The following is a 115343-nucleotide window of genomic DNA, read 5'->3' as shown; positions in this document are numbered from 1 at the left end:
GATATCCATTGTATTTATGATTGTCTCCATCCTATTATTTGCCCGGAATAAAAGAGCGGCAGACAAAGAGGATTTAATGTATATTTAGCAGAATCGTTCCGTGTAAATGATGCGTATTCGTGCGAGAAGAAATTATAATAGATTCATTGCTTCGGAAGAAATCTGACTGATAATATCAACCACTGTGGCATCTCCGTACTGCCGATTTTCAAAAAATGCATAATAACCGCCATAGACCGTGTAAGACAGCACGACATTGACGGAAGGATCCTGTTTGTACTCCGGGTGAGCATCAAACAGGATTTTTTTTAGTTGATATTCGACTTTGCGTACCAGTTCTCCTGCTCTGGTTCCGGAAAACAGGATCCGGATGATGGTATCCCTGGAGAGATAGCCGAGAAACATATTTTTAGCCAGAACGGCGGGATCTTCCAGACAGTTTTGCGGATTTGGTATGGCTTCAATGACGGAGGCAACGACATCGGTTTCTAATTGATCGCTCAGATCATAAATATCTTTATAATGAGAGTAAAAAGTTGATTTATTGATCTGTGCCTTTTCGCATAATTCTTTGATGGTTATTTTTTCCAATGGCTTTTTGGAGCGAAGTTCTAAAAATGTATTGTGAATTGCAGTTTTTGTTTTTTCTATTCTGATATCCATGATCATACCTCATTTAATTGTAGCATTGTTTTTCAACAATTCTCGAAAAACGTTGGTTTTCCAACGGATTGAAAAAGCTGTTTCTGTTCAAATGTGTTTTCTTTATTTATAATTATAATAGAATTGAGATGGAAAAACAACCACAGTTGATAAATGGAAATTTTATCGTAAAAAGATTGTTACGATTTAAGAGGGGAGAGAGCATATGGATTTTTATGGATTTTATACGGGAAAAGAATTTGAAGCATATCGTTTTCTGGGGGCACATGCCTGTGAGAAAGGAACGGTTTTCCGGACATTTGCACCAAATGCACAGCGTATATCACTGATCGGTGAGTTCAATGGCTGGCAGGAGACGCCGATGCAGAAAGTACATGATGGTAACTTCTGGGAATGTTATGCGGAAAATGCACAAAAAGGAATGATGTATAAATATAAGATCTACGGAGCGGACGGAAGCTGCATCGATCACTGTGATCCATATGGATTTTATGCGGAGTTACGTCCGAACAGTGCATCCATTATCTATGATACAAAGAACTATCATTTTACAGATGGAGAATGGATGAAAAAACGTTCCATTCATCGGGAAGCACCTTTGAATATTTATGAGGTACATTTCGGTTCCTGGAGAAAAAAAGTGAATGATGATCCGGAAGGATGGTATACTTATCGGGAGATGGCAGATCTGCTGATTCCGTATCTGAATGAAAACGAATACAATTATGTAGAACTGATGCCATTGAGTGAGCATCCCTGCGATGAATCTTGGGGGTATCAGAATACCGGCTTTTTTGCACCGACATCCCGCTACGGAACACCGGATGACCTGAGGTATTTTGTCAATGCCTGCCATAAACACAAAATCGGTGTGCTCATGGATTTTGTACCGGTGCATTTTGCAGTGGATGCTTATGCATTGTGGAATTACGATGGTTCTGCATTATACGAATATCCGAATCAGGATGTCGGTTACAGCGAGTGGGGAAGCTGCAATTTCATGCATTCAAGAGGAGAAGTGCGAAGCTTCTTGCAGTCTGCCGCAGCATACTGGCTGGCAGAATATCATTTTGACGGTCTGCGGATGGATGCGGTGAGCGATCTGATTTACTGGCAGGGAAATGAAGCGAGAGGTGTGAATAATCTGGCTGTTTCTTTTATCCAGAATATGAATCAGGGGCTGAAAGACCGTTTTCCGACAGCGATGCTGGTGGCAGAGGATTCTTCTTCTTATCCGGGAGTGACAAAAACGGTGTGTGACGGCGGACTCGGATTTGACTATAAGTGGGATATGGGATGGATGAATGATACACTGAATTATTTCCGGACAGCACCGGAGTATCGTTCTGCAAACTATCATAAACTTACGTTTTCCATGATGTACTATTATAATGAAGCGTATATATTGCCGCTGTCTCATGATGAAGTGGTACATGGCAAGGCGACCATTATTCAGAAAATGAGTGGTGACTATGAAGAAAAATTTCCACAGGCCCGGGCAATGTACATGTATATGTATGCACATCCTGGCAAAAAGCTGAATTTTATGGGAAATGAAATTGCACAGTTCCGTGAATGGGATGAAAAACGCCAGCAGGACTGGGAGATTCTTAAATTTCCGAAGCACAAAGAATTTCATCATTTTATGATGGAACTGAATAACGTGTATGAAGCACATCCGGCGTTGTGGGAAGCTGATTATGCACAGGATGGGTTCCGATGGATCGACTGCCATCAGGAAGAAAAATGCATCTATGCCTTTGAACGGAAGAGCAAAAAGGAACGGATTGTTGCAGTGTTCCATTTTGGAAATACCGGGGAGCAGGAATATACTATGAAGATTTCCGATGCAAAAAAACTAAAACTGATTTATAGCAGTGATGATACAGAAATGAAAAAGGGACACCCGGGGTATCAGAAAGATCTGACAGTGAAAAAGGGACAGATTTCGATGTTGTTACCGGCATACAGTGCACGTTTTTATCAGGTGGAAAAATAAATAACGGAAAGTAACAGGTGGTTAATGATAAGAAATATCAATAAGGTGAAAAAAATTGAAATATCCAATTGCGATGCTATAATAGAGGATAAACATTAAAACACGCAAATGGAGGAAAAATATTATGTTCAAAAAATTTAATGCAGGAAAAGTTGGTCTTTTTGTAGCAGGTCTTGCTTTTGGAACAGCAGGTATCAAAATCCTTACAAGCAAAGATGCTAAAAAAGTTTACACAGGATGCACTGCTGCTGTATTGCGTGCCAAAGATACCGTAGTAAAAACAGCAACAACTGTTCAGGAAAATGCAGGAGATATTCTTGCTGAGGCAAAACAGATCAATGCTGACCGTGCCGCTGCGGAAGCATATGTAGAGGATGAAGAAGTAGCTGAGGCAGAAGAAACTCAGACTGAGGAAGCACAGGCAGAATAATAATGAAATTTGTGATCAAGCATGAGATAAAAGGACGTCTTCGGGTTCATATGGCGCAGCAGCGCATGACATATGAGCAGGCTGACGTCCTGCAGTATTATCTGCAGCAGTCTGATCTTGTAGTAGACGCAAAAGTATACGAACAGACAGCGGACGTTGTGATCAGTTATAACGGAGACCGGGCTGCGATGATTCATTTATTGTGTACCTTCAAATATCAGATGGTGGAAGTGCCGGAAGGTTATCTGGAGAGCACGGGACGTGAGTTAAACTCAGAATATAAAGAAAAATTAATTTGTAAGGTTGTATGGCATTATGGGAAAAAGCTGATCCTGCCGGCACCGATTCGAAATGTGATCACCATTGTGAATGGCATCCGTTATATATGGAAGGGTCTGCAGAGTCTGCGTCACCGTCGACTGGATGTGGCGGTTCTGGATGCAACGGGGATTGCGGTATCATTGCTTCGTCAGGATATGGGAACGGCAGGTTCTGTCATGTTCCTGCTTGGCATCGGCGAGCTGCTCGAGGAGTGGACGCATAAGAAATCCGTCGGCGATCTGGCGCGCAGCATGTCTCTGAACGTAGAAAAAGTATGGCAGAAAGTTGGAGATCAGGAAATTCTGGTATCTGCGTCAACCATTGAAAAAGGCGATGAGATCATTGTTCATGCCGGAAACATTATTCCTTTTGATGGTGTGGTAACGACGGGCGATGCTACCGTAAATCAGGCTTCTCTGACCGGAGAATCTGTACCGGTTGCAAAAAGCATAGATTCTTATGTTTATGCAGGTACTGTATTGGAAGAGGGCGAGCTTACCATCTGTGTAAAAGCAACCGGAAGTGCTACAAAATATGAGAAGATCGTTACCATGATTGAGGATTCCGAAAAACTGAAATCGAATCTGGAAGGAAAAGCAGAGCATCTGGCAGACAAGCTGGTTCCGTATACCCTGGGTGGTACCTTGTTGACCTGGCTGCTTACCAGAAATGTCACAAAAGCACTGTCTATCCTGATGGTAGATTTCTCCTGTGCACTGAAGCTGGCAATGCCGATTTCTGTGCTTTCCGCAATCCGCGAAGCACAGCAGTGTGACATTACCGTCAAAGGTGGAAAATATCTGGAAGCAGTTTCAGAAGCAACCACCATTGTATTTGATAAGACCGGTACACTGACAAAAGCAAAACCGACAGTGATTGATGTTATTCCATTCAACGATTCCGAGCCGGAAGAGCTGCTTCGTATCGCAGCCTGCCTGGAAGAACATTTTCCACATTCCATGGCAAAAGCTGTTGTGACAGCAGCAAAACAGAAAAAGCTGGAGCATGAGGAAATGCATTCCAAGGTGGAATATATCGTAGCACATGGTATTTCTTCTTTTATGGAAGAAAAACGTGTAGTGATCGGAAGTTATCATTTTGTATTTGAAGATGAGCAATGTGTGATTCCGGAAGGCAAAGAAGTGATATTTAACAACCTGCCGGAGGAGTGCTCCTGTCTGTACATGGCTATTGATCAGCAGCTTGCAGCTGTTATCTGTATTGAGGATCCGGTACGTGAGGAAGCAGCGGATGTAATCCGGGATCTGCGTGATAATGGTATCCAAAAAATTGTCATGATGACGGGAGACAGTGAACGTACGGCTGCAGCAATCGCACATAAAGTCGGCGTGGATGAGTATTATTCTGAAGTTCTGCCGGAAGATAAGGCAAATTTTGTAGAGCAGGAGAAAGCACTTGGTCATAAAGTTATTATGATCGGTGACGGAATCAACGATTCACCGGCTCTGTCTGCCGCAGATGCAGGTGTGGCCATCAGTGATGGTGCAGCCATTGCCCGTGAGATTGCAGACATTACCATCGCAGCGGATAATCTGCATGAGATTGTGACATTGAAGAAAATCAGCAACAGGCTGATGCAGCGTATTCATCGTAATTATCGTTTTATTGTGGGATTTAATGCAGGACTGATCGCACTTGGCGTTGGCGGAATCATTCAGCCAACCACATCTTCTTTGCTACATAATACGTCTACTTTGTATATTGGATTGAAGAGTATGGAAAATCTGTTGGATGAGCAGGAAAAAATAAATAAATAAAAAAAAGCATGTCGTGTTGAACAAGCGATTGTGTTTAAGTAAGTATAAGAAGTCCGTGGAATTTTGAAAAAAGATTCTACGGACTTCTCTTTTGTATATGTTGGCTTCTCACTGGAAAACTATTTATCTCAGTCGAGAAGACTCCCACTTCTGCAAGTGGTGAGTAATAACAAGTCTTTCTCAGTGGGAGTACAATCTCCGACTGAGATAAACGCTCCGCGAGGATGTGCAGTGATTCAGAGAAGAATATGTCAGCTTACGCTGACCAGAATCACGCACCAAGTCTCACGTGCGTTCGACTTGAATTTTGCAAACATAATTCGCATTTTTCTGGAAAACTTTCTGGCTCTGAATCGTTACGAAAATTGTTTATTTTCCGAGAAGTAATTGTTTTTTGTGTGAAAATCCGCTATACTATCACAGGCAATTAATTCATAGTAAAATAGTAAACAATAAAGAATCTTACAAAAAATATGGGTTCTGAAATGTTCGAATAATATCAAAAGTACGATGGAGGATAAATATTTATGGAAGAAAATACTTCTTTGCATACAGAATGTGCGCATAAGCCGCGCCCGGCTGTGTTGAACCAGTTTTCCAGAACGGAACTGCTTCTGGGAGAAGACAACATGCAGCGCCTGTTCAACGCCAGAGTGGCCGTATTCGGTATCGGCGGCGTCGGCGGATACACTGTGGAAGCACTGGCTCGCGTGGGCGTTGGAACACTGGATCTGATCGATGATGACCGGATCTGTATGACAAACTTAAATCGTCAGATTTTTGCAACAAGAAAAACAATTGGAAAATATAAAGTAGATGTAGCAAAAGAGCGTATTCTGGAGATTAACCCGAAGGCGGTTGTCAACACGTATAAGACATTTTATATGCCGGATACTGCAGATCAGTTTGATTTTTCACAGTATGATTATGTGGTAGATGCAATCGATACCGTCACCGGAAAACTGATGCTTGTGGAGCAGGCAAAAGCAGCAGGTGTGCCGATCATCAGTTCCATGGGAGCAGGAAACAAGATGGATGCCTCTGCTTTTGAAGTGGCAGATATTTATGAAACTTCGGTCTGCCCATTAGCAAAAGTGATGCGCCGTGAGTTGAAAAAACGCGGAATTGATCACTTGAAGGTTGTCTATTCCAAAGAAAAACCAATGACTCCGATCGAAGATTCCGAAAACAGCTGTAAAAACAACTGTGTCTGCCCACCGGGAACAGAAAGAAAATGTACCGTGCGACGTCAGATTCCGGGAAGTCTTGCATTTGTGCCGTCAGTAGTCGGACTCATCATTGCAGGTGAGATTACAAAAGATCTGACAGAATTACCGCAGTAGAAAGGAGATTATATGGGAGAAATACAGTTATCTGTACAGGAACTGTTTGCGATGCCGGAAAACAGCTATCAGTTAGTTGATATCCGGGATGAGCGTGCACGTTCTTATGGTGTGATCCCGGGCAGTGTGGCTCTGAGTGCAGAGGAACTGCCGGAATCACAGGAAATTGATAAAAATAAGACAGTTGTTATTTATTGCCAGAAAGGTGAGATGAGTGTTCCGGCAGCGGAAGCACTGCAGGAAGCCGGCGTGGATGCAAAAAGTCTGAATGGTGGATACTTAGCCTGGCTGATGGAAGCCATGAAACAGAAAGAAGAAGCCAAAAAGGAAGAAGAGACACCGGAGTATCTGGAAATCGAGCAGAGTATCCGCAAAAAGTTCCGGAAAACCATCTGGTGTCGTTTTACCCGTGCAGTACGTGAGTACGAGCTGGTAAAAGAGGGCGACAAGATTGCAGTCTGTATCTCCGGGGGAAAAGATTCCATGCTGATGGCAAAACTTTTCCAGGAGTTGAAACGCCATAATAAGTTTAACTTTGAAGTGGTGTTTCTGGTAATGGATCCGGGATACAGCCTGGCAAACAGACAGATCATTGAGGCCAACGCAAAGAGAATGAATATTCCGATCACTATTTTCGAGTCGGATATTTTTGATGCGGTATTCAATATAGAAAAATCACCGTGCTATCTGTGTGCGAGAATGCGCCGCGGACATCTATACAGCAAAGCAAAAGAGCTTGGCTGCAACAAGATTGCTCTGGGCCATCATTATGATGATGTCATTGAGACCATTCTGATGGGTATGCTCTACGGAGCTCAGATGCAGACCATGATGCCAAAGCTACACAGTACAAACTTTGAAGGCATGGAGCTGATCCGTCCGCTGTATCTGATTCGTGAGGATGATATCAAAAAATGGCGTGATAGTAATGACCTGCACTTTATTCAGTGTGCATGTAAGTTTACTGATACCTGCAGCACCTGCGGCAGTGAGAACACATCAAAACGTGTGGAAGTGAAAAATCTGATCCGTCAGTTGAAAGAGACAAATCCGTTTGTGGAATCCAATATTTTCAAAAGCGTGGAAAATGTGAACTTAAGCACCGTCATTGCATACAAGAAAGATGGTGTGAAACATCATTTCCTGGATGATTACGATAGAATAGAGAAAAAAGAGGAAAACTAAAAAAACTGGAAGATGCAACTGCCAGTTGACGGATTTTCAAGGGTAATTGGTGGTTGTCAATCGGGATTTTTCGTATAATGAACGCAGGTTGCAAGATGACTGTGTTCATGAGCAAATAGCGAAAGCGAATTGCGAATGTCCGCTTTACTCCATGCAAACGATGCACACTCGCACGAAAAGAAATTACCCTTCTTGAACACAGTTCAAGAAGTAGCCCTCGCTTAGAAAGCTCGGTTAAACGTGCTCGGCGCGAATAAGAAAGATGTGCTATTGATAATTACAAGCACGCAAATGTGTGATAGCACACTTTCTTATATTTATTACTAGGAAAGGTATCAAGGGTTATGAAACTTGCAGAAAAAATTATGACATTGAGAAAGCAACGCGGCTGGTCGCAGGAAGAACTGGCGCAGCAGCTTTCTGTATCACGACAGTCTGTATCGAAATGGGAGAGCGGAGCGTCCGTGCCAGATCTGGATAAAATCTTAAAGATGAGTGAGATTTTTGGTGTATCCACAGACACTCTTTTAAAAGAAGAAATGGAGTTGAACGAGAGAAAAACAACATTTGAAGATTTACAGAATGAACAGATGAAAACGGATACGTCGGGTATGACAAATTTTTGTAGTAATCAAAATAGCACGCAGCAGCAATTTGGAGAAGATACACGAAGTGAAGAAATTCCAACGCATCATGTTTCTATGCAGGAGGCAAGGGATTATCTTGAATGGGCAAAACACAAAGCCCCGTGGATCGCATTAGGAACGTTTCTGTGTATATTATCTCCGGTATGGCTTTTATTGCTTGGCGGAATGGCAGAATATAAGGTGCTTCCGATCACGGAGGATATGGCAGGTGGAATGGGCGTTGCGATCCTTCTGGGCATAGTGGCTGTGGCAGTCGCAATTTTTATCATTAAGGGTGCGCATCAGGAACGCTTTTGTTCTTTTGAAACACAGCATATCGTAGCGGAAGAGGAAGTTCGAAAGATGGTTTTGGAAGAAAAACAGGAATTTGCCCCGCTGAGTCGTAAATGCACGGTGACCGGTGTGATTCTTTCCATTGTCAGTGTGGTGCCGATGATGCTGATGGCAGCATTTTCCATGCCGGATATTTATTATATCTACAGTCTTGCCGTTCTGCTGATATTTGTGGCAATTGCAACTTTTTTCTTTGTGTGGTCAGGAACAATCACAGGAAGTTACCAGATTTTGCTGGAGGAAGAGGACTACAGCGTGAAAAATAAGCAGAGCAGTGGCAGAAGAAAACAGGTTTCCAAAATTTACTGGCGTTCTGTAACCGCAATCTATCTGGCAGTCAGCTTTTTGACAAATCGATGGGATGTGACCTGGATCATCTGGGTCTGCGCAGGGGTGCTATGTGGTGCGGTTTCTGCTATAATGTCTTTATCGAGAAGATAAGTTCTGCAGAGCCCAAAGTGGAGAAAGTCAGCAGATGACTGCGCTGTAGCAGCTATCCGAGTTAAAAAATAAGATAAAATATAAAACATACCTGATAAGTTGGTGAAACAAAAAAGACCTTCTTTGGACAGAAAAACGTCTGAAGAAGGTCCTTTTTTGTCATTTTTGAAAAATAGAAACAGCCATATACCCAGTATTTACGCGGTTTTACGGTATTCTTTGTGAAAAAATATAAAAAACTTTCAAAACCTAGTTGACAAATAGGAATAATGGGAATATAATACACTCAACAAATAAAACATAGAAAACAGATATGATTTATAGGAGGACGAAACAATGGCTAACATTTATAAAGGAACACTTGGTTTAATCGGTAACACACCACTGGTTGAAGTTACAAATGTAGAGAAAGATCAGGAGCTCAACGCTAAAATCCTTGTAAAATTAGAATACTTCAATCCGGCAGGAAGTGTCAAGGACAGAATTGCAAAAGCAATGATTGAGGACGCTGAAGAAAAAGGATTATTAAAAGAAGGTTCTGTTATCATTGAGCCGACTTCAGGAAATACCGGTATCGGTCTTGCATCCATCGCAGCAGCAAAAGGATACAGAATCATCCTTACCATGCCGGAGACCATGAGTGTTGAGAGAAGAAACATCTTAAAAGCTTATGGCGCAGAGATTGTTTTAACAGAAGGTTCCAAAGGAATGAAAGGAGCCATTGAAAAAGCAGATGAACTCGCAAAAGAGATTCCAAACAGCTACATCCCGGGACAGTTTGTAAATCCGGCAAACCCGGCAGCACACAAAGCAACCACAGGTCCGGAGATCTGGAACGATACAGACGGAAATGTAGATGTATTTATCGCAGGTGTAGGTACAGGCGGAACATTAACAGGTACAGGCGAATATCTGAAATCCAAAAATCCGGATGTCAAGATTATCGCAGTAGAGCCTGCAACATCTCCGGTACTTTCCGAAGGTAAGAGCGGAGCTCACAAAATTCAGGGTATTGGCGCTGGTTTTGTACCGGACGTATTAAATACACAGGTATATGATGAGATTATTACAATTGAAAATGATGATGCATTTGAAAAAGCAAAACTTCTGGCAAAGAAAGAAGGCGTTTTAGTCGGAATTTCTTCCGGAGCAGCATTATCCGCAGCAATTCAGGTGGCAAAACGTCCGGAATTTGCAGGAAAAACAATTGTAGCATTATTACCGGATACAGGTGACAGATATTATTCAACACCATTATTCACAGAGGAATAGAAAAAACTGTGAGAGCAAGAATGTTTTAGAGTGATTTGATACGTTCAAGTGAATTTGAACTGTTATCAGAATCTGTGAAACAAAGACAACAGCAGGATGGCAGACAGCAGATCCTGAACAGGACAGATTATGAAAGGCAAAGGTTGAGAGAAATGGCAGAGAAAATCGCAAGAAAAGACAGAAATTTTAAATTTGAGACATTACAGTTACACGTAGGACAGGAGAATCCGGATCCGGTTACAGATGCAAGAGCAGTACCGATTTATCAGACATCTTCCTATGTATTCCGCAACTGCGATCATGCAGCGGCACGTTTCGGACTTGCAGATGCAGGTAACATTTACGGACGTCTGACAAACCCGACAGAGGACGTATTTGAGCAGAGAATGGCAGCACTGGAAGGCGGCGTTGCAGCATTAGCAGTAGCTTCCGGAGCGGCAGCGATTACTTATACCATTGAAAATCTTGCTCAGGCCGGAGATCATATCGTAGCTGCAAAAAATATTTATGGTGGTTCCTTCAACTTGCTGGAGCACACACTTCCGCAGTACGGCATCGAGACTACATTTGTAGATCCGTTTAATATTGACGAAGTAAAAGCAGCAATCAAGGACAATACAAAAGCACTTTACATTGAGACACTTGGGAACCCGAACTCTGATGTAGTGGATATCGAGACACTGGCAAATATCGCTCATGAGCATAAGATTCCGCTGGTAATCGACAATACATTTGCAACCCCATACCTGGTTCGCCCAATTGAGTACGGCGCAGATATCGTTGTTCATTCCGCAACAAAATTCATCGGCGGACATGGAACAAGTATTGGTGGTGTGATCGTAGACAGTGGTAAATTCGACTGGGAAGCATCCGGAAAATTTGCTTCTTTAGTAGATCCGAACCCAAGTTATCACGGTATCAGCTTCACAAAAGCTGTTGGACCGGCAGCTTTCGTTACAAAAATCAGAGCAATCTTACTGCGTGATACCGGAGCAACCATTTCTCCGTTCAACTCTTTCCTGTTCTTACAGGGACTTGAGACACTGTCCTTACGTGTAGAGCGTCACGTAGAGAACGCACTGAAAGTAGTTCAGTACTTAAACAACCATCCACAGGTAGAGCGTGTACATCATCCGTCTGTATCTGAGGATCCGAGCCAGCAGGCATTATACAAAAAATATTTCCCGAATGGCGGTGGTTCTATCTTCACATTTGAAATCAAAGGTGACGAGCAGAAAGCAAAAGACTTCATCGACAATCTGGAGTTGTTCTCCCTGCTTGCAAATGTTGCAGATGTAAAATCTCTGGTGATCCATCCGGCAACAACTACACACAGCCAGTGCACACCGGAAGAACTTGCTGATCAGGGAATCAAACCAAACACAATTCGTCTGTCTATCGGTACAGAGAATATTGACGATATCATTCAGGATCTGGATGAAGCTTTCAAAGCAATTCAGTAAAAAATGAAAAAAATATAGAAATTCAGGCGGGTTGTATTACTGCAATCCGCCTGTTAAATTAAATGATGTAGAATTAAATTGGAGTATGGGAGGTATTATAAAAATGAAGTTTTCGAAAAAAAGCAGATATGGACTAACCTCTCTGATCGATTTATCCGTATATTCCCAAAATGGACATGTGGCATTAAACAGCATCGCGGAACGAAATGATATTTCTCCGCAGTATCTGGAGCAGGTATTTGCTGCACTGCGCCGGGCAGGTATTGTCAAAAGTATCAAAGGTCCGCAGGGGGGCTATCTGCTGAATCATCCGGCAGAGAAAATTACTGTGGCTGAGATTCTGGAAGCCCTGGATGGAACTTATCACATTGCAGATGAAGATACGGCAGAAGAGAGTGACTGTAAAGGAATTGCAGCGGCCATTCAGACACGGGTAATTGATGAGGTGAACCGTCAGCTGGATCAGATTCTGATGAATCTGACACTGGCAGATCTGGTGAAAGAATATCAGGAATTTGAAAAGTACGACGAAAGTATGTACTATATCTAAAGAAATATATGCTACTACTTGATTTTTATCAGTAAAAAATACTATAATACTAGGATAACATGGGGTTATATCATGACTGGAAGATACAGGCGATATAATCCGTAGATTCTTGAATAGTATGATAAAAAGGAGACGTAGCCTTTGAATAAAAAAGCAATAATCGCAATGAGCGGCGGCGTTGATTCCAGCGTAGCCGCTTTTTTAATGAAAGAAAAAGGATATGAGTGTATCGGCGCTACTATGAAGCTGTTTCAGAATGAGGATGTGGTTGTATGCAGAGAGCATACCTGCTGTTCTTTAGATGATGTAGAAGATGCCAGAAGTGTGGCCCGGGCACTGGAAATGCCTTATTATGTATTTAATTTTTCAGATCGCTTCAAAGAAGAAGTGATGGAGAAATTTGTATGTTCTTACGAGAATGCATGTACACCGAATCCATGCATTGACTGCAACCGTTATCTGAAATTTGAAAAACTGTTTCAGCGTGCAAAAGAGCTGTCTTATGATTATGTGGTCACCGGACATTATGCACAGATTGAATATAATGAGGAAACCGGACGTTACTTATTAAAAAAATCCGTAGATCTGAGCAAAGATCAAAGTTATGTACTGTATTCTCTGACACAGGATCAACTGGCACATGTGCAGTTTCCGCTGGGCGGCATGCATAAGACTGAGGCCAGAGAAATTGCGGAAACACAGGGTTTTATCAATGCAAGAAAACATGACAGCCAGGATATCTGCTTTGTCGTAAACGGAAAATATTCAGATTTCATTGAACAGTATCGTGGAAAGACCTATCCGGAAGGAGATTTTGTAGATCTGGAGGGGAATGTGCTGGGACGTCACAAAGGAATCATCCGTTATACGATCGGGCAGAGAAAAGGACTCGGTCTTGCATTAAAAGAGTCTATGTATGTGGTAGCCGTGGATCCGGTGAAAAATCAGGTTATTTTGGGAAGAAACGAAGATCTGTTTTCCAAAGAACTGATCGCAAATGATGTGAATCTTATTTCCGTGGATCATATTGAAGGGGAAATGCGCGTGAAAGCCAAAGTGCGCTACCGTCATGAAGAACAGTGGGCAACTGTGACACAGCCGGAGCCGGACAAGATCCGTGTGGTATTTGATGAGCCGCAACGTGCCATTACCTGTGGCCAGGCGGTGGTTCTGTATGATGGCGATGTGGTTGTCGGCGGAGCGACGATCATTGAGACAGAGATCGCAAAAAGATACAGTTAAAAACGGAACATTTTTAACGCAGCGTCTGGATGAAAAATATAGTATTGTTTCAGCAATTATAAATGAGAGTAACCTGTGAAAAAGGGATATAAAAGGGGAAGTAAGAAATGAATGCAGCACAGAAATTAATCAGGGAACATAATTTAACCCGGGAAGAGTTTGCGGAACTGATCAAAATGGCGGATGATCCACAGGTAGATGCGCTGCTGGCAGAAGAAGCTGTCCGCATCCGAAAAGAGGTTTATGGTACTGATGTGTATACAAGAGGGCTGATCGAGTTTACCAATTATTGTAAAAACGACTGTTATTACTGCGGAATACGCAGAAGTAATCCGAATGCAAAACGTTACCGGCTGACAGAGGAGGAAATTTTAGCCTGTTGTGAGAATGGCTACGAGTTAGGATTTCGTACTTTTGTCTTGCAGGGAGGCGAGGATCCGTATTTCAACGATGATCGTATGGTAGATATTGTACGGAAGATTCGTGCAGGTTATCCGGATTGTGCCATTACGTTGTCAATTGGTGAAAAATCTTATGAGAGTTATAAACGTTTCCGGGAAGCGGGCGCAGATCGTTATCTGCTTCGTCATGAGACTGCCAATGATGTACATTACCGGAAACTGCATCCGGAAGAGATGCGTCTGGAGGCACGTAAGCAGTGTTTATACGATTTAAAGACACTTGGTTATCAGGTAGGAGCAGGATTTATGGTAGGTTCTCCGGAGCAGACCGCAGAGACGCTGGCGGATGATCTGGTATTTTTAAAAGAACTGGATCCCCAGATGGTCGGTATCGGTCCGTTTATTCCACATCATGATACCATGTTTGCCAAGGAGCCGTCCGGAAGTGTTCCATTGACGTTGTTTTTACTGTCCGTAATCCGCATTATGCTGCCGCATGTATTGCTTCCGGCGACAACGGCACTTGGAACGGCAGATCCGCTTGGAAGAGAAAAAGGATTGCAGCATGGAGCGAATGTTGTAATGCCAAACCTCTCACCGGTGAAAAACCGGAAACAGTATGATCTGTATGATAACAAGATCTGCACCGGAGAGGAAGCAGCGGAATGCCGCGGATGCCTGGGACGCAGAGTGGAGAGTGTCGGATTTACTCTGGTCAGTGACCGTGGAGATTTCCAGTCATAGGATGTTCAGGGGTGCATTAAAAAATAAAATAAGAATATGCCAAAAGTGGAAAGATATTACCAATTCCAGTGTAATATAATGAATTGATTGAGAAAGAAAAAGGTGAATAGTATGTCAGATATGAGCAGAAATATAGAGGGAAAAGAAGCAGAAGAAATTCTGGATTCCATCCTTGCTGATTATGAACGGGATCGCACCATTGACAAGATGGAAGATTTTTATGATCAGCCAAATAAAGAAGTGATCATTGATATTATTGAAAAATTACTGAAGATTATTTATCCGGGTTATTACAGAGATCGTGCATACAAAAGCTATCATGCAAACCATCATTTATCAACTTTAATCGAGGATGTACTGTATCGTCTCAGCAGACAGATTGCAAAAGTTTCAAAATTCTGTCCGAAGTTGGATGGAAAATGCCGGGAACAGATTGAAAAAGAAAGCTACGAGATCACAGTAGATTTCCTGCGACAGATTCCGAAGATCCGTGAATATCTGGAGGGAGATCTGCAGGCAGCATTAGAAGGAGATCCGGCAGCAAACAGCTATGGCGAGATCATTCTGGCTTATCCGGGATTATTTGCTATCACGATCAACCGTCTGGCACATGAACTGTTTATCCGTTCCGTACCGCTGATTCCGCGTATTATGACGGAGTATGCGCACAGTGTGACCGGAATTGATATTCATCCGGGGGCAACCATTGGAAAACATTTCTTTATCGACCATGGTACCGGTATCGTAGTCGGTGAGACGACGATCATCGGAGATAATGTCAAAATATATCAGGGTGTTACCTTAGGTGCATTGTCTACCAGAGGCGGACAGAAACTGAAAAATGCAAAGCGTCATCCTACCATTGAGGATAATGTGACGATTTATTCCGGTGCTTCCATCCTTGGTGGAGAGACTGTCATTGGCAGAGATTCTGTTATCGGCGGTAATGCGTTTATCACAAAATCCATTCCGGCGGGAACGACGGTCAGCATTAAAGGGCAGGAACTGCAGTTTAAGCAAGGTGGAAAAACAACCATGGAGATCAGTAATTTAGAACAGGATGAGAACTGGTTTTATATTATATAGTTTTCGGGTAATTGTGTGGCTTTTGTTAGGTTATGAAAAAGGACTCTGCGATTTTGTCTCGCCCGCTAGCAATCGCTGGTCGAGAAAAAATAGCCAGAGTCCATTTTTACCAGATTGTGTGAAAACCACACTACTTACCCTTACGTTGTGACACAAATAAAAATATCAGGAGGAGCCAATTAATGAGTTTAATTGATACGAGATTTCAAGTAGACGAGAGTAAATGTGTGGGCTGTGGTTTATGCCAGCTTGCCTGTCCGTCTATGCTGATTGAAATGAATGAATATAAAAAACCAAGCCTGAAACCGGTAAAAAGTATGGACTGGTACGGATGCTGGGGATGTCAGCATTGCCTGACCGTCTGTCCGAACGGGGCCATCAGTGTGCTTGGTAAAAAGCCGGAAAACAGTCTTCCGTTACCAAGTGATGCAATTTCTACAGATCTGGAGCGTCTGGTCTGCAGCCGTCGTTCCTGCCGTCATTACAAAGACGAAAATGTGGATCCGGAACTTTTAAATGAACTGCTTGCGGCACTGGAGGCAACACCGACTGGCGGAAATAAGCAGAAAATGGAATTCACGGTCATTGATGACCGCGCAGAACTGGACAAACTGCGCAAGATGATCTGTGAAGGTGTCAAAGACCTGAAAAAACAGGGAATCTATCCGTATTCCTGGGATGAGGAATCCTACGGAATTATGGAAGCCCGCGGTCCGCAGGCCATGAACGGAGATATTTATTTCTGCTCTGCACCGCATATTATTATTCCGCATATGCCGAAAAAATTTGGCTCGGCAGCAGTAGAAGTGGGAATTACTCTGGCTTACTTTGAACTGTTATGTGAATCTAAGGGACTTGGCTGTGTGTATCTTGGTTTCCCGATGAACGTTATGAAACTGATGCCGGATGTATGGGAAAAACTTGGTATTCCGGAAGATCATTTTGTGGCAACGGCCATGGGATTCGGCTATCCGAAATTTGAGTATGCCCGTGGTGCACAGAAGAGTGGAAAACAGGCAATTCATCATTTGAAATTCTAAAAATGTAACAGAAATAGCATAAAAGTAATAAGAAAAATAATAAGAGACAATATCAAAAAATAAATGATATTGTTCCTCTTTTGGTTGACATTATTCCTGAAAATGCAGATACTAAAAGAACAAAGGCACAGGGGAGGAATCGTTTTTGCATTTTTATATTACAGGAGATACACACAAAAAATTTGACCGGGTGGAATCCTTCTGCCAGGAACATCATACCACGACAGATGACGTCATGATCATTCTGGGGGATTCCGGCATCAATTACTGGCTAAGTTCGAAAGATGAAAAGCTAAAAGAGCGTGTGGCCAGAATACAGATTACATGTTTTTGTATACACGGCAATCATGAAGGTCGGCCATGGGAATCTCCGGCGGATTACAAACTGGTGCCATGGCATGGCGGTCTTGTATACAAAGAAGAAAAATATCCGAATATTTTATTTGCAAAAGACGGGGAGATTTATGATTTTAACGGAAAATCAGTGATGCCGATCGGCGGCGCGGGAACGATAAATAAGGATTATCGCATCAGCCATGGACTTCAGTGGTTTGCATCGGAGCAGCCGGATGACACAATCAAAGAATTTGTGGAGCAGCAGTTGGAAAAATTTGGTTGGAAGATGGATATTATTTTATCTCATACCGTTCCGATTAAGGCGGAGCCAACCTGGGCTTTTAAGCCGCGAAAGGAACCGATTACTGTAGATAAAGGGACAGAAGAGTGGCTGCAGACAATTTATGACCGACTGGCGTTTACGGAGTGGTATGCAGGACATTATCATGTGGAAACAGAATCTATGGGGATACGGATTATGTTTGAAAGTTTTGATGAGATATAACTGGATAATTAATGACTAAAACTTTCCACACAAACAAGGTGCGAATCTCATTTTAGGTGTGGAAAAATTTAATATTTAACTTATATGTTGAATGAAAAAAGTTGTGGACACAAAGGTGTTCGCATTTTTTTTGCTTTAAGAGCAGTTTTTAATATACTTGAGTGTTTGCAACAAATATGACTCGTTAACAAAAACAGTAAGAGCTATAATTTCTCATATAAAAATGCATTGCAAGAGATAAAATCAAATGTAATATAATATAATATGATATGTAATGCAATCTGCATTGCAAAAATAGCGGGATTATATTAAAATGTAAAAAATGATAAAACGGAGGAGATATTACATGTAAAGACTGCATTTTTGGCTTGAAAAATGTATGATTCGTTATATATGGAGACAAGGGGAGGGAAAGGGTATTGCATTTTTACATAACAGGAGATACACACGGAAATTTTGATAGAATCGAAGAATTTTGTCAGTTAAATGAGACCACTACAGATGACGTACTGATTATTCTGGGTGATGCAGGAATTAATTATTGGCTGGATATTCGCGATTGGAATGTAAAAAATCAGATTGCAAATATGGATATTACATTATTCTGTGTGCATGGAAATCATGAAGGACGTCCGTGGGAGTCTCCGTCAGATTATGAGTTGTTTCCATGGAACGGCGGACTTGTATACAGAGAAGAAATGTATCCCAATATATTATTTGCCAAAGATGGAGAAATCTATCATTTTAACGGGTACTCGGCCATGGCAATTGGTGGGGCATATAGTGTAGACAAGTACTATAGGCTTAGTCATGGACTTCAATGGTTTGATACAGAACAGCCAGACGAAGCAATGAAAGCGTTTGTAGAGGAGCAGTTGGAACGCGCAGATTGGAAGGTCGATATCATACTTTCTCATACAGTTCCAATAGAAGTAGAGCCTGTATGGGCATTTATTCCGGGATTAGACCAGTCATCCGTAGACAAATCAACCGAAAAATGGCTACAGACGATTTATGATCGACTTGAGTTTTCCGAGTGGTATGCAGGACATTATCATATAGAAAACGAAGATAATGGTATTCGGATTATGTTTGAGGATTATGATGAGATCTGTACAGAAGAATAATGCGTGAGATTTTTGTAGATAAGGTATAGGTAAATTCATGTTTATAGATAAAAGGGAAGGAACAAAAGAAAATGATAAAATCTTTTTTGACAAAAGATGAATTTTCCACAAAGAAAGATTTATTTCAAAATGCGAAATGGGGAAGTTATCTCATTCTTCCATTGCATGATAATCCAAAAGGAAAATTAAAAATGAGTCGTCAGGAGGCAATTGACATCATTTTGAAAAAGCAGGATGAATCTGGAAAGAATGTTTTCGCGTATGAAAACATAGATGCCTCAGACCTGTCTGATATTTTGACTAGCCGATGCAAAAATAGAAATGATTTTGTTGACCAATATCATATAAGCTGTAAATTAAAACAGATTTGTTTTTCAGAAAAAAATGCTTCAAAAGAAGAATATGTTGAGGTGAAAGATATTCATTTATATTATTTCCCAGAGAGTGAATTGGCATTTTTGACGATTCTGTTAGTGAATCAGGATTTTTCGGTAGATAATTTTTATGAATTGATAAATCCTGGATATATGTTGGATTATGATAAAGTGCAGGGATTAAAAGAAGAATTTTGCGTGGAGATAAAAGAAAAAATCCTGGATGATATCTTAAAAGAACTTAATTTTGACATTTATATCATGGACGATACAACAGATATTTTCCGCGAATCTTATTGGCTTAATGCGGCGTTTGTAGCGACACGTTTTAATGAGTTGAAAACTTTGGAGCGTGTGACATATAATGCACATCGACTGATTCCTATTGATTCTGCATTTGAAGATAGTTCGGAAAAAGATATTGTATATGTTTCTGGGGCGCGAGATGTAAAACAGATGGATTATGGCTGGGGATGTTGTATTTCATCGCAATCTATCAGTTATGTGTATGGTGATAAAGCTAAAATAAAAGAAGATGTAAAAGCTGAGCCAATCTCGGTAGAATTGATATGGAAGCGGGTTAAGTGTGATTTGCTTTTGACAATTATAGCTCTTTTTCAAAAATATGTTTGTGTTCAGATTAATGATCTCATTTATGAAAAGGTAAAATCTGCTGGTAACAAAGAAGAAAATATCCGTGAAATCAAACGGACAGTTCTCAAAGTCCGCGCTTATGAAACTTATACTCCCTCTCAGATTTCATGCTGGAATAATGTATGTGAAATATATCGTTTATTGTTAGAAATTAATGGTGTGAATGATTATATGCGGGATATACAGGAGAAAGTAAATCTTTTAGATGAGGAATTAGAACGGGCAAGTGCAGAGCGTGAAAATAAATTAATGAATATTATTACGTTGTTTGGTGCGCTTTCCATTATTGCATCCGTATTGACAATCGTTGATTTTATTAAAGGAAGTCCGATTGATATGGGGATTGTGAGTTTGGCGATTACTGCTGTGGTGGTGGGAGTGATTGCGAAGATGGTTGGAAGCAGAAAGAAGCATTAAAATTGCAAAGTGATCTTTGAGTATTAAAAAATTGAGGAATAGGATATGAGCAGAACATATAAAGATGTATTTGAGTTTTATTTTAAAAAGAAATATTTAAAAGTTAGAATAAAAACTAACGATGAAATTGAAGCAAAGAAAGAGTTAGACTATATTTTACAAAATGACTGTGATTGTGTGGATTTACTAGAATTATTGGGACTTTATATCATTGCATATGGACAAAAAACAGAAAGTAGTGGTTATCTAAAGCTGATGAATACATGTAAAGTGTTAAAGGAAAAAGACATATATTTTTGTAGTGATATGGATGATGATAGTGTATTTGTTCTGTTGATTAAATATATTATGAAAAACAAGATGAATAAGAAATTTGGTGCATTACGAAGATATACGGTTGATGACGTAAAAAAATGGATTTTGAAAGATGATATAGATTATGATCAGGCATGGCATCTTTTGGTTGCATATATTTTGTATCAAGAATTGAATGGTAAGTATTGTTTCTCAAGTGTGGGTGAAGTAAAAGATTTAGGTCAAAAAAAGTTTACATACTATAATCAATGCAAATGTGAAGAATTGCTATTATGGATGGCAATTGCAGCAGGAATAGAACGTAGAAAGATTGTATCTACTTTGATCATGGTAGTGAGTAAAAGAAAAAAATCCGAAGAAGCGTTAGCGGAGATACGAAAGGAGATTCCTTGGGAACAAATAGAAGAGAAAATACCAAGTATTAAGTAGGAATGGAAAAATTTTTAATAATTCATAAATTTAGTAGTGCTATAGGAAAAAAATACTTACTCAAACTCAACCGTACATCCAGCCAACTAGAACTATACAAAAAAGCTGACAACTCTGTTCTGCACAAATACTATTCTATTCGCTCAGACTTTGATTCTTCGAATTACGTTATGTATGAAGAAATCAAATCCATGGATTGTATTTATGGTGGTGAAAAGTCATCGACACCAACAGGAATTTTTCAGGTGGAAGGGAAGTCTGCGGAAGAATATGTCAGTGGATATTATCCAGAATTGGATCAAGTAAAGTTTTTTGGATATTTGGTGATATTTGAGGATTACTTCATTCATAGTGATTTATATGCTTCGAATGCAACAAAGGAAACTATGCAGGATTATGAACCGGTAAGTAAAGATGATACATTTACATCAGGCTGCATAAGAGTTTCGCAGGAAAACCTAGATTGGTTATTAGAAAATGTTGATGTAGGAACAACTGTTATCATGTAACTAGAAAGAAAAAAGTTGTGGACACAAGAGTGTTCGCAACTTTTTTTGACTATTAAGAACATTTTTATCGATATACTTATAATCAGAAAGCAACGAACAAATGAAAAAGAACATTTTTCTGCTTTTCGAGGAGTACACAATATGATTTATGCAATGTCCGATATTCATGGTCATTATGAAGCAATGAAAAAAAGAATGGAACAGATGAGACCGTTATTACAAAAGGGTAATAGCAGATTAATATTACTGGGTGATTACATTGACCGGGGAGATAAAAGTTATCAATGTTTGAAACTGGCATATGATCTGGAACAGGAATTTGGATCAGACAAAGTAATTGTTTTAAAAGGCAATCATGAAGTATGGTTTGAAGAATTCCTTTTTAAAAACGAAGATGTCTGGCTGGATGAGGATGGAGATTTTTTTACAACGGGATCATTTTTAACAAAAGAACAGCTCAAAAAAATGGAGTTAAAGCCAGATCGGGAAACAAGGATTGTTTATGTGAAAACGTGCATAAAAAGTAATCATAAAAATTTGTTGTCGTGGATGAGAATGCTGCGATTATATTATGAAACGGAAACGCAGATTTTTGTACATGCAGGGGTGGATGAGACGATACCGGCAGAAGAAGTGGAGTGGTGCACACTTGGAACGCCGGATTATGTCATGACGGGAAAATTTCCACCATCCATTGGACATTTTTATAAAGACATTATTGCAGGACATGTCGCTGCATCTCTGGTTGCTGGAAATAAAAGGTTTCAAGGTATTTACTTTGATGGAGAAAGCCATTTTTATATCGATGGTTCTGTCACATATAGAAAAAGGTTGTTGTATCTGGCGTATGATGAAGAAGCAAAAAAATATTATGAATACGGTTTAGATGGGACATATAAAGCAATAAAAAAAGAGTCTTCGCAACAAATTTGACTCGTTAACAAGAATAGTAAGAGCTATAATTGCTCATGTCAGATGGGGATGGAGAAATATCTTAGATTCCAATCTGTACAATACAAAATGTGGCGGAGCTGTTGCTAGGAAAGAAAAGTGGAACAGTCGGCGAAACTGTTCCACAGATACAATATTACCGGCGAAGCAATATCGTTATCATATAAGTGCTATTTGTCTGTATTTGGTATATCCATATTGTCTAGAGCATACTCACATGCCTGGATTACAAAACCGGAAAATGATATGGGCACATCTCCGGATGCAATAGCTTCGTCAATTTTGTTGATCAGCTCCAAAGGAAAACGAATGGTTTTGTTTTCGGTAGCTTTTCGATCTGGTTTTAATTGAAATGCCACGGTCTCACCTCCTGCTTACTTTATAATATTGCAAAAAGAAATATAAATAAGCATTGCAAAGACAAAATAAAATGCAATGTTATATGTAATGCAATATGTATTGCAATAGGAACGAAATTATATTAAAATATAGATAAAATGATAAAACGAAGGAGAATTGTTATGAAAAAGAGAAATTTATTACTGATGGTTATGGTAGCAATGGCATTAGTTTTCGTAGCAGGGTGTTCATCTGCTCCGAAGGAAGATGAAATCAAAGATGATTTGATCAGTTGTGGAGATGATCAGCTGCTCCGTGATGGAGAGACCCTTGACAGTATTGAAATTACAGATCGAACAACTGATAAGAAAAATAAAACAGATTCCATTTTATGTGTGGTAACAACACACAAAGATGATATATCTTATGAAAAGGGGGTACAGGTTACATATTATAAATATGACAAAGACTGGGAAATTGGCAATATCTCTGTCAGTGATGCGAATTCCTGGCTTATGAAACCGTTGAAAGGCGTGGATGATGAAACAATTACAGATGAACTTGTGAATCAAAGAATCCGTGTAGATGGACAGGATTGGGATATTGAGGCTAGTGATATTTCAAAAATCACTGTAGATGAGAGAAACTCTGACCTGGAAAATAACAAGGATGAGGTATCTGTTACTATTACATTAGACAGTGGAGTGGAAAAAGCAACAGGTACATTAACTGCTGATTTTGAATTTGATAAATCCTGGGAACTGGTTTCCTGTAAAGCAAATGACGATTTTGAAGTAGTCGTAAATGAGACAAAAGCATTAAATATGACAGAAGATGATTTGACTGGATTGCTGGCAAATGAGACATTTACATTGCGAGACAGCCATACAACGGATCAGGAAGTTACTGTTACAAGAGACCAGATTTCTGATTTTAAGATTAACAGTCAAAATGTGATCAATAAAGGAAAAAATCAGAAGTATGAGTGCAGTTGTACATTTACGAAAGTAAATACAGTATGTGATGTACAGTTTACCGTTGAAAATACATATGAGAATGAAACTGGATGGAACTCTGTGGTTTCATCAAAAAAAATACAAGTAAAGAGTGTTGACTGGGCTGGCAAATGGATCGGGCGTTATCTGGCAGTACCGTATGCTGGAGATGCCGTATTGGAATTAAATGTAAATGGAAATCAGGTTACAGGTACCTACACATATACACCGGATGTATTGAATCAGTTTTCAGAAGCTGGAAGTTATAATGTATCTGGAACAATCGAAGAAAATTCCTTAACGCTTCGACTGGCAGCAGGGGATTGGATTAACAAACCTAGCAAAATAAAAGAATGGTCATCAACAAAACAGGATGTAATCGTAAGTATTAATCTGAATGAAAATCAGATGGAAGGCAGTGGTCATGATTGCAATTCAATTGCATTAAATAGATAAGAAGATTTAGAACAACGATAGGAGATAAAATTTTTGAAGAATAGGAAATTCCCCAAATGGATCATATTTATTATTATAATTATCGTCGCAATCATTGCAGCATTATTCCTTGTGAAAAATCAAAAGAGTAACAAGCAGTCTGCATCGAGTACAGAAGATGTTATTGTAAAAGATAATGTGTATGTCATTGATGAAAATAATGCACCGGATCAGATCACCGATAATAGTCTGGTATATGACGAAAAACCAGAATACGAAGAAGGAGATGTGCTGGTTGCCGGTATTATTGACGGAGCAGAAGATGGATTTATCCGCAGAGTTACAAATGTTGAAAAAAAGGATGGTGACTACATAGTTGAAACGGAACCGGCATTGCTGACGGATGTATTTGAAAAAGCCAGTATCATTAAAAGATTTGTATTAACAGATGATGGTATGGAGGAAGTTGGATTTCAAAGTGAGACAACTGCAGATGGAGGCATTATCAACAATGCAATGATACAAACAAGTGGTTCATATTCTGCAATTCAGCTTTCAAATACAAAAAAGGAAAAAAGCGCTGATACAACGAATAACTCTGAAGAGTCTGAATCAGAAGATGAGGATGATGACGATGATGAGAAGGATTATTGGTTAGGAAAATCTGAAGAAATAGAAGATGATCCGCTTACAATTTCATATGATGCAGGACTTGATGCCTGGCTGGAATTGGACATAGAAATAAAAGATGATGATATAAAGTGTGGACTTTCAATAGAAACAAAAGCGGAAGCAGATGTAACGGCAGATTTTGGAAAAAGCCTCGAAAAAGAATTTGAAACAGCAATTTTATCTAAAAGACTACCAAATTATCAGATTATGGCTGGAATCGTTCCAATCGTTGTAACCAATAAAGTGGAAATTACAGTTGGTGCAGAAGCAAATTTGGAAGGAAATGTTGAGATTTCATATAACCCTTCAATAGAAAGTTCATTGGGAGTACTGTATGACAGTAAAAAAGGAAAAATTGAACCAATTAAAAAATGTGAAAAAAATATTGATGCACTGCAATGGGATACACAGGCCGGTATTTCGGGAGATGGAGAAGCAAAGATAGATGTTCATTATATTACGAAATTATATGGTAAAGCGGGTATAGATATCTCAGCAGGTGTATACGGTTCTGTAGAAGGTGAGGCAAAGTTAGCAGCAAATGGAAATAAGGAAATGGAATTGAGCGGAAACCTTGATTTGGAAATAGGACCGGAACTTGAAGGAAATTTGGTTATAGATATTCCTGTATTTACGAAAGATAATATTGAAAAGAAAATTTTTGATTCTTCATTACCTAAATTTTGGTCAAGACACTGGGAAGTAGGTGGAACAATTGAATCTGAAAGTGATAAAAATACTGGCGATACATCCCAGGAAACTAGTACCTCTCAATCTGATACTGGAAATCTGGGAACAACGTATAAAACAAGATTTGCAGATGTAAATCAGATAGAGCAGGCAAGTGTATTTCAATTTGATATACCGTCTGGTTGGAAAGTAGAGAGTGAAGAGGTTGGCGCGTTAACAGATTATATTCAAGAGAAGATAGTAATCTCTAATAATCGTGGAGTAACGGTTACGTATTGGGATATACCTCAAGAGGAAATAGGCGGTCACTCAGGTGTGTCTATGGTGCAGGCAAATGTTACAAAAGCAGCAGATTCAGATTTTGTGACAACGGTTCGGGATCCAGAGAGTGCGGCTGATTTTGCAGATGTAGACAAATTTATGGTAGCGCGAGTGCATATTATCGGAGAACTATATATGCCAACAGATTCAGAATTTACACCAATAGATGGAGCGACATTTTTTGCACTGGTTCCAACATCTTATCTTGGAGATAGAGAGTTTGTAGGTCAGGCTGGAAATGTGGATGAGTTTTCTTTTTATCATTATGGATGGTATGCATTTATTGCAGAAGCACCAGATGGTCAGTTTACAGCGAAGGAAGAACAAGAAGTAATCCAGATTTTACAGAGTTTCAAAGAAGTATATGATTGATGAAATAGTATATTAATGTGGAGGAAGAAACAAAAGATGATTAAGAATCTTATTAACAATGTAAAGGATTCAATAAAAGATTTTAAGCAAGACCCCATCGAAAACCTGGCGTTTTTGGTTACTGTGGGAATCGGATTAAATGCTTTGATCAATGGAATTATTGCATATATTCTGTTTATTTCCAGAGGCGGTTACACAGCACAGATTCAAGCTGTGAAAGAATACGGAATTTTTCAAAGCTATGAAGGAAAGTATACAACAGGTACTACAGGAATGATCATAGGTGGCGTTGCTGGAAAAATCTTGATTGCCTTGTTATTAGTAGAGTTCATCTTATTGATGTTTACGTATTTTAAAAATACAGGAATAGCAAAAAAAATTATTATGATTATAGATCTTGGAGTAACGGGAGTTCGATTGATCATTTCTCTTATTTCATATTTGTGTGCGATGCAGGGAAGCAATATGGACGGAGTGCCATTGCTTTTTGGAGGAAATTCACTGTCAGTGCAAAAAATCATTATGATTAATGCTATTGTTACACTTTGTACAATTGCAATATTTTTTATTTTAATTCTCACAATCAAAGCTTGTAGATGGATGCTAGGATACTCAGCAATCGCATTGTTGATGGCACTTGCGCTGATTCCATTAATAGTATTGATTTTAGAAAATATTATTCCAATTGCAACGGGAATTCTTGCATTTATCATTGTAGGAATTATTGTGGTAGCTGTGATTTGGGCGGTTACTCGATCGACTGGAGCACCTAATCCGGAAAAAAGTGCATCATGGAATAGTTCGGAAAGTCATAGTGGAAGTAAAAAAGGTGGACAGCTTAGTGAACGTGGAGAAAGAAAACGAAAAAATGATGAGTTGGTGATAGAAGAACATTGTGCTTATATACCAAATTATAAGCAATGGGGAGGATTTAAACTATATAAAGTTCATGGGCACATAGAGGATTATATTGAAACTGATAATGGTTTTCTTAACAGAAAGATTTGTTCATTGGAGTTATATAATAATGGAAAATTTCATATTTATGAAGCAAAATCCAGAAGAGAAATAATGACGAATGAGATTCCATGGCGATAAACAATGAATCATTAGCTCCATTGTACTACAATTTAACATTATAAAAACAACTATATATTCTCTTGAATTAGTGTTAAAATAAACATTAATTCAAGAGAATTTTTGGCGTATAAATAATCGAGGTGTTTAGACAAATGATTACAGATTTCAGAGAACAGGTGAAAAATGACAGTCTTTGGATCGATGAATCCCAGATCATGCATTTGCCGGGTGTGATACAAAAAGAATATGAACTTTTGCGGGAGAGCATTGAAAAAGACGATATTTTCGGCTCTGTATTCAGATTGAAAGACATCTATGAAACCTGTTTGAAAATTCCTGTGATCATTGCGATGATTGTCATTGATTCTGCCATAAAAAGAGACGATACATATGTTCCGTCAACCAGCGAACAGTTAATGCAGGAAAAAAATGCTAAGATTCAGGAAAACGCCTGTGCGCAGAAAAACGATGAGGAAGTTTTTTTGCAGTTTAGAAAAATCATGGCTAAAATGCTGAGAAAACCGTTATCGATTGGATCATGGGCAGAACTGCTGAATTCAATTTGTAAATGTGCAGGAATTTTTGGATTTCATGAGTATTTAACAGAGCTTTTGAACCGTACAAGTATTTTGCAAAGGGTACAGCCACATAAAAATACGGACGAAGAAAGATACGATAGTATCGGTAACTGGAGAAATAAAGTGATCGGTCATGGTACGCTTATGATGGATGCTGATATATACTGGCTACAGGCATATGATTTGCTGGAAGGTTTACAGGCATATTTTTCAAAAACGGCGGATGGGGTATCTGTGGATGATTTATATAGCCACATTTATTTCGAGGAGTCCGATGGCATTATTCTGAATATCGCAGGAAAACGATATCGGGATTCAGAGTTTGTCTATGAAATTGACAGAGAAAAGTTTTTCTTTGATTCCTACTTTAACGATCAGAAGTATGTGGAAGTGACAAATTATCTGAGTGATACAAAGCGAATAGATGGAAATGTTTATTTCCAGTCCAGATATCAGGAATGTTTTTCCAATACTGAAAATAAGCAGCGGAAAGTCAGAGAAAAAATAGCGGACAGTGAAGAACGGGAAGTATTTGCATGTCTGAATCATACGCCGCATTATGAAAAACCACAATTTCTGATCAATGAGATCCGTCAATTTATGAATGATTATCCGAAGGGGATTTTATATATTCAGATGGAACGCGGAATGGGGAAATCAACCTTGGCGCATCATTTGGATGGCAGATACCAGAAGGGAATCCTTCAACATGATCTGAATGCAATTGTAAGGGTTTACCATATCCGTGATACACTGTTCCGGACGGAGAATCGCATTGTGGATTTTTATACTTCCTTGGATGAAAACCTGAGAAGTTTTGACGGAAAGAAACGGTTAGAGGTAGATGAAGAAGAATATGAAATGCCAGATGGAAGGAATTTGAAGCAGGAGATCCGAAAAGGTGAAGCCTGTGCTGGTCAGGCATTTATCGAATATCTGAATTTGTTCAGAAAAAGATACGAAGAAGAACTTGTCGAGGAATGTGAAGACCCAAAGCTGGTCTATATTATAGACGGTATTGATGAATTGAATTCTGATACGGAGAATCTGTTGAATTCTTTACCGACAAATGAGCAATTTCGGAAAATGCCAGATGCAGATCATGTGTATATCGTAATACTTTCGAGGTTAAAAACGGAAGAGACACTTACACCGACATCTGCTGCCTGTATTCAAAAATGTGAGGAGATGAGTGGAGAACATACACTGACCGTAGACGGAAACAATAAACAGTATGTGGCACTGTTGAAACGATATATAAAGTTGAATTTTTCTGGAATTACAGAGAAAGCATGCAAACAAATTATTGAAAAATCACATCGGAAGTTTTTGTATGTACAGCCGTATATTGCCATGGGAGATGTTATTTTTCAAAGTGGTGGAAAAGTGACGACGGCTGTTGTGGCAGAAAATTATATAAAGGAATTGTTAAAAAGATACTGGGGTGTAAGCCAGAGGACCTTGTATCTGATGTTTGCTTCCATTGCAGTGTTTGGAAATATTCGCTTGGAAGAGATCTGTCACCTGATTCTTTTTCATGGTGTGAGTTTTGATGCAATTGGATGTATGAATGATATTCTTCCGTTATTGACTGTGAAACGGTCGGATGGCGCCGACGTATATGAATATGCCAATGAAGAATTTCAGAAAGCTGTAGAACGGATCTGCGAATCGGCGCTCCCGGAAGTCATTCGCAGATTTCGTATCAGTCTGATCTCCTGGTATGATAGTGTGGATCAAAAATCTGACGGGTACGAAGGACAGTGGGAGTTTTATGTCAAAAAACTGTTGCTTGTGGATGAATATGCACAATGGTTAAATATGCAGAATGAAGAAATGTATATCAAAACGGTTATGAGTATGGATGTGAAAGCACCCAATACGGTATATGCAAAATGGATTTCAGATACCTTGGATATTGATATATTAAGGTTGTTGGAAACGATGCATTTTACGATATTGCTCGAAAGTGGCAGAATAGAACGACAGTGGTTCGGTAGTGTAATGCATGATCCGCAGATTTGGAAAAATCCATATAAAAATAAATTTATGCAGTGTAGATATGAGTTTTTGAATAAATTTATTAATCATTGTAAGAAACATCAGAAAATTAATGTGTGGTTTCAGTATCTGGTTTTGGAAAAAACCAGTTTACTTAGAGCATATGCAGATTTTACTGCTTTTGAAAAAATTGTGGATGTTTGGCATGATGAAAAATTAGTGGATTATCTAATACAGTCAGTAGAGTCAGATTTGGCAGAAAAAAAAGAATGGACGTATGCAGTTTATCTTGAGGTGTTGCTTAATATAGTAGAAGATGAACGGATTCAGAATAAAATCTTACATTGCCTGATTATGACATATCGTTTTTACATTAACAAAAATGGCAGTGTTTCTTCACGTATGTTGTTTGAAGATGTGCGCAGGGAAAAGATGTTGATGGTGTTAGAAAAAGCGCAAAAAAGTGGTTTATTTAAACAGTCAGAATTAAATTTAATAGGAGAGATGCTTGGAGAAGGATATGTGTTTTCTACGGCTGTTTTTCGATTGCAGCAGTATTACGATAACATGGAAAGTTGTACGCCAGAAGAAGTGTTAGGGCGACTAGAAAGCGTTCTGTTGCCAACGTATCAACTTGGATTTGAAGTGAAAGACGAAGATGGGCTGTATCAAAAATCATGTGTTGCAATTGCAGAAAAATTGTTACAGCAGGTGGAAACTTTGTATCAGGAGCAGGAATATAAACAGGTTCATACAATTTTATCTCATTATGAATTATATCGTTTACTTGAAATATGTAAAAAATCAGAAAAAGAAGTGTTGGAACGCTGGTTGTTTTTGTACAGTATGGATGCCAGAAGACTCTGGAATAGTGATAATGTAGCAGGATTAGAGGAATTGCAGGGGACATTTCGTTGGGTAATGAGATGTTATGATGAACACATAAAAGAGCAACCGACGAGAATTGGAATATCAGTAGGGGGTGAAAACTGGCAGGAAGAAGATGACTGGGAGAAAATTTATCCACTGAAATATTGGGAAGAAGATTATATTTTATGTTGTGACTGGTATACTTGTTCTATTCTTCCTTATGCAAGTAAAAAAATTGAGTACAGCTTGACCAGAGGAATGGGTTTACTTTTGCAGGAACTGTTCCGTTCTGGAGATCTGGAAGCATATTATATACTCAACAGACAAATTGAAGTGACCTATCGTAAATATGGCTTTACAGATCGGGATCTAAAAGGTGAAATTGGTTCATTTGAAAGCTTACGCTATATGTATTGGCTGGCGGTGCGTTATGATCGCAGCCTGCAAGGGTACGATCATCGAACAGAAGCAGAATTATATGGCATATTAAAGAAGGAATATCAGATCAGATGGAACTATTTGAGAAACTGTATTCGTAAATTGAAAAATGGTGATGATACATTAGAATCTCCTCAGGGTATTGTCAGAAATACAATTAGAATGTTTGAGTTTGTAAAGCTGATACCGGATTCGATTGTGTGTCTGGAAGATGCGAAAGAAGCATACTTTGACGAAATGAATGCAGCAAAGAAAAAGAGAAAAGACAACAGGCTGATCTGTGAATGGATTGATCAACAACTGAAAAATATGTCTGCTATAAATGAGCAAATTTGAAAAATTGCACAAAACTACACTGCGAATTTCATAAATGAATCAAAATCATTGCTTTCCTTTGCGCATTGAAAAAGATAACGATACTTTTCCAGCTGAATGGTATCACAGATTTCGTGATATCCAGTTTCAAACGAACAGAACCTACCAGTACCCACTGCACACATGAAATGTGCCAGTGACATAAGTAGCCAGTACCTTTTGATTCCCTGTGCAGAGCGTATCTGATAGCTGTCCAGTGCCAGTTTATCCTTACACTGGCGGAAAAATACTTCAATCGGCCATCGACACACATACCAGGAAAGAATCTCCTGTGTAGACAGGGCTGCGTTTGTACTGATGAAAGCACGCAATGCTTTGGGATTACCAAATGCTTTTTCCGGATAACTCAAAAGAACTACCGCATTTTCTATGCCGTTGAGGTTTCCCTCGTACCGGTACACATAATAGTTTCGTTTTTTGACTGTCACAAGGTCAAATTCACGATGTGTAACAGACAATTCGGCGGCCAGTTCACGAAGTTTCTTTTTCATTCCCGATGGATACAGCAAACGGTTTGTTTTCAAAGCACCGATGGTATGGAACCCTCTCTGTGCAAAGGTATTGATTATCTTTTCAGAAACATACCAGCAGTCGCAAAGAAAATAGGACATTACCGGTGGAACAGGCAGCTCCTTTGCAATGCTTTGTACAATGTCAATCTTGGAAATTGACTTATTGTACATTACAAAAGCATAGTTCAGAACAATGCCATTGCAGGAAAGCATAACAGCAACTGCCTGATGCCCGTAATCCGGTTTTCCCTTTAAATGGGATTGGTGAAAATACGCATCTTCAATCGGATGTAAAGCCTGTGACGAAGGCTTTGTCTTTGAAGCAATCGTATCGTCCACAATACAGAGAACAGGTTTTCCGGTGCGTGCTGCTTCTGAATAAATAATCTCAATGACAGAGCATTTTAACGTATCTGAAAGTAAGGAATCATCCCATTTTCCGGAATTGAGGAAATGGGCAATCGTAGTTCTGTGGCAGGAACTGTTTTTAGCAAAGTCCGTGGTTTTTCCATGATATCCTGAAATGAAAATACTGATTAGGATACTCATAAGATGGTTTATTACTCGGTTCGAATAAAATTTGCATAAGTTTAATTTTTTAAACTGGTTGTATATGAATGAGGAATGATGTATAGTATTTGCGAGAGACACCTTCTTTCGTAAATGTTGCAAATGTTTGTTTTGGCACTTTCATTATACAACACATGGAATCGAGGTGTCTTTCTTTTATGCAAAATCACGAACTTGCTCATTTATAGTATGTCTGAATAAAAAGGATAAAGGGGAAGCAGGATGCCATACAGTGATTTGACAAAGAATTTTGAAAATGTACGGGATTATCTGAAAGAATTTTATATTTATGGTTTCCGTAAGAGAAATGAGATTGTTTTAAAACAGGATCAGAAAGAGAAGAAAAGAAATGAAGAAAATGAAAGAACTTCAGCAGCAAGAACTTATGATGACAGAAAGCGGAAGATAAAAAGCTGGCTTGGAAAAACCTATATGCAGGACAGAGATTATCTGGAAGGCAGAGTGCCATATATTTCGGTTGACAGCAGAGAGATTGTTCATAATCCGTTGTACACTGCCTTTAAAACAAGTACGTTTTCTCAAAATGATATCTTATACTATTTCTTTTTGCTGGATTTTATGACAAAAGATGAGTGGTTGTCAGTTCGGGAAATTATGACAAATTTGAGATCCTATATGGCTAAAATCTATGATGCAGTTCTTGAAGTGAAAAAAGAACGAGAAAAACGGACGGGCAAAATTGAAGCGATAGATCATGATGATAAAAAATTCGAAGTGAATGAAAAGAATGTGAAAAAAATATTAGATGAGTATGTGCGTGTTGGGATTCTGAGAAAAGAATCTGGAAAATTACATGAAAAGAGAGGGAATGTTTTTACACTTGCAGAAAATAGTGTGGAGCTAAATTCTTGGAAGGATGCAATCCAGTTTTTTTCTGAAATGAATCAGCTGGGTGTGATTGGTTCTTATTTGTTGGATAAAATGAATCAGATCGAAGAAATGAATTCCAGTATAGAAGAAATCGAGTCTAAAATTGAAAAAGACGATTCGCGTCTATCAGATCAGAAAAAATATCAGGTAGAGTCGTTCACTTTCTATTTTAAACATCATTATCTGTTGTATGCTTTGGACAGTGAAATAATTTTGAATCTATTACTTGGTATCCGGAAAAAAAGGTATCTGGAAGTAGTTGTATGGAGCAGAAAGAAGAAGAAAAATGTATTTCATGTGGTTCCGTTGAAAATACATGTCAGTACACAAAATGGCAGAGTGTATCTTGTTTGTTATAATGCGGAAAAATCGGATATCCGTTTGCTTCGTGTGGATTTCATGCAAAAGGTGGAACAAAAAGAGATATGCGATGAGGATCTGTACGAAAAAATACAGAGAGAATATGCGGTTCGTAAGCCTTATTTGTGGGGTGTCGAGATAGGAGATCCGAAAGAAACTTCACATGTGGAGATGACGATACAGATTGGAGATGACGAAGCTTATATTTTACAGCGGCTGGAACGTGAAAAAAGAAATGGTCATGTGGAACAGATAAGTGCAAATCAATATAAATATGTGGCAGATGTTTTTGATGCGATGGAGTTACTGCCGTGGATCCGAACTTTTACAGGAAGGATCGCAAAGTTGGAGAGCAGTAATCCGTTATTAAAGCAGAAGTATGAAGAAGATTTAGAAAAATTGTATGCGATGTATGGTGGAGGAGACGAAGATGATGTTTCATAAGATTTATGGGAATTATTATAATGCAGTGACGGCTGTTTTGAATTACGCTGTACGTAAACCGATATCAAGAGATAGAATAACAGATATTATTCAGGAATATGAATATGCTTTTGAAGAAATGACATTTATGCTGCCGGATGATATTGGACCAGAGGGGAGATGGTCTCTATTAGATAAAGAAGGAAAATCTATTTTAAATAATCAAGTTGACAGACCACTTACAACACTGGAAAAACGTTGGATAAAATCGTTACTTTCTGATCCCAGAATCAAATTGTTTCAACCAGATGAAACAGGTTTGGAAGATGTGGAACCTTTGTTTGACAGCGAAGATTTCGTGTATTACGATCAGTATCAAGATGGAGATCCTTATGGGGATGAACACTATATTAAGATTTTCCGCAGTATTTTGGAGGCTGTTCACGAGCAGAAATCCGTGCAGATATTATATCAGCGAAAAAATGGAACAGAAGAATGGCAGAGTTGTAATCCAATTCGAATCGAGTATTCGCAGCGGGATGACAAGTTTCGGGTATTATCTTCTGTTAATGGAAAGATAGCTACCTTTAATATTGCAAAAATTTCTGAGGTCAGACAACAAGGGGATTTTTATCCGATAGAAGAGACAGAGACGAAATTTCATGGAAAAAGATCCGTAGAATTGTTAGTGGAAGATACTGGACGTATATTGGAACGTTTATTGTTACAATTTTCTATTTATGAAAGAACTACAGAGTGTATTGGAGAACATACTTACAAAATTATTTTAAATTATGAAGAGGAGGATGAAACAGATTTGTTGATACGGATTTTGTCATTTGGTCCACGGATCAAGGTGATTGGTCCGACAAATTTTGTAAAAAGAATGAGATATAGACTGGGAATGCAGAAAAATAAATTAGAGATGTAGGAAAAATGCGAGCACATTTGAGTGTTCGTATTTTTTTGGGCTATTTCAAGGATGAGATGTATTCTATAATCAGAAGCATCAAGAAGCAAGCGGATGATGGAAAGGAGCTTACATATGATTTTATATAAATACAGCGCAGATTGTTCAAAGATGGAATTGGAAAATAAAAAGCAGGACAATAATGAATATGCAAGATTTTATTCTTATCAGAGTCCGATTACAGCACTTAATAATAAATTTTATACTATTTATAGTGTGGAAAAAAAGGTGCGGGTAGTCATATCAAAAGTTTGGGATGATAAAATGACGCTTGTAGCAGTGCAGAAAATGGAAGCAGATGCTGAAGAATGTGAGAAAATTATAAAAAAGCATTTGCCGGAGATAGACATTTTGAAACGGGAAGAAATCACCAGTGAAGAATTCGGAAAGGAGCTGACACGCGCAGAACGGAATGATTGGATTGAACGGTCGAAAGATTCCATATTCAGAGAACTTCAAATGACCATCGCACCATGTAATTATGGATTGTTTGATGGAGTTCCGTATAAGGTGAGTGAATCTGTTTATTCAGAACATGAGATGTCAAAACAGACATGTGAAAATTATTTAAGGGACATTCTGGCTTCCGATGATTTTTATGAAGAAATAGATAGAATCTATTCAAATGAAAATGAGCATCGTTTTGTTGGTCATCCGGTGCATTACCTGATTACTGCGGGGGATAAGAAAGCGGTAGATGATATGATCGATGTGCTGATTCCGGCATTATTGAAAAATAAAAGACTATTAAGTGGAAGAGTATGCTATGTAGAAAATATTCAGCCAAAGGCAAAGCACGAAGAAGGATTTTTTAATATTTTTTCTGCATTTGAGGGCGGAACGGTTGTGATCAATCTTGCTGGTGAGAATGATCTTGGAATGTATGCGACGGGATATCATGAACTGGCAGAGGAACTTGGACAAAAATTAGGTGAATATGGAAATAACACATTATTTATATTTGTAGATGTGTCCGGAAAAAGAACGATTGCAAATGAGACGATAGCGGCAATCCTCTGCCATGCGGATATGATCCAGATTAAGGAAGGATATGGGAATCTGAAGCGTGCAGAGGCATATTTAAAACGCTTGGCAGAAAAAACAGAATACACAGATTATAAAGTGGAGGATCTGACACAATATTTACCGGAAGATAGAGAAATTTATTTTGTGTCTGATATTTTTACCGCTTACAATCAGTGGTATGGAAGAGGATTAAAAACACATATTTATAAAGCTTACAAAGAAAAAGACATTACACGGATTGAACTGAAAAAGAAAATGGATCAACCATATGTGGAATTGCAGAAAATGGTGGGGTTATCTGATGTGAAAAAAGTGACAGATGAGATTTTGGCAGCAGCAAAAATGCAGAAGATGCGTAAAGAAATGGGATTGCCGGAAACAAAAGCTTCCATGCATATGCTTTTTTCTGGAAACCCGGGAAGTGCTAAGACAACAGTTGCGCGACTTCTAACTCAAATTTTGAAAGAAGAAGGTGTGCTTTCCAATGGACATCTTGTGGAATGTGGACGTCAGGATCTGGTTGGAAAATATGTCGGATGGACAGCTAAGATCGTTGAGGAAAAATTCAAGGCAGCACGGGGAGGAATCCTTTTTATCGATGAGGCATATTCCCTTGTGGAAGACGGAAAAACATATGGCGCAGAGGCAATCAATACGATTGTACAGCAGATGGAAAATTACCGTGAGGAAGTTATTGTTATTTTTGCCGGATATCCGGAGAAAATGAGTGAATTTCTGGAGCAGAATGAAGGATTGGCAAGCAGAATCGCATTCCATTTGAAGTTTCCGGATTATACCGCACAGGAGCTGGTTCAAATCATGGATCTGATGCTGGAAAATCAGGGATACCAGATTAATGACCAGTATACAAGAGAAAAATGTCTTGCTATTTGTGCACAGGTGTGCACGGAGAAAAATTATGGAAATGGAAGATTTGTACGAAATATGCTGGAACAGGCAATGATGAAGCAGGCAGACCGGTTGCTGCGTGGAAGTGGAAATCTGGAATTATCAAAAGAAGAAGCAAGTAAACTGATTGCAGAAGATTTTGAAATGCCGGAAGAAAGGAGGACGCAGAACAGAAAAATTGGATTTGTAGTTTGCTAAAGAAAATATGTAAAAACGGGAGTTTTTTAGGATGCTAAACAAAATTTGAAAGTAAACTGTTGGTTCAGTGACAGAAAAGATAGGGCGTATTATAATTCGCTTAGATGGAGGCGTTATATGCATAGGGGAGAATAACAAACAATCATGGAGAGGTAGCTCAGTAGGTAGAGCAACGAAAAAAATGGAGTCTTGTAGGAGACTCTTACAGCAATGATTTTAAGCTTGGTAAGCCGTTTGTCGTAGGTTCAAATCCTACCCTCTCCTTAGACTGGCTTAGCTCAGTGGTCAGAGCGCAGGATATAAAAAGTGAATCTTGTATAAGATTCTTACAGCAATATTTTTAGAGGATGATTAGGAGGATCCTGAGATGGTTGGTTCAATTCCAACAGCCAGTATTCAAAAAAATCGGATGCGATTTGCAGCCGGAGCGAAAAACAGACAGTATGGAGGTTAAGAAGATGGCATTTATGAATGAACTGTATAAACAGATGACACAGGAAAAACAGACAACAGAAAATGGTGCGATTGGTTACAGAACCTCCGGAAAACAACTGTTGGATGCGAATTTCGCCGTGAGCAGTATGCGGGATTGGTGCGATGAGAGGATTCGTCAGATGTTTACGAAGGTATATTATGAAAATCCGCTTCTTGCAGTAAAGTGGCTTTTTTATCTCCGGGATATTCGTGGAAATGGAATGGGAGAGCGTCATATATTCAGAGTCTGTATGAACTGGCTGCTGAAAAATCATTATGAATATGCAAAAAATGTCGTGTTATTGATACCGGAGTATGGACGATTTGATGACTGTTTTTGTCTGATTGATACACAGGCAGGCAAAGAAATTATACGTGCAATGAAAATGCAGCTGATGCGGGATCTGGAAGCTGTGGAAACAGGCGGCCAGGTGTCTTTATTGGCAAAGTGGCTTCCATCCTGTCATACAAGTTCAGCGGAAACACGAAAACTGGCGCGGGATATCTATCAGGCGTTTGGATTTTCGGAAGAAGAATATCGCAAGATCCTTTCCAAACTGAGAGCTTACCTGAATGTAGTGGAAGTGAAAATGTCTGCAAACCGATGGGATGATATTGATTATAGCAAAGTGACATCCCGGGCGAATTTAATTTATGGGCGGGCATTTTTGAAAAATGACGAAATGCGCAGAAGGGATTTCCTGAATAAATTAGTGCGGGGAGAAGAAAAAATCCATGCGGATACCTTATTTCCGAGTGATATTGTTTCAAAATATTATGAGAGAGGTTCTTATCGCTGGAAATTCAATTTAAAAGCTAAGGATGATACGTTGGAAGCATTATGGAAGGCACTGCCGGATCATGTTTCCGGTGACGCATCTACTCTGGTGGTTCGGGATGGTTCCGGATCTATGACTGTCAATGTAGGAAATACGGATATGACGGCTTTGGATGTAGCAACAGCGTTGGCTATTTATTTTTCAGAACATTGCAGGGGAGAGTTCAAGAATCAGTTTATTACCTTCAGTGCATGTCCACAGCTCGTAGATCTGTCTTGTACTGAATCCTTGCGGGATAAACTGGAGATATGCAGTGCTTATGATGAATGCAGCAATACCGATATTCAAGCTGTTTTTCAGCTTATATTGAATACTGCACTTGCAAATGATATGCCGCAGGAGGATATGCCGCGCAATATTCTGATTATTTCAGATATGGAATTTGATTCTGCGGTTACATATCCGGGATCTTTGCGAAGAAGTGAAAAAGGTGGATTGCTGTCTCTGTTTGAGCAGATCCGCAATGAATATGAATCCAATGGATATCAGATGCCGCGTCTGGTGTTCTGGAATGTTTATTCCAGAACAAATACGATTCCGTTGCAGCAAAATGAGGCTGGTGTGGCTTTGGTCAGCGGATTTAATCCAACGGTTTATCAGATGGTACTTTCCGATGAACTGGATCCATATCGCTGCCTGCTTCAGCAGTTAAATGCAAAAAGATACGATGCGGTAGAACAGGCACTAGGTGAGAAAAGAGGTTAGAGAAAAATGAAATATTATATCAGCGATCTGCATTTGTTTCATGAAAATGCGATCCGTTTTGACCAGCGTCCCTTTGAGTCGGTGCAGCAGATGCATGATACGATTTTGAAAAACTGGAATGACCGGGTGATGAATGGCGATTATGTATATATTTTGGGCGATGTGAGCATGCGGGGCAAAAACGAAGACTTGATTGCATTTGTTGCACGGCTGAAAGGCAGAAAGGTGCTGATCAGGGGAAATCATGATGATGTATCGGATTACCGTTATCAGCAGCTGTTTGCAGAAATTTGTGATTACAAAGAGATTCATGATTCTGTTGGAAAAGAAAAGTATGGATTGGTGTTATCCCATTATCCGATTTTTTCCTGGAAAAATATGGGACGGGGAAAGATTTTATTATATGGACATACCCACGTAAGCGCAGAAGATCAATTTTATCAGCAGTGTTTAAAGCAGATGAAAGAGAATGACTGCCGTCATGTATATGATAAGGATTTGCGGGCATTTAACGTGGGATGTATGCTGCCTTATATGGATTATACACCGCGGACCCTAGAAGAAATCATGACAGAGGCAGGGGAATGTTTTTATGCAAGATAGAATGAGTAATAGTAATGAATGTAAAATAAAAATCACCTGCGTTTTGAGATGGAGATGCATTTAGATGGAAGGAACATATATAGATGAATTTACCGATTAGTGTAACACAAAATGATTTATTGGAAATTTTAATCAATATCGCACCGGTCAGACCAGTGTTTATCTGGGGCGCTCCGGGAATCGGGAAATCCGCATTGGTGGAACAGTTTGCGCGGGAAGTAGAAATGCCATGTGTTTCCCTTCTTGGAAGCCAGCTTGCACCGGAAGATATCATTGGTATTCCACAGATCCGGGGAGAGACTTCTGAATTCCTTCCTCCGAAGATGATCGCACGGAAGGAACCGTATGTTCTTTTTCTGGATGAATTAAATGCTTGTACACAGGAAGTGCAAAAAGCTTTTTATTCGTTGATCCATGAACGCCGAATTGGAGAATATCATCTGCCAGAGGGAAGCATTGTAGTGGGCGCCGGAAACCGGGCACAGGACAGTGCAATTGTAAAAACAATGTCATCAGCATTGATCAACCGTATGTTTCATGTTCAGATGAAAGCAGATGCCAGACAGTGGATCAAATGGGCACAGTCAGAAGGACTTCATCCATGGGTGATCGATTATATTATTCAAAGACCGGATCATCTGTTCTCAGAACCGCCAAAGACAGAAGAACCATTCTCTACACCGCGCTCCTGGCATATGCTCAGTGATGCGCTGACAGAGTATGGTGTCGGAAAGCGAGCGGTCTCAATGGAGACTTTAAAAATGCTTGCGTATGCCTGCATTTCTGACGCACATGCAGGCATGTTTCTGGCGTATACCAAGACGCTGCGAAATACACACTTGCTGGATGAGATTATTGCACAGAAAGCAAAATGGCCGGGAAAACCAGAAGAGCGGGATGTCCTTTATTTTTTAGCGCAGTCTTTCCGGGCAAAATTGCTTACGGAACTTCCAAAAAGCAAACAGGATATTTCCGGAAATATGCTTTCGTTTGTCTATCGGGCAAAAGGTATGATTAAAGAATTATCTGCAATTAATTTTGAAATTGCGCAGATGACAGTCGCGGCGGATGACCAGGAAGCTTTACCGGACTGGTTTATGATGGAGGTAATCAGAGATCTGCCGAGGCTGGTGCATTAAATGATATGGTTTGAGAAATAACTGATGATAGATTTGTAAGTTAAGGAAAATGCAGGAAAAGAGGTGTAAAAATGCCGCGATTTGTTGCAAGATACTATTGGGAAAAGATAAATCACCGGGATATCAGAATCTGACTTCGGGATATCAGTTATTGGATCAGCATCCTCTTTTTCATAAGCTGGATGGTGTGGTTTGGTCCAAAACATCTCACCTGAATGCAAAAGGCAGCATTGCGTGTGTCTCGAAGGATGGCAATGTTTATGTAAATGAAAAGGCAAAGATTTCGCCGCAACAATGGTGTTATATCCTGGCGCATAATTTGCTGCATCTTGCATTTGGACATTTTGACCGTGACAAAATCCCTTCAGAGTTAGAGTATATTCCGACACTCTGGAATAAGGCATGTGATATTTATATTACGCGATTTCTGTATGACATACGACTTGGGGAGCCGATTTGTGAAGACCCGGCGGAATTATATGCAATTAAACTGAACGATGAGCGAAAAATATACGAATATCTTTTGGAACAACAGGATAGTGGTATACAGCAGTATGGGACAAATTCGGAAAAATTAAAAGATATGATTGGTGTGGAGTCTCCAAAATTTTATAAAAATGGAGAGAAAAACGAGTATGTGGAAACGTTTTCTTATGCAATCACGCATTCTATTAAATCTGCAATCAGCAATGCCGGGGGATATGAGTTTACGCCACAAAAAGATACGATTGTGGCGCATGCAGCAGCCTGGTTTTTAACACATTATCCGCTTCTTGGCGGCGTGGCAGCATCTTTTCAGATTGTAGAGGATATTACCCTATGTCATAAATATGAGATACATATAGCGGCAGTGGATGCAGAAAAAGGCGTCATCTACGTCAATCCAACGTGCCAGTTGTCCGAAAAAGAGTGGATGTTTGTTCTGGCGCATGAATATCTGCATGCAGGGCTGCAGCATTACAAACGTTGTCATGGCCGGGATCCCTATTTGTGGAATGTGGCCTGTGATTATGTCATCAATGACTGGCTGAATGAGATGGAGATCGGTGAAATGCCATCGGAAGATCTGTTGTATGATGAAACGCTGCATAATATGTCTGCGGAAGCCATTTATGACAGAATTGTCAAAGAAATACGGAAATATAAAAAATTGGATACGTTTCGCGGATATGGAAAAGGGGATATTTTTGGCGGTAATGGTCCTCGTTTTGAAGGAATGGGAAAAGGCGTGTCTCTGGATGAATTTTTCAAGAGTGCATTGCGGGAAGGACTGGATTTTCATGTGGCAAACGGACGTGGATATCTGCCAGCAGGTTTAGTAGAAGAAATCAGGGCATTATCCATGCCTGTGATTCCTTGGGATGTGGAACTGGCGCGGTGGTTTGATGATCAATTCCCGCCCCTGGAAAAGCATCGCAGTTATGCAAGACCAAGCAGAAGGCAAGGGGCGACACCGGACATTCCGAGACCAAGTTATGCTCTTCGGAGCCAGGATCTTGAGAGCAGAACATTTGGTGTTGTGGTAGACACATCAGGCTCTATGTCACAAAAACAGCTGGGGATGGCATTGGGGTCGATTGCCAGTTATGCATCTGCAAAGGATGTTCCTTTTGTACGAATTATTTTTTGTGATGCAAAAGCAACAGATGTCGGTTATCTGGCACCGGAAGAGATTGCTGGAAAAGTAAAAGTGACTGGCCGCGGGGGAACAATTTTGCAGCCGGGTGTTGATTGCCTGGAAAAAGCAACAGACTTTCCAGTAACCGGTCCAATTCTGATTATTACAGATGGAATGATAGAACATGATTTAAAAATAAAACGGGAGCACGCGTTTTTGCTGCCGAAAGGTAATAAATTGCCGTTTCATCCAAAGGGGAAAGTGTTTTATTTTAAAGAATAAATATGTAGAAGCAATTCAAATTGAAGGGAACTTGGATTCAGGAGGATAAATGATGTTTGATTTTGTGGTATCCAAAGATTATAAAAAAATGATGCAGGAGAATCAGATAGAATTAACGGATTGGGAAAAGGCAACTTTGATTTACAATCATCCAAGTGCAAGATATATCGAAAAGATGTGGGAACTTCTGGCGTTGAAGAAACAGACAGAGGATGAATATGTATAAAGCACAAGTATATTATAATACACATACAGTAAAAAAATGGTATTTTAAGTATATATTTCTGAGAATGTAAATAACAGGGGACTGAGCAGAATAATAGGAGTTCTGCTCAGTCTTTTTGCATATAAGAAGAAATAATAAGCAAGATGGCGCAGAGGATAGTGTGCAGGATAACAGGGGGGATTATTTTTTCCTCCGCAGCATTTGCAGCACTCGATCGATTCTTTGCTGTTCTGCGGGATTTAGTCCCTGGCGCAGATGCTGGATAATAAAATCGGTTTCGTCTGTGGTAAACGAGAGATTCTGATTTTTGGCTTTTGCGACAAAATTCATAAGAAAAGCCATCATATCTCTGGAAGAATTTGGCTTTTCCTGATTCATGAAATTCATGAGGAAGGCTAGTTTTTCCGGGGATATGTTCTGAAAAGCCGGATTTTGTGAAAAAAAGTTCTGATCCATAAATAAGTCCTCCTGATAGTATTATTTTCAAATTGAAATAGACTACATATGCGAGATATGTATGAGCGTGATGGCAATAAAAAGAATCATTTTTACATATTCAGAATGCCTGTCACAGAGGTAATGTCGAGAAGATTTAAAATCATGTCAATCTGATCCCGTTCCTGTGGTGTGCAATATTCCCGCAGGACATTCAGAATCTGATGAGTACGTTCTGTGGGAGACTCGTTGGAACAAATTCGCAATTCCTGTGCCTGCATTTCCGGGGCTGCATCAAATAACTGCATCGTGCGCTGCAGTTCGATCATCCGGACCATCATGGAGACCATGCGCTGCTGCGGTTCGTAGAGATAGGGCACAATGGCTTTCAGCATCTGGATCGGCCGGTTTTGTATCAGAGTATCCAGTACAGGTGGTGTATGTTCGTTTTCGTGTTCATTCATAGGAGATATCACGTCCATATCTGATGTTTTTTATAATGTATGAAAAAAGTATGCGATTATGAGTAGAAAATTACAATCCATGAAAGGAAAGCAATAAAAGAGAAGAGTATAAATAAAACAGGCGAAACTAAGTTTATTTCATATAATAATAGAGAATTCATTGTCTGATTATGGAGGATATCGCATATGGGAAAATTAGTTTATGATGGTAAAAGTGTATATGAGATAGATGAAGACTGCCTGCGGAAAAAGGAAGAACGGGAACGGAAGAAGGAGATGGAGTGGCAGAGAAAAGAATCTGAGAAGAATAAGAACCGGAGGCGTTGACGCCTCCGGTTCTTGAGGTTTAGAAGCAGCCACAGCCGTTTCCATTGTTGTTTCCACCGTATCCGCCACAGCAGCACAGAAGCAGGATGATCCAGATTGCTTCACTGCAGCCATTTCCACCCAGGAAAGAGCCGTTGCCATTTCCACATCCGCCGCCGCAGCAGCACAAAAGTAAGATAATCCAGATAATGTTATTGCATCCGCATCCGTTGTCGTTAGAGCATCCACAGTTTGTAGCAGCTAAATCACTCATGTTGATAGCCTCCAGATTTTTATTTACAATTCATAGTATGTATGTGGCTTGTCAGTGTTTCCTGAAAAAAATGCGTATTTTTTATCATTGATTGTATTTTCTGTTTATTCGTTCTGATTTTTGTTTGTTTTTCTGTTTTTTTATAAAAAATTTTTTGCTTTAACTTGACAAAGTGAAAAAGAGAATGTATGATTGTATGCAATGAGTTTAATTGCATACAATGCACATGATTGTATACAAGTATATAAGGTGAGGAGCGAATAACATGCGTAAAGTAGTAATGAATAAGCATAATAATCTGTTGCAGTTGGAAGAGCATTTTTATCAGCTGGTAGATGTAGATGAACCAAATACATTTAGAAATCTGTTCCCATATGAAGAGATTCCGAAAATTGCGTTCAATGACCGAATTGTACCGCATAACATGCCGGACGATATCTGGATTACAGATACGACATTCCGTGACGGACAGCAGTCAAGAGCTCCGTACACTACCGATCAGATTGTAACGATTTACGATTATTTGCATAAACTGGGCGGTCCGAAGGGAATTGTCCGCCAGAGTGAGTTTTTCCTGTACAGCAAAAAAGACCGTGATGCAGTGTACAAATGTATGGAACGTGGATATAAGTTCCCGGAGGTTACAAGCTGGATCCGTGCAAGTAAACAGGATTTCGAATTAGTAAAAGACATCGGACTGCGTGAGACAGGTATCTTGGTCAGCTGTTCCGATTACCATATTTTCTATAAAATGAAAATGACCAGACGTGAGGCCATGAATCATTATTTGAGTGTCATCCGTGAATGTCTGGAGACAGGTATCAGCCCACGTTGTCATTTGGAAGATATCACAAGATCTGATATTTACGGATTTGTGATTCCGTTTTGTGTGGAACTGATGAAACTGATGGATGAATACAAGATTCCGATCAAAGTGCGTGCCTGCGATACGATGGGATATGGCGTTAACTTCCCGGGTGCTGTTATTCCGCGAAGCGTACCGGGTATCATTTACGGTCTGACCACACATGCCGGTGTACCGTCTGAACTGATTGAGTGGCATGGACACAATGATTTTTATAAAGCGGTTACCAATTCTACCACAGCATGGCTGTATGGTGCCTGTGGTGTCAACTGTTCTCTGTTTGGTATCGGAGAGCGTACCGGTAACACACCACTGGAAGCAATGGTATTTGAGTATGCACAGCTGAAAGGAACACTGGATGGCATGGATACTACGGTGATCACAGACCTGGTTGATTATTTTGAAAAGGATCTGGATTACACACTTCCGAGCAGAACACCGTTTGCCGGCAAGAACTTCAATGTAACAAGAGCCGGAATCCATGCAGACGGATTGCTGAAAAACGAAGAAATCTACAATATTTTTGATACAGAAAAATTCTTAAAGAGACCGGCACTGGTATCTATTTCCAATACTTCCGGTCTGGCTGGAATCGCACACTGGATCAACAGCTATTACAGACTGCCGCAGGAGCGTCATCTGGACAAAAACTCAGAATTGGTGCATAAACTGAAAGACTGGGTAGATGAGCAGTATGATGAAGGCCGTGTAACTGTTCTGACAGATAACGAGCTGGTTGTTAAAATTACAGAGTGTTGCCAGGAACTGGGTATTATTTTATAATAAGGGGGCAAAACAGGATGGGAGATAACCATTCGCTTAGTGAAAAAGTATTTCATAAACTGCAGGAAGACATTTTGTCCGGCAAATATGCAGTGGATGAGGAATTGAAGGAAAAAACGATAGGCGATGAGCTGGGGGTCAGCCGGACTCCGGTACGTGAGGCATTGCGTCAGCTGGAACTTCAGGGGCTGGTGACTATCACACCGAACAAAGGCGCACATGTGACCGGATTTTCCAAGGAAGATCTGAATGATATTTATGAGATACGATCTGTGATGGAAGGTTTGTGTGCCAAGTGGGCAGCGAAAAAAGCCACTCCGGAGCAGATTGAGGAACTGGAAGAAATTGTATACCTGACAGAGTTTCATGTGTCGAAGGGACATAGCAGTCAGGTATTTGAATTGGATAATAAGTTTCATGAGACATTATATCAGGCATCCGGAAGCAAAGTGCTGGCCGGGGTACTGACAGATTTTCATAATTATGTGCAGCGGGTACGCAAGATGACATTAAAGTCAAAGGAGCGTTCGGAAAAATCAAATGATGAGCACCGGATGATCGCACAGGCCATTCATGATCATGATCCGGAGAAAGCACAAATGCTGGCAAATCAACATATCATGAGAACCATTGAAAATATCGATCACTGTGGCTGGGATAATCTGCTGCAGGAATCAAGTGTAGAGAATCAGAAAAACGGGAAATAAGGATCGGAGGATAATTACCATGGAAAAAATTAAAATGACCACACCGTTAGTTGAAATGGATGGAGACGAAATGACCAGAATTCTCTGGCAATATATCAAAGACGAGTTATTACTTCCATTTGTAGATCTGAAGACAGAGTATTACGATCTGGGACTGGAGTACAGAAATGAAACAGACGACAAGGTAACTTTCGATTCTGCTTATGCCACACAGAAATACGGTGTAGCTGTAAAATGTGCAACTATCACACCAAATGCAGCCCGCGTAAAAGAGTATAATTTAAAAGAAATGTGGAAGAGCCCGAACGGAACCATTCGTGCGATCCTTGATGGAACAGTTTTTCGTACACCAATCAAGGTAAAAGGCATTGAGCCATGCGTAAAGAACTGGAAAAAACCGATCACCATTGCCCGTCACGCTTACGGTGATGTATACAAAGCTTCTGAGATGAAGATCCCGGGACCGGGAAAAGTTGAACTGGTTTATACTGCTGAGGACGGAACTGAGGTAAGAGAACTTGTACACAACTTTACAGGTGCAGGTGTCGTTCAGGGACAGCATAATATCTGCAAATCCATCGAGAGTTTTGCAAGAAGCTGCTTCAACTACGCACTGGATTTGAAGCAGGATCTCTGGTTTGCAACAAAAGATACGATTTCCAAAAAATACGACCATACATTCAAAGATATTTTCCAGGATATCTATGATGCAGAGTACAAAGAAAAATTTGAGGCTGCAGGCATCGAGTATTTCTACACACTGATCGATGATGCGGTTGCCCGTGTCATGAAAGCGGAAGGCGGATTTATCTGGGCCTGCAAAAACTATGACGGTGATGTTATGAGTGATATGATCTCCTCTGCATGCGGATCTCTGGCTATGATGACTTCTGTACTGGTTTCCCCAAGTGGCGTATACGAGTATGAAGCTGCACACGGAACCGTTATGAGACATTATTACAAACATCTGGCTGGCGAGGAGACATCTACCAACTCTGTAGCAACGATTTTTGCATGGACCGGTGCATTGCGCAAACGTGGAGAACTGGATCGTCTGCCGGAATTAGTAAAATTTGCAGATAATCTGGAAAAAGCTTGTATTGATACAATAGAATCTGGTAAAATGACAAAAGATTTGGCATTAATTACAGAATTAGAAAACCCGGTTGTATTGAACAGCCTTGATTTTATCAAAGCAATTCGTGAGACACTGGAGAAACTGTACGCATAAGAAGTACACAAAAAGCAGTGCTGCTTTAATCGCTGATTCTGCAAGCTGCCAAATACAAAGCATGGTTCAGAGTCAGATAGAACAGAAAGACTCAGATCTATCCGGCATAAATGGACACTGATTCGATAAAGAAAAATGAAAAACAGGAATCCTGCGGACTGCAGGATTCCATTTTTAAGGTGAGGAAGAAAATATATGATTTTAGCATGTCAAAATATCAGCAAATCATTTGGTGTGGAACCGGTGATCCGAAATGTGAGTTTTCATGTGGAAGATCAGGAAAAAGTGGCGATTGTAGGAATCAACGGTGCCGGAAAATCCACGCTGTTGAAAATTATTGTTGGGGAACTGCCGGCGGATGAAGGTACGGTGACCCTGGCAAAAGGAAAGACACTGGGGTATCTGGCACAGCATCAGGATATGGACGATGCACGGACAATCTATGAGACAGTACTGGAAGGAAAACGCCAGCTCATTGATATGGAGCAGAAAATCCGTGAACTGGAAGAAGGAATGCAGTCTGTATCAAAAGAAGAGATGGAATCTTATATGGAGAGCTACCATAAGCTGCTGCATGAGTTTGAAGCCAGGGATGGTTATTCATACCGCAGTGAGGTTTCCGGTGTGTTAAAAGGTCTTGGATTTTCCGAGAATGATTTTGAGAAACACTGCAACGAACTGTCCGGTGGACAGAAGACACGTGTGTCTCTGGCGCGTCTGCTGGTGACTCATCCAGATATCATCCTGTTGGATGAGCCGACGAACCACCTGGATATCGAATCTATTCAGTGGCTGGAGACATTTCTGATGAATTACAAAGGTGCTGTTGTGATTGTTGCCCATGACCGGTATTTTCTGGATCGGATTGTCACAAAAGTAGTGGAGATCAGTATGCATAAATCTGCGGTTTTTGACGGCAATTATACGGAGTATGCGAAGAAAGCAGCATTTGCCCGGGAGGAAGCACTGCGTGCCTATTACAATCAGCAGCGGGAAATCAAACATCAGGAAGCAGTTATCGAAAAATTGAAATCTTTCAATCGTGAAAAATCGATAAAGCGTGCGGAGAGTCGTGAAAAACAGCTGGCAAAAATAGATGTACTAGAAAAACCGCAGGAAGAAAAATCTGAGATGCATATGACACTGACTCCTTCTGTTATTAGCGGAAACGATGTACTGCGGGTGGAAGGTCTGTCCAAAGCTTATGATCAAAAGAAACTGTTTCAGGACATTTCTTTTGAAATCAAGCGTGGCGAACGGGTGGCTCTCATCGGTCAGAACGGAACCGGAAAAACAACGATTTTAAAAATATTAAATGAAAAAGTGGATGCAGATGCAGGTTCATTCACACTGGGAACGAATGTGAAAATCGGATATTACGACCAGGAGCAGCAGGTTCTTCATATGGAGAAGACATTGATGGAGGAGATTGCGGACGATTATCCAAAACTGACCCAGACCAGGATTCGAAATATTCTTGCTGCATTTTTATTTACCGAGGACGATGTGTTTAAAAGGGTCAGTGATTTAAGTGGTGGTGAGCGCGGTCGTCTGTCACTGGCAAAACTGATGCTCTCTGAGGCAAACTTCCTGATTTTGGATGAGCCTACGAATCATCTGGATATCGCTTCCAAAGAGATTCTGGAATCGGCTCTGAACCGTTATGAGGGAACGGTGTTGTTTGTATCTCATGACCGTTATTTTATTAACCGGACAGCGACCCGGATTCTGAATCTGACAGAGCAGAAGATTGTCAATTACATTGGCAATTATGATTATTATCTGGAGAAAAAAGAAACAAATGAACGGGCCTATCTGAATACCGGTGAGACGGTGGAAGTTGTGAAAGAAGATGTTTCTGAGGGGAAAACAGACTGGCAGTCTCAGAAAGAAGAGCAGGCCAAAAAGCGCAAAATCCAGAACCGTGTGAAAAAGATTGAGGAAGAAATTGAATCTCTGGAGGAAAAACTGTCGGAGCTGGAGGAACAGTTCCAGGATCCGGCGGTGGCTACTAATTCAGCCAAACTAGGAAAACTGCACAGTGAGCAGGTGGAAGTCCAGGAAAAACTGGATGGTCTGTATGAAGAGTGGGAAGCACTTGCATCGGATTGATAAAAAATTGACAAAAAGAAATGAACTGTATATAATAACCATAGATAACTGCAGAACGTTGCAGATGGTTGAAGGAGTATAGAAACAATGCAGAAGGAAATTTCACAGGCTGTCATACGGCGCATGCCTCGATATTATCGATATCTGGGAGAATTATTGGATGATGGAGTCGAACGGATTTCATCCAATGAACTCAGTGTCCGCATGAAAGTTACAGCATCACAGATTCGGCAGGATCTGAATAATTTTGGCGGATTTGGTCAGCAAGGATATGGTTATAATGTACAGTATCTGTATGAGGAAATCGGTAAGATTCTTGGTCTTGACAGACAGCATAATATTATTGTTGTCGGAGCCGGTAATATGGGACAGGCACTGGCAAATTATGTAAAATTTGAAAAACGTGGATTTGTGATCACAGGATTATTTGATGTAAATCCGGCATTGGCTGGATTGTCAGTACGTGGAATTGAGATACATATGATGGATGAACTTCCGGAGTTTTTAAAGACACAGCGTGTGGATATTGCAGTTCTGACACTTCCGAAGGAAAAAGCAGAACAGGCAGCGGAAAAGCTGGTAGAACTTGGCATCCATGCGATCTGGAATTTTGCACATCTGGATTTGGAACTTCCAGATGATGTCGTTGTAGAAAATGTTCATTTATCGGACAGTTTAATGCAGCTGTCTTATAACATTGTTCGCAGGCAGGATGATAAATAGGTAGGGAATAAAAAGCGCTTTGTTGTAAGGACAGGGCGCTTTTAGCATATGATGATAGGAAATTGCGTTTTGTTATAGAAGGGAAGGAACTGTCATGAAATATATTTTGAACAGTCGTGAAATGAAGCAGTGTGATGAAAATACGATGCGGCGACGGGGAATGCTCTCAGCAGTTCTGATGGAGCGGGCTGCCCTGGCAACGATGCAGGAGATTGTAAAGCGTTATCCAAATCCGGCGACAAAAGTGCTGGTAGTATGCGGGTCCGGGAACAACGGAGGAGATGGCGTGGCGGTTGCACGGTTGCTTTATCTGAAGGGATACAATGTGACAATTTATTTTGCCGGAAACCGGGAAAAAGCGACGGAGGAAACAAAACGGCAGATGTTTATTGCAGAACAGTATGGAGTGGAAATTTCTGATGAGTATCCAAAAGACATCGTGGACGTGATCGTAGATGCTTTGTTTGGCATCGGGCTCAGCCGTGAGGTAACGGGAAAATATGCAGAAATTCTTCAGAAAATGACGGAACAGGATGGATATAAAGTGGCAGTGGATATCGCATCCGGCATTTCTGCTGATACCGGTGCTGTTATGGGAACAGCGTTTGTAGCAGATCTGACGGTGACCTTTGGATTTATCAAAGCCGGTCAGCTGTTGTATCCGGGAGCAGAATATACTGGTGAGCTGAAAGTGGCAGATATTGGCATCGATGAGCAGAGTTTGTATGAGATCAAACCGGAACTGAAGGTGCTGGAGACATCGGATCTGAAACGATTGCCGCGGCGTGTGAACCGTTCGAATAAGGGAAGCTACGGAAAATTATTGATTTTGGCGGGATCGAAGCAGATGGCAGGAGCAGCTGTTTTTGCGGCAAAAGCAGCTTATCGCATGGGCTGTGGTCTGGTAAGGGTGGCAACGGTGGAAGAAAACCGGATAATTTTGCAGGAACAGGTGCCGGAGGCAGTTCTGGCAGTTTACAATAACGGGACAGATGTGGTAAAATTTGTAGAAACACAATTGCACTGGGCAGATGCTGTAGTGGCAGGTCCCGGAATCAGTCAGTCGGATTTGTCGGAACGCATGTTGTATGAATTGTTAAAACGGATACAGGTTCCTTGTCTGTGTGATGCGGATGCCCTGAATCTTCTCTCAAAGCATCCGGACTGGTGGAAACTGGTACAGTCTCCTCTGGTGATCACACCGCATCTGGGCGAGATGGCGAGACTGACCGGCCGGCCAATCACTGAAATCAGGGACCGGCTGGTACAGACAGCACAGGAGTTTGCAATGGAGCATCAGATTACTGTAGTTTTAAAAGATGCAAGAACGATCACAGCACAGCCGGATGGACAAAGTTATATTAATGTCAGCGGCAATCACGGTATGGCAACAGCCGGAGCCGGAGATGTGCTCAGCGGTGTGGTCGGAGCGCTTCTGGCGCAGAAGCTGGATATATATCTGGCGGCAGCCCTTGGTGTCTTTATCCATGGACTGGCAGGAGATGCAGCGGCAGAACGTGTGGGACATTGTGCTATGATGGCCAGTGATATTGTGGATGGACTTATGGATGTGTTGCGGAAACAGGAGGACACAAAAAGACAATGAAAGAATATCGGAGAATATGTGCAGACATTGATCTGGATGCATTAACACATAATTTGGATGAAATACATCGCTGTATCAGAAAGGAAACGAAGATTATTGCCGTGGTGAAGGCAGATGGTTACGGGCACGGTGCCGTTCCACTTGCAGAAGTCATGGAAAAACGGGAGGATGTCTGGGGTTACGCAGTCGCAACGCCGGAAGAAGCGGAGGAATTGTATACGAACGGAATCAAAAAACCGATTCTGATCCTGGGCTATACGTTTCCGGAATACGATGCACAGATCGTACAGGAAAATCTGCGTCCGGCAGTTTTTTCTCTGATACGTGCAAAACAGCTGTCTGAGGAAGCAATGAGACAGGATAAGATCTGTAAGATCCATATCAAACTGGATACCGGCATGAGCCGTATCGGTTTTCAGGTGACGGAGCAGTCTGCAGATGAGATCGCACAGATTGCAAAGCTGCCGCATATTATGATAGAAGGAATCTTTACTCATTTTTCCAAGGCAGATGAAACAGATAAAGCGTTTACAAAGAAACAGGAGGCTGCTTATGAGCAGATGATCACCTGGCTGAAGGAACGTCAGGTGTCTATTCCGGTCCACCATGTATCAAATAGTGCAGGTATTGTGGATCTGCCGGAATATAACAAAGATATTGTCCGGGCGGGCATTATTTTATATGGTCTGTGGCCGTCGGATGAAGTGAATAAAGAAAATATTGATTTACAGCCATTGCTTTCCCTGAAAAGTCATGTGGTGCATGTCAAAGAACTGGAACCGGGACGAATCATCAGTTATGGTGGAACATTTGAGGTGGAGCATCCGATGCGGATTGCAACGGTGCCGGTAGGATATGCGGACGGTTATCCGCGCAGCCTGTCCAATCAGGGTTATGTGCTGATTCATGGCAAACGTGCAGCAATTTGTGGAAGAGTCTGCATGGATCAGATGATGGTGGATGTGACAGATATTGCAGATGTATGTCCGGGAGATGAAGTAACTCTCATTGGAAGAGATGGTGCAGAGTGTATCACGCTAGAGGAACTTGGAGATCTGTCCGGCCGGTTTAATTATGAATTTGTCTGCGATCTCAACAAGAGAATCCCACGGGTTTATGTAAAACAGAAATAGCCCGGGCAGATGCTGAAAAAATTTCGATGAAAACAGAATACGCACGCTGAAAATGGGAAGAATGAAAACAACCTGAACAGATGGAGTGTGTGACATGTTGATTCGAAGAGGAGATATTTATTATGCAGATCTGCGACCGGTGGTTGGATCGGAGCAGGGGGGTGTGCGACCAGTGCTGATCATTCAGAATGATATCGGCAACCGGCACAGCCCTACCGTGATTTGTGCAGCAATTACATCACGGATGAATAAAGCAAAATTACCGACCCATATCGAGCTGAATGCAGTCCGCTATCATATGGTGAAAGATTCTGTGATTCTGCTGGAGCAGCTGCGAACCATAGATAAAGTGCGCCTGAAAGATAAAATCTGTCATCTGGACAGTGAAATTATGGAAAAAGTAGGAAAGGCGCTGCGAATCAGTCTGGAATTGTAAATTACATAGGAGGAGTATGAGACAATGGAGGATGACAGTAGTCCGTTTAATACATTCGGAAAAGGTTTTAAGCGAATATTTGGAAAGGGACGGTGGACGGCCGGAGAAGATCTGACAGAGCAGGAAATTATGTCCATGGTAAATGAAGGGCATGAGAATGGTGTGCTGCAGGAAAGTGAAGCGGAGATGATCAATAATATTTTTACCCTGGATCAGAAAGAGGCGAAGGATATTATGACGCATCGCAAGCAGATCATGGCACTGGACGGCACCTGCTCTCTGCAGGAAGTGCTGGCAGAAATCCGGGATATGGGATATTCCCGTTATCCGGTATATCTGGATGATGTTGATAATATTATCGGTATCATACATATTAAGGATATTTTAAACCAGATGCTGGATCAGACGAATATGGAGCAGCAACTGACGAAAATCAATGATCTGATCCGCCCGGCATCTTTTATTCCGGAGACACGAAATATTGATGTGTTGTTTAAGAACATGCAGTCCCAGAAAATCCATATGGTGATCGTGGTGGACGAATACGGTCAGACTTCCGGTCTTGTGACGATGGAAGATATTCTGGAGGAGATCGTCGGAAATATTTTTGATGAACATGATGCGGAAGAAGAGCAGATTGTGGAGGAAGCAGACGGCAGTTATGTCATTGATGGAATGACGGATTTTGATGATGTGTGCGAACTTCTGGAAATCCAGGGGGAAGAACTGGAGGATTTTGATACACTGAGTGGATTTCTGATTTCCCGGATCAACAAGATTCCGGTGAACGGGGAACACTATCAGGTCTCTGCGTACGGTTACCGGTTTGATGTGCTGCTGGTGGAACATAGGGTGATAAGGACTGTTCGTGTAACAAAAGAACCGCTGAAGGAAGAGAAACAAATCTTGTCAGAATAGAGATAGTGTGCTATAATAGCGGATAGTTTCGAAAAAAGATAGGGAGAGATAAAAATGTCAGGACATTCAAAGTTTGCAAATATTAAACATAAAAAAGAAAAAAATGATGCTGCAAAAGGAAAAATTTTTACCATTATCGGACGTGAGATTGCAGTTGCAGTAAAAGAGGGTGGACCGGATCCTGCAAATAATAGCAGACTCCGTGATGTTATCGCAAAAGCAAAAGCAAATAATATGCCGAATGATACGATTGACCGTGGTATCAAAAAGGCTGCCGGAGATGCAAATTCCGTAAATTATGAGTATGTTTCTTATGAAGGGTATGGTCCGAGCGGTACAGCGATCATTGTTGACGCACTGACAGATAACAAGAACCGTACAGCAGCAAATGTAAGAAATGCTTTTACAAAAGGAAAAGGAAATGTAGGAACACCGGGCTGTGTATCTTATATGTTTGATAAAAAAGGTCAGATCATCATTGATAAAGAGAACTGTGATATGGATGCAGATGATCTGATGATGGCAGCACTGGATGCAGGTGCAGAGGATTTCAGTGAGGAAGAGGATAGCTTTGAAATCATCACTGATCCGGATTCTTTCAGTGAAGTAAGACAGGCATTAGAGGATGCGGGAATTGAAATGGCAAGTGCTGAAGTTACTATGATTCCGCAGACTTATGTAGAACTGACAGATGAGCAGGATTTATATTGCATTAACAAGATTCTGGATCTGCTGGATGCAGATGATGATGTACAGCAGGTATATCATAACTGGGACGAGTAATCGCTTCCCATTACAATGAAATTATAGGAAAACAAAAATGGCCGGTGTTACAAAGCGAAGACACCGGTCATTTTTTGTTGGGATTTGATAAGTGACCTTTTACATTGCACCGTTCCTATGGTATAATGAAATCAATAAATTTGAATGCAATCCGGATCTGCATCCGGGAATGAAAGTCAGGGGGTTCAAAATGAAAAAGGTTTTATTTGCTGCTTCAGAGTGTGTACCGTTTATCAAAACCGGAGGACTTGCCGACGTGTGCGGCGCACTTCCAAAACAGTTTGATAAAGAAGAATGGGACGTTCGGGTTGTGATTCCGAATTATTCCTGCATTCCGGAAAAATATCGGAATCAGTTTGAATATGTCACACATTTTTATATGGGAACCGGTCCGTATGTGCCGAGTAAATATGTAGGTGTTCTGAAATATGAGCTGGATGGGATTACTTATTATTTCATTGACAACCAGGAATATTTCGACTGTTTTCTTCCATATGGAGATATCCGTTATGATATTGAGAAATTTACATTTTTTGATAAAGCGGTATTATCTATGCTGCCGCAGATTGGTTTTCAGCCGGATCTGATTCACTGTCATGACTGGCAGGCAGGTTTGATCCCGGTATTTTTGAAAACAGAGTTCCAGGGCGATATGTTCTTTTGGGGCATGAAAACAATCATGACGATCCACAACCTGAAATTTCAAGGTATCTGGGATGTGAAGACTATGATGGGACTCACCGGATTCCCGAAGGAATTGTTTACACCGGATAAGCTGGAGTTCCAGAAAGATGCAAATATGCTCAAAGGCGGACTTGTTTACGCTGATTACATCACGACAGTCAGCGATACTTATGCGCAGGAGATTCAGACACCGTATTATGGAGAAGGACTGGATGGTCTGCTCTCTGCACGGCATTTTGATATGCAGGGTATTGTGAATGGAATTGATTATGATATTTATAATCCAGAGACGGATCCGAAGCTGTTTGTAAATTATAACCGTGATAATTTCCGCAAGAAGAAATCTGAGAATAAAGTGAAATTGCAGGAGATGCTGGGATTGACTGTAGATAAGAAGAAATACATGATCGGTCTGATCTCCCGTCTGACAGATCAGAAGGGGCTGGATCTGATAGATTATGTTTTTGAACGTATCCTGGATGATAATACACAGTTTGTTGTGATTGGAACAGGTGAAGAGCGTTATGAAAATATGTTCCGGCACTTTGCATGGAAATATGGAGACAGGGTATCGGCCAATATCTGTTATGATTCTGATCTGGCTCAGAAATTGTATGCATCTGCCGATGCGTTTCTGATGCCGTCCCGGTTTGAACCATGTGGTCTGACACAGCTGATGGCATTTCGTTACGGAACTGTGCCGATCGTACGTGAGACAGGTGGATTGAAAGATACGGTGGAGCCATACAATGAGTATGAGAATACCGGAACAGGATTTTCCTTTACCAATTATAATGGTGAGGATATGTTGAATGTGATCAACTATTCCAAGACCGTATTTTTTGAACGGAAACGTCAGTGGAATCAGATCGTAGACCGCGGTATGGCAAAGGATTTCTCATGGAAAGTGTCTGCTGGACGTTATGCAGGCTTATACAGTTATCTGATTGGATAAAAGATGCAATATGCCCGTACAGTTTTTATGAACTGTACGGGCATATTTTTTTTTAATCTGCACATACTTTTGAAAAACATGGAGGAATGGTGTAATGTCAGAACAAAAAGAAGTAAAAAATCAGGAAATAAAAGAGTATGGACAGATGGAACTGGCAGACAACCGGCAGCAGCATAAACTGCATCTGTTATCCATTATTGGTGAAGTGGAGGGACATGAATGCCTGTCAGCAAATACAAAGACAACAAAATATGAGCATGTGCTGCCCAAACTGGCTCAGGTGGAGGATGACCGGGAGATTGACGGATTGTTGGTGCTTCTGAATACGGTTGGTGGAGATGTGGAATCCGGTCTGGCCATTGCGGAGATGATTGCTTCTTTAAGTAAGCCGGTGGTATCGTTGGTATTGGGCGGAAGCCATTCTATAGGTGTGCCGCTGGCAGTTGCTGCGGACTACTCTTTTATCGTTCCTACAGGAACCATGGTAATCCATCCTGTGCGTATGAGCGGTACCGTGATCGGAGCACCACAGACATATGATTATTTTCAGCAGATGCAGGATCGGATTACCGGATTTATTGCATCCCACAGTCAGACGAACCGGGAACGTATGGAAGAACTGATGCTGAATACGGGGATGCTGACAAAAGATCTTGGAACCATCCTGGTGGGGCATCAGGCGGTGGAGGAAGGTATCATCAATGAAGTTGGGGGTATCAGCGATGCGGTACAGCGTCTGCATTTTATGATCAATGAAAGCAGCATCTGAAAAAAAGAGCAGCGGAAAATCACAGATGACATCCGTGAAAAAATGTGGTATGCTAACAATAATCATGTACGAAAGAAGAGGGATAATCGGATGTCAATGGTACAATCTGTGATCATGGGACTGATTCAGGGACTGACGGAATTTCTGCCGGTAAGCAGCTCTGGTCATCTGGCACTTTTTAAAATATTATTTAATGTAAATACAGACACGGGACTTTTGTTCGATATCATGCTTCATGTGGGAACATTGTTGGCGGTCTGTATTGTGTATTACAAAGATATCTTTCATCTGGTGAAAGAATTCATCGGCATAGTCATTGATTGTATCTACAATCTGACGGTCCTGATCGGGAAGAACGGAGATGGTGTCTACCGGCATGTGGTTTACAATGGATATCGGAAATTTGTCATGCTTGTGATCGTATCGACAATTCCAACGGGAATCCTTGGGTTTGTCGCTTCCGACCTTGTGACAGCTGCCTCCGAGATTCTGTTCGTTCCGGGTATCTGCCTGATCATTACAGCAGGATTGCTCTTTATCTGTGACCGGGTGCCGGAAGGACACAAGAGACCGAAACAGGTAGGGTATGCAAATGCGTTTATCATCGGTATCTGCCAGGGCATCGCGACGTTGCCTGGTATTTCCCGTTCAGGAACGACGATCACCGCGTGTGCACTCAGCGGATTTGACCGGAAGTTTGCTGTAAAGTATTCCTTTATTATGTCTATTCCGGCAATTCTCGGAGCTATGGTGCTTCAATTGAAAGATATTGGAAGTGCGGCCATTGGCAGCTCCCAGCTTGGTATTTATGCAGTTGGTATGCTGGTGGCAGCAGTGGTGGGATATATCTGTATCAAGACGATGCTTGTAATCGTGAAAAAAAGAAAATTTACATATTTTTCCATATACTGTCTGGTAGTCGGTATTCTTTCTATTATCGGATATTTTGTGACAGCGTAGAATACAGATTGTGGGAAAGTGTGGCGTTAAGTTAGAAAGGTTTTATATGGCAACAAAGAAAAAAACTTCATCTGCCCGGAAGAAAAATTCCGGTAAAAAAACGACAACAGGAAGAAAAAAGCAGAACAGTTCTGTGCAGACATTTACCTGGCGCACAGAATTGTTGCTTTTTGCGTGTCTGGCAGCTGCAATTCTGCTTTTTATCGGAAATATCGGAAAAGGTGGGATTGTAGGCAATGCATTGAGTAACGGCGCCTTTGGATTGTTTGGTATGCTGGCGTACGTGTTTCCGGTACCGGTGTTCTTGGTACCGGCATTCCTGATCTCAAACAGACAGGATTCCAGGCAGGGATCTGCATATTCCGGACGTGTGATCATGAAAGTGACAGCCGGAATTTTGCTGTTCCTTTTTTTATGTGTATTTGCGCATATCGTATGTTTCTGGGATCAGATACCGGGAAAAGTAACGGATCTGTATGTGCAGTGTGCGGCAAAACACAGCGGTGGTGGTTTGATTGGCGGTTTGCTTGGGATTTTGTTTTCCAAAAGCTTTGGAATGATGGGAGCAATTCTGCTGGATCTTCTGATTCTGATTGTCTGTGTGGTATTGCTCACGGAGCAATCCTTTTTCAAAGGGGTATCCAGAGGCGGACACAAAGTATATGAATCTGCCCGGGCAGATGCGGTACGCAGAAAGACCAGAGCACAGGAACGCAGCCGGACCAGAGGGGAACTGAGAACTGCCCAGAGAGAACGCAAGGCGGCAGAACGAGAGAATCGCCGTATGAACCGGAAGGTGACAGGGGTATCTCTGGATACAAAGATTCAGCCGGAGTCAGCCGTGGGGGAAAACGCGGAGTTAAGAGAACTTGCGCTGGATGCTGGACAGCAGCCAGTGAAAAAAAATATAAAGCGGGCAAAAGCACAAGCCCCGGTAATTCAGGATATACCGTTGCAGGAGTCATCAGATATTACGCAGACGCAGTCTGATGATTTCTGGGCACGGCATCCGCAGCCGGAGATACATATGTCCGGAGAGGGAGCATCTTATCAGGCGGAAACGTTGATGCAGCCTGTGCTGTCTGAGACAGGAACAAAAGAAAACCGAAATACCGGATCAGCTGTTATGACAATGGAACCGGAGCGTGGTGCGAAAGATCAGACGGAAGGTGAAGCAAAAAAGAAAGCTCATCGCACCGGTCAGCCGAAGCAGTCCGTTGAGCAGGTAGAACAGGAAATTGCAGATGTCCGGGAGGAGATTGCAGAGCATGCAGATGCGGCGGTGAGAAAATATGTCTTTCCGGAGATACGGCTGCTGCAAAAAGGGGATCCGAATATGACCGGTGATTCCAGACAGCATTTGCAGGAGATGTCAGCAAAATTACAGATGACGTTGACAAATTTCGGTGTCAATGCCAGAGTGACCAATGTCATCTGTGGACCGACGGTCACCCAGTATGAGATTCAGCCGGAGATGGGGGTAAAAGTAAGTAAGATTCTCAGTCTGGCCGATGATATCAAACTAAATCTGGCTGTTCCGGACATTCGTTTTGAAGCGCCGATTCCGGGAAAATCTGCCATAGGTATAGAAGTACCGAACAAAGAGAATGTCACCATAGCATTCCGGGATCTGGTTGAATCCAGAGAATTTCAGGATCACGCATCAAAAATTTCCTTCTGTACCGGCAAGGATATTGCCGGTCATGTGATCGTAGCAGATATTGCCAAGATGCCGCATCTGCTGATTGCCGGCGCGACCGGATCCGGTAAGTCCGTGTGTATCAATACGATTATCATGAGTATCTTGTACAAGGCAAAACCGGATGAAGTCAAGCTGATCATGATCGATCCGAAAGTAGTGGAATTAAGTGTGTACAACGGGATTCCACATCTTTTGATTCCGGTTGTAACGGATCCCAAAAAGGCTGCCGGTGCATTGCACTGGGCGGTTTCAGAGATGATGGAGCGCTATCAGACCTTCCAGAAATACGGTGTCCGTGACATGAAAGGCTATAATAAGAAAGTAGAATCCATCCGGGAGATTCCTGGAGAAGACAAACCGAAAAAGATGCCGCAGATCGTTATTATCGTAGATGAGCTGGCAGATCTGATGATGGTGGCTTCCAATGATGTAGAGGATGCTATCTGCCGTCTGGCACAGCTGGCGCGTGCAGCCGGTATGCATCTGGTCATTGCTACACAGCGTCCTTCCGTGAATGTTATTACCGGTCTGATCAAAGCAAACATGCCGTCCCGTATTGCATTTGCCGTTACTTCCGGTGTGGATTCCAGGACAATCCTTGATATGAACGGAGCAGAAAAATTGCTTGGAAAAGGAGATATGTTGTTCTATCCGCAGAATTATCAGAAACCGCTTCGTGTGCAGGGTGCTTTTGTGACTGACAAAGAGGTATCTGATGTGGTAGAATATATTATTGAAAAAAATGGTCAGATAGCTTATAATGCAGAGGTTGAAGAGAAAGTCAATACCTCGGAAAACAGTATTGGAAACGGCAGCGGATTTACCAATTCTGCCGATGACAGGGATGCATATTTTGCCGATGCCGGAAAGTTTATCATAGAAAAAGAAAAAGGCTCCATCGGTATGCTGCAGCGGATGTTTAAAATCGGATTTAACCGTGCGGCACGGATTATGGATCAGTTGGAGGAAGCCGGGGTAGTCGGTCCGGAGGAAGGTACAAAGCCACGGCGTGTACTGATGAATCTGGAAGAATTTCAGCAGGTGCTGAACGGAAATGAGGCATAGAACCATGATATATCGCTGAGAGATGGACTTTTCATTATAAGCGGTGAATCATCATCACAAGAATGCCGAGCGTATTCTTGAATATTTGAGCATCATAGTTGTTTGAAGCTTTTTTAAGTTCAATAATACAATAATAGGAGGGTATACCAATGAAAACAGACATTGAAATCGCACAGGAAGCTGTAATGGAACCAATTGGGAAGGTGGCTGAGAAGATCGGAATCGGAGAGGACGATCTGGAACTGTACGGAAAGTACAAAGCAAAATTAAGTAATGAGCTTATCAAAAGAGTAGAGGAGCGTCCGGACGGCAAACTTGTACTGATGACAGCAATCAATCCGACACCGGCAGGAGAGGGTAAGACTACTACAAGTATCGGACTGGCACAGGCATTCTGCAAGATGGGAAAGAAAGCTATTCTTGCACTGCGTGAGCCATCACTCGGACCGTGCTTTGGTATCAAAGGTGGTGCGGCTGGCGGCGGATATTCCCAGGTGGTACCGATGGAAGATCTGAACCTGCATTTCACCGGAGATTTTCATGCTATCACATCTGCTAACAATCTGCTGGCAGCAATGCTGGACAATCATATTCAGCAGGGAAATGAGCTTGGTATCGATCCTCGTCAGGTGGTATGGAAACGTTGTCTGGATATGAATGACCGTGTGCTTCGTAATATCGTAGTCGGTCTTGGAAGCAAAATGGACGGAATGGTAAGGGAAGATCATTTCGTGATCACCGTAGCATCTGAGATCATGGCAGTTTTATGTCTGGCGGATGATATGGAGGATCTGAAGCGCAGACTGGGCCGCATGATCGTGGCATATTCTTTTGAAGGAAAACCGGTAACTGCAGATGATCTGCATGCAACAGGTGCCATGGCAGCCCTGCTGAAAGATGCTCTGAAACCGAATCTGGTTCAGACACTGGAACATACACCGGCTATCGTACATGGTGGACCGTTTGCAAATATTGCGCATGGATGTAACAGTGTACGTGCTACAAAGACAGCGATGAAACTGGCAGATATTACTATTACAGAAGCGGGATTTGGTGCAGATCTGGGTGCTGAGAAGTTCTTTGATATTAAATGCCGTATGGCTGGTCTCAAACCGGATGCTGTTGTTTTGGTGGCAACTGTCCGCGCATTAAAGTACAACGGTGGTGTGGCAAAAGCAGATCTTGCACAGGAGAATCTGGATGCAGTCAAAGCTGGTATTGTAAATCTGGAAAAACATATTGAGAATCTCCAGAAGTTTGGTGTGCCAGTAGTGGTAACTTTAAATGCATTTGCTACGGATACACAGGCAGAGCTTGATTATGTCGAGCAGTTCTGTAAAGAACGCGGATGTGAGTTTGCAATCTCTGAAGTCTGGGAGAAAGGCGGTGAGGGAGGAATCGCTCTGGCAGAAAAAGTACTGGATGCTTTGGAAAACAGAGAAAGCAATTTCAAAGTATTGTACGATGACGAGTTATCTCTGAAAGAGAAGATTGAAACCATCGCAAAAGAAATTTACGGTGCAGACGGAGTGACTTACTCTAATGCAGCGAATAAAGAATTAAAACGTATCGAAGATCTGGGCATGGGAGATTTCCCGGTATGTATGGCAAAGACACAGTATTCTCTGTCTGATGATCAGCATAAGCTGGGACGTCCGAGCGGATTTAGCATTAATGTGCGTGAAGTATATGTAAACGCAGGTGCGGGATTCGTAGTCGTAGTTACCGGTGCAATTATGACCATGCCGGGACTGCCAAAACAGCCAGCAGCAAACAATATTGATGTGAATGAAGAAGGTGCCATCACAGGATTATTCTAAAAAGGGCATAATTAACAAAGCAGATGTAATAAAAGTGATTTGGAGGCAACAAAAAGGAATGGCAAATTTGATCGATGGAAAGAAGATTTCCCAGGAAATAAAGGATGAGTTGAAGGCAGAGGTGGCAGAACTTACACGACAGGGAAAAACAGCTTCTCTGGCAGTAATCCAGGTTGGGGCAGATCCTGCATCCAGCGTATATGTGAGAAATAAGAAAAATGCATGTGCGTATATCGGAATTGGTTCTGAGTCCTATGAATTACCGGAAGAAACGTCAGAAGAAGAACTGCTGGCACTGATCGCAGAGCTGAACCACAAAGAGGAAGTACGTGGAATTCTCGTGCAGCTTCCACTGCCGGCACATATCAATGAGGAGAAAGTAATTCTGGCTATTGATCCGGCCAAAGATGTCGATGGTTTTCATCCGCAGAGTGCAGGGGCACTGATGATCGGAAGCCAAGGATTTTTGCCGTGTACACCGGCAGGCGTGATTCAGCTGTTGAAAAGATCCGATATTGAGATAGAAGGAAAAAACTGCGTGGTTCTCGGAAGAAGCAATATCGTGGGAAAACCGATGGCTATGCTGATGCTGCGGGAAAATGCAACGGTGACAGTGGCTCATTCCAGAACAAAAGATCTGAAGGAACTGTGCAGACAGGCAGATATCCTGATTGTTGCGATTGGAAAACCAAAATTTATTACAGAAGAGTATATCAAAGAAGGCGCGGCAGTCATTGATGTGGGCATTCATCGTCTGGAAGGGAAGAAGCTTTGTGGCGATGTGGATTTTGAGGCTGTTGAGCCTCATGTCAGCGCAATCACTCCGGTACCTGGTGGTGTAGGACCAATGACCATTGCAATGCTGATGAATAACTGTGTGGAGACAATGCGTTAAGAGGATAAACTATGAAATGTGCAAAGTGTGGTGCTGAGATTCGTCCAGGCTGTGTATACTGTTCCAATTGCGGGCAGGAGGCACAGATCGTGACCGAAATCAATATTTTGGAAGATGATCTGCTTCGTTCCATGCTGGATGAAGAAAGTGAGAAAACAAAAGAAACGGTTTCAGCAGAAGACAAATGCAGAAAATCTTCGGAATCATCGGATACAAAGCAGGCGGAGCGCGGGCGGAAGCAGAAAAAAAGCAGACAGCAGAAGAAAAAGCAGCTGCGTATGCTGATCATTCTGTTGATAGTGCTTGCAGCTGCCTGTCTGACAGCGGGCGGGATACTGCGGTATCAGCGGGCAAATTCTGCTGCGTATCAGTTGAAACGCGCGCAGGAAGCTTTTGATCAAAAAAATTATACCAGTGCGCTCGATTATGTAAATCGTGCATTGCAGCTGGAGGACGGCAGTGAAGATGCTTTACTTCTGCAGGGTCAGATTTATCAGATGATGAAGGAAGATGATCAGGCGGAGACAATATTGCTGAAAGTGATCGATCAGAATCCGGACTGCACAGAGGCATATGAGAGTCTGTTGGAATTATATGATGAAAATGGCTCTTATGAACAGATCCTTGCACTGAAGGAAAAGACGACAAATCCAGATATTTTGTCTCTGTTTGACACTTATCTGGTAGAGACACCGGTTATTGATGTAAAGAGTGGAACGTATAAAGAATTTCAGGAAGTAAAGCTGTCGGTGAAAGGAAAAAGTCTGGAAATCTATTATACATTGGACGGTTCGATTCCGACGAAGAAGGATACACTGTACGAAGATGTGGTGTCCATTGAAAAACAGGGAAAGACAACGCTGACAGCCGTTGCAATGGACAAAAACGGACGTTACAGTGAACCGGTTTCCGCGCAGTATGATATTGAACTGGACGCTCCGGATGTCCCTGTGGTGTCACCGGATGGAGGAAGGTTCACAGAAGCATCCAGTGTAACTGTGACTGTACCGAAGGGAGTTACTGTATATTATACCTGGAATGATACAGCACCAAGTAAAAAATCCAGTAAATATACAGGTCCGATTGAAATTCCGGAGGGAAATAATATTTTGTCACTGATTGCAGTGGATGAGAATGGTCTGTCCAGTGAAGTGTTAAAATGCAATTATATTTATTATCCATCGAATGGAATCTGATTGCCACAATGAAATAAAAATAACTGTATGAACGCAGAATAAGCAAAGCGACTGCGTTCATGAGCAAGTAGCGAAAGCGGATTGCGAATGTCCGCTTTACAAATAAAAAAGCAACTGACAAATCAAAAGAGTGTCAGTTGCTTTTTTTCAGTAACTTATTCAGAAATGCAGATATCTGTTATGAGAAGCGAACAGATTCTGTTATGCCTGGTGTGAAGCGTCGTATTCTGCCAGGTATTTTTTTGTATATTCCACATCAGAAGGGCAGTCAAGATATTCACTTCCGTATTTTTGCCGGGTCTCATTGCCTTTTCCGGTGATCAGAAGGATGGATTTTCCTTCGGAAGTCATAATGGCTTTGCGGATAGCTTCTCCACGATCTTCGATCATTTCATACGGACAATGCTGAGCTTCCACATATTGTGCGATATCTTTTGAAATCTGTTCCACCGGTTCTGCGCCTGGATCTTCTGCAACAATGTATACTTTTTTAGAATACATACCGGCGATAGTTCCGAGATCATGGCGGCGGATTACTGCTTTTTTGCCCGGACATCCAAAGATGGAGATGATGTCATAATCCGGATACTCTTTGCGGGTGGAAGAGAAGAGTTTGTCAAAACTCAGTTTATTGTGGGCGTAGTCTACTACGGCAATAACATTTTTATCTGCGGACATATAGGTTTCCATTCTTCCTGAAGAACGGGCACGGTACAGACCGGATTTCATAAATTTCACCGGGATGTTGAATACATATGCGGCTGCAATCGCTGCCAGTGCATTTTCCACATTGAACAGACCCGGCATGGTCAGTGCAAAATCCTCATCAAAGCGGTCACATGATACACGGAAATGAATCTCGTGATCAATTTTTTTGATATCGTAACCTAAGATATCGCTGCCCGGCTTTGTGCCGAAAGTGATAACATTTTCTGCATCTTTGGCAGATTCGGCAACACGCTCAAAATAATCGGAGTTTGTGTTGATCAGTGCATGTTTCGTTTGTGCGAACATTTTTAATTTGGAAGAAAAGTAATCTTCAAAATCCGGGTGTTCAATTGGGCTGATGTGATCTTCGGAGATGTTCAGGAAGATTGCTGCATCAAATGTAATCTGATCCACACGGTTGTACTTTAATGCCTGGCTGGATACTTCCATTTCCAGAAAATCAATATCAGAATCTACCGCATTGCGGAAATGCTGCAGCAGTTCAATGTTCTCCGGTGTGGTGATATGTGATTCCACTTTGGTTACGCCATCATATACATCGATGGAAGAGATAACGGCACTTTCTTTTTTTCCGATACTTGCCAGATAATCATCCACAATCGCTTTTACATAGTAAGCAGTCGTGGATTTCCCTTTTGTTCCGCCAACACCGATGAGATTCAGCTCTTTAGATGGATCGTTAAAAAAGAGTTTTCCCAGGTATGGCATTGCTTTTCTGATATCAGAGACAAGGATGTAAGGAACTTTTGTATCCAGTTCATATTTCTGCTCACTGACATACAGTGTAGCACCGGAAAAAACTGCATCTGCCAGATACTGTGGGTGGAAAGCAGCTCCTTTACAGACAAATAATGTGCCTGCTGTAGCTTCTTTGGAATTGTAAGTCAGTCCCTGAATGGCATCAGAGTCATGTCCGTACAGATTGCTGTCGATGATAAGACCTGCCTTAGTCAGTGTGTTGAGATAATCCTGCTGTGTATAAGTAATCATAAGTATTCCTCTCTATTTTTAATGGTAGTATGTTTTAAATTTGCGGAAGTGGCTGAAATGGTTCTTTACCATACGCAGCCAACGGTTGAAGTTAAAATCGCCTTTCATGAATACTGGATTTACAACCTTACCTTCCCGGATCAGACGGTTTAATTTCTCTTTGTTTTCTGGCTGGTGTACATATTTGCGGGCAACGGCTTTTGGTACAACCATCCAGAGATGCTCTTCTTTTGCAATCTCGAAAGGAATTTCTTTATTATATACAAATTCTTCTACGAAGTAACGGGCTACGTTGAAACCGGAACCGGTTACATAGTAGTTGGAACGTCCCTGTCGTGTGTTGATCTCAAAGAATTTGTAGCGGTTGTCGCGGACATCATATTTGATATCAAAGTTGGAAAATCCTACATAACCGATGGTTTCCAGCAGATTCTTGACTTTTGTCATCAGCTCTTCCTGAGGTTCTGTGATGATGACTGCATGGTTGCCGGATCCGTGTGGAGTGTGTTCCTCTAACAGAACGTGTCCGAGGCACATCATTTTTACTTTTTTGTCCTTGCCGGAGAAACAGGTCAGTACACGCATGAATTCATCATTTCCAGGGATTGTGTCCTGAATGATCAGGGAGTCGGTGTATCCGGCATCATAAATCTGACGAATGGTATCTTTTAATTTTTGGTCGTTGTCAATCTTATATACTTTTTCCTGGGTCGGGAATTCATGCTCCCAGTACATTACAGAGTTGGATGGTTTTAAAATAACCGGGAAAGAAAACGGCAGTTCAAAATCCAGATCCATTCCATAGCGGAATACAAGAGTATCCGGAAAATCGATATCGTGTTCCCGGCAGAGACGGTAGAACAATTCTTTTTGTTGCAGTCTGTCCATGAGTTCAAAATCAATATATGGGGCAACGACATTTTTCGGCATTTCGTCTTTGTGGCGGCTGCACAGCGCTACATAGGAATCGCCGCATCCGATGGTCAAAACCGTTTTGTCTGCATGTGCGGCAGCAAAATCGCGGACGGTTTTCATAAATACATCATCCGTATCAATTTTTAAATCTGCATGGTACTCAATAATATTGCTGTTATAACTCGGACCGCTTGGAAACTTTCCGAATACATAAGTTTTTACCTGATATTCTTCATAAAATGCACGGGCAACACTGTAGGTATTGATGTCACCGCCAAAGAGCATTGGTATGAATGGCTGATCTTTAAAGTCCATATTTATAATCCTCCAGTTTAATATGATCACTGCTAGTTTGTTTGGAACAGGAAGCAATATGCGCCCATATTCCTGCATTATTTTATACCAGATATATCATTTATACAAGTTTAATTCGCTGAAAAATTGTAAAACGGGGCGGACAGTAGAATCCTGGGCGATTCGCAGAATAAATCGCAGAATAAAACAGATATGCTGAAACAAGACGCGGTTGACACTGTGAAACAGATTTGATATATTCGAAAGGAATAAAGTGCAAAGGTATGCCCTTTATAGGAAAGGAAACCATAAAAATATGGAGAAAAAAAAGTTAGGAATATTAGGAGGAATGGGTTCCGAAGCAACGGTTCTTTTTTATAAAAAAATCATTGACAATACATCTGTCAACAATGACCGGGAACATTTGGATATCCTCATTTACAACCATGCGTCGATCCCGGACCGGACCGAATGTATTTTGTGCGGCAAGCAGGACTATCTCTGGGATATCATTGCAAATGATATCCGTGGAATGGAGCAGCTGGGTTGTGAATATTTTGCCATTCCGTGCAATACCTGCCATTATTTTGCAGATCGGCTGCAGAAACTGACGAATGGAAAGTTCATCAACATGATTGAGGAAACTGCCCGTTATGCAGCGGAGCGCGGGCGTAAGAAAGTCGGTATTATGGCGACAGATGGTACTGTGCAAGGTGGTATGTACAAGAAGGCCATGGAGGCGCGGGGAATTGAAGTTGTTTATCCCTCCAAGGAACGGCAGGAAGATGTTATGTCCCTGATCTATGAGCAGATCAAGCGTGGAGAAAAAGGAGACAGGCATCAGTTTATGAACGTGGTACATGAACTGCGGGCGCAGGGCTGTGATGCGGTGATCCTTGCATGTACAGAATTGTCGGTATTGAATGTGAATTACAGTCTGAATCCGGATTTCTATATTGATGCCATGAATGTGGTGGCAAAGGCATGCATTGAAAAATGCGGCGGTGTATACTGTGAGTAAATTTCGCTACCACAAACTAAAAAGGTATGATATAATGAGCGAAAGAGAGTCAACATGCTTGCATGATTGACGAACGGCGAAATTATTGAGTGATGAAATCACGATATAATGAATGCAAACGAGTCAACATACTTGTATGATTGACGAGTGGTGAATGCCAATCATGAACTGTTTTTGTTCATGATATAATGAGCGAAAGAGAGCCAATGTGCCTGTATCATTGATGAAATAATGATCAGTATGAATAATTAATAAAGAAGAAAGGACAGAATTCTTATGAAAAGAGTTTTACTGAAATTGAGCGGAGAAGCTCTGGCAGGAGATAAAAAATTTGGATTTGATGAGGCAACGGTTACCGTTGTCGCAAATCAGGTAAAACAGTTAGTGGATCAGGGCATCGAAGTAGGTATTGTGATCGGTGGAGGAAACTTCTGGAGAGGACGTACCAGCGAGACGATTGATCGTACAAAAGCAGATCAGATCGGTATGCTTGCAACGGTTATGAATTGTATTTATGTATCCGAGATTTTCCGTTCCGTAGGAATGAAGACAAATGTGTTGACACCATTTGAGTGCGGCTCTTTTACAAAATTATTTTCCAAAGACCGTGCCAATAAATATTTTGAAAAAGGAATGGTTGTATTTTTTGCAGGAGGAACTGGTCATCCGTACTTCTCTACAGATACAGCAACCGTTTTGCGGGCTATTGAAATCGAGGCAGATGTAATTCTGCTGGCAAAAGCCATTGACGGGGTATACGACAGTGATCCGAAGACAAATCCGGATGCAAAACGTTACGATGAAGTAAGCATTCAGGAAGTCATTGACAAACAGCTGGCGGTTGTGGATCTGACAGCATCCATCCTGAGCATGGAGAACAAAATGCCGATGTATGTGTTTGGATTAAACGAAGAAAACAGCATTGTAAAAGCAATCAGCGGTGACTTTAACGGAACAAAAGTAACTGTATAAGTATTAGAAGAATAGAGTAGTATTCCGGGAAATATAATACAGAAAATATAACAGAAGGTAAAAAAGAATATATCTGGAGGATTAAAATATGGCAAACGAGACAATCAAACCTTATGAGACAAAGATGAAGAAATCTTACAACAATTTACTGGATGAGTACACTTCTATCCGTGCAGGCCGTGCAAACCCGCATGTTCTGGATCAGCTTCGTGTAGATTATTACGGTGCACCGACAGCTATCCAGCAGGTTGCAAACGTATCTGTACCGGAAGCACGCATGATTATGATCCAGCCATGGGAAGCATCTATGGTGAAAGCAATCGAGAAAGCAATTATGACATCCGACATTGGCATCAACCCGACTAACGATGGCAAATGCATCCGTCTGGTATTTCCGGAACTGACAGAGGAGAGACGTAAAGACCTTGCGAAAGATGTCAAGAAAAAAGGCGAGGCTGCCAAAGTTGCTGTTCGGAACATTCGTCGTGATGCAAATGATGCATTAAAGAAAATGGGTAAAGGCGGCGATGTTTCTGAGGATGAGATTAAAGATCTGGAAGAGCAGGTTCAGAAACTGACAGATAAATTTATCGCTGAGATTGATGGTGCGATCGCTGAGAAAACAAAAGAAATCATGACTGTATAAGCAGAATATAACAGACTGAGATGAGAGGATGGGGACATGGCGCAGGCTATGTCCTTTTCTGAGAAAGGGGAAAAAATGGAACTTTCACAGTTAAAGATACCAACACATGTTTCAATCATTATGGATGGAAATGGACGCTGGGCGAAATCCAAGGGTATGCCCCGGACTTATGGACATTCCAAAGGAGCAGATGTACTTATGGATATCTGTGAGGATGCGGATGCACTTGGAATTAAATATCTGACCGTGTATGCATTTTCCACGGAGAACTGGAGCCGTCCGGAAACAGAAGTAAAAACGCTGATGTTTTTGTTTCGCAAATATATCAAAATCTGCTATGGGAAGGCAATGAATAATAATACCCGTGTGCGTGTCATCGGAGATAAGACCGGACTGGCAGAGGATCTCCGGGAGAGCATCCGTGTATTGGAGGAAGATACTGCGAAAAATACCGGTCTGCAGTTCCAAATCGCCATTAACTATGGCAGCAGGGATGAGATGCTGCGCGGTATGCGTCGGATGATGCAGGACTATAAAGAAGGAAAGTTTGCACTGGAGGATGTGGATGAATCACACTTTTCCAGCTATCTGGATACTGACGGAATTCCTGATCCGGATCTGATGATCCGTACCAGCGGAGAACAGAGATTGTCTAATTATCTGATGTGGCAGCATGCGTACAGTGAATTTTACTTTACGGATGTGCCGTGGCCGAAGTTTGATAAAGCAGAACTGGTGAAGGCACTGGAGGCTTATACCAGCCGTGATCGCCGTTATGGAAAAGTAAAAGCATAAAAGGGATTTCTAAGAAAATACCTGAACATAAGAGAGGAAAAAAATATGTTTAAGACAAGACTGTTGAGTGGTATCGTGCTGGTACTGCTGGCGTTGTTATTTATTATTCACGGCGGCTATCTGCTGCTGACAGTACTGGGCATAATCTCACTGATCGGACTGTTTGAACTGTACCGTGTATTCGGTATTGAGAAAAGTGCACCGGGTATCGTCGGATATGTGGCTGCCATTGTATATTATCTGAATCTGGTATTTGATTTTATACCGGATAGTATGATGTTTGTGATGGCACTGCTGATCGTGTGCATGTGTGTATTTGTATTTGGCTATCCGAAGTTTCATGCAAACCAGATCATTGCAGCTTTTTTCGGAGTATTCTATGTGGCAGTAATGCTGTCCTGCATTTATGAGACACGCTCTCTGGAAGGCGGAAAGTACCTCGTATGGTTGATTTTCCTTTGTTCCTGGGGCTGCGATACCTGTGCATACTGCGTGGGTATGTTGTTCGGAAAACATAAGATGGCACCTGTGTTAAGTCCTAAAAAATCAGTGGAAGGTGCTGTAGGTGGTGTAATAGGAGCTGCACTGCTGACGATTATTTACGGATTTCTTTTCCGGGGTTCTATGGATGTGGATGCGCCATATATTTTTATGATGGCGGGTATCTGTGCGGCAGGCGCGCTGATCTCAATGGTTGGCGATCTGGCAGCATCTGCTATCAAACGTAATTTTGAAATCAAAGATTACGGAAAGCTGATTCCGGGTCATGGAGGTATCCTGGACCGTTTTGACAGTGTGATCTTTACCGCACCGATTATTTTTTATCTGACCGGTAATCTGTTACAGCTTGCCATTTAACTACTAACTTTCATGGAAGGAAATATAAATATGAAATATATAGCGATTCTGGGTTCTACCGGTTCAATCGGTACTCAGACACTGGAGGTTGTGCGTGCACAGCAGGATATCAAAGTAACTGCTTTATCAGCCGGTGATAATATCGATCTGCTGGAGCAGCAGATTCGTGAATTCAGGCCGGCTCTCGCAGCGGTAAAGACAGAAGAAAAAGCGAAGGAGCTGGCATTACGGATCAGTGATCTGAATATCCCTGTTCTGTCCGGTATGGACGGACTGATGGCAGTAGCCTGTGAAAAAAAAGCAGAAGTGCTTGTGACAGCCATTGTTGGCATGCTTGGGATCCGTCCGACCATTGCCGCAATTGAAGCCGGCAAGGATATTGCTTTGGCAAATAAAGAGACGCTTGTGACAGCCGGACATATCATTATGCCATTGGCAAAAAAATGTGGTGTCCGTATTCTTCCGGTGGACAGTGAACATAGTGCAATTTTCCAATCTCTGAATGGAGAGAAAGAACATGGAAATAAGATTGATAAGATTCTGCTGACTGCATCCGGTGGACCGTTTCGCGGAATGAGCAGAGAAGAGCTTTCACAGGTGCGTCTGGAAGACGCCCTGAAGCATCCGAACTGGGTGATGGGAAGAAAGATTACGATTGATTCCGCTACTTTGGTAAACAAAGGTCTGGAAGTTATGGAGGCAAAGTGGCTGTTTGACGTGGAACTTGACCAGATTCAGGTAGTCGTGCATCCGCAGAGCGTGATCCATTCCATGGTGCAGTATGAAGATGGTGCCATCATTGCACAGCTTGGCACACCGGATATGAAGCTTCCGATCCAGTATGCACTGTATTATCCGGAACGACGGTTCCTGCGGGGGATGCGTCTTGATTTTTACAAACTGGGGCAGATGACATTTGAAGCACCGGATATGGAGACCTTCGAAGGACTGAAATTCGCTTTGGAGGCAATGCGGCGCGGTGGCAATATCCCGACGGTATTTAATGCAGCCAACGAGAAAGCAGTGGCAATGTTTTTGGAACGCAGAATCGCATTTTTGGATATTCCGGATATTATCGCATCTGCAATGGAGGAAATTACATATATCAAACATCCGTCGGTAGACGAGATTCTGGCAACGGAGGCAGCGGTATATGAATGGATAGAAAGCAGGTGGTAGGGTGATCATAAAATATATCATAGCGATCTTGCTGTTCAGTGCAATTATTCTGTTCCATGAGCTGGGACATTTTCTTCTGGCAAAAGCCAACGGTATCCGGGTGAATGAGTTTTCACTGGGACTTGGTCCGACCATTGTCGGTTTCACAAAGGGAGAGACAAAATATTCCATTAAGCTGTTGCCCTTTGGCGGCGCCTGTATGATGGAGGGGGAGGACAGTCAGAGTAATGATGACCGTTCTTTTCAGAAAAAATCGGTCTGGGCGCGCATCAGCGTGGTTGCTGCCGGACCGGTGTTTAATTTTATCATGGCATTTGTACTGGCAGTGATCATTCTCGGAAATATCGGAATTTCCGCACCGATAGTGGCACAGGTGGAAGACGGATACGGTGCACAGGCAGCAGGACTGCAGGCCGGTGATGAGATTATAAAAATGAATCATAAGCACATTCATTTTTTTAAGGAAATCAGCATGTATACCCTGTTTCACGCCGGGGAGACTGTGGAAGTGACTTATGAGAGAAACGGGGAGCGCAATACCGTGGAAGTTCAGCCGACCTACGATGAAGAACAGGGTCGTTACCGTTACGGCATCTATGGCTCCGGAGAGTATACCAAAATCGGTCCGTTAAAGACGCTGCAATACAGTGTGTATGAAGTAAAATACTGGATTCAGTATACGGTGGGAAGTCTGAAAATGCTTCTGACTCATCAGGTCAGCGTTAATGATCTGTCCGGTCCGGTGGGAATTGTAAAAACCATCGGGGATACTTATGACATGAGTAAATCAGACGGTGTTTTTTACGTCTGGATGAACTTATTGAATCTGGCACTGTTGCTGTCAGCAAACCTTGGGGTTATGAACCTTCTTCCGATTCCGGCGCTGGATGGCGGCCGTCTGGTATTTCTGGTGATCGAGGCAATCCGAGGAAAGAGGGTCAGCGAGGACAAAGAAGGCATGGTACATTTTATTGGCTTGTTGTGTCTGTTTGGTCTGATGATCCTGATTATGTTTAATGATATTCGAAAACTGATACCATGATAGTGGATAGGAATGTTCTGTTGATCTGTTTTGAAAAACAGGTACAGCAGGGCTTTCTTATCATTTAAGAGGAGAAAAAAATGGCAGAGAGAAAATCTACAAGAGAAGTACGAATTGGTGATGTGGTCATTGGAGGCAATCATCCTATTGCGATTCAATCCATGACAAATACGAAGACACAGGACGTGGAAGCGACTGTGGCACAGATTCTGCAGTTGGAGCGTGCAGGATGTCAGATCATTCGCAGTACCGTTCCTGACATGGAAGCTGCAAAAGCACTTCAGGAGATCAAAAAACAGATTCATATTCCACTTGTTGCGGACATACATTTTGATTACAGACTTGCCATTGCAGCCATGGAAAACGGTGCGGACAAGATTCGTATCAATCCGGGCAACATTGGTTCTGCTGAGCGTGTCAAAGCAGTGGTAGATTGTGCCAGAGAGCGTAATATCCCAATCCGTGTCGGTGTAAACAGTGGTTCACTGGAAAAAGAACTGGTAGAGAAATATCATGGTGTGACAGCAGAAGGAATCGTAGAGAGTGCACTGGATAAAGTGAAAATGATTGAGGATTTTGGCTATGATAATCTGGTTATCAGCATCAAATCCTCAGATGTTATGATGTGTGTGAAAGCACATGAACTGATTTCAAAACAGACGGATTATCCGCTGCATGTGGGAATCACGGAGTCTGGAACAATCATCAGCGGAAATATCAAATCCTCCATCGGTCTGGCACTGATCCTAAATCAGGGGATTGGCGATACAATCCGTGTATCTCTGACCGGAGATCCGGTGGAAGAAATCAAATCAGCCAAGCTGATTCTGAAAACACTGGGGCTGAGAAACGGTGGCATAGAGATTGTTTCTTGTCCGACCTGTGGACGTACCAGTCTGGATCTGATCAGTCTGGCAAATAAAGTAGAAACCATGGTGGCAGAATTTCCACTGAATATAAAAGTGGCTGTAATGGGCTGCGTGGTAAACGGACCCGGGGAAGCGAAAGAAGCGGATCTTGGTATCTGCGGTGGAAAACAGGAAGGTCTGATCATCCGTCGCGGAGAAGTGATAAAAAAAGTACCGGAAGCAGAGTTGCTGGAGGCACTGCGACAGGAACTGATCAATTGGAGTGAATAGATAAATGGCAAAAAGCTTTTTTGAAGTATTTCCACAGTTAAAACTGGATACGGATCTGCATGGCATGCTGGATGATGCCACAGTTTCAAAAGTTTCCACAACGAGACAGAGAAACTCTTTGCGTATCTACCTTGGATGCGGCAGACTTTTGCCAAAAGAAAAAATATATTTTCTGGAAAGTGAACTGAAACGACAGCTGTTTCCACATCATACGATGAATATCAAGATCATTGAACATTTTCAGCTGTCTGAACAGTATACACTGAAAAATCTGCTGGATGTGTACTGGAGCAGTATTCTGACAGAATTTCATCGATACAGTCTGCTGGAGTATAACCTGCTGCGTCAAGCAAAAGTAGATGTGGTGGAGGAAAACACATTACGTATCAGTCTGGAAGATTCTGTACTGGCGCATCAGAAAGAAGAAGAAATCTATCACATTCTGGAAAAAATATTCAATGAACGATGTAATCTGTCCGTGCAGATTCAGATGGAGTTTCATGAGAAAAAAGAATCCAAATACCGGAAAAATGCAGATCTCAAGATGCAGAATGAAGTGGAAAATGTCATTCGTCTGTCCAGTTTTGGTGCAAAACGTCATTCTGAAGGAGAATATCTGGAGAGTGAGGAAGCAGGTGCATCGGAAGTACCATGGGAGACCGGGGAGACTGCTGCAAAGCCTGCGAAGAAAGCAGCTCCGGCAAAGAAGACGGAAGCTCCGGCGGCCAAAAAGGAAGCCGTGCCAGCAGGAAAGAAGTCTGCAAAACAGGAAGAACACGGTGGTTTCCGAAAGAATTTTGGCGGCAGCCGGGATTTCCGGGAGCGGGGTTCTTTTAAACGTTCTGACAATCCGGATGTGATATTTGGCCGTGATTTCGAAGAAGAGACGATTCGCATTGAACAGATTATGGGCGAGATGGGAGAAGTTGTCATCCGTGGACAGATTCTGTCCATGGACGAGCGTCCGATCCGTGGAGAGAAAACTATTTTAATGTTTTCTATTACAGATTTTACCGACACGATCATGGTAAAAATGTTCTGCAAGGATGAATATCTCAAGGAAATCAAAGACGGAGGGATTGCGAAAGGTGCATTTCTGAAAATCAAAGGTGTGACAACAATTGACCGGTTTGACAGCGAACTGACCATCGGTTCTGTCATCGGTATCAAGAAGATTCCGTCCTTTGTGTCTACCCGTATGGATACCAGTCCGGTGAAACGTGTGGAACTGCATTGCCATACGAAGATGAGCGATATGGATGGTGTATCTGATGTCAAAGATATCATCAAACGTGCCATGAAATGGGGACACAAAGCACTTGCTATCACCGATCACGGAGATGTACAGGCTTTTCCGGATGCAAACCACGCAATTGGAAAGGATGATGATTTTAAAATCATTTATGGTATGGAAGCCTATCTGGTGGACGATCTGAAAGGGCTGGTAGAAAACCCGATGGGGCAGACCTTTGCAGATAGTTTTGTTGTATTTGATCTGGAAACAACAGGATTCAGTGCAGCCAAAAATAAAATTATTGAGATTGGTGCTGTAAAAGTGGTAAATGGTTCCATTACAGAACGTTTTTCTACTTTTGTCAATCCAAAAGTACCAATTCCATATGAGATTGAGCAGCTGACTCATATCACGGACGATATGGTACTGGATGCGCCGATGATTCATGAGATTTTGCCGCAATTTATGGAATTCTGCCAGAATGCTGTTATGGTGGCACATAATGCTGATTTTGATATGAGTTTTATCAGGCATAACTGTGATCTGTTAGGTCTGGAATGTGAAAAAACTGTACTGGATACGGTAGCTTTAGCCCGTGTTCTGCTGCCTTCGCTGAATCGATTTAAGTTAAATACAATCGCAAAAGCACTGAATATTTCTCTGGAAAATCATCATCGTGCGGTAGATGATGCTGCCTGTACAGCAGAGATATTTACAAAATTTGTGGAAATGCTGCGGGAACGAGGCATAGAAACTATGGAAAATCTGGAACAGATGGAAAGCTATACGGAGGAGAGTATCCGAAAGCTGCCAAGTTACCATGCCATTATGCTGGCGCAGAACGATATTGGTCGAGTAAATCTGTATCGTCTGGTATCGGATTCCCATATCAAATATTATAACCGCCGACCGAAAATTCCAAAAAGCGAATTTATGAAATATCGGGAAGGAATTCTGCTTGGTTCTGCCTGTGAGGCGGGAGAGTTGTATCGTACGTTGTTGCGTGGAAGTACGCAGGAAGAAGTGGCACGAATCGTACAGTTCTATGATTATCTGGAAATTCAGCCACTGGGAAACAATGCGTTTATGCTGCGCAGTGATAAGGAACCGATAGAATCGGAAGAAGATCTGAAGGATATAAACCGGCAGATTGTAGAACTGGGGGAGCAGTTTAATAAACTTGTGGTAGCAACCTGTGACGTACACTTTCTGGATCCGGAAGATTCCATATATCGCAGTATCATTATGGCAGGCAAGGGCTTTGATGATGCAGATCAGCAGGCACCGCTTTTTCTTCGCACAACAGAGGAAATGTTGAAAGAATTTGAATATCTGGGCAGTGAAAAAGCGGAAGAAGTAGTCATTGAAAATACAAATAAGATTGCAAATATGTGTGAGAAAATCTCACCGGTCAGACCGGATAAGTGTCCGCCCGTTATTGAAAATTCGGATGGCATGCTGCGTGAAATCTGTTATACAAGAGCTCATGAGATTTATGGCGAAGAACTTCCGCCGGTGGTAGTTGAGCGGTTGGAACGTGAATTGAATTCCATTATATCCAATGGATTTGCCGTTATGTACATCATTGCACAGAAACTGGTGTGGAAATCAAATGAGGATGGGTATCTGGTAGGTTCACGAGGATCCGTAGGATCGTCCTTTGTAGCAACCATGGCAGGAATCACGGAAGTAAATCCGCTGAGCCCGCATTATATCTGCAGCAACTGTCATTATGTGGATTTTGATTCAGAGCTTGTAAAAGGCTATGCCGGAAAAGCCGGATGTGATATGCCGGACCGTAATTGTCCGCACTGTGGTCAGAAGCTGATGAAGGAAGGCTTTGATATTCCATTCGAGACTTTCCTTGGATTCAAGGGAAACAAAGAGCCGGATATCGACCTGAATTTCTCGGGCGATTATCAGAGTAAAGCACACAAGTATACAGAGGTTATTTTCGGTGACGGTCAGACATTTCGTGCAGGAACGATTGGAACGCTTGCGGATAAAACGGCATTCGGATATGTGAAGCATTATTATGAGGAACGTGGTGTTCCCAAACGGAATTGTGAGATCGACCGGATCGTGCAGGGCTGTGTCGGTGTGCGTCGTACTACCGGTCAGCATCCGGGTGGAATCATTGTGCTTCCGCTAGGGGAAAATATTTATTCCTTTACACCGGTGCAGCATCCGGCCAACGATATGACGACAGATATTATCACGACGCATTTTGATTACCATTCCATTGACCACAACTTGTTGAAACTTGATATTCTCGGACACGATGATCCGACCATGATCCGTATGCTTCAGGATCTGACTGGTGTGGATCCGCAGACGATCCCGCTGGACAGCCCGGAAGTCATGTCTTTATTCCAGAATACTTCAGCCCTTGGCATTGAGCCGGAAGATATTGGTGGCTGTAAGCTTGGAGCTCTTGGAATCCCGGAGTTTGGTACTGATTTCGCGATGCAGATGCTGATCGATACCAAACCGCAGGCATTTTCGGATCTGGTCCGAATCGCAGGACTGTCGCATGGAACAGACGTATGGCTTGGAAATGCCCAGACGCTGATTCAGGAAGGAAAAGCAACCATTTCTACGGCAATCTGTACGAGAGATGATATTATGACGTATTTGATCGGTAAAGGGCTGGACAGTGAAGAAGCATTTACGATTATGGAGCGTGTACGAAAAGGTGCCGTTGCCAATGGAAAATGTAAAGAATGGCCGGAATATAAACAGGATATGCTGGATCACGGTGTGCCGGACTGGTATGTGTGGTCCTGTGAAAAAATCAAATATATGTTCCCGAAAGCCCATGCGGCGGCTTATGTTATGATGGCGTGGCGTATTGCCTGGTGCAAGGTATTTTATCCACTTGCTTATTATGCGGCATTTTTCAGTATCCGTGCCACATCTTTTAACTATGAACTGATGTGTCAGGGGAAAGAACGTTTGGAACATCATATGCATGAATATGAACGGCGGAAGGATGAACTGTCCAAAAAGGAACAGGATACTTACAAAGACATGCGTATCGTACAGGAAATGTACGCCCGTGGATTTGAATTTTTACCAATTGACCTGTATCGGGCAAAAGCACATCATTTTCAGATCATTGATGATAAACTGATGCCATCGATCAGTACCATTGACGGTCTGGGAGATAAGGCAGCTGACGCAGTGGTGGAAGCGGCAAAGGATGGAAAATTCCTTTCAAGAGATGATTTTCGTCAACGTACAAAAGTAAGTAAGACAGTGATTGATAAGATGGTAGAACTGGGAATCCTGTCAGATCTTCCGGAATCCAATCAGCTGTCGCTATTTGACCTGTAAAAATGTTTTTGTAAATTATTCAAAGATGGCGATAAAGCAGAGAGAATGCCGAGGGCATTCTTGAATTTAGTGAAAATACGGATGAACGTAAGGAGTAAGACAGATGAAAGATTTACTGGATATTCGAAATGAGATTGATGGCATTGATCGTCAGATCGTAGAATTGTTTGAAAATCGTATGATACTGACGACTCAGGTGGCGGAATACAAGATTTCCACCGGGAAAGCAGTGTTTGATAAGGAACGCGAGGTATCAAAACTGGATTCTGTGGCAGAACTGGCACATTCTGAGTTTAACAGTCATGGCGTCAGAGAGTTGTTCGAGCATATCATGTCTGTCAGCAGAAAACGACAGTATCAGCTTCTGACAGAGCATGGAAAATTTGCGCCAACTGGTTTTGTAGAGGTGAAGGAACTTGACTTCACCCATGCAGCAGCAGCATTTATTCCGGCTTCCGAAGACGCGGCAAAAAGTTATTTTCCGGAAGAATGTGGTCTGCAGAAATGCACGGACTGGCGGGAAGCCTGTGATGTATTACAGCGGGAAGAAGTTAATTTTGCGTTTCTTCCAATGCAGGATCCGGCCTCAGGCTATGTGTCTGCCAATTACAATCTGGTAGCAGAGTATGGGTTTTATATTCTGGAAGAATACGAGACAAGCCCGCAGCCAAAAGACCGCTATCTGCTGATTTCCAAAGACCGTGTTACTTTGAGTGGTGCGGATAAGATCAGCATCTGTTTTGAGGCACCGGATGCCTGCGGTTCCCTGTATCATCTGATGTCTCATTTGACTTACAACAATCTGAATATGAACCGGATTGAGTCCATTGTTATTTCCAGAGATCCGTTGGATTATCGTTTCTTTATGGATCTCAGTGGTAATCTGAATGACAGTGCCATCAAAAATGCAGTGCTTGGTCTGCGGGATGAAGCCCGGAATTTTAAAATTTTGGGAAATTACAGATAGTAACAAATCGGAAACTATGATACAATTATGTTAATAAAGGGGAAATGTTCTGAAAATTACTTATGAAGTAACACCTTTTGGGAAACGGAATATGGATCATAGGAGGCAGTCATATGGAAAAAAAGATATTCTTTATTGATTTTGACGGAACTTTAATGAGGGATGATAAAACGATTTCAGATAAAAATCGGGAAGCACTGCGGAATGCAGTGGATCAGGGGCATTATATCGCCCTTGCGACCGGCCGGGCTGTCAGCAGCGGACGGAGAATTGCAAAAGAACTTGGATTAACACGACCGGGCTGCTACCTGGTAGCATACAATGGCGGAACCATTTACGATTTTTCTGCAGATTGTATCCTGAGCAACAAGCGTCTGCCAATCGAGTATGCTGAGTATCTGTTGCGGGAAGCGACAGAAGCAGGTATACATATTCAGACCTATTCTGATACACAGGTGCTTGCGGCAGAACGAAGTAAAGAACTTGATTTCTATACGAAAAAGACCGGAATGCCATGCAGGATTACCGGAAATCTGAACAGTATGCTGTATGAGGAACCGCCCAAAATGCTTCTGATCGATCTGGAGCATAAAGAACGGCTGGAAGCATTTCAGCAGGCACATGCAGAGTGGGAGAAAGAAAAGTGCAGCAGCTTTTTCTCCTGCAAAGAATATCTGGAGTATTGTCCGCTTGGGGCGAATAAAGGATACGGTGTAGCGTTTTTGTGTGATTTCCTTGGAGTACCGATTGAACATGCGGTGGCCATCGGAGATGAGGAGAATGATATCAGTATGATCCGAAATGCCGGTGTGGGAGTGGCTATGAAAAATGCGGTGCAGAGCGTGAAAGATGCTGCAGATTATATCACAGAGCACGATAATAACGAAGACGGCGTGGCAGAGGTGATTGAAAAGTTTTCCCCTGATATTCAAGTCGAACGCACGTGAGACTTGGTGCGTGATTCTGGTCAGCGTAAGCTGACCAGAATCACTGCACTCTACACTTCGCATGTTACTTTGTAAAAGAAGTTCTCATAGCTTCCAGAAATTCATGCGGCACGGACATCGTTCCCTTTCCGGTGCCAAGATGAATATATGGCTTATTTGCACCATGGAAATCAGAACCGCCGGAGAGCAGCAGATGATATTTTTCTGCCATTGCCCGGAAATCTTTTTCATCGGAACCCTGGTTGCAGGAATATACTGCCTCAATGCCGTTCAGACCTGCAGCCACAAGTTCTTCGATCATGGCGGTCAGCTCTGCACGTTTCATCTTATAAAGACATGGATGTGCGAGAATTGCCAGTCCGCCGGCCTGATGGATCAGAGCCACTGCCTGCATCGGTGTGATTTTATAGCGGTCCACATAGCATTTGCAACCGTCGCCGATGTATTTGTCAAACACGGTTTTCAGATCTTTTACCTGTCCGGAATCCACCAGATATCTTGCAATGTGTGGACGTGCCACCACGGTATCCGGATTCAGACGATACAGATCTTCTGCGGTGATCCGGAATCCCTCTTCCTGAAGTTTTTCTATCATTTTCAGATTGCGGTTGTCCCGGTTATCACGGAATTTTGCAAGTTCTGCCTGAAGTTCGGTATTGGCAGGATCAATAAAGAGTCCGACGACATGGATTTCCGTTTCGTTGTATTCTGTGGAAAGTTCCACACCTGGGATAACTTCGAACCCGGAGGCTTCGCCGGCAGCAAGTGCTTCGGAAATACCGTCAACGGTATCATGGTCGGTTAACGCAAAAGCGGAGAGACCGCATCGTTTTGCTTCTGTAACGAGTTCTGTCGGGGTGAAAGTACCGTCAGAAGCAGTGGAGTGTACATGTAAATCAATGGTTTTATTCATAGGAAACATGTCCTTTCTTTATTTATAAGATTAAGGTGTCAAAACACCTAAATGTTGATAGATAATTTTTTCGAAATATCCAAAGATATATGTGGAAAATTATTTCAAAAGTAGTATAATAAAAAAGTAAAATCTATGCAAGAAGGAATATGGGAACCGGATTTGTACTATATTTTACTTTATGGAATGGCGTGTGTGGACTGTAACATTTATTTGTAAAAACAGATAAAAAATATTACAAAAACCGGTTGACGCTGAAAAAAAAGTATGGTATAGTATCAGAGTTGTTGAAGACAAAGTAGAGTATCCACTCTCACCTCGGCGCAAGTGGGCGACCGGCGGTTATGATTCAAATACATTTGATTTGATTGTGGATAGTCTGCCTATCCACTTTTTTTATGGAGGTGCAAAACCATTAGCGATTTAATGATTAATGAACAGATCAGAGACAGAGAAGTTCGTGTAATTGGTGCAGATGGTACTCAGCTTGGTATCATGTCTGCAAGAGAAGCGTTCAAACTGGCGCAGGAAGCAGAGCTTGATTTAGTGAAAATCGCTCCGACAGCGAAACCGCCTGTTTGCAAGATTATTGATTACGGAAAGTACCGTTATGAAATGGCGCGCAAAGAGAAGGAAGCTCGCAAAAAGCAGAAAACTGTGGAGATCAAGGAAGTGCGTTTGTCACCGAATATTGAATCCAATGATTTAAACACCAAAATAAACGCAGCCAGAAAGTTTATCACAAAAGGTGATAAGGTGAAAGTATCCCTGCGTTTCCGTGGACGTGAGATGGCTCATGTCCAGAACAGCAAACACATCTTGGATGATTTTGCTGAGGCGCTTTCTGAAATAGCGACAGTGGAGAAGGCACCGAAGATGGAAGGCCGCAGCATGACAATGGTGCTGGCCGAAAAACGCTAATTAGACTATTTATCAAGGAGGAATTTCATTATGCCAAAAATGAAAACCAGCAGAGCAGCAGCAAAACGTTTCAAAAAAACAGGAACAGGACAGTTAAAAAGAAATAAAGCTTATAAGAGTCACATCTTAACAAAGAAAAGCGCTAAGAGAAAAAGAAATCTTAGAAAAGCAACTATCACAGATGCTACTAATGTTAAGAACATGAAAAAAATCTTACCGTATCTGTAAGATAGAAGATTAGGAGGATGACGTAAATGGCAAGAGTAAAAGGCGGATTAAACGCAAAAAAAAGACATAATAGAACATTAAAACTGGCTAAAGGTTACAGAGGAGCAAGATCCAAACAGTACAGAATCGCAAAACAGTCTGTAATGCGTGCTCTTACAAGTGCTTATGCAGGAAGAAAACAGAAAAAGAGACAGTTCAGACAGCTCTGGATCGCTCGTATCAATGCTGCAGCCAGACTGAACGGTTTATCTTACAGCAAATTCATGTACGGCTTAAAACTGGCTGATATCGAGATCAACAGAAAAATGCTGGCTGAGATGGCTGTAAACGATGCAGAAGGATTTGCTGCATTAGTAGAAGCTGCAAAAGCTAAATTAGCTTAATTTTTATTCAGAAATTAATTGTCTGATAAAAAATATCATTTGCTTTCTGGTTGTGGAATCATGTTGCATGATTTTACAGCCGGAAATAGAATGAATTGATATGTATTTGTATAATTGTATATATTTGATGGAATTATACAAAAAAACGAGAAAATTGCAAAAAAAGTGTTGACAGCAAACGCTAGTTTCTGTATAATACCGATTGTTGTGGTTCGTTGGTCAAGCGGTTAAGACGTCGCCCTCTCACGGCGAAAACAGGGGTTCGATTCCCCTACGAACTGTTTAATGTTTTCAAAAAAAGTAAATAAGATATGGTTCGTTGGTCAAGCGGTTAAGACGTCGCCCTCTCACGGCGAAAACAGGGGTTCGATTCCCCTACGAACTGTTTAATGTTTTTCAAAAAAGTAAATAAGATGTGGTTCGTTGGTCAAGCGGTTAAGACGTCGCCCTCTCACGGCGAAAACAGGGGTTCGATTCCCCTACGAACTGTTTAATGTTTTCAAAAAAGTAAATAAGATATGGTTCGTTGGTCAAGCGGTTAAGACGTCGCCCTCTCACGGCGAAAACAGGGGTTCGATTCCCCTACGAACTGCTCTGTTTTTTATAAAAACAGCCCAACCCGAAAAATACTGCAGGTAACAAATGTTGCTTGCAGTATTTTTTTGCTACGTAATAAAGATTACCTGCGCCTTGAAAAATAACAGGCGCAGGTGATTTAGAAAAGAATCTGTCAGCTTATGGTGCGCAGAATCATGCGCCAGGTCTCATGTGCAAGTAGCAAAAACAGATTGCAAATGTCTGTTTTGCTGTATTGTTTTAACAGGATGATTTTGCATCAAAAGCCGGATTGAACGCATAGAAGTTTTTGGAATTTAACCGGTCTGTCACAAGGCGGAGACCTTCGCCAAAACGCTGGAAGTGTACGACTTCACGTTCCCGCAGAAAGCGGATTGGGTCACACACCTCCGGATCTTTGACCAGACGAAGAATATTGTCGTAAGTTGTCCGTGCTTTCTGTTCAGCAGCCATATTTTCGAAAAGATCTGTAATCGGATCGCCTTTTGACTGGTATTCACAGGCATTATGTGGAATGCCGCTGGCAGCTGCCGGCCAAAGACCGAGCGTGTGATCTACATAGTAGGTATCAAACCCGCTTTTCTGGATTTCTTCCGGTGTCAGATCTTGTGTCAGCTGTCGCACTATAGCGCAGATCATTTCCATATGAGCCAGTTCATTCGCTCATACATGATGGAAGTGATTATTTTTGCATAAAAGTAGGAGATTGCAGGCAGAAAAAGCCTTAATACAGTAAAAATAATGCCTGCGCCCAAAGATCACAGGCGCAGGTAGATATCCAGTTCAAAGGGGTTGGCAACGAATCGTCCGATACCAGGCTTGGATTCACTAGAATTGTGATATATGATTTTTTCAATGCAGGATTTGAGGAGTAAGTTCATTTCCGATGCTGAAATATCCGTATCTTCAAATTTAGACAGGCAGTCAGAAAATCGGGAAACCCGTTCCTGGTAATCAACTTCCGGTGGCATGGTATCTTTTGCCCGCTGGATGGAAAGCTGCACTTCGCAGATCTGTTCCTGTAGCTTGGCATTTCTGGAAGCATATTCTTCTTTGGTATAAATCCCATCTTCGTAAGCATCTTTCTGACGCAGATCCTTATCCTTTAATTTCAATAGATCCTGTTCCAGATTCCGGATGATATTCTCATGGATCCGGACAATATTCCCATCATCATTCTGTAATTTAATTTCAAAATCATCCACCGTCTTTGATAATATTTCTTTTACACGTTCCACAAAAGCACTATATTGTACCGATTTGGTATGGCAGATACGTTGATTTGGACAGATCATGCTTTCTGACCGGCGGGGAACTTTGCTCCGGTAGTTTGTAAACTGTTTGAATGTCATGGAGCGTCCGCATCCGGCAGTTCCACAATAGACCAGTCCGGCAAATGGATTTCTCAATTCATGACCACGTTTTATCTTTGGAGATTTCCCACGGCGCTGTGCAATGGCGTCAAAGGTTCCCTGATCGAGAATGGCAGGATGCTTGCCTGGCACCAGGATGTAATCTGTATCGTGGTTGGTAGGACGGGATTTTACAATCTGGCCATTTTGCATTGTTTTGATTGTTTTAAAATGATTCCAGCGTATCATCCCAATATAAACCGGATTGGATAAAATATCACTGATGGCAGCAGGAGACCAGTGATCAGATTTCAATGGCTTGATTCCAAGAGAATCCAGATGCGCAGCTATCCGTGTGAATCCATTTCCTGCAAGGTAGAGTTGCGCCATCATTCTGACAGCGTCAGCCTGCTCAGGAACGATTTCGAGCGTGTGTGCGGTATCTTTTCCACTGCCGGTTTTAATCTTGCGATATCCGTAAGGAGCGATGCTCCCGATGTAGTTTCCCTGCTTGACGGATGCCAGCCGCCCTCGGTTCAGAATCTTCTTGGTATATTCCAGATAATCATTTCCCCTGGTCAGTTCCATTTCAAAAAATTTCCGGTCGTACTCGTCAGAGAGGTCATAAGTTTTCGGTGGAGTAAGGACCAGAGTATTTGTATACCGGAATGCATTAATAATGCGTCCGCAGTCCTCCAGATCGCCACGGGAGAGACGTTGTGGCTCAATGACCAGCACACCTTTGATCTGACCGCTCTCAAGGTATTTCATGACGCTTTGCATAACCGGACGGTCCGCAATGGTTTCCCCGGAAACAACTTCCCGGAAAATCCGTTCTTCCGGAATGATGGATCCGAAAGAGGAGAGAGCATATTCCTGGAGCTGCCGCTCATGCCGAGCCAGGACTTCTTCCACAGTCATATACGGATCATCTGATCGGGATTTGCGCAGATACATGATAATTTCATTGATAGAGATGTTTGTTTCCTGCATGTCATCATCCTCCTAAGTAAAAATATGTAAAAATGGGTATAAAAATAACAGCCAGCGGGGAACGGGTGTTCCGCTTGCGAAGCTGTTCCGAAGATGATACAATATTTTTGTCATTGCAGAGTATTATCTTCGGATACATATTCTATTGCCGGTTCCTGTTGACGCAGGAGCCGGTTTTTATTTTCGGTTGTTTTTAAACTATAAGATTTATTTTAGCAAATATAATATTGCTGGACAAAAGTATGTTGCATTTCTACTCTTGTCATCTTTCTGCAATATTCCTTTAGAAACAAATTCATCTAACATATTATATAATGTTGCTTTGCTTCCAGGTATAGTGTTTTGGAGATGTTTTGCCTTAAAGGCTGGTTTTTTGAAAATTTCATCTAGTAGTATTATGGAGTATTTGGAACTCATATCCGATACACAAATTTCTTTAAATTCATTGTATTTATCCAACAGGGCACGTGCTTTTATTGTATTGATCTCAGCTTGTTCAATGACACCTTCTAAGAAATATTTAATCCAGGTACCATAATCGTTATTTTTGGAAACTGCTGATAATTTTTGAAGATACAAACTCCTGTCTTTCTCAAAAAATGCGCTCATGTAAAATGTTGGAACTGGGAGCATATCTCTGTAATATAAAAATAACGGAATAAGAAGACGACCGATTCTTCCGTTTCCATCTTTAAAGGGATGGATCATTTCAAATTGACAATGAATTAGCGCCGCCTGTACCAATAAGTCTACTTCATCGTAATGAATATAATTTTCTAAATTAGTCATGTAATCTAGCGTTAATTCCGGAGAAAGTGGTGTAAATGTTATTTCGTTTATGCTTCCGATGTAATTTTGCTCTGTTTTGAATTCGCCAGGTGTCTTTGTTTTACCTCTTACATTATCTAATAATATTTTATGCATTTCTTTAATTAAACGAACACTTAATGGCAATTTATGAATTCCTTCTTCAGAATTATCTGAAATGGTCGCTATCTTATCTAATGCGTAAAATAATGCACTTCTATAATTTATTATCTCCTGCATTTCATCTTTCGATATGGATACTTCATTTCCGGCATCATAATTAATGAAATCCTCTATTGTAGCATGAGTTCCTTCGAGTTTTGATGAAAGCACTGCTTCTTGTGACACCAAAGGTGAAATCAACAACATAGGATTGATTGTATTAATTAAAAAACCTCTGTATACGCCGATTGCATTATTGGCTTTAGAGATTAGTTTTATTACTTCACAATCGTATAATGATGAAAGATCGACTGGTAGTTTTTCTGGTATATGTGGTTTTGGCACGTTTTTATAAATCTCCTCAAAATTCATTGCGCATCTCGCCCCTTTTCTTTTGTTAATTTGAAAAAATAGACGATTTAATTTGTTAGTATAAAATATTCCCTATTTTTGTACTATAAAACAAATAGTCTATTTTTCCTTAGAATTTTATACTAAGCCGTAATATAGTCTAAAAAAACGTTTATTTTTAGACCAAGTATATAATATAGTCTGAAAAAATGCAATTTGTTATACTAAAAAAATGTATATTTTAAGCTTGTAAGTGATTCTTACATATTGTCAAATAAACCATTCCGGTGCATTCACCGAGATGGTCAAAACAAAAAATTGACATTCAAAATGTATTTGCTATAATATACTTAACAGGAAAGCCGGGAGATAGATGAAGCCTATCCGCTCCGGTGCAAAGTTAATAGTTACTATTCAAGCAAGCTACCTACTCCGGCCAAGAGACAAGGTAGCTTGCTTATTTCTTATAATTCAGAATTGCCACAATGAGCATCGCCACGGTTAAAATCACCATGAATTCTTCATATGTAGACATAAGCGTCACCCTCTCTAACAGGATTAGAACGGATGACTGCATACCTTCCCAGCTCCCCTGGTAAGTATATTATTCAGTTTTTCATTGCTCCCCCGATCACGAGGAACAGGGGAGTGTAAATTATAAAATATATTGTGAAATAGTTCTTCCAATCTCAACAATATTGCTGGATCCAGTGAACTCAAATTTAACTTTTCCCAGACTACTGAAATAGAGTTCCAACTCACTATCAAGATCAATCACACCGGCTGTCTCAATAGAAAATGCCTGGATTTTTGAATATGGAAGAGTAGTAAAGTCTTTTTTCTTTCCTGTCATGCCCTGAACATTGACAGCAATTACCCTTTTGTTTGTAAAGATAACAAAATCTCTGATTGCCTGGTACTCACCGAGAAATTCTTCGCCTGGAACAAAAAGTGGCTTGATTAAGCTTTCATTGTGGAATTTTTTTGTGTCTTTCAGCTTGATAAAGCTTCCGTTTTTGAAATCAATCATAGTAAAAATCTCCTTTTGTAAAAATATTTATAAAATGCCGTAGCAAATTACCATAAATTGTCATTGGTAGTAATAACAGTGTAAAATTTTTTATTCTTTTTTAAATACAGTCAAACCTGGGATAAAATAGATTATGTAGTTGTCTACCGTGGTGTACACTCCATATTTATCCCTGTATGCGTTCAGTGCATCATTCAGAAATTCTTCTGTCACTTCCAAATATTCAGCTACTTCATAGGTGCTGCGGCATCCATGATGAAATGCTCTTACAATACCCATTAATCCAATCATTTCATTGTATGCCCACATTCTGGCACGAAACTCTTGTTTTCGGTTCTGTTCGTCTGTTTGATCTATAATGTTCCCAGCAGAAGTATAGTGATGTCCCATTTCTTCAGCCAGCACACAAGCTTTTTCGGCATTAGTATCTATGTTATTGCTAATGGCAGCAGTGCCATCGCAGTATAATCCTTTTATGGTTTTATTTCTAAAAGTATATCCAATAACGTTCATACCGGCATTATATGCCCGATCTTGCATTTCTTCATATATATTCATGCGGACACCTCCTGTTAGTAATAATGCTCTTAATGAGGAAGTCGTTACACACGATCTTCCGATAAGAACATTATTCTATTCAGATTTTGTCATTCTTACTGTAGTTGTAGTGCCCATCATAGATGCTTGATAAGAAAGTTCTTTGTCAGAATCAGAATAAGTAAAATCCTTGGTATCATCAGAGGATGCAAGGAGAGCACTTTCTGTTTGCTCTTTATCATTCGTAGAAGTCCATGTGTATTCATCTGAATATTCGGTTGGTGCAGTATAAGAGCCTACCCAATAAATAGATTTTGTATCTCCATTATCAGAAACCCAATCAATAGAAATCGTATTGTCATTAATAGTCGCTTCCATCCAAGAACCATCATTGTCTTCTGATTTCCATGTTCCAGTCAAATCAACAGGTTCTTTAACTTTTTCGGTTTTATCCTGTGAAACTTCATTTTTTGCAGAAACAGCGGAATCGTTTGATTTAGTGGAACCGCAGGCGGTTACAGACAAAATTATAGAACCAACAAGTAATGCAGTAAAAATTTTTTTCTTCATGATAATTTCTCCTTTAAAAATAATATTTATTAAAATGCCGTAGCAAATTAAGCACAATTATTTACGTTTGTTTTTAACAAATTCAGCGAACTGGCGAATTTCGTCAAGTTCATCTTCGGTATATTCATCACCATCGAAGTGTGCTGCGATGGTGGAAGGGGAATTAACTGGTTCAGCATAACCAAATGTACTTAAAACATCAGAAACACCATAGGCTTTGCACATAATTAATAAAGCATCTGGTGTTGGTTGGCTATTGCCCTTTTCCCAACTATATATAGTCTTTTCAGAAGCTTTGAATCCTTTTGAAATTAATAAATCAGAAATTTCTTTTACAGATTTTCCAGCTTCGATTCGACATTTCTTTAATGTTTCACCAATAGAACTTTCCATAATCAAACCTCCTTGTTAGTCAAATCATAGGAATTTGTAATTTGAATATAGCACTCACTTTTTAACGTGTCAATAAAAATTCTAAGAATATTAGAAAAAAGTATTGACATTCTAAGAAAATGAGAATATGATACAGACAAGTTCTAAGAAACTTGGAAATGAGGTGAAAAAATGGACGGGGCAACAAAACAAATTTCTGAGTATATCAGAAAAAAAGGATTTAATCTGTCTGAAATATCAAGAAAGACATGTGTGCCGTATATGGCTCTGTACGATAGCTTATCTAACGAAAAAAGAGACAGAGATTTGAGAGTGGATGAATTTTTAGCGTTGTGTAAGCATTTAGAATTAGATCCAATGGAATTTTATCCAGCAGAGAGGAATGTGTAGAGAGGAGGGGAGAGCGATGTTTGAGGTAATAAATTCTCTTCGTGAAGAAATGGAGAAAGTACCCGTTCGTGTATCGCAAAAGTGTATTGATAATGCTGCTAATTCGGGATTAGAAACAGTTTTGTCCGAACTTCCAGAAGAAGCCCGGACAGTGGAGATTGTTGAACATGTATTACATGAAATGTTGGATAGTTTGAATCAGAGGAAAATTACTTTATAAAAATTCAAGAGGTGAAAATGATGGTATGGATACATATTCTGGGAATAGCAGCAATTGCCGTTTCTGGTGTTACATGTCTGAACAATTGGTTGACCAAGTATGCACTGATAGTATGGATTCTCCAAAATACAAACACCCAACCATCTAAAGAAGAGATGATTGAGTGCAAGAAATTTGTAATCCAGCATGTACTGGAAGATTTACGCAAGACCAAAATGTGATTTTATGATTGACGAGATGATTTGTGTAGAGATTTGTGTCATCGCAGATAACGAATTTACACCAATTTCACTAGCAACTTTTTTGGTCTTATTCCAGATTTTATCCGAGCGAATATTGGCTAAATATTGATGCCCGGATGGTGATAAGTCGCCGATATCAAAGCTGTCACCGCCATCATAGAAATGCACATCAATAATTAAGTTAGCCATTCTGCATTGATTTACATGGTAAAGAATTTCATCGTGTGTATATGGAGTAAGTAAATGTGGCTTGTCGTTATCCATATCATAGGAAAAAGAAGAATCATATGTACATATTTCTTCCAAGGTTAAAAGGATATCGCGAACACAATCGTTGTTTAGTTTCAAATTATTGTCTCCTTTCATTTGTACTCAGCTCTGGCGGGAGCCTGTGTATCGATTATAGGAGACAGCAACGAAAAAAGCAAATGCAAAGCGTAACCAGACAACCCACAAGTACATATCTTCTAAGAGAGGAAGGTGAGAGCATGACATATTCCAAGGTAAAGACATTTAACATTGATGGATGTAAAGTCAGAGTGCATTTCCCAGATCTTCCAGAAGAGGAGAGAGCGAAGCGCAAGAATGCACTGATGAAGGCGGCGGAACGCTTTCTGAAGCATGCAGAGCGTGTGAAGAAAGAGAAAGCTGAGCAGGAGAATATGCCAGAAGCAAAGGAAGGATAAAACCATGAACAAGATGAAAATTGCCGGAATCATCACATCGATAGTGGCAGCAGCCGTGTTTGTATTCCTGTATTTTGGCAGACCACACACGGTAATAAATGCAATCCTGGTGATGTTGGCCGGAGGCGTTGCGGTGCTTGGATTAATGATGATTTCGGTAGTAGAAGAAATTAATCTGGAGGATACAGAAGATGAAAAATAAGATTGCATTCGGACTGTGTGCCACAGGACTTGGAATAGCCTCCATCGGAATGATGGGGCTGTCTAGTGAGGGACAAGCCGGATTCATTCTGGCGGTGAAGATCACAGCTGTTGGACTGGTGATTGCCGGTGCAGGAATTATTCTGAACAAATTAAAAGAGCGTGAGACCCTGAGAAAGTACACGCTCTAAACCAATGACATAGGGATAAAACCTATGTCTGGAGTATACCAGATGGGAGATGAAAAGTAAATGGAAAAAGCAAAGTTAAAGTACATCGAAGAGCAGTGCAACCGGATCGCTGATGGAATGGAGCGGATCAGCGGATTTACAGGAAAAGGACAGCTGTACATATATGAACATGTAGACATAAGCAAAGGAATTGAGGTGATAGCAGCGGCGCTGCATCTTCCGGTGCGAATCGAGTGCGGAAGGTCGTGCTATTGGCGCACAGTAACCCATGGTAATGTGACTTTTCGACAGATGGGGTTCTATTCCACTATGTGTTGATGATAAAAAAATGAATATTCCACCGTCCTGCAGTCGGATGTTTAAAACCAAAAACTCTCAAATAATTATTGATACGTTAGCTGCAGTAGACATCTTCTTACTTGATTATAAATACATACAAACGTCCGACTGCAGGGCGGTGGAATCATATAGTCCGGCCAGGGAAATCCTGTCCGGACATTAAAAAACCTTTTTTCGGAATATTTCAGAGTTACAACCGGTTTAAAGCCGGTATTCAGACTCGATAAAGATATTAAAGTTGGGACAAACAGCTATGATCAGGAGAAAAAAATACAACTTCCGGAAGGGAGACATAATCGATGTGGAAGAGTTCCATGATGGCAGGTATGGGGCACCCGGCGAGAAACGGCAGAAGAGAGTCAAGCCGACACAGGAACAGATTCGCATAGTCAATGCACAGAATAAAGCGAAGCGGTGCAGGCAGAAGATGCTGGCATATTTCAAGAGGGGAGATATTTTGGCCACATGGACCTATGAGGTAGAAAATAGACCACCGACCATGCAGGATGCACTGAAAGATTTTCAGAAGGCAATGCGGTACGTGCGACGTGAATACAAGAAACGTGGCTATGAGGTGTTTTGGATCCGAAACATCGAAAAAGGAACAAAGGGAGCTTGGCATATCCATCTGGTGATCAATGAGATCGGGGATACGGTCAGCATCATACAGAAAGCATGGACGAAGGGTGGCACCTGGTCCATAGAAATCAAACATAGCAAAAACTATGATGAGGATTTCACAAAGTTAGCCAACTACATGACGAAAGATGAGCACACTACCGAAAAAAAGATAGATGGCACACGTGGAAAACCAAGAATAGCAGAAGCAAACTACAACACTAGCCGGAACATGCCGCTACCAGAGCCGAAGGTGGACAAGCTGCATAGATGGAAAGCTGAGCCGAAGCCGAAAAAAGGTTACTACATAGCACGGATCCATGAAGGCATCAATCCGGTTACAGGATACAAATACCGTAGATATACCATGATTAGGTTGATACCGGAAAAAGTAAGAAGAGGAGTGAAGCGAGAATGATGGAAGTCTCTTTGTACATAGACGTATCCGGTAAAAGGATTAAGCCCGGGAAGGCCAGCTTTTGTTATGTACTGGAATACATTTCGCCTGCAGGTAATACTTACACCAAGTCAGAAATTGGATGCATGGAAGCTTCCGGAAACCGTCTGGTCTTGTCGGCGGTGATCCGGGCACTGAGGCATCTAAAACCAGGATGCTGCGTGACAATCTATACAGACCTGCATTACCTGGAGTCTGCCTTGATGCTTGGATGGCTGCAGGAATGGAAAACAGACGGATGGACAAGATCTGATGGAAAAGAGATTAAGAACAGGGATTTGTGGGAACAGATTGAGCAGCAGACGAAAATCCACAACCTGCAAGTGAAATATACATGCAAAAGTCCGTATACTGCCTGGATGCAAAATGAAATGAAAAATGCAGATCTTGAGATAGGACAGTACAAAGAACTTAAAGGACAGTAAAAGCCTGTCCGTAAGATAAAAATCACCATTTGTGAGCATTTGAAAGGAGAAAATGAAACATGAATAAAGTCATTCTAATGGGGAGGTTGACCAGAGATCCGGACATCCGGTATACACAGCCGAACTCTGCGCAGGAGCAGACCTGTACTGCACGTTATTCACTGGCAGTAAACAGGAGATTTAACCGCGATGGGGAACAAAAGGCTGACTTTATCAGCTGTGTAGCATTTGGCCGCCAGGCAGAGTTTGCAGAAAAATATCTGCGTAAAGGAACCAAGATTGTCCTCGCAGGCCGTATCCAGACCGGAAGCTATACCAACCGTGACGGACAGAAAGTTTACACCACAGATGTCGTCGTGGAAGAGCAGGAGTTTGCCGAAAGCAAGACAGCAGGACAGATCGCGCAGCAGAATCCGGCACCGATGACAAGAGAGGATGGCTTCATGGAAATCCCGGACGGACTGGAAGAGGAGCTACCGTTTAGCTAATGAGTAAAAGCATCGTACAGAGGGAAAAAGAGTGCTATATCTGCAGATATCTGGCTGGTGAACAGGGATATTACGGAGAATTGCCATCTACAGGATTGCACAGACACCATATCATGTTCGGAACCGCAAATCGTAAGAAATCAGAGCATTACGGTCTGTGGGTATATCTATGCGTAGCGCATCATGAATATGGACCGGATGCGGTGCATACAAACCGAAACGTCCGGATCTTTCTGTGCCAGATCGGGCAGCAGGCGTTTGAACGTAAGTATTTACATGAACGCTACATGCAGGAGTTTGGTCGGAACTGGATGCATGAAGAGATTACCGGTAAATGGCAGCAGGAGAGCACTAAAGAACACAAAGAGGGCAGGATAGAGTTCCTTGATATTGATCTGGGAGAACTGCCATTTTGAGAAAGGGAGAACACGATGTTCAAGGTAGGACAGAGATACAGAATTTATAAAACAGGAGCCTTAGAGTTAAAGGATAAAAAGTGGATAAATGCCGTAGTGGAGCATATCCCGGAGCATGAAAGGTTCATCAGATTCCGGCTGCATTTTGTGAATATGTTCGGTGATCACACAAGCTATGTGGAATCATTTTCAATGAATGAGCTGGCACACATGGCTAAAAGCGGCGAACTGGTAAGAAGATAAGGGCAGGAGATATAGACAGATGGAATATGACGTGGAAAACGAAGCTGAACGCAGACAGGCGTTACAACGATTCTATGAGGAATATGATGCGGTGTGCCGAAAATATGGACTGAAAATGTCAGCACATGCATCCATTTTTGATGATTGCTGGATCCGTATCTGGCAGGGCAGCGGCATCAAGAAACGAATGATCATCAAAGTAGAGAATGAATCGGAGACGCAGTGCTATCGTGTGGCAACAGAAGCCCTGATCAGCTGGGTGGAAAACAAAGAAGCACGCCAGAATGGCAGAGAGGAGCTAAACAATGTTTGATAAGTTCGGAGAGATGGATACGTTTGGAGAAATAAATGAACTTGCAGAAAATCTGTTCAATGAGGGCGATACAGCATCGATCAAAACTATGGCCAAAGAGAATGGCATCGATAAAGAATACGTGGAGATGTATCTGTCTGGCGATATTCCGGTACTGTGCGATGCCATGACGGCGGCACTGGGAAAGATTGATGTTGAAGTAGCAGATTTGAAGCCAAAAGAGATCATGAAGGACTGGGTAGAGTATTTGCGTGGCCAGTGCATGGAAAATGAGCTACTGGCGTTCAATGTCCGGAAGAAAGGAAAATCACTGAAAGGGTGTATCGCAGCACTCCTGATGTGGTCGTTTAAAAATCAGCAGCCTATCGATAAGGGAATCATAAAGGCAGCAGGCGTATCTGCCGGTAAGGTCACTTTAGGAATTCCTGGGATGGCCAGAGCGAAGCAGATCATCACGGATTACTACATGGGAGGCGAGAAGAAGTGAGAGCGGCAAAATTCTTAAAATGTGAACCATGTGGTACATCGGGGAATACGGAAAGGGGCAAAATAACCGCTGTAAGTCAGATTCTGGAAGTAAAAGGAGAGCAGGCGATAGAAATCAGCCTGTTTCATAAAGGAGTTTTGAAAGGCAGGTATTTCGCAAACGAAGATGGTTATAATGCTTGGATCAATGGAACATGGCGCATCTGCAAACTGAACAATGCAGCCAGAGTGTGTATGGGAAAGGAACCGGTAAAAAGCTACTATTGCGATCTTGACGATTGTATCGCATGGGAATCCATCGAGGATAAACAGAGAGCGTTGGATTTCCTGGATACATGGAGAATAGGTGTTTATGAGGACGAAATAAATGAAGCGAACAGGCAAAAAGCAATGGAGCGGAAAGTGGACCGGATTAATGATATGATGGCAGAAATTCCATGCGTACCGGATAAAGTAGAGGATTGGTTGGATCAGAAGATTTTTCCGGGGCACATACTTTTTATCAAAAAAGTTGGAAAGAGAACTACATACAGTTGCACAGCCTGTGGATGCAGCAGTTGGAAAAAGAAAGGATGGAAACACGGAGAAAAGACAAGCTGCCCGAAATGCGGTCAGCTAGTAACGGCAAATAGCAGACAACAGGAGAAAGTAAGAAAGGCACCAGTTATCCTATTGCAGCAGTATGGAGAAAAGTGGGTAGAACGTCAGTTTAAAACAATCTGCAGATGGAGCGCAGGGAAAAAAGAAATCCAGATGTTTGAGGAAATCCGGGCAATTATCCCTAAAGGCAAAGATTGGGGAAAAGTCTGGTACGGAACACGAATAGAGGCAGATGAGTTCGAACAGGATTTCTGGGACAGAAATCAGCAGAACAAAAGGTTTGTACCATCGTATCTGTATCCTGACAATCTGAAGGAAGTCTTGCCATGTGGAAATCTGGAACGGAGCGGAGTTGACGCACTGGCCAATAGCGGAACGAAATTTAACGTCAACAAATTTATTACATCATTCCGGGCAAGACCATATTTCGAATACATAGCAAAAGCCGGGTTGTACAGATTAATAGCAGATATTGTAGACCAATACGGTTGGTGGGGCGAACCAAGTTGCATGTGTACACACGAAAAAAAACTGAAAGATGCATTGCAGCTGGATGGAAACAGAACGAACCGGATGAAACAGATAGACGGCAACTTATATACATTAAATTGGCTGCAATATGAGCAGATGAAGGGGATAAAAATTTCTCAGGAAGCCTTACAGTATTTGACTGATAAAAAAATGAGTGTCGGTGAATGCAAGGATATTTTAAAAGAACTGAAAAGTGTAAACCGAATGGTCAATTACATGAAAAAACAGAAGATATCTCCAAAGAATCTGACTACCACATGGACGGACTATCTAGCGATGGCTAAAGCTGAAGGATACGACACAGAGGACGATATCGTAAGATTGCCAAAGGATTTAAAAGCCAGACATGATGAGCTGGTTGAATTAAGAAATCAGCGCGCAAACAAAAAACGGTTGAAAGGATACACTAAACTGGATCAGCAAATACAAGAACGGTTACCAGAGGTGCAGAAATATTTCTGGGAAGATAAAACGCACATGATCATTCCTGCAGGAAACTGTGAGGAACTGATGACAGAGGGACAGACGTTACACCACTGCGTAGGCAGCAGTGATCAATACATGAAGAAAATGGCAGCAGGAGAAACATGGATCTTGTTTCTTCGAAAAAAGGAAGATCTGGAAAAAGCGTATTATACCGTGGAAATAAACATGAAAGATGACCGGATCATCCAATATTATTCCGCATTCGACCGACAGCCAGATAAAGAGACCATCAGTGAGGTGTTAAAAAGGTTCAAACAGAGCATAAAAGCCAAACGAGTACGAATCACAGTACCAGTGACAAACATAGCGTAAGGAGCTGATATGGTAGAGGATTACAGAATCAAATTTCATACCGGAAGAGCGGAGCTGACAGGGCAATATACGGTAAATCGAAGAGGCAATACAAAAGCAATCACCAAATATATAGAACGCTATGTAACACCGTTGGGAGAGTTTCTCCCGGAGATTTGGAGAGAAGAAGCAAAAGAAGAGATAAAGGCCGCTGGGGAGATAGAACTTTTAGAACAGGTTAAGGAGCACTGTAGAAATCATTGTGCTTGGCTTAAAAAAGAAAACGAGCTGGAAGACTATGCTATTAGCTGCGTGTGCAATAGATCATACAGGGCTTGGAAAGATTTTGAGTACGAAGAAACAATAATTTGGATGTAGGAGGCAATTATGGAATATGTGCAGATGACTTTGAATGATTGGATCGAGATAAAACAGAAATTAAAACAGGAGCTTTTGGGAGTTAAGCAGAGCTTCGTCCGGATCGGATACGCTCTCCGCCAGATTGATGATCAGAAACTCTATGAGAGAGACGGATATAAAAGCGTGGCAGAATTCGCCAAGGCGGAATATGGACTGGAACCATCAACCACAAGCCGTTTCATGGCTATTAACCGGGAGTATTCGATAGACGGATACTCTGAACGGCTCCGGCCGGAATATGCGGACCTCGGGCGCAGCCAGTTAGAAGAAATGCTGAAGCTCCCGGACAGCGACAGGCAGATGATCCAACCGGATACGTCACGAGAGGACATCAGAGAGCTGAAAAGGTTTAACAAAACCGAACCGGAGGCAGGGGAAGCCGACGATATTCGGCAGCTGGTAGAGAAATTCTATCAGGATCATATGGACGTACTCAATGCGGTGTTTAGTGAAGTAACAGAGTTCGGCAAACCAACAGCAGAGCGATTCAAGGAAATTGTAAATCCGGGCGGAAACCGGTCATATAAAAAAGGGCTTTTTTTTCTGATGATGTACGAAAATCGTGTAACATTCAAAAAATTTGGAGATACGCCAAAGGACATGAATTGGGAAGAATTCTATCAAATGACGATGGATATCTTCGGAGCATCGGCAGCAGGAACTGATACATGGCGGAACTATTTTGGCGGACCAGAAGAACAGGACGTTGTTGAACAACCGGAAAAAGAGGATGTTCCAGAAGAACATCCAGAGCCAATTAATGAAAATACAGAACAGGAAGCAGAAGAAAGCCAACAAGGCGAGGAAGAGACAGGTGGCTATGGAACAGACAGCGAAACAGAACATCAGGAAGATGACACCGAAGGAGAAGAAACAGGCTCCGGAGATTATGAAGAGGATACAGATGAGAGCATTGAACCGGCAGGAGAGGAGAGCCAGAGAGAGGAAATTGCGCCGGCGCAAAAAGAGCTAGAAATCCAAGAAAATGAATGCTTAGAATCATCTGCTCCGGAGGAAAACGACGATGAAAATGAGCCGGTAGAGGAAGAGATACCAGAGGTAGAAGTAGTCGATGAAATGTACGAAACGCGAAGAGAGTACATGAGCAATCTGACGGTTCTAGAGCTGGCACATTATCTTGCCGGAGAGCTTGAAAAGCATCATCTGGAGAAGATAGATACCGAAACAGAGGTACGGATCCACGACTGGTTAAGTGAAAAAGTTGACCGGTTCGGAAAACCGATGGAGGACGCAAGATGATAAAGATGATAAGAGTTTACGGAGATATGTATGTACCAAGAGAGTATTGCACGTTTACAAATCCGGTGACGAGTGGAGGAACTGAGGAAGTTGACTATGTAGATATGCCATGTGAGAACGGATGTAATAAAGTGTGTGAGAATTGTACATTGCAGAAAATCATGAATGAGTATGCGAGGCTAACAAGGCAGGATATAGACGAGAAGAAACGGCATTGTGAAGAATGTGAAAACTATAAAGAAATCAGAAAAGGGCCGAGAGGAGGGAAGAAAGGAATATGCAGGATACTCAGACCATCGGAAATAAGAAACGGACGAGCGAGAGCCTGCAAAAGATTCCGAGTACAAAAAACGAGTACAGAATCCAGTGTAAAAAGGAAATGGATCTAGGGCAGCAGGAGAAGGTATACGAATGGCTGAAGCAGAGAGTAAATCGATATGGAAAGGCGGTGGCAGAAAATGAAAAAGACTGATGAGCAGCTGCAACAGGAAGTAGCGGAGATTCAGCGGTTTGTGGATGGGGATTCTAAGCAGACAGCAAAGAAAGTGATCCCTATTGCATATAATGCGGCAATTGGAACAGCAGTGGGAGAATGTCCGGAATGCAGAACATTGCCATTAAGAGAATGTGATTGCGCATATTGCCCGAACTGCGGGCAGAAATTAGATTGGAGTGAAATGAAATGAGGTTAATTGACGCAGATAAACTATTGACTCATCTGAATGACTGTGCACTGTCAGCATCACCAGGTAGTGGAAGCCTTAAAGACCGGATGATTGCAAAGGCAGAATATGATACTATCCAGAACTGCATGAAAGCAGTGAAAGAGCAGCCGACAGCTTATGACGTGGAAAATATGATAAGCGAAGTGGAGGTAAAGATGAAGGCCATGTGGTACTTTTTAGACTGCCATTCAGCACAATGCGATAATGAGAGTGGTGGAGATTGCAGTTATTGTAAAAAAGATTTCTACGATGAGATTGATAAAATCGTTGAACAGTTGAAGAATGAGTTGAGCAATCATTGACAATCCTTGATTACCTTGCAACAGTCGGTGGTAATCCGGAATGGAGCCTGTCATATCTGATATGGCAGCAGATACAGCAAAGTGGCAGCAGGGCAACGCTGCAGGAGAGAAATAAGGGAGGCGATGCCGTTGGAGATGACAAAGGAAAGACTGAAAGCGTATCGGAGCAATAAAGCTGAGATACTGGAACTGGACTATGCGTTGCAGAATCGCTGGAAGTCAGATACGATGATCGGGAACGATGTAATATTTGATTACAGCAAGGGTTATCCTATGCCGCAGTGTGTGGTTGGGTTCGACAAGGAGAAATACGAGCGGTTGCAGGATCGTGATCTGAAGCGGAAGAAAGCCCTAGAGCAAGAGTGCAAAGAGGTGGAGCAGTTTGTGGATGCGATACCGGACAGTCTGGCACACCGCATCTTCCGGAAACTGTTTATCGATGGCAGAAAGCCGGTGACCCAGGAGCAGGTTGCCAAGAGCGTGCATCTGGATCGTAGCAGAATCAGCAGAAAAATTGATACTATTCTGAAAAACGCACAAAAAGCACAGGATGCACAGTTATAATAATACTTGAGCCAAAGGCGGAAACCGGCGGCTCGATTTCTTCCCTATGAGGATAAACCTACTTAAAAGGCATTCGGAAACGGATGTCTTTTATAGATATAAAATATTGCAATTTTATGAATATGGAATATAATGAGATAAAGAAAATCAAAAGGGGAGATAGCGATGTCAAATTATAGTGCAATTGATGTATCAACATACATTATTAATTATTCATGTGATATCAATAGTCCAGTAAGTAATTTGAAACTACAAAAGTTATTGTATTATGTGCAAGCAGCATTGTTGGTTGAAACGGGAAAAAAATGTTTTGAGTCTAAGATTGTAGCTTGGGAATTTGGACCTGTAGTAGTAGAGTCATACCAACATTATAAAGAATATGGTAGAAACAATATTCCAAGGCAAGAAGAAAATAAAAGGATGAAATTTGATAGCAAAACAATGAAAATTATTTTTGAACCAGCAAAAAAAATAGATGAAATCACAAAAAAAATAATCAATAAAGTTGTTGATTCATATGTAAAAATTACTAATCCATTTGATTTGGTGAGAAAAACACATGAAGAGGATCCATGGAAAAACGCACAATTAAATACTGAAATTAAGTGCAAAGATATACAAAAATATTATGAAAGACAACCAGAGAAAATATATGGGGTATAAAGCGTGCAATATAATAATAATACTAAAGATACACAAGAATTATTAAAAATATTTTATTCTGATAAATATGGATTTGATGAAGAAGGATTAAAAAAAAGTTTGCAAGGAGTTTTGCAGTATTATGATAATCATGCGCGACATCAATATCATATAATTTCTCGGTTTGTGAATGAAAAAATGCAAGAGAGTGAGGATTCTGTAAGTTATATATTAAATAACATAGATGTCATGCTGGCATTTTTAGAAAATAAAAGAAAAGAATGTGAAAAAATTATTAAGAAAACATCAAGCATAAAGATAGATGAGGTGATTTTGAATTTAGAAAAGTTATATGATCATATTGCACTTGAAGAGGAACGTTTGAAGAATAATGCTGCAAATATGAAGATTAGTAATAGCCAGATAAAAGATAATGTATTGGAGACATTTAATTCTATAACGGATAGTTTTCAAGAAAAAGTTGACGAAGTTTCCGGGTCTTTAAATGCGAACATTATTACTGTTGTGGGGTTGTTTTCTGCAATTATTTTTGTCTTCTTTGGAGGAATTACAGGTATGTCTGGTTTGGTAAAGGGAATCTGTACATTGAAAAGCAAAGAAGACTTAACTATACCATTGATATGTGTTTTGGCGCTTGGCTTTGTGATTTTTAATATAGTGTTTTTGTTATTATATTCGATTGCGAAAATAGTGGATAAAAACATAGGAACAACTATTAGTGGACAAGGATATGTCTGGTATGACATTGATGATAGTACAGACGGTAAGTTTTATGTTTTAAAAAATGGAGAGCTTACGAGAAAGAGTTACGAAACGAGGCAGAAGGCACAGAAAAAAATAGAAAAAAATAAAAGGGTCTGGAGAGTTAAAGAAGCTATTAAGCAGACTTTAAAAAAAATATTTTTTAGATTTCCATATGTATTAGCAATAAATATTATTCTGGTAATAGGAATTTTATATCTTTATATGCAACTATAATTATTTCAAAGCTTGAGGCAGCAGGATTTACCTGCTGTCTTTTCTTTATGCAAAAAAATAACCGGAGGAGAGGACTATGGCAGAAAGCAGGCTGATCACAATTTCAAAAGCAGAACTAGATCCGAACCCGGTCCAGACAGGAAAAAGTTATATAGTCCGCGTTACGCTGGAAAAGAAAGCGTATTGGCTGGATTATCCATATGATTATGCACACGATTATGCGAAAGGAGACGAAAGTATGAGTGTAAAAACAGTTCAGGCGGTCATTAATGGCCAGACTTATACGCTTACAAAAAACACCAGCACAGGCAAGTACGAAGCAACCATTACAGCTCCGTCAAAATCCAGTTATACATTATCCGGACATTATTATCCGGTAACGGTAAAAGCAACTGATGATGCTGGAAACGTAACCACAAAAGATGCAACAGACAGCACATTGGGTGCAAGCCTGAGATTGCAGGTAAAAGAGAAAGTTGTTCCTGTGATCACAATCACCGCACCGACTGCAAGCCAGTATCTTGCAAACAGCACACCTGCCATTGCATGGAAGATCACAGATGATGATTCCGGAGTTAATCCGTCCACAATCGCTCTGAAAATTGACGGTACTGCGGTAGATACATCCAAGCTCACAAAGACTGCAGTGACAGGCGGCTACACTTGCAGCTACACACCAGCATCAGCTCTGTCAGATGGAGCACATACCGTTGTGGCAACTGCGAGTGACTACGATGGAAATGCAGCTGTGCAGAAATCCGTAACATTTACTGTTGATACGATTCCTCCGACATTGTCTATCTCTGCACCGGCCGAAGGATTTATTACAAATAAATCTACCGTAACGGTTAAAGGTACCACAGACGATGCAACCAGCAAGCCGGTTACAGTTACTGTAAACGGAGCCCCCATACCCGTTACTCCTAGTGGAACCTTCAGCAACGATGTAACGCTGAAAGAGGGCAGCACTACCATCACCATTGTTGCAAAAGACAAAGCAGGAAAGACAACAACCGTAACCAGAATAGTGAAACTGGATACTGCACCTCCGGTTATCAAATCTGCAACTATCACACCGAACCCGGTTGATTGTGGCAAGACATTCGTTATCTCGGTTGAGGTAACAGACTAATGACCACGCAGGTATGGGGCTTGCTTGGCAGCAGTAAGATCATCTTCGACCGAACAGATGGAAATATCTGGAAGGTGACAGTCCCATTGTTAGAGAGCGGCGAGTATATTGTCGCTCTTTATGCGTTGGATGATGCAGGAAATCAGGCTTATGTGGCAACTATTTTGTATGTGGTTGACATTGAGAATATCCAATATGAAATCCGGATGCTGGATTATGCATCAGAAGCACAGACGACTGGTTTTACGATTGAAGCACAGATGGCAGATTTTACAATTGAAGCACAGACGACTGGTTTTGCGATTGAAGCACAGCTGCAGAAGTATTCGATTGAGCAGGAACGGCTGGAAAGGAGGGCGGCTTATTTTGCAGAAAACGCAGACACTTAGAATGTACACGGGTGAAAACAGGAGATTGTATGTGACAGTGACTTCATGTGATGAGTTACCCTTTCAGATTACAGATGCGCAGTATGAATTCTGGAATTGCGATATGGATATGCGTGAGGCAGAAGGTACCTGTGATGTAGATGGTCATGTGCTTGGAATTTCAGTTTGCCCGGCGAGACCCGGCATATATAAAGTTATATATTTTTTGAAAATTGCGGATGAAACGGTAATCTGCAGGGCGATGATAAAAGTGAGTGAAGCATAGATAGAGATGGGAAGGTGAGGTGATGGCAAACAGTAGTAATCTGATGCCGATTGAACTGTTGAACGCGAGACGAACACGAGAAGAACGCAGTGAAAATGCAAAAAAAGCAGGAAAAGCATCTGGAGAAGCAAGAAACCAGAAGGCAAACTTTAAAAAGGCATTGAATCTGCTTCTGACAGCACAAGTTGAAACGGAATGGACGGAACAATTACAGGCGTTAGGATTGGACAGCACCTATGAATCCGTAATAAATGCATCTATGATTTTGCAGGCAGCGCAGGGAAATGTAAAAGCTTATGAAGCCATTGCCAAATATGCCGGACAGTTAAATCCAGAAGAAGAGACAGAAGAAACGGCACATGCATGGAGCATACCTATCACTGATATCACTTCTGACTTTGTGGAGCCGTATCGTTCCATACATGCTGCTTTTTCCGGTGAGGAAAACATTCGGGAAATCGTCAGCAAAGGTGGTCGTGGTTCGATCAAGTCAAATTTCTGGGCGGCTGTTGCAGAGGAAACCATCTATCAGGATCCGGAAGCGCATGTGGTGTATACCAGAAGATATAAAGTCGATCTGCGTGGATCTGTGTACAATCAGTTCATGAAGACTGTGATCCGGCATGGACATCTGGATGACTGGGAATTCACTACCAGTCCTATGATGGCAAGATACAAGAAAACTGGCCAGTGCGTGATCTTCGTTGGAGCAGACAAGCCAATCAGTTTGAAGTCTTACAATCTGTCTTTTGGCTATGTAAAACTACTGATCCATGAAGAGTGTGACGAGATGGCAGGTATTGAACAGATGGATAACATCGAAGATACGTTTCTGCGATCTGATACCCCCGCACTAGATATAAAGGTATTCAATCCACCGAAGAGTAAAAATAATTTCATGAACCAGTACGTGGAAGAATGTCGGAAGAAAGCGGAGACAAGGGTGTTTCACAGCTATTATTTTAATGTGCCGGTGAAATGGCTTGGAAAACGGTTCTTTGAACGTGCGGAATGGTTCAAAATTCATAAACCGAGGTATTACGCGAACAACTACATGGGAGAAGTCACCGGAACAGGCGGTGGAATCTTTGAAAATGTGGAAGAACGTGTGATTCCTGATGAAGAGATCAGTAACATGCCATATTTTGACTATGGTCTGGATTTTGGTTTTGAGCATCCGCAGGCATTTATCAAATCCTATTATGATCAGGATGAAGATATTCTGTACTGTGTGGATGAAGTGTATTCCAAACGCTGCAAAAATTCGACCTTTGCACGAAAGATTAAAAAATATATGAATGTAGAAATTATCTGTGATTCTGCCCGCCCGGATTCAATTGCAGAGATGCAGGACTGGGGATTCAATGCGACCGGAGCCGTGAAACGATGGGGAAGTGGACATGGCAGGGATTACTGCTGGGAATGGCTGCAGATGGCAAAGAAGATTGTGGTGGATCCAGACAGATGTCCGCACCTTGCGCATGAGCTGACGACGCTGGAGCATGAGCAGCTGAAAGATGGCAGTTTCTCCAGTGAGTACCCGAAACTGGGTGAGGATTGCGTGATGGCACTGATCTACGGTAATAACCGAAACATTATGGAATCCAGAAGAAACAGTGGTTTGTATGATGATAACGAAGAGGAAGAGATGGAGGATGATGACGAATAATGGAATCAATGGAATCCTGTGTAAGAACAAAACTGGGACAGCTTGGATATCATATACATACCAAGCCATATGAATATATTGAGGAAGCCAACCGCTGGTACAGAAATGAGCTGATTGACGACTTTCACAAGCGTACTGCTGTGACCGGTGAATTGTATGAGATTGACCGCATGAATTTTGCAAAACGTGGCTGTGCGGATGATGCAAACCTTTGTGAGATTATTGATATCAATGTCGGTGAGGATGCGCAGAATGAATTTGTACATGCTGTATTGGAAAATAACCGGTTCGATACAATGTACCGCAGGCAGTTAGAACGGATGTCGGCAGCAGGCACGGTTGCCGCTTATGTGCGCTTGGATAATGCGACTTATCTGACCAATGGAAAAGCAATCAACGGCGAAATAAAGCTGACATATTGCTATGCAGAAGATTATATCCCGCTGCGGATCGTGAATGACGAAGTGGTGGAAACTGCTTTTTCTTCTACGAAACTGGGAAAAGACGGGAAGCAGACTACACTGGTCATGTTTACGCAGCAGGGAGGAAATTACCGGGCAGATACCTTTGTATTTGACAGATCCGGAAAAGAGATTGAAGCATACTGGATCATTCTTGGTGATGTGAAGCCGTTTGCGGTGATGCAGGTAGCAGAAGTGAATAATATCCGGCATATGGATGGTTTTGGTTATCCGAAAGTATACGGCGCTATTCCAACGCTGAAACAGATTGACCTGTGCCACATGATCTTAAATGGAGATCTGGAAAAAGGTGAGAAGTTCGTACTCACAAATGAAGCTATTGTGGAGATTGATAAAAAGACGGGCGATCCAAAGCCGCGGTCTAAGCAATGGAAGCGTCTGTTTGTGCTTCTTGGAAGAAAGCCGATAGATGGCAATGGTTACATTCAGGAATACAACCCGAAAATCCGTGTGGAAGAGATCAAGAAAGCATTTGAATTGTGCTTATCCCTGTTTTCCATGACATTCGGGTTTGGTAGTAAAAAATATGTGTTCGAGCAGAATCAGATCCAGACGGCTACTCAGTACATCGGAGAGCGTCAGGACTGTATGCAGGAACTGAATAAGCAGCGGGAAGAAGCACGGCAGTACATCAGCGGTATTGTACGTGCTATTTTATGGTTTTCCAACACTTTCCAGAACACGTCATTTGACCTCACAGCAGATATTTGTATTGATTTTGATGATTCTTACATCGAGGATAAAAATACCCGCATGGAGAGCATGAGGACAGATGCGCAGACCTTTTCGGATATTCCGGAATTTACCATCCGGTATATCGAGGAACGGCTGAATGTCAGCCGGGAAGAAGCTCTGAAAGTTTATGAAGGGCAGGTGCAGGAGGATGATCCGGAGGTTGAAGATTAATGCTGACAGAAAACCAGCTTGAGATGCTGGGAGATCAGATTGCTGCATTATACCAGGCATTGGAACAGGATGTGATCGCTGACATTGCCAGACGCGTAAAGAAGGCAAAGCGGTTTACAGAGACTGCGGAGTTGATGGCACAGGCAATGAAAGAAACTGGCAAGAGTCCGGATCAGATCAGAGCTGAGGTGATGAAGCTTATCCGAGCAGACAAGGCTTTTCAGGATGAGGTGGCAAAGAATACCAAGGAATGGAAAGAATTTGTCCGGGAAGAGATCAAAGCCACAGAAGCCGCTGCAAAGGAAGCCGGAAATGATATCATAGCCAATGCTGGCGATATGTCCTTTAATTATGACATGGAAGCGTGGCAGCAGGCGGGTATGGAACTGACAAAAGACAGTGCTTTTACCAGAATGGTTGAGGAAATGAGCAAAGCAACTGCCGGAACATTGAAGAATCTGACCAGATCAACTGGATTGTGCGACTCGTTTCAATGCCCAATAAGCATTGACCGATTTAAGAGTAAAAACCAAGTAGGTTATTGGTAAATAAATGAGCCAGAGCTCGCCTGTAACCGAAAGGGAAAGAAATTAAATTGAGAACTTATATTTCAATAAATTAAATGATAGGGTAACGCCTTGAAGAATTTGCGCTGAGACCTCCGAATAGCATTGCATGATAAAGCATGAAATGTTATAAGCTCGGTAAAGTCGTCTGAAAGGAACCTAAACTGAAAAAAGTCTTTGAAGTATCATTGGTACAAAAGTGCTAGGGCACACCTGTGAGAAAAGAGGAGTAATAAGTAGGCAAGGTAACTGATAGGGCGGGCGTCGACGCTCGTATATGGTGAGTATGTTGTTTGAGATAGCAACTGACGAACTTCTGAATGTACGGACCTTAAAATACGGGACCGCCAAGGAAACTGGCGGGGCTGCCAAGAGCAGTTCATGTGTGGTTAAGTAATAATAGTCCAAATGAAAGACCATACAGTGTTACAGGCACTGTCAAGCATGAGGGTTCAAAGGAAGCACCTAAGTACGAGATGCTAAGAAAGAAATATAGGAACGAGGAAAGCTGTGAATATGTTGAAACTTTATTTTCTATAACATAGTAAGTAGGAAATGTTATATCTATAACTACTTTTAATCATAGTGAGAGTAGTGGCAGGAGCGCTGAAGTTTTTGTAATGAAAATGGAGCAATAGCCACAAGCCGTGTAGATTTACACAAAATATATTACTTACAAACATAGTTCGAGTAAGACAAAAAAGAATTCATCGTCTTCCAAGAGAAATCAAAGAAGGAGGTGGATGTCTATGTATACTTCAAGCAAGAAGAAAGATGACATAAAAATCAGAAATAACAGTTACTATAACATGGAGGAAACGTTTGATGACCTCTATGCAAAAAGTCAACAAGGCTATAATTTCTACAAGCTAATGGAGATTATCACAAATGAGAGTAATTTAAAGTTAGCATATAGGAATATCAAGAAAAATACGGGCAGCTATACAGCAGGTTGTGATGGCATGACAATAAAGGAAATAAAAGAAATGGATGAAGACGTTGCAATCCAAAAGATTAAAGCAAAACTTCAAAATTTCAATCCAAAGTTAGTCAAGAGGGTAGAAATACCAAAAGCCAATGGTAAGCTCAGACCACTTGGAATACCGAGTATATGGGATAGAATCATACAACAGGCAATTCTGCAAGTTATGGAACCTATTGCTGAAGCGAAATTTCATTCGAACAGTAATGGTTTCAGACCACTAAAATCTTGTGAAACAGCCATGGCGCAGACAATGAAGCTGATACAGTTACAAAAACTCTATTATGTAGTGGATTTTGATATAAAAGGCTTCTTTGATAATGTAAACCACAAGAAATTAATGTCGCAGCTATGGAACATGGGCTTCAGGGATAAAAGACTTCTATGCATCATTAAGAAGATGCTAAAGGCAAACGTAAAACTTCCAGATGGAACTATTATTAAGCCTGAAAGAGGAACGCCGCAAGGCGGAGTGCTTAGTCCCTTATTAGCAAACATTGTTCTAAATGACCTTGATTGGTGGATTGACAGTCAATGGGCTGGATTTCCTACCAAAAAAGAATACGCATGTGCTGTACATGAAAATGGAAGTGTAAACAGAGCGCATAAATTCTCGTCGATGAGAGATTATTCAAATCTTAAAGAGGTTTTCTTTGTGAGATATGCAGATGATTTTAAATTGTTCTGCAAAAATCTCGATTCAGCCAAAAGAGTCTATATAGCAACAACAAAGTGGTTGAAAGAAGAATTAAAGCTTGAAATCAGCGAAGAAAAGACCAAAGTAGTAAATCTGAAAACTGATAAATCTGACTTCTTGGGATTCACAATAGGAACTGCCATTAAAGGCAATAAAAGAATATGCGTGACACATATCAGTCCTAAAAATATTGAACGAATCCAAAAGGCACTAATAGGAAAAGTGAAAGAAATGCAAAAACCGCATGACAAAAATGAGCTTTTTCTCACAATAAACAGATATAATTCTATAGTAATAGGAATACACAACTATTATAGAATTGCAACCTGTGTTTATCTTGACCTGGAACCAGTGCAACAGCATATGCATTATGTGTTTGCAAACAGAATAGGCAAAGAATATAGCAAAAATGGAAGTGTGCCAAAAGGATACATTAGTGATAACTATGGTAAATCAGCACAAATCAGATATATCCATAAGAAATGTATTATTCCAATAGGAGCAGTAAACAATGTAGATGCCAAATTTGTACCAAGAAAGTACAATAAGTATACAATAGCAGGCAGAGAGGCAATGAATACTGGACAAGGAATAAATATGGAAATTCTCCACTCGTTGTTAACCCAAACGTTTGTTAACAAAAGCATGGAATATATGGATAATCGAGTTACGGTGTATACGGCGCAGAAAGGAAAGTGCAGAGTGATGGGAACAGAACTCACAATTGACAATATGCACTGTCATCACCAAAAGCCGATAAGCCTTGGAGGAACTGATGAGTTTAAAAATCTTATCTATGTGAGAGCAGATATACACAGATTAATACATGCTGTAAATGCTGATACAATAGATAGATTGCTAGAACAAATAAAACCAGATAGTATGCAACTTGATAAAATAAACAAATTGAGAGCAAAATGCAATTTGGAAGTAATAGCAAGGGTGAATTCGAATTAATAAGTATTAAGTAAGTAATTTTAACAATAACGTAAATCTAAACGGGGGAGCGCCGTATGAGCTCGAAAGACTCACGTACGGTGCGGAGCGGGGGAAAACTTAGAGATAATATCAAAGAGTTACCTATCGCTATTAAAGGTGTACATGGCACTACCGCTTTAAAAAATGCATACAGGCAGTATCTGGATAAGGCATTGATAAAAATGGCTACTGGAACCTTTTCTTATGATCAGTGTGTGAATGATTGTGTGAAAGAACTGGCACAGAGTGGACTTCGCAGTATTGATTATACTTCTGGGAGAACGTACCAGCTAGATACGGCTGCACGAATGGCGATACGGACCGCAAACAGTCAGCTTGCCGGTCAGATCTCCATGCACTACATTGAAGAGACGGATACTGATCTGGTGGAAGTCAGTGCACACTGGGGAGCACGTCCGGAACATGCTGAATGGCAGGGAAAGATTTACAGCCGTAGCGGAAAGAATAAAAAATACCCGAATTTTTCTGCCTGCCATTATGGAGAAGTGGACGGGTTAAAGGGAATCAACTGCCGACATGATTTCTATCCGTTTTTTGAAGGAGTCAGTGAGCCGAACACATGGCCAGATGAGCCAAAACCGCAAGAGTATCACGGTAAAACGTATAATTATTATCAGGCAACCCAGAAACAGCGCAAGATGGAGCGTGATATCCGGGCAACCCAACGGGAGATTGAAGCACAGAAAGCAATCGGCGGTGATACTTCTGTTTTGGAAGCACAGAAGCGCAAGCAGATCAAGGAATATCATAATTTCAGTAATGCAATGGGAATCCGGGCAAAGGATAACCGGTTAAGGGTTATTAAGGGAACGTCTGATTTGAAAAAGACGCAAACTACTCAAAGAGTCAATGTGTCACGTGCAAGAAGGGAAGCAGCTGAAAAATTGTTTTCAGTGGAGCCAGTAGAAAAAGGCGATGTTATTTTGGCAGAGAATATCTATAAAGACCTGAAACGAAGTGAGATAGGACAGGAAGTTATAGAATTTATCGAAAAAAATAATATTGATGTACAAATTCTAAATAACAAATCATCTGTTGAAGATATGGGAATGGAAAATTTGTATGGATATCAACGTGGCAAGAGGATATACATAAACGCTTTGCAATGTAAAACAAAAAAGAAAGTTGTGGAAACGCTTATACATGAAAAAACACATCTGGATTACCCGGAGGAATGCGGAAGACATGTAGAATGTGTATGTGATGCCCAGGCAATGAAACATCGAAAAGGAAAATTGACGGGTGATGATTTGAGGAGTATAATTAAATCAGTAAATGAGAGATATCCAGACTATAAATGGAGGGCTGTGTATCATGATTGATAAAGAGGACGGAAAAATATTAAAAATCCTAAGAGCAGGCGGAACTGTACAGTGTCCGGAATGCAAAAAAGGAAAAGTTACGCACAAAGGAAATAATCTGCATCACTTTAGTTGTGATAAGTGCGATTTTAAGATTAATATTGATTGATACCACTGATCAGAAATGGTTAGTGGTATTTTTATACCCATTTTTAAGAAAGGAAGAGGTAAAAGAACATGAAAAAATTATTTATCAGCCAGCCGATGCGCGGCAAGACAGACGAGGAAATCAAGGAAGAACGCGCCAAAGCAATTGAAAAGGCATCTGAACTGGTGGGAGAACCGGTGGAAGTGATCGATTCTTTCTTTGAAAAAGCACCGGCAGGTGCAAAACCATTGTGGTTCTTGGGAAAATCTTTGGAACTTTTGGCAGATGCAGATGTAGTCTATTTTGCACCGGGTTGGGAAGATGCACGTGGCTGCATCATCGAACACGATTGTGCGATTGCGTATGGATTCAAAAGTATTGTCGCATAGAAAGGCGGTGATCCAATATCTCCCGCCGGGACGCAGGGTGAAGCGTTCCATGCGATATAAAAAGTTGGAAAGGAATGGTTGCCTGCAACAGACAACTGGGTTATAATAATCATGTTAAAAAAATACTGGTATGGTTGCCCGGTATGTGGCAACCCAAAGATGATTCTTTTGCGGGAAGATACCGAACTGGTAAATTACCCGGCATACTGCAAACGCTGTAGGAATGAATCAGTCATAACAATAGAGCCGAAGCGCCGAATAGTTGAATCTGAAAAGGTTTGATTATCCGGTGCTTTTTTATATCCTGATCGCAGA

114 protein-coding genes, 6 tRNA genes and 1 pseudogene (1 of these 121 only partly in view) are annotated in these 115343 nt (G+C 41.4%); 104 read left to right on the top strand and 17 right to left on the bottom strand.

Annotation, left to right across the window (positions count from 1 at the left end; genetic code table 11):
- Nucleotides 1-88, top strand: partial view of a prolipoprotein diacylglyceryl transferase gene (gene lgt, locus ACIRUQ_RS08365; protein WP_055289567.1) — the final stretch only. 680 nt of this gene lie to the left of the window's left edge; 88 of the gene's 768 nt are visible here — the last part of the coding sequence; its start codon lies beyond the left edge, outside the window; the stop codon is at nucleotides 86-88.
- A 44-nt stretch (nucleotides 89-132) separates the two neighbouring features.
- On the opposite strand, the gene ACIRUQ_RS08360 is transcribed toward lgt, so the two are convergent.
- Nucleotides 133-663: a TetR/AcrR family transcriptional regulator gene (locus ACIRUQ_RS08360; protein ID WP_022036652.1), complete on the bottom strand. Its 531-nt coding sequence runs from the start codon at nucleotides 661-663 to the stop codon at nucleotides 133-135.
- A gap of 205 nt (nucleotides 664-868) precedes the next feature.
- Between ACIRUQ_RS08360 and glgB the strand changes: the two genes are divergently transcribed.
- From glgB to ACIRUQ_RS08265, 19 genes are all read left to right on the top strand, one after another.
- Complete coding sequence (glgB, locus tag ACIRUQ_RS08355; protein WP_404856479.1) at nucleotides 869-2662, top strand: 1,4-alpha-glucan branching protein GlgB; 1794 nt, start codon at nucleotides 869-871, stop codon at nucleotides 2660-2662.
- Between the two features lie 124 nt (nucleotides 2663-2786).
- On the top strand, nucleotides 2787-3092 hold the full coding sequence (locus ACIRUQ_RS08350; protein WP_021739181.1) for a DUF6110 family protein: 306 nt from the start codon (nucleotides 2787-2789) through the stop codon (nucleotides 3090-3092).
- Nucleotides 3093-3094: 2 nt separating this feature from the next.
- Complete coding sequence (locus tag ACIRUQ_RS08345) at nucleotides 3095-5191, top strand: heavy metal translocating P-type ATPase (RefSeq protein WP_055289572.1); 2097 nt, start codon at nucleotides 3095-3097, stop codon at nucleotides 5189-5191.
- A 581-nt stretch (nucleotides 5192-5772) separates the two neighbouring features.
- The gene (locus ACIRUQ_RS08340) at nucleotides 5773-6534 is read left to right on the top strand and encodes a ThiF family adenylyltransferase (RefSeq protein WP_044963491.1); all 762 of its coding nucleotides are present in this window, start codon (nucleotides 5773-5775) and stop codon (nucleotides 6532-6534) included.
- A gap of 12 nt (nucleotides 6535-6546) precedes the next feature.
- A complete protein-coding gene (locus ACIRUQ_RS08335; RefSeq protein ID WP_172679876.1) occupies nucleotides 6547-7719 on the top strand; it encodes an ATP-binding protein in 1173 nt (390 codons plus the stop codon).
- Between the two features lie 344 nt (nucleotides 7720-8063).
- The gene (locus ACIRUQ_RS08330) at nucleotides 8064-9140 is read left to right on the top strand and encodes a helix-turn-helix domain-containing protein (protein WP_022036038.1); all 1077 of its coding nucleotides are present in this window, start codon (nucleotides 8064-8066) and stop codon (nucleotides 9138-9140) included.
- Between the two features lie 336 nt (nucleotides 9141-9476).
- Nucleotides 9477-10412 carry a cysteine synthase A gene (gene cysK / locus ACIRUQ_RS08325; protein ID WP_021739175.1) on the top strand — a complete coding sequence of 312 codons (936 nt, stop codon included), beginning with the start codon at nucleotides 9477-9479 and terminating at the stop codon, nucleotides 10410-10412.
- Between the two features lie 152 nt (nucleotides 10413-10564).
- Nucleotides 10565-11875 (top strand): O-acetylhomoserine aminocarboxypropyltransferase/cysteine synthase family protein, encoded by a 1311-nt coding sequence (locus tag ACIRUQ_RS08320; RefSeq protein ID WP_022036036.1) that lies wholly within the window; start codon nucleotides 10565-10567, stop codon nucleotides 11873-11875.
- 103 nt (nucleotides 11876-11978) lie between these two features.
- The gene (locus tag ACIRUQ_RS08315; RefSeq protein ID WP_055289574.1) at nucleotides 11979-12425 is read left to right on the top strand and encodes an Rrf2 family transcriptional regulator; all 447 of its coding nucleotides are present in this window, start codon (nucleotides 11979-11981) and stop codon (nucleotides 12423-12425) included.
- A 141-nt stretch (nucleotides 12426-12566) separates the two neighbouring features.
- Nucleotides 12567-13667 carry a tRNA 2-thiouridine(34) synthase MnmA gene (mnmA, locus tag ACIRUQ_RS08310; protein ID WP_055289576.1) on the top strand — a complete coding sequence of 367 codons (1101 nt, stop codon included), beginning with the start codon at nucleotides 12567-12569 and terminating at the stop codon, nucleotides 13665-13667.
- Nucleotides 13668-13774: 107 nt separating this feature from the next.
- Nucleotides 13775-14812, top strand: coding sequence for a [FeFe] hydrogenase H-cluster radical SAM maturase HydE (gene hydE / locus ACIRUQ_RS08305; protein WP_055289578.1), 1038 nt, complete (start codon nucleotides 13775-13777; stop codon nucleotides 14810-14812).
- A 120-nt stretch (nucleotides 14813-14932) separates the two neighbouring features.
- A complete protein-coding gene (gene epsC, locus ACIRUQ_RS08300) occupies nucleotides 14933-15898 on the top strand; it encodes a serine O-acetyltransferase EpsC (protein ID WP_082432701.1) in 966 nt (321 codons plus the stop codon).
- A gap of 182 nt (nucleotides 15899-16080) precedes the next feature.
- Nucleotides 16081-16938 (top strand): nitroreductase family protein, encoded by an 858-nt coding sequence (locus tag ACIRUQ_RS08295; RefSeq protein ID WP_055289583.1) that lies wholly within the window; start codon nucleotides 16081-16083, stop codon nucleotides 16936-16938.
- 145 nt (nucleotides 16939-17083) lie between these two features.
- Nucleotides 17084-17779, top strand: coding sequence for a metallophosphoesterase (locus ACIRUQ_RS08290; protein WP_055289585.1), 696 nt, complete (start codon nucleotides 17084-17086; stop codon nucleotides 17777-17779).
- Nucleotides 17780-18198: 419 nt separating this feature from the next.
- Nucleotides 18199-18906 (top strand): metallophosphoesterase, encoded by a 708-nt coding sequence (locus ACIRUQ_RS08285; RefSeq protein ID WP_055289587.1) that lies wholly within the window; start codon nucleotides 18199-18201, stop codon nucleotides 18904-18906.
- An 86-nt stretch (nucleotides 18907-18992) separates the two neighbouring features.
- Nucleotides 18993-20351, top strand: a complete 1359-nt coding sequence (locus ACIRUQ_RS08280; RefSeq protein WP_156330950.1) for a hypothetical protein — start codon at nucleotides 18993-18995, stop codon at nucleotides 20349-20351.
- Between the two features lie 45 nt (nucleotides 20352-20396).
- Nucleotides 20397-21095 carry a hypothetical protein gene (locus ACIRUQ_RS08275; protein ID WP_055289591.1) on the top strand — a complete coding sequence of 233 codons (699 nt, stop codon included), beginning with the start codon at nucleotides 20397-20399 and terminating at the stop codon, nucleotides 21093-21095.
- 2 nt (nucleotides 21096-21097) lie between these two features.
- Entirely contained in the window at nucleotides 21098-21604 is a 507-nt protein-coding gene (locus ACIRUQ_RS08270; protein ID WP_082432699.1) for a L,D-transpeptidase, read from the top strand.
- Between the two features lie 15 nt (nucleotides 21605-21619).
- Nucleotides 21620-22537, top strand: a complete 918-nt coding sequence (locus ACIRUQ_RS08265) for a metallophosphoesterase (RefSeq protein WP_156330951.1) — start codon at nucleotides 21620-21622, stop codon at nucleotides 22535-22537.
- Nucleotides 22538-22725: 188 nt separating this feature from the next.
- Here ACIRUQ_RS08265 and ACIRUQ_RS08260 read toward each other — a convergent pair whose 3' ends face one another.
- Nucleotides 22726-22914 carry a YlcI/YnfO family protein gene (locus ACIRUQ_RS08260; protein WP_055289599.1) on the bottom strand — a complete coding sequence of 63 codons (189 nt, stop codon included), beginning with the start codon at nucleotides 22912-22914 and terminating at the stop codon, nucleotides 22726-22728.
- A gap of 162 nt (nucleotides 22915-23076) precedes the next feature.
- Here ACIRUQ_RS08260 and ACIRUQ_RS08255 point away from each other — a divergent pair, with 162 nt between their 5' ends.
- The 4 genes from ACIRUQ_RS08255 (at nucleotide 23077) to ACIRUQ_RS08240 (ending at nucleotide 31682) form a co-directional block, all read left to right on the top strand.
- A complete protein-coding gene (locus ACIRUQ_RS08255) occupies nucleotides 23077-24345 on the top strand; it encodes a hypothetical protein (RefSeq protein ID WP_055289601.1) in 1269 nt (422 codons plus the stop codon).
- Between the two features lie 33 nt (nucleotides 24346-24378).
- The gene (locus ACIRUQ_RS08250; protein ID WP_055289603.1) at nucleotides 24379-26379 is read left to right on the top strand and encodes a hypothetical protein; all 2001 of its coding nucleotides are present in this window, start codon (nucleotides 24379-24381) and stop codon (nucleotides 26377-26379) included.
- Nucleotides 26380-26415: 36 nt separating this feature from the next.
- Nucleotides 26416-27477, top strand: coding sequence for a hypothetical protein (locus tag ACIRUQ_RS08245; protein ID WP_055289605.1), 1062 nt, complete (start codon nucleotides 26416-26418; stop codon nucleotides 27475-27477).
- A gap of 134 nt (nucleotides 27478-27611) precedes the next feature.
- Entirely contained in the window at nucleotides 27612-31682 is a 4071-nt protein-coding gene (locus tag ACIRUQ_RS08240) for a hypothetical protein (protein ID WP_055289607.1), read from the top strand.
- A 14-nt stretch (nucleotides 31683-31696) separates the two neighbouring features.
- On the opposite strand, the gene ACIRUQ_RS08235 is transcribed toward ACIRUQ_RS08240, so the two are convergent.
- Nucleotides 31697-32782 (bottom strand): transposase, encoded by a 1086-nt coding sequence (locus ACIRUQ_RS08235; protein WP_055290736.1) that lies wholly within the window; start codon nucleotides 32780-32782, stop codon nucleotides 31697-31699.
- 243 nt (nucleotides 32783-33025) lie between these two features.
- On the opposite strand from ACIRUQ_RS08235, the gene ACIRUQ_RS08230 reads away from it, so the two are divergent.
- The 10 genes from ACIRUQ_RS08230 to ACIRUQ_RS08185 all read left to right on the top strand — a co-directional run bounded on the left by ACIRUQ_RS08230 (nucleotide 33026) and on the right by ACIRUQ_RS08185 (nucleotide 43466).
- Nucleotides 33026-34498: a WYL domain-containing protein gene (locus ACIRUQ_RS08230; protein ID WP_055290552.1), complete on the top strand. Its 1473-nt coding sequence runs from the start codon at nucleotides 33026-33028 to the stop codon at nucleotides 34496-34498.
- Complete coding sequence (locus ACIRUQ_RS08225; RefSeq protein ID WP_070103976.1) at nucleotides 34485-35408, top strand: WYL domain-containing protein; 924 nt, start codon at nucleotides 34485-34487, stop codon at nucleotides 35406-35408. The genes ACIRUQ_RS08230 and ACIRUQ_RS08225 overlap by 14 nt, the downstream gene beginning before the upstream one ends.
- Before the next feature lie 114 nt (nucleotides 35409-35522).
- The gene (locus ACIRUQ_RS08220) at nucleotides 35523-37580 is read left to right on the top strand and encodes an AAA family ATPase (protein WP_055290550.1); all 2058 of its coding nucleotides are present in this window, start codon (nucleotides 35523-35525) and stop codon (nucleotides 37578-37580) included.
- 146 nt (nucleotides 37581-37726) lie between these two features.
- Nucleotides 37727-37844 (top strand) — tRNA-Thr (locus ACIRUQ_RS08215).
- Nucleotides 37845-37847: 3 nt separating this feature from the next.
- Nucleotides 37848-37975 (top strand) — tRNA-OTHER (locus ACIRUQ_RS08210).
- 63 nt (nucleotides 37976-38038) lie between these two features.
- Nucleotides 38039-39598, top strand: a complete 1560-nt coding sequence (locus ACIRUQ_RS08205) for a DUF2828 family protein (protein WP_055290549.1) — start codon at nucleotides 38039-38041, stop codon at nucleotides 39596-39598.
- A gap of 6 nt (nucleotides 39599-39604) precedes the next feature.
- The gene (locus ACIRUQ_RS08200; protein WP_055290548.1) at nucleotides 39605-40201 is read left to right on the top strand and encodes a metallophosphoesterase; all 597 of its coding nucleotides are present in this window, start codon (nucleotides 39605-39607) and stop codon (nucleotides 40199-40201) included.
- An 83-nt stretch (nucleotides 40202-40284) separates the two neighbouring features.
- Entirely contained in the window at nucleotides 40285-41340 is a 1056-nt protein-coding gene (locus ACIRUQ_RS08195) for an AAA family ATPase (protein ID WP_055290547.1), read from the top strand.
- Between the two features lie 97 nt (nucleotides 41341-41437).
- Nucleotides 41438-43240, top strand: coding sequence for a DUF2201 family putative metallopeptidase (locus tag ACIRUQ_RS08190; RefSeq protein ID WP_207642785.1), 1803 nt, complete (start codon nucleotides 41438-41440; stop codon nucleotides 43238-43240).
- A gap of 49 nt (nucleotides 43241-43289) precedes the next feature.
- Complete coding sequence (locus tag ACIRUQ_RS08185) at nucleotides 43290-43466, top strand: hypothetical protein (RefSeq protein ID WP_156330988.1); 177 nt, start codon at nucleotides 43290-43292, stop codon at nucleotides 43464-43466.
- A 180-nt stretch (nucleotides 43467-43646) separates the two neighbouring features.
- Here ACIRUQ_RS08185 and ACIRUQ_RS08180 read toward each other — a convergent pair whose 3' ends face one another.
- Together ACIRUQ_RS08180 and ACIRUQ_RS08175 are read right to left on the bottom strand one after the other, a co-directional pair.
- On the bottom strand, nucleotides 43647-43922 hold the full coding sequence (locus ACIRUQ_RS08180) for a hypothetical protein (RefSeq protein ID WP_055290546.1): 276 nt from the start codon (nucleotides 43920-43922) through the stop codon (nucleotides 43647-43649).
- 92 nt (nucleotides 43923-44014) lie between these two features.
- On the bottom strand, nucleotides 44015-44365 hold the full coding sequence (locus ACIRUQ_RS08175; protein ID WP_022036027.1) for a hypothetical protein: 351 nt from the start codon (nucleotides 44363-44365) through the stop codon (nucleotides 44015-44017).
- Between the two features lie 186 nt (nucleotides 44366-44551).
- Between ACIRUQ_RS08175 and ACIRUQ_RS08170 the strand changes: the two genes are divergently transcribed.
- On the top strand, nucleotides 44552-44692 hold the full coding sequence (locus ACIRUQ_RS08170) for a hypothetical protein (protein WP_172679899.1): 141 nt from the start codon (nucleotides 44552-44554) through the stop codon (nucleotides 44690-44692).
- 19 nt (nucleotides 44693-44711) lie between these two features.
- On the opposite strand, the gene ACIRUQ_RS08165 is transcribed toward ACIRUQ_RS08170, so the two are convergent.
- Nucleotides 44712-44945, bottom strand: a complete 234-nt coding sequence (locus ACIRUQ_RS08165; RefSeq protein WP_044963458.1) for a hypothetical protein — start codon at nucleotides 44943-44945, stop codon at nucleotides 44712-44714.
- A gap of 265 nt (nucleotides 44946-45210) precedes the next feature.
- Here ACIRUQ_RS08165 and ACIRUQ_RS08160 point away from each other — a divergent pair, with 265 nt between their 5' ends.
- The 17 genes from ACIRUQ_RS08160 to ACIRUQ_RS08080 all read left to right on the top strand — a co-directional run bounded on the left by ACIRUQ_RS08160 (nucleotide 45211) and on the right by ACIRUQ_RS08080 (nucleotide 66288).
- Nucleotides 45211-46593 carry an HMGL-like protein gene (locus tag ACIRUQ_RS08160; protein WP_021739160.1) on the top strand — a complete coding sequence of 461 codons (1383 nt, stop codon included), beginning with the start codon at nucleotides 45211-45213 and terminating at the stop codon, nucleotides 46591-46593.
- Between the two features lie 17 nt (nucleotides 46594-46610).
- Complete coding sequence (locus ACIRUQ_RS08155; protein ID WP_055290545.1) at nucleotides 46611-47300, top strand: GntR family transcriptional regulator; 690 nt, start codon at nucleotides 46611-46613, stop codon at nucleotides 47298-47300.
- Between the two features lie 19 nt (nucleotides 47301-47319).
- Nucleotides 47320-48531: an NADP-dependent isocitrate dehydrogenase gene (locus ACIRUQ_RS08150; RefSeq protein ID WP_021739158.1), complete on the top strand. Its 1212-nt coding sequence runs from the start codon at nucleotides 47320-47322 to the stop codon at nucleotides 48529-48531.
- A 195-nt stretch (nucleotides 48532-48726) separates the two neighbouring features.
- The gene (locus tag ACIRUQ_RS08145) at nucleotides 48727-50643 is read left to right on the top strand and encodes an ABC-F family ATP-binding cassette domain-containing protein (protein WP_055290544.1); all 1917 of its coding nucleotides are present in this window, start codon (nucleotides 48727-48729) and stop codon (nucleotides 50641-50643) included.
- A gap of 87 nt (nucleotides 50644-50730) precedes the next feature.
- Entirely contained in the window at nucleotides 50731-51366 is a 636-nt protein-coding gene (locus ACIRUQ_RS08140) for a redox-sensing transcriptional repressor Rex (protein ID WP_021739156.1), read from the top strand.
- A 94-nt stretch (nucleotides 51367-51460) separates the two neighbouring features.
- Complete coding sequence (locus ACIRUQ_RS08135; protein WP_055290543.1) at nucleotides 51461-52972, top strand: bifunctional ADP-dependent NAD(P)H-hydrate dehydratase/NAD(P)H-hydrate epimerase; 1512 nt, start codon at nucleotides 51461-51463, stop codon at nucleotides 52970-52972.
- A complete protein-coding gene (gene alr, locus ACIRUQ_RS08130) occupies nucleotides 52969-54105 on the top strand; it encodes an alanine racemase (protein WP_022036024.1) in 1137 nt (378 codons plus the stop codon). The genes ACIRUQ_RS08135 and alr overlap by 4 nt, the downstream gene beginning before the upstream one ends.
- A 94-nt stretch (nucleotides 54106-54199) precedes the next feature.
- A complete protein-coding gene (locus tag ACIRUQ_RS08125; RefSeq protein ID WP_021739153.1) occupies nucleotides 54200-54541 on the top strand; it encodes a type II toxin-antitoxin system PemK/MazF family toxin in 342 nt (113 codons plus the stop codon).
- A gap of 24 nt (nucleotides 54542-54565) precedes the next feature.
- Nucleotides 54566-55459: a hemolysin family protein gene (locus ACIRUQ_RS08120; RefSeq protein WP_022036023.1), complete on the top strand. Its 894-nt coding sequence runs from the start codon at nucleotides 54566-54568 to the stop codon at nucleotides 55457-55459.
- Between the two features lie 54 nt (nucleotides 55460-55513).
- Nucleotides 55514-56242, top strand: a complete 729-nt coding sequence (locus ACIRUQ_RS08115) for a YebC/PmpR family DNA-binding transcriptional regulator (protein WP_021739151.1) — start codon at nucleotides 55514-55516, stop codon at nucleotides 56240-56242.
- Nucleotides 56243-56432: 190 nt separating this feature from the next.
- Complete coding sequence (gene glgA, locus ACIRUQ_RS08110; RefSeq protein ID WP_022036022.1) at nucleotides 56433-57881, top strand: glycogen synthase GlgA; 1449 nt, start codon at nucleotides 56433-56435, stop codon at nucleotides 57879-57881.
- Between the two features lie 94 nt (nucleotides 57882-57975).
- Nucleotides 57976-58650: a ClpP family protease gene (locus ACIRUQ_RS08105; protein WP_021739149.1), complete on the top strand. Its 675-nt coding sequence runs from the start codon at nucleotides 57976-57978 to the stop codon at nucleotides 58648-58650.
- Between the two features lie 90 nt (nucleotides 58651-58740).
- Entirely contained in the window at nucleotides 58741-59610 is an 870-nt protein-coding gene (locus tag ACIRUQ_RS08100; RefSeq protein WP_022036021.1) for an undecaprenyl-diphosphate phosphatase, read from the top strand.
- 46 nt (nucleotides 59611-59656) lie between these two features.
- On the top strand, nucleotides 59657-62377 hold the full coding sequence (locus tag ACIRUQ_RS08095; protein WP_055290542.1) for a DNA translocase FtsK: 2721 nt from the start codon (nucleotides 59657-59659) through the stop codon (nucleotides 62375-62377).
- Nucleotides 62378-62526: 149 nt separating this feature from the next.
- Complete coding sequence (locus ACIRUQ_RS08090) at nucleotides 62527-64197, top strand: formate--tetrahydrofolate ligase (RefSeq protein ID WP_055290541.1); 1671 nt, start codon at nucleotides 62527-62529, stop codon at nucleotides 64195-64197.
- 58 nt (nucleotides 64198-64255) lie between these two features.
- On the top strand, nucleotides 64256-65092 hold the full coding sequence (folD, locus tag ACIRUQ_RS08085; RefSeq protein WP_044963456.1) for a bifunctional methylenetetrahydrofolate dehydrogenase/methenyltetrahydrofolate cyclohydrolase FolD: 837 nt from the start codon (nucleotides 64256-64258) through the stop codon (nucleotides 65090-65092).
- A gap of 11 nt (nucleotides 65093-65103) precedes the next feature.
- The gene (locus tag ACIRUQ_RS08080; protein ID WP_021739144.1) at nucleotides 65104-66288 is read left to right on the top strand and encodes a chitobiase/beta-hexosaminidase C-terminal domain-containing protein; all 1185 of its coding nucleotides are present in this window, start codon (nucleotides 65104-65106) and stop codon (nucleotides 66286-66288) included.
- A 201-nt stretch (nucleotides 66289-66489) separates the two neighbouring features.
- On the opposite strand, the gene ACIRUQ_RS08075 is transcribed toward ACIRUQ_RS08080, so the two are convergent.
- Together ACIRUQ_RS08075 and ACIRUQ_RS08070 are read right to left on the bottom strand one after the other, a co-directional pair.
- Nucleotides 66490-68007, bottom strand: coding sequence for a Mur ligase family protein (locus ACIRUQ_RS08075; RefSeq protein WP_055290540.1), 1518 nt, complete (start codon nucleotides 68005-68007; stop codon nucleotides 66490-66492).
- A gap of 18 nt (nucleotides 68008-68025) precedes the next feature.
- Nucleotides 68026-69237, bottom strand: a complete 1212-nt coding sequence (locus tag ACIRUQ_RS08070) for a hypothetical protein (protein WP_022036015.1) — start codon at nucleotides 69235-69237, stop codon at nucleotides 68026-68028.
- A gap of 295 nt (nucleotides 69238-69532) precedes the next feature.
- On the opposite strand from ACIRUQ_RS08070, the gene ACIRUQ_RS08065 reads away from it, so the two are divergent.
- The 11 genes from ACIRUQ_RS08065 (at nucleotide 69533) to ACIRUQ_RS08015 (ending at nucleotide 83352) form a co-directional block, all read left to right on the top strand.
- Nucleotides 69533-70237 (top strand): aspartate/glutamate racemase family protein, encoded by a 705-nt coding sequence (locus ACIRUQ_RS08065; protein ID WP_021739140.1) that lies wholly within the window; start codon nucleotides 69533-69535, stop codon nucleotides 70235-70237.
- A 276-nt stretch (nucleotides 70238-70513) separates the two neighbouring features.
- Complete coding sequence (gene pyrH, locus ACIRUQ_RS08060) at nucleotides 70514-71209, top strand: UMP kinase (RefSeq protein WP_021739139.1); 696 nt, start codon at nucleotides 70514-70516, stop codon at nucleotides 71207-71209.
- A gap of 88 nt (nucleotides 71210-71297) precedes the next feature.
- Entirely contained in the window at nucleotides 71298-71855 is a 558-nt protein-coding gene (gene frr, locus ACIRUQ_RS08055) for a ribosome recycling factor (RefSeq protein WP_021739138.1), read from the top strand.
- Nucleotides 71856-71891: 36 nt separating this feature from the next.
- A complete protein-coding gene (locus ACIRUQ_RS08050; protein ID WP_242853621.1) occupies nucleotides 71892-72650 on the top strand; it encodes an isoprenyl transferase in 759 nt (252 codons plus the stop codon).
- 45 nt (nucleotides 72651-72695) lie between these two features.
- Nucleotides 72696-73508: a phosphatidate cytidylyltransferase gene (locus tag ACIRUQ_RS08045; RefSeq protein WP_055290539.1), complete on the top strand. Its 813-nt coding sequence runs from the start codon at nucleotides 72696-72698 to the stop codon at nucleotides 73506-73508.
- A 30-nt stretch (nucleotides 73509-73538) separates the two neighbouring features.
- Nucleotides 73539-74687: a 1-deoxy-D-xylulose-5-phosphate reductoisomerase gene (locus ACIRUQ_RS08040; protein WP_055290538.1), complete on the top strand. Its 1149-nt coding sequence runs from the start codon at nucleotides 73539-73541 to the stop codon at nucleotides 74685-74687.
- 1 nt (nucleotide 74688) lies between these two features.
- Nucleotides 74689-75729 carry an RIP metalloprotease RseP gene (rseP, locus tag ACIRUQ_RS08035; protein WP_338126092.1) on the top strand — a complete coding sequence of 347 codons (1041 nt, stop codon included), beginning with the start codon at nucleotides 74689-74691 and terminating at the stop codon, nucleotides 75727-75729.
- Between the two features lie 80 nt (nucleotides 75730-75809).
- A complete protein-coding gene (gene ispG, locus ACIRUQ_RS08030) occupies nucleotides 75810-76868 on the top strand; it encodes a flavodoxin-dependent (E)-4-hydroxy-3-methylbut-2-enyl-diphosphate synthase (protein WP_021739133.1) in 1059 nt (352 codons plus the stop codon).
- 4 nt (nucleotides 76869-76872) lie between these two features.
- Nucleotides 76873-81438 (top strand): PolC-type DNA polymerase III, encoded by a 4566-nt coding sequence (locus tag ACIRUQ_RS08025; RefSeq protein WP_055290537.1) that lies wholly within the window; start codon nucleotides 76873-76875, stop codon nucleotides 81436-81438.
- Nucleotides 81439-81541: 103 nt separating this feature from the next.
- Nucleotides 81542-82405 (top strand): bifunctional chorismate mutase/prephenate dehydratase, encoded by an 864-nt coding sequence (locus ACIRUQ_RS08020; protein ID WP_055290536.1) that lies wholly within the window; start codon nucleotides 81542-81544, stop codon nucleotides 82403-82405.
- Between the two features lie 113 nt (nucleotides 82406-82518).
- Entirely contained in the window at nucleotides 82519-83352 is an 834-nt protein-coding gene (locus ACIRUQ_RS08015; protein ID WP_055290535.1) for a Cof-type HAD-IIB family hydrolase, read from the top strand.
- 64 nt (nucleotides 83353-83416) lie between these two features.
- Here ACIRUQ_RS08015 and ACIRUQ_RS08010 read toward each other — a convergent pair whose 3' ends face one another.
- A complete protein-coding gene (locus tag ACIRUQ_RS08010; protein WP_044963449.1) occupies nucleotides 83417-84265 on the bottom strand; it encodes a PHP domain-containing protein in 849 nt (282 codons plus the stop codon).
- 426 nt (nucleotides 84266-84691) lie between these two features.
- On the opposite strand from ACIRUQ_RS08010, the gene infC reads away from it, so the two are divergent.
- From infC to ACIRUQ_RS07975, 7 genes are all read left to right on the top strand, one after another.
- Nucleotides 84692-85186: a translation initiation factor IF-3 gene (infC, locus tag ACIRUQ_RS08005; RefSeq protein ID WP_021739128.1), complete on the top strand. Its 495-nt coding sequence runs from the start codon at nucleotides 84692-84694 to the stop codon at nucleotides 85184-85186.
- Nucleotides 85187-85216: 30 nt separating this feature from the next.
- On the top strand, nucleotides 85217-85414 hold the full coding sequence (gene rpmI, locus ACIRUQ_RS08000; protein WP_021739127.1) for a 50S ribosomal protein L35: 198 nt from the start codon (nucleotides 85217-85219) through the stop codon (nucleotides 85412-85414).
- Nucleotides 85415-85440: 26 nt separating this feature from the next.
- On the top strand, nucleotides 85441-85797 hold the full coding sequence (gene rplT / locus ACIRUQ_RS07995; protein WP_021739126.1) for a 50S ribosomal protein L20: 357 nt from the start codon (nucleotides 85441-85443) through the stop codon (nucleotides 85795-85797).
- A gap of 209 nt (nucleotides 85798-86006) precedes the next feature.
- Nucleotides 86007-86078 (top strand) — tRNA-Glu (locus ACIRUQ_RS07990).
- Nucleotides 86079-86110: 32 nt separating this feature from the next.
- Nucleotides 86111-86182, top strand: a tRNA-Glu gene (locus tag ACIRUQ_RS07985).
- Between the two features lie 32 nt (nucleotides 86183-86214).
- Nucleotides 86215-86286 (top strand) — tRNA-Glu (locus tag ACIRUQ_RS07980).
- Nucleotides 86287-86317: 31 nt separating this feature from the next.
- Nucleotides 86318-86389 (top strand) — tRNA-Glu (locus ACIRUQ_RS07975).
- A 224-nt stretch (nucleotides 86390-86613) separates the two neighbouring features.
- Here ACIRUQ_RS07975 and ACIRUQ_RS07970 read toward each other — a convergent pair.
- The 7 genes and pseudogenes from ACIRUQ_RS07970 to ACIRUQ_RS07940 all read right to left on the bottom strand — a co-directional run.
- Nucleotides 86614-87030, bottom strand: a pseudogene (locus ACIRUQ_RS07970) (manganese catalase family protein); the annotation flags it as partial.
- Between the two features lie 101 nt (nucleotides 87031-87131).
- Nucleotides 87132-88718 carry a recombinase family protein gene (locus ACIRUQ_RS07965; protein ID WP_055290534.1) on the bottom strand — a complete coding sequence of 529 codons (1587 nt, stop codon included), beginning with the start codon at nucleotides 88716-88718 and terminating at the stop codon, nucleotides 87132-87134.
- A 207-nt stretch (nucleotides 88719-88925) separates the two neighbouring features.
- Complete coding sequence (locus tag ACIRUQ_RS07960; RefSeq protein WP_055290533.1) at nucleotides 88926-90059, bottom strand: Fic family protein; 1134 nt, start codon at nucleotides 90057-90059, stop codon at nucleotides 88926-88928.
- 634 nt (nucleotides 90060-90693) lie between these two features.
- Entirely contained in the window at nucleotides 90694-91068 is a 375-nt protein-coding gene (locus ACIRUQ_RS07955) for a PH domain-containing protein (RefSeq protein WP_055290532.1), read from the bottom strand.
- Nucleotides 91069-91158: 90 nt separating this feature from the next.
- Nucleotides 91159-91626 carry an ImmA/IrrE family metallo-endopeptidase gene (locus tag ACIRUQ_RS07950; protein ID WP_055290531.1) on the bottom strand — a complete coding sequence of 156 codons (468 nt, stop codon included), beginning with the start codon at nucleotides 91624-91626 and terminating at the stop codon, nucleotides 91159-91161.
- A 75-nt stretch (nucleotides 91627-91701) separates the two neighbouring features.
- Complete coding sequence (locus ACIRUQ_RS07945) at nucleotides 91702-92175, bottom strand: hypothetical protein (RefSeq protein WP_055290530.1); 474 nt, start codon at nucleotides 92173-92175, stop codon at nucleotides 91702-91704.
- 57 nt (nucleotides 92176-92232) lie between these two features.
- The gene (locus ACIRUQ_RS07940) at nucleotides 92233-92568 is read right to left on the bottom strand and encodes a helix-turn-helix transcriptional regulator (protein WP_055290529.1); all 336 of its coding nucleotides are present in this window, start codon (nucleotides 92566-92568) and stop codon (nucleotides 92233-92235) included.
- A gap of 171 nt (nucleotides 92569-92739) precedes the next feature.
- Here ACIRUQ_RS07940 and ACIRUQ_RS07935 point away from each other — a divergent pair, with 171 nt between their 5' ends.
- Both ACIRUQ_RS07935 and ACIRUQ_RS07930 read left to right on the top strand, forming a co-directional pair.
- Nucleotides 92740-92958 (top strand): hypothetical protein, encoded by a 219-nt coding sequence (locus ACIRUQ_RS07935; RefSeq protein ID WP_055290528.1) that lies wholly within the window; start codon nucleotides 92740-92742, stop codon nucleotides 92956-92958.
- A 16-nt stretch (nucleotides 92959-92974) separates the two neighbouring features.
- Nucleotides 92975-93178, top strand: a complete 204-nt coding sequence (locus ACIRUQ_RS07930; RefSeq protein WP_055290527.1) for a hypothetical protein — start codon at nucleotides 92975-92977, stop codon at nucleotides 93176-93178.
- A gap of 200 nt (nucleotides 93179-93378) precedes the next feature.
- On the opposite strand, the gene ACIRUQ_RS07925 is transcribed toward ACIRUQ_RS07930, so the two are convergent.
- Complete coding sequence (locus tag ACIRUQ_RS07925) at nucleotides 93379-93768, bottom strand: DUF2513 domain-containing protein (RefSeq protein WP_055290525.1); 390 nt, start codon at nucleotides 93766-93768, stop codon at nucleotides 93379-93381.
- 140 nt (nucleotides 93769-93908) lie between these two features.
- Here ACIRUQ_RS07925 and ACIRUQ_RS07920 point away from each other — a divergent pair, with 140 nt between their 5' ends.
- The 32 genes from ACIRUQ_RS07920 (at nucleotide 93909) to ACIRUQ_RS07765 (ending at nucleotide 115310) form a co-directional block, all read left to right on the top strand.
- Nucleotides 93909-94106, top strand: a complete 198-nt coding sequence (locus ACIRUQ_RS07920; protein WP_055290524.1) for a hypothetical protein — start codon at nucleotides 93909-93911, stop codon at nucleotides 94104-94106.
- 4 nt (nucleotides 94107-94110) lie between these two features.
- The gene (locus ACIRUQ_RS07915) at nucleotides 94111-94308 is read left to right on the top strand and encodes a hypothetical protein (RefSeq protein ID WP_055290523.1); all 198 of its coding nucleotides are present in this window, start codon (nucleotides 94111-94113) and stop codon (nucleotides 94306-94308) included.
- Complete coding sequence (locus tag ACIRUQ_RS07910) at nucleotides 94298-94498, top strand: hypothetical protein (protein ID WP_055290522.1); 201 nt, start codon at nucleotides 94298-94300, stop codon at nucleotides 94496-94498. Before ACIRUQ_RS07915 ends, ACIRUQ_RS07910 begins: the two co-directional genes overlap by 11 nt.
- A 60-nt stretch (nucleotides 94499-94558) precedes the next feature.
- The gene (locus ACIRUQ_RS07905) at nucleotides 94559-94816 is read left to right on the top strand and encodes a hypothetical protein (protein ID WP_055290521.1); all 258 of its coding nucleotides are present in this window, start codon (nucleotides 94559-94561) and stop codon (nucleotides 94814-94816) included.
- A 274-nt stretch (nucleotides 94817-95090) separates the two neighbouring features.
- Nucleotides 95091-95873: a hypothetical protein gene (locus ACIRUQ_RS07900; RefSeq protein ID WP_055290520.1), complete on the top strand. Its 783-nt coding sequence runs from the start codon at nucleotides 95091-95093 to the stop codon at nucleotides 95871-95873.
- Entirely contained in the window at nucleotides 95870-96337 is a 468-nt protein-coding gene (locus ACIRUQ_RS07895; RefSeq protein WP_055290519.1) for an RNase H family protein, read from the top strand. Before ACIRUQ_RS07900 ends, ACIRUQ_RS07895 begins: the two co-directional genes overlap by 4 nt.
- A 59-nt stretch (nucleotides 96338-96396) precedes the next feature.
- Nucleotides 96397-96825, top strand: a complete 429-nt coding sequence (locus tag ACIRUQ_RS07890; protein WP_055290518.1) for a single-stranded DNA-binding protein — start codon at nucleotides 96397-96399, stop codon at nucleotides 96823-96825.
- Complete coding sequence (locus ACIRUQ_RS07885) at nucleotides 96825-97241, top strand: hypothetical protein (RefSeq protein WP_055290517.1); 417 nt, start codon at nucleotides 96825-96827, stop codon at nucleotides 97239-97241. The genes ACIRUQ_RS07890 and ACIRUQ_RS07885 overlap by 1 nt, the downstream gene beginning before the upstream one ends.
- Before the next feature lie 15 nt (nucleotides 97242-97256).
- A complete protein-coding gene (locus ACIRUQ_RS07880) occupies nucleotides 97257-97484 on the top strand; it encodes a hypothetical protein (RefSeq protein ID WP_055290516.1) in 228 nt (75 codons plus the stop codon).
- A gap of 19 nt (nucleotides 97485-97503) precedes the next feature.
- Complete coding sequence (locus tag ACIRUQ_RS07875; RefSeq protein ID WP_055290515.1) at nucleotides 97504-97797, top strand: hypothetical protein; 294 nt, start codon at nucleotides 97504-97506, stop codon at nucleotides 97795-97797.
- A complete protein-coding gene (locus tag ACIRUQ_RS07870; protein WP_055290514.1) occupies nucleotides 97790-98284 on the top strand; it encodes a hypothetical protein in 495 nt (164 codons plus the stop codon). The genes ACIRUQ_RS07875 and ACIRUQ_RS07870 overlap by 8 nt, the downstream gene beginning before the upstream one ends.
- Nucleotides 98281-100212: a PcfJ domain-containing protein gene (locus ACIRUQ_RS07865; protein ID WP_055290513.1), complete on the top strand. Its 1932-nt coding sequence runs from the start codon at nucleotides 98281-98283 to the stop codon at nucleotides 100210-100212. The genes ACIRUQ_RS07870 and ACIRUQ_RS07865 overlap by 4 nt, the downstream gene beginning before the upstream one ends.
- A 9-nt stretch (nucleotides 100213-100221) precedes the next feature.
- Complete coding sequence (locus ACIRUQ_RS07860; RefSeq protein WP_055290512.1) at nucleotides 100222-100569, top strand: hypothetical protein; 348 nt, start codon at nucleotides 100222-100224, stop codon at nucleotides 100567-100569.
- Between the two features lie 9 nt (nucleotides 100570-100578).
- Nucleotides 100579-101871 carry a hypothetical protein gene (locus ACIRUQ_RS07855; RefSeq protein WP_055290511.1) on the top strand — a complete coding sequence of 431 codons (1293 nt, stop codon included), beginning with the start codon at nucleotides 100579-100581 and terminating at the stop codon, nucleotides 101869-101871.
- 277 nt (nucleotides 101872-102148) lie between these two features.
- Nucleotides 102149-102343 (top strand): hypothetical protein, encoded by a 195-nt coding sequence (locus tag ACIRUQ_RS07850; protein WP_055290510.1) that lies wholly within the window; start codon nucleotides 102149-102151, stop codon nucleotides 102341-102343.
- Nucleotides 102330-102557: a hypothetical protein gene (locus ACIRUQ_RS07845; protein ID WP_055290509.1), complete on the top strand. Its 228-nt coding sequence runs from the start codon at nucleotides 102330-102332 to the stop codon at nucleotides 102555-102557. Before ACIRUQ_RS07850 ends, ACIRUQ_RS07845 begins: the two co-directional genes overlap by 14 nt.
- Nucleotides 102554-102898, top strand: a complete 345-nt coding sequence (locus ACIRUQ_RS07840; protein WP_055290508.1) for a hypothetical protein — start codon at nucleotides 102554-102556, stop codon at nucleotides 102896-102898. The genes ACIRUQ_RS07845 and ACIRUQ_RS07840 overlap by 4 nt, the downstream gene beginning before the upstream one ends.
- Nucleotides 102895-103071 (top strand): hypothetical protein, encoded by a 177-nt coding sequence (locus tag ACIRUQ_RS07835; protein WP_172679898.1) that lies wholly within the window; start codon nucleotides 102895-102897, stop codon nucleotides 103069-103071. The genes ACIRUQ_RS07840 and ACIRUQ_RS07835 overlap by 4 nt, the downstream gene beginning before the upstream one ends.
- Nucleotides 103034-103462 carry a hypothetical protein gene (locus ACIRUQ_RS07830; protein ID WP_242853620.1) on the top strand — a complete coding sequence of 143 codons (429 nt, stop codon included), beginning with the start codon at nucleotides 103034-103036 and terminating at the stop codon, nucleotides 103460-103462. Before ACIRUQ_RS07835 ends, ACIRUQ_RS07830 begins: the two co-directional genes overlap by 38 nt.
- Before the next feature lie 165 nt (nucleotides 103463-103627).
- The gene (locus ACIRUQ_RS07825) at nucleotides 103628-104125 is read left to right on the top strand and encodes a Panacea domain-containing protein (protein ID WP_055290506.1); all 498 of its coding nucleotides are present in this window, start codon (nucleotides 103628-103630) and stop codon (nucleotides 104123-104125) included.
- A 3-nt stretch (nucleotides 104126-104128) separates the two neighbouring features.
- Nucleotides 104129-105103: a hypothetical protein gene (locus ACIRUQ_RS07820; protein ID WP_055290505.1), complete on the top strand. Its 975-nt coding sequence runs from the start codon at nucleotides 104129-104131 to the stop codon at nucleotides 105101-105103.
- 76 nt (nucleotides 105104-105179) lie between these two features.
- Nucleotides 105180-106235 (top strand): Ig-like domain-containing protein, encoded by a 1056-nt coding sequence (locus ACIRUQ_RS07815; RefSeq protein WP_341438092.1) that lies wholly within the window; start codon nucleotides 105180-105182, stop codon nucleotides 106233-106235.
- Entirely contained in the window at nucleotides 106235-106624 is a 390-nt protein-coding gene (locus ACIRUQ_RS07810; RefSeq protein WP_055290504.1) for an Ig-like domain repeat protein, read from the top strand. Before ACIRUQ_RS07815 ends, ACIRUQ_RS07810 begins: the two co-directional genes overlap by 1 nt.
- A 31-nt stretch (nucleotides 106625-106655) precedes the next feature.
- Nucleotides 106656-106889: a hypothetical protein gene (locus ACIRUQ_RS07805; RefSeq protein ID WP_156330987.1), complete on the top strand. Its 234-nt coding sequence runs from the start codon at nucleotides 106656-106658 to the stop codon at nucleotides 106887-106889.
- 22 nt (nucleotides 106890-106911) lie between these two features.
- Nucleotides 106912-108558 carry a PBSX family phage terminase large subunit gene (locus ACIRUQ_RS07800; protein WP_055290502.1) on the top strand — a complete coding sequence of 549 codons (1647 nt, stop codon included), beginning with the start codon at nucleotides 106912-106914 and terminating at the stop codon, nucleotides 108556-108558.
- On the top strand, nucleotides 108558-109946 hold the full coding sequence (locus ACIRUQ_RS07795) for a phage portal protein (RefSeq protein WP_055290501.1): 1389 nt from the start codon (nucleotides 108558-108560) through the stop codon (nucleotides 109944-109946). The genes ACIRUQ_RS07800 and ACIRUQ_RS07795 overlap by 1 nt, the downstream gene beginning before the upstream one ends.
- Nucleotides 109946-110494 (top strand): phage minor capsid protein, encoded by a 549-nt coding sequence (locus ACIRUQ_RS07790; RefSeq protein ID WP_055290500.1) that lies wholly within the window; start codon nucleotides 109946-109948, stop codon nucleotides 110492-110494. Before ACIRUQ_RS07795 ends, ACIRUQ_RS07790 begins: the two co-directional genes overlap by 1 nt.
- 767 nt (nucleotides 110495-111261) lie before the next feature.
- Complete coding sequence (gene ltrA / locus ACIRUQ_RS07785; protein WP_055289432.1) at nucleotides 111262-113148, top strand: group II intron reverse transcriptase/maturase; 1887 nt, start codon at nucleotides 111262-111264, stop codon at nucleotides 113146-113148.
- 56 nt (nucleotides 113149-113204) lie between these two features.
- On the top strand, nucleotides 113205-114512 hold the full coding sequence (locus ACIRUQ_RS07780) for a phage minor capsid protein (protein ID WP_055289214.1): 1308 nt from the start codon (nucleotides 113205-113207) through the stop codon (nucleotides 114510-114512).
- A complete protein-coding gene (locus ACIRUQ_RS07775; protein WP_154301469.1) occupies nucleotides 114505-114660 on the top strand; it encodes a hypothetical protein in 156 nt (51 codons plus the stop codon). Before ACIRUQ_RS07780 ends, ACIRUQ_RS07775 begins: the two co-directional genes overlap by 8 nt.
- Before the next feature lie 68 nt (nucleotides 114661-114728).
- Entirely contained in the window at nucleotides 114729-115028 is a 300-nt protein-coding gene (locus ACIRUQ_RS07770; RefSeq protein ID WP_055289212.1) for a DUF4406 domain-containing protein, read from the top strand.
- A 111-nt stretch (nucleotides 115029-115139) separates the two neighbouring features.
- A complete protein-coding gene (locus tag ACIRUQ_RS07765) occupies nucleotides 115140-115310 on the top strand; it encodes a cysteine-rich KTR domain-containing protein (protein WP_082432668.1) in 171 nt (56 codons plus the stop codon).
- The last annotated feature ends 33 nt before the right edge of the window (nucleotides 115311-115343 follow it).

This window comes from Eubacterium ramulus (genome assembly GCF_045002895.1).
Lineage (GTDB): Bacteria > Bacillota > Clostridia > Lachnospirales > Lachnospiraceae > Eubacterium_I > Eubacterium_I ramulus.
Note: the sequence above shows the minus strand (reverse complement) of the source record. Positions and strands in the feature narration are given on the sequence as shown.

Bases quoted from the DNA above. Each gene is read 5' to 3' on its own strand.
- ACIRUQ_RS08065 (WP_021739140.1), top strand. From the start codon at position 69,533: ATGGAGAAAAAAAAGTTAGGAATATTAGGAGGAATGGGTTCCGAAGCA.
- ACIRUQ_RS08220 (WP_055290550.1), top strand. From the start codon at position 35,523: ATGATTTTATATAAATACAGCGCAGATTGTTCAAAGATGGAATTGGAA.
- rplT (WP_021739126.1), top strand. From the start codon at position 85,441: ATGGCAAGAGTAAAAGGCGGATTAAACGCAAAAAAAAGACATAATAGA.
- alr (WP_022036024.1), top strand. From the start codon at position 52,969: ATGAAAGAATATCGGAGAATATGTGCAGACATTGATCTGGATGCATTA.
- ACIRUQ_RS07850 (WP_055290510.1), top strand. From the start codon at position 102,149: ATGCAGGATACTCAGACCATCGGAAATAAGAAACGGACGAGCGAGAGC.
- ACIRUQ_RS08255 (WP_055289601.1), top strand. From the start codon at position 23,077: ATGAAAAAGAGAAATTTATTACTGATGGTTATGGTAGCAATGGCATTA.
- epsC (WP_082432701.1), top strand. From the start codon at position 14,933: ATGAGCAGAAATATAGAGGGAAAAGAAGCAGAAGAAATTCTGGATTCC.
- ACIRUQ_RS08015 (WP_055290535.1), top strand. From the start codon at position 82,519: ATGGAAAAAAAGATATTCTTTATTGATTTTGACGGAACTTTAATGAGG.
- ACIRUQ_RS07955 (WP_055290532.1), bottom strand. From the start codon at position 91,068: ATGATTGATTTCAAAAACGGAAGCTTTATCAAGCTGAAAGACACAAAA.
- ACIRUQ_RS08165 (WP_044963458.1), bottom strand. From the start codon at position 44,945: ATGAGTGATTTAGCTGCTACAAACTGTGGATGCTCTAACGACAACGGA.
- ACIRUQ_RS08315 (WP_055289574.1), top strand. From the start codon at position 11,979: ATGAAGTTTTCGAAAAAAAGCAGATATGGACTAACCTCTCTGATCGAT.
- ACIRUQ_RS07825 (WP_055290506.1), top strand. From the start codon at position 103,628: ATGTCAAATTATAGTGCAATTGATGTATCAACATACATTATTAATTAT.
- ACIRUQ_RS07885 (WP_055290517.1), top strand. From the start codon at position 96,825: ATGAGTAAAAGCATCGTACAGAGGGAAAAAGAGTGCTATATCTGCAGA.
- rpmI (WP_021739127.1), top strand. From the start codon at position 85,217: ATGCCAAAAATGAAAACCAGCAGAGCAGCAGCAAAACGTTTCAAAAAA.
- ACIRUQ_RS08200 (WP_055290548.1), top strand. From the start codon at position 39,605: ATGAAATATTATATCAGCGATCTGCATTTGTTTCATGAAAATGCGATC.
- ACIRUQ_RS08205 (WP_055290549.1), top strand. From the start codon at position 38,039: ATGGCATTTATGAATGAACTGTATAAACAGATGACACAGGAAAAACAG.
- ACIRUQ_RS07940 (WP_055290529.1), bottom strand. From the start codon at position 92,568: ATGGAAAGTTCTATTGGTGAAACATTAAAGAAATGTCGAATCGAAGCT.
- ACIRUQ_RS07960 (WP_055290533.1), bottom strand. From the start codon at position 90,059: ATGAATTTTGAGGAGATTTATAAAAACGTGCCAAAACCACATATACCA.
- ACIRUQ_RS07795 (WP_055290501.1), top strand. From the start codon at position 108,558: ATGGAATCAATGGAATCCTGTGTAAGAACAAAACTGGGACAGCTTGGA.
- ACIRUQ_RS07900 (WP_055290520.1), top strand. From the start codon at position 95,091: ATGATCAGGAGAAAAAAATACAACTTCCGGAAGGGAGACATAATCGAT.
- ispG (WP_021739133.1), top strand. From the start codon at position 75,810: ATGGCAGAGAGAAAATCTACAAGAGAAGTACGAATTGGTGATGTGGTC.
- ACIRUQ_RS07905 (WP_055290521.1), top strand. From the start codon at position 94,559: ATGGAAAAAGCAAAGTTAAAGTACATCGAAGAGCAGTGCAACCGGATC.
- ACIRUQ_RS08090 (WP_055290541.1), top strand. From the start codon at position 62,527: ATGAAAACAGACATTGAAATCGCACAGGAAGCTGTAATGGAACCAATT.
- glgA (WP_022036022.1), top strand. From the start codon at position 56,433: ATGAAAAAGGTTTTATTTGCTGCTTCAGAGTGTGTACCGTTTATCAAA.
- ACIRUQ_RS08360 (WP_022036652.1), bottom strand. From the start codon at position 663: ATGGATATCAGAATAGAAAAAACAAAAACTGCAATTCACAATACATTT.
- ACIRUQ_RS08095 (WP_055290542.1), top strand. From the start codon at position 59,657: ATGGCAACAAAGAAAAAAACTTCATCTGCCCGGAAGAAAAATTCCGGT.
- ACIRUQ_RS07830 (WP_242853620.1), top strand. From the start codon at position 103,034: ATGACAAAGGAAAGACTGAAAGCGTATCGGAGCAATAAAGCTGAGATA.
- cysK (WP_021739175.1), top strand. From the start codon at position 9,477: ATGGCTAACATTTATAAAGGAACACTTGGTTTAATCGGTAACACACCA.
- ACIRUQ_RS08020 (WP_055290536.1), top strand. From the start codon at position 81,542: ATGAAAGATTTACTGGATATTCGAAATGAGATTGATGGCATTGATCGT.
- pyrH (WP_021739139.1), top strand. From the start codon at position 70,514: ATGAAAAGAGTTTTACTGAAATTGAGCGGAGAAGCTCTGGCAGGAGAT.
- ACIRUQ_RS07875 (WP_055290515.1), top strand. From the start codon at position 97,504: ATGGAATATGACGTGGAAAACGAAGCTGAACGCAGACAGGCGTTACAA.
- ACIRUQ_RS08120 (WP_022036023.1), top strand. From the start codon at position 54,566: ATGGAGGATGACAGTAGTCCGTTTAATACATTCGGAAAAGGTTTTAAG.
- ACIRUQ_RS08330 (WP_022036038.1), top strand. From the start codon at position 8,064: ATGAAACTTGCAGAAAAAATTATGACATTGAGAAAGCAACGCGGCTGG.
- ACIRUQ_RS08105 (WP_021739149.1), top strand. From the start codon at position 57,976: ATGTCAGAACAAAAAGAAGTAAAAAATCAGGAAATAAAAGAGTATGGA.
- ltrA (WP_055289432.1), top strand. From the start codon at position 111,262: ATGTATACTTCAAGCAAGAAGAAAGATGACATAAAAATCAGAAATAAC.
- ACIRUQ_RS08225 (WP_070103976.1), top strand. From the start codon at position 34,485: ATGATGTTTCATAAGATTTATGGGAATTATTATAATGCAGTGACGGCT.
- ACIRUQ_RS08170 (WP_172679899.1), top strand. From the start codon at position 44,552: ATGGGAAAATTAGTTTATGATGGTAAAAGTGTATATGAGATAGATGAA.
- ACIRUQ_RS08045 (WP_055290539.1), top strand. From the start codon at position 72,696: ATGTTTAAGACAAGACTGTTGAGTGGTATCGTGCTGGTACTGCTGGCG.
- ACIRUQ_RS08320 (WP_022036036.1), top strand. From the start codon at position 10,565: ATGGCAGAGAAAATCGCAAGAAAAGACAGAAATTTTAAATTTGAGACA.
- ACIRUQ_RS08180 (WP_055290546.1), bottom strand. From the start codon at position 43,922: ATGGATCAGAACTTTTTTTCACAAAATCCGGCTTTTCAGAACATATCC.
- ACIRUQ_RS08025 (WP_055290537.1), top strand. From the start codon at position 76,873: ATGGCAAAAAGCTTTTTTGAAGTATTTCCACAGTTAAAACTGGATACG.
- ACIRUQ_RS07815 (WP_341438092.1), top strand. From the start codon at position 105,180: ATGGCAGAAAGCAGGCTGATCACAATTTCAAAAGCAGAACTAGATCCG.
- ACIRUQ_RS07810 (WP_055290504.1), top strand. From the start codon at position 106,235: ATGACCACGCAGGTATGGGGCTTGCTTGGCAGCAGTAAGATCATCTTC.
- ACIRUQ_RS07890 (WP_055290518.1), top strand. From the start codon at position 96,397: ATGAATAAAGTCATTCTAATGGGGAGGTTGACCAGAGATCCGGACATC.
- ACIRUQ_RS08335 (WP_172679876.1), top strand. From the start codon at position 6,547: ATGGGAGAAATACAGTTATCTGTACAGGAACTGTTTGCGATGCCGGAA.
- ACIRUQ_RS08050 (WP_242853621.1), top strand. From the start codon at position 71,892: ATGGCGCAGGCTATGTCCTTTTCTGAGAAAGGGGAAAAAATGGAACTT.
- ACIRUQ_RS07860 (WP_055290512.1), top strand. From the start codon at position 100,222: ATGGTAGAGGATTACAGAATCAAATTTCATACCGGAAGAGCGGAGCTG.
- ACIRUQ_RS07765 (WP_082432668.1), top strand. From the start codon at position 115,140: ATGTTAAAAAAATACTGGTATGGTTGCCCGGTATGTGGCAACCCAAAG.
- ACIRUQ_RS08115 (WP_021739151.1), top strand. From the start codon at position 55,514: ATGTCAGGACATTCAAAGTTTGCAAATATTAAACATAAAAAAGAAAAA.
- ACIRUQ_RS07790 (WP_055290500.1), top strand. From the start codon at position 109,946: ATGCTGACAGAAAACCAGCTTGAGATGCTGGGAGATCAGATTGCTGCA.
- ACIRUQ_RS07800 (WP_055290502.1), top strand. From the start codon at position 106,912: ATGGCAAACAGTAGTAATCTGATGCCGATTGAACTGTTGAACGCGAGA.
- frr (WP_021739138.1), top strand. From the start codon at position 71,298: ATGGCAAACGAGACAATCAAACCTTATGAGACAAAGATGAAGAAATCT.
- ACIRUQ_RS08125 (WP_021739153.1), top strand. From the start codon at position 54,200: ATGTTGATTCGAAGAGGAGATATTTATTATGCAGATCTGCGACCGGTG.
- ACIRUQ_RS07845 (WP_055290509.1), top strand. From the start codon at position 102,330: ATGAAAAAGACTGATGAGCAGCTGCAACAGGAAGTAGCGGAGATTCAG.
- ACIRUQ_RS07870 (WP_055290514.1), top strand. From the start codon at position 97,790: ATGTTTGATAAGTTCGGAGAGATGGATACGTTTGGAGAAATAAATGAA.
- hydE (WP_055289578.1), top strand. From the start codon at position 13,775: ATGAATGCAGCACAGAAATTAATCAGGGAACATAATTTAACCCGGGAA.
- ACIRUQ_RS08160 (WP_021739160.1), top strand. From the start codon at position 45,211: ATGCGTAAAGTAGTAATGAATAAGCATAATAATCTGTTGCAGTTGGAA.
- ACIRUQ_RS08010 (WP_044963449.1), bottom strand. From the start codon at position 84,265: ATGAATAAAACCATTGATTTACATGTACACTCCACTGCTTCTGACGGT.
- ACIRUQ_RS07935 (WP_055290528.1), top strand. From the start codon at position 92,740: ATGGACGGGGCAACAAAACAAATTTCTGAGTATATCAGAAAAAAAGGA.
- ACIRUQ_RS08195 (WP_055290547.1), top strand. From the start codon at position 40,285: ATGAATTTACCGATTAGTGTAACACAAAATGATTTATTGGAAATTTTA.
- ACIRUQ_RS08345 (WP_055289572.1), top strand. From the start codon at position 3,095: ATGAAATTTGTGATCAAGCATGAGATAAAAGGACGTCTTCGGGTTCAT.
- ACIRUQ_RS08145 (WP_055290544.1), top strand. From the start codon at position 48,727: ATGATTTTAGCATGTCAAAATATCAGCAAATCATTTGGTGTGGAACCG.
- ACIRUQ_RS07950 (WP_055290531.1), bottom strand. From the start codon at position 91,626: ATGAATATATATGAAGAAATGCAAGATCGGGCATATAATGCCGGTATG.
- ACIRUQ_RS08350 (WP_021739181.1), top strand. From the start codon at position 2,787: ATGTTCAAAAAATTTAATGCAGGAAAAGTTGGTCTTTTTGTAGCAGGT.
- ACIRUQ_RS08155 (WP_055290545.1), top strand. From the start codon at position 46,611: ATGGGAGATAACCATTCGCTTAGTGAAAAAGTATTTCATAAACTGCAG.
- ACIRUQ_RS07965 (WP_055290534.1), bottom strand. From the start codon at position 88,718: ATGCAGGAAACAAACATCTCTATCAATGAAATTATCATGTATCTGCGC.
- ACIRUQ_RS08100 (WP_022036021.1), top strand. From the start codon at position 58,741: ATGTCAATGGTACAATCTGTGATCATGGGACTGATTCAGGGACTGACG.
- ACIRUQ_RS07840 (WP_055290508.1), top strand. From the start codon at position 102,554: ATGAGGTTAATTGACGCAGATAAACTATTGACTCATCTGAATGACTGT.
- ACIRUQ_RS07775 (WP_154301469.1), top strand. From the start codon at position 114,505: ATGATTGATAAAGAGGACGGAAAAATATTAAAAATCCTAAGAGCAGGC.
- ACIRUQ_RS07910 (WP_055290522.1), top strand. From the start codon at position 94,298: ATGAAAAATAAGATTGCATTCGGACTGTGTGCCACAGGACTTGGAATA.
- glgB (WP_404856479.1), top strand. From the start codon at position 869: ATGGATTTTTATGGATTTTATACGGGAAAAGAATTTGAAGCATATCGT.
- ACIRUQ_RS07930 (WP_055290527.1), top strand. From the start codon at position 92,975: ATGTTTGAGGTAATAAATTCTCTTCGTGAAGAAATGGAGAAAGTACCC.
- ACIRUQ_RS08080 (WP_021739144.1), top strand. From the start codon at position 65,104: ATGAAATGTGCAAAGTGTGGTGCTGAGATTCGTCCAGGCTGTGTATAC.
- ACIRUQ_RS07920 (WP_055290524.1), top strand. From the start codon at position 93,909: ATGACATATTCCAAGGTAAAGACATTTAACATTGATGGATGTAAAGTC.
- ACIRUQ_RS08295 (WP_055289583.1), top strand. From the start codon at position 16,081: ATGAGTTTAATTGATACGAGATTTCAAGTAGACGAGAGTAAATGTGTG.
- ACIRUQ_RS07855 (WP_055290511.1), top strand. From the start codon at position 100,579: ATGGAATATGTGCAGATGACTTTGAATGATTGGATCGAGATAAAACAG.
- infC (WP_021739128.1), top strand. From the start codon at position 84,692: ATGATTAATGAACAGATCAGAGACAGAGAAGTTCGTGTAATTGGTGCA.
- ACIRUQ_RS08275 (WP_055289591.1), top strand. From the start codon at position 20,397: ATGAGCAGAACATATAAAGATGTATTTGAGTTTTATTTTAAAAAGAAA.
- ACIRUQ_RS07915 (WP_055290523.1), top strand. From the start codon at position 94,111: ATGAACAAGATGAAAATTGCCGGAATCATCACATCGATAGTGGCAGCA.
- ACIRUQ_RS08270 (WP_082432699.1), top strand. From the start codon at position 21,098: ATGGAAAAATTTTTAATAATTCATAAATTTAGTAGTGCTATAGGAAAA.
- ACIRUQ_RS08150 (WP_021739158.1), top strand. From the start codon at position 47,320: ATGGAAAAAATTAAAATGACCACACCGTTAGTTGAAATGGATGGAGAC.
- ACIRUQ_RS07780 (WP_055289214.1), top strand. From the start codon at position 113,205: ATGAGCTCGAAAGACTCACGTACGGTGCGGAGCGGGGGAAAACTTAGA.
- ACIRUQ_RS08235 (WP_055290736.1), bottom strand. From the start codon at position 32,782: ATGAGTATCCTAATCAGTATTTTCATTTCAGGATATCATGGAAAAACC.
- ACIRUQ_RS08240 (WP_055289607.1), top strand. From the start codon at position 27,612: ATGATTACAGATTTCAGAGAACAGGTGAAAAATGACAGTCTTTGGATC.
- ACIRUQ_RS07945 (WP_055290530.1), bottom strand. From the start codon at position 92,175: ATGAAGAAAAAAATTTTTACTGCATTACTTGTTGGTTCTATAATTTTG.
- folD (WP_044963456.1), top strand. From the start codon at position 64,256: ATGGCAAATTTGATCGATGGAAAGAAGATTTCCCAGGAAATAAAGGAT.
- ACIRUQ_RS08245 (WP_055289605.1), top strand. From the start codon at position 26,416: ATGATTAAGAATCTTATTAACAATGTAAAGGATTCAATAAAAGATTTT.
- ACIRUQ_RS07770 (WP_055289212.1), top strand. From the start codon at position 114,729: ATGAAAAAATTATTTATCAGCCAGCCGATGCGCGGCAAGACAGACGAG.
- ACIRUQ_RS08040 (WP_055290538.1), top strand. From the start codon at position 73,539: ATGAAATATATAGCGATTCTGGGTTCTACCGGTTCAATCGGTACTCAG.
- ACIRUQ_RS08070 (WP_022036015.1), bottom strand. From the start codon at position 69,237: ATGGACTTTAAAGATCAGCCATTCATACCAATGCTCTTTGGCGGTGAC.
- ACIRUQ_RS08230 (WP_055290552.1), top strand. From the start codon at position 33,026: ATGCCATACAGTGATTTGACAAAGAATTTTGAAAATGTACGGGATTAT.
- ACIRUQ_RS08135 (WP_055290543.1), top strand. From the start codon at position 51,461: ATGAAATATATTTTGAACAGTCGTGAAATGAAGCAGTGTGATGAAAAT.
- ACIRUQ_RS08075 (WP_055290540.1), bottom strand. From the start codon at position 68,007: ATGATTACTTATACACAGCAGGATTATCTCAACACACTGACTAAGGCA.
- ACIRUQ_RS08185 (WP_156330988.1), top strand. From the start codon at position 43,290: ATGATGTTTGATTTTGTGGTATCCAAAGATTATAAAAAAATGATGCAG.
- ACIRUQ_RS07880 (WP_055290516.1), top strand. From the start codon at position 97,257: ATGTTCAAGGTAGGACAGAGATACAGAATTTATAAAACAGGAGCCTTA.
- ACIRUQ_RS08140 (WP_021739156.1), top strand. From the start codon at position 50,731: ATGCAGAAGGAAATTTCACAGGCTGTCATACGGCGCATGCCTCGATAT.
- ACIRUQ_RS07895 (WP_055290519.1), top strand. From the start codon at position 95,870: ATGATGGAAGTCTCTTTGTACATAGACGTATCCGGTAAAAGGATTAAG.
- ACIRUQ_RS08175 (WP_022036027.1), bottom strand. From the start codon at position 44,365: ATGAATGAACACGAAAACGAACATACACCACCTGTACTGGATACTCTG.